This is a genomic window from Bradyrhizobium japonicum USDA 6, from assembly GCF_000284375.1.
Classification (GTDB): Bacteria; Pseudomonadota; Alphaproteobacteria; order Rhizobiales; family Xanthobacteraceae; genus Bradyrhizobium; species Bradyrhizobium japonicum.
Window position 1 is genome coordinate 225,279 of record NC_017249.1, and the last position, 115,343, is coordinate 340,621.

Consider the following 115,343-nt stretch of genomic DNA (forward strand, 5'->3'; position numbering starts at 1 on the left):
TTCGGCGTCGCGGATTCCGCGGCCAAGCCGAACGAGGCGGTGCAGGCGCAGCAGCGGTTCATCAGCGAGAACAAGGCGATCATGATCACCGGCGGCACGTCGAGCGCCGTTGCGGTCGCGCTCAACAAGCTCGCGCAGCGCGAACACGTGCTGTTCGTGTGCGGCATTTTCTGGCTCGAACGACACCACCGGCAAGGACTGCGTTCGCTACGGCTTCCGCCAGAACTTCTTCGGCCAGACCGCCGCCGCGGCGATCGGCCCGGTGATGGTGAGGGAGTTCGGCAAGAACAAGAAGGCCGCCTACCTGACGCCCGATTACACCTACGGCCACACCGTCACCAAGTCGATGCAGGACTTCCTCGCGAGCGCGGGCTGGACGACGGTGACCAACCAGGTCGCACCGCTCGGCGCGCCCGACTACTCCTCATATCTGCTGAACGTCGCGAATTCCGGCGCCGACGTGCTCATCAACGTCAACTGGGGCCACGACGCGGTGCTGTCGACCCAGCAGGCCAAGCAGTTCGGCGTGCTCGACAAGATGAAGCTGGTCGTTCCCTACCAGGTGCCCTTCATCGCGCGCGAAACCGGCGGCCTGATGCAGGGCGTCTACGCCGCCACCGACTATTGGTGGACGATCGAGGACAAGTTCCCGCTCGCCAAGATGTTCAACGAGGCCTTCGAGAAGAAGTACGGCTACAAGCCCGAATGGGGCGCCGAGAACGCGTATGTCAGCTTCGCGCACTGGGCCCGTATGTGCGAGCAGGCCGGCAGCTTCAATCCGCCCGACGTGATCAAGGCCTACGAGAAGGGCGAGACGATCCCATCCCTGGTCGGCGACGTGCATTACCGCCCCGAGGATCACCAATGCGTCCGCCCGGTGATCATCGTGAAGGGCAAGCAGCAGAAGGACATGAAGAACAAGGAAGACTGGTACGACGTCGTCGAAATCGTCCCCGGTGAAGGCCTGATGCAGAAGCCGGACGCGTTCGGCTGCCATCCCGGCGATTATAGCTGAGCCCGCGCTAACCCCTGTGACGCCGCGGGCTGCACTCTGGTCCTGCGGCGTCACCTTTTTCTGACGCGCACCACGGCGCGTCACAACGGCGATTGTCGCATGATCAGTTGGCCCAACCTCGTTTCGCAGCTTTTCAACGGGCTCGCGCTCGGCGCCCTGCTCGCGCTGATCAGCTCCGGCCTGACCATCATCTACGGCACGCTCGGCGTGCTCAACCTCGCGCATGGCGCGATGTTCATGATCGGCGGCTATGCCGGCTTCGTCGCCTACCAGTACACGGAGTCATTCATCATCGCCGTCATCGCGGGCTCGTTGTTCGTGATGCTGCTCGGCGTCGCGATGGAACGCGTCATCATCCGCCATTTCTATCATCGCCCGCACGAGGATCAGCTGCTCGTGACCTTCGGGCTCGGCATCTGTTTCGTCGAGCTCGTGCGCCTGATCTTCTCGAGCCAGTCGCAGCTGGTGCCGCCGCCGGCCCTGTTCCAGGGCATCACCAATCTCGGCTTCATGTTCTATCCGACCTACCGCCTCGCCGTCGTCGGCATCGTCGCGGTCGCCCTCGGCGCACTGTTCATCGTCCTCTACCGGACCCGGCTCGGCATGATCGTGCGCGCCGGGATCGAGGATTCGGTGATGGTCGATTCGCTGGGTATCAACGTCTACCGCGTCTTCATGGTCGTGTTCGGCATCGGCGCAATGGCCGCCGGATTTGCCGGCATCGTCAACGCGCCAGTGGTGTCGCTGACTCCGGGCATCGGCGACGACATCCTGGTCCAGACCTTCGTGGTGGTGGTGATCGGCGGCGTCGGCTCGTTCCCGGGCGCGATCCTCGGCGGCCTGATCGCCGGCGAGATCATCAGCGTCACCTCCATGTTCAACCCCGGCTACGCCTATGTGATGCTGTTTGCGGCGATGACGCTCGTGCTCGTGGTGCGACCGCATGGCCTGCTCGGCGTCCAGGGCCGCGAGTAAGCGATTTCCTGATGCTCAAGCAACGCCCGTTCCTGATCGAGACCCTGACCGCGATCGGTTTGATCGCAGCCCCGTTCGTGCTGCCTCATCTCGGCTTCGCCCCGAACACCGTGAACCGGATCCTGGTCTGGGGCCTGTTCGGGCTCGGCTTCGACATCCTGTTCGGATTCACCGGCCTGCTGTCGTTCGGCCAGTCCGCCTTCTATGGCACCGGCGGCTTCGTCGCGGCCTACCTCCTGACCCGCGCGGGTTTCGGCAACGTGCTGGGCGCACTGATCATCGGCATGATCGCGGCGGCCGCGACCGGCTACCTGATCGGCCTGATCGCACTGCGCCGCACCGGCATCTATTTCGCCATGATCACCGTGGCGATCGCGGAGGTGTTCTTCTTCGTCGAGTTCAATCCGCTCTCGGATTTCACCGGCGGCGAGAACGGCCTGCCGGGCGTACCGACACCGAGTTTCAATCTCGGCTTCACCACCGTCCACTTCACCAACGGCTGGTCGCTCTACCAGTTCATCGCGCTGTGCTACTTCATCGGCGTCATTATCGCGCTCAGGATCGTCCGCTCGCCGGTCGGCGCCATCTTCAGCGCGATCCGCGACAATCCGTTGCGCGCCACCGCCGTCGGCCACAACATCCACGGCTACAAGTTGACCGCCTTCGTGATCGCCGCGGCCTATGCGGGCTTCGCCGGCGGCCTGCTCGGCGTATTGCAGGCCTTCATGCCGCCCGACGCCTTCACCTTCGACACCTCGGGCCAGCTCGTGATGCAAACCGCCATCGGCGGCAGGGGTACGTTGTTCGGACCGCTGGTCGGCGCGGCGGTCTGGCTCTTCCTTCAGGACTTTCTTCAGGCGGCGCTGGGCCTCGGCGCGGCCTGGAAGCTTGTGCTCGGCGTCGTGTTCGTGGTGCTGGTCTGCTTCCTGCGCGGCGGCATCGTCGGCGGTCTTGCGGACCTCTATCGCCTCGCCGCCGGCAAACGGGCGCGGCGCGAGGTGGATACGGAACAGCCGTCCGCTGACGCCGAGGCCGCACGGCAGCCCGCGCCGGCGCCGATGCAGGCCAAGGAGGTCGCGCATCCCGCCTATTCCGGGCCGATCCTGAAAGCCACCGGCCTCACCAAGCGCTATGGCGGCCTCGTCGCCAACAGCGACATCGATTTCAGCGTCAATCAGGGCGAGCTGCGCGGTATCATCGGCCCCAACGGCGCAGGCAAATCGACCTTCTTCAAGATGCTGACCTGCGAGATCGCGCCGACCTCCGGCCGGATCGTGTTCGAGGGCCGCGACATCACGGGATTGAAGGTCACCGAAGTCTGCCAGCTCGGGCTTACCAAGAGCTACCAGGTCAACCAGCTCTTCACGGGCCTGACAGTGCGGCAGAACCTGACGATCGCCGCACTCGCCGAGCTGCGCGGCAAGTTCCGGCTCGACCTGTTCCGCAAGCTCTCGGGCGTCAAGGGCCTGACGGAGCAGGTGGCGCACGCGCTCGCCCTGGTCGATTTGACCCGCCGCGCCGACACGCCGGTGTCCGAGCTCGCCTATGGCGAGAAGCGCCGGCTGGAGATCGGGCTTGCCCTCGCCACCTCGCCGCGCCTGCTGCTGCTCGACGAGCCGCTCGCGGGCATGAGCCCGCGCGAGCGGGTCGAGACCGTCAAGCTGCTCAAATCGATCGCACGCGGACGCACCATGATCATCATCGACCACGACATGGATTCGCTGTTCGAGCTGGTCGAACGCGTGACGGTGCTCCAGGAGGGCAAGGTCCTGCTGGACGGCACGCCGGAGGAAATCAGGACCAACGCCGCAGTGCAGGAAGCCTATCTCGGCGGCGTTCACGGAGAGATCGCCGCATGAGCCTGATCGAGGTCAATGGCCTGAACAGCTATTACGGTGACTCCCACATCCTGTTCGACGTCGCCATGCGCGTCGAGCGGAACGAGGTGGTGGCGCTGCTCGGGCGGAACGGCGCCGGCAAGAGCACGACGCTCAAGAGCCTGATGGGCGTCGTGACGCCCCGCAGCGGCAGCGTGAAATTCGACGGCATCGATATCGCCGGACGCAAGAGCCACAGGATCGCGCAGGCCGGCATGCAGCTCGTGCACGAGGAGCGCCGGATCTTCGGCAGCCTGTCGGTAGAGGAGAACATCGTTCTCGCCGGGATCACCGCACCGAAACGCTGGCCGCTCGAGCGCATCTACGAGATGTTTCCGCGGCTGAAAGAGCGGCGCAACAACCGCGGCACCGAGCTCTCCGGCGGCGAACAGCAGATGCTCGCGATCGCCCGGGCGCTGGTGCGCGATCCCAAGATCGTGCTGCTGGACGAGCCGTTCGAGGGGCTCGCGCCCGTCATCGTCCACGATCTCGTCAAGGCCTGCCGCGAGCTCGCAGCCGCCGGCCAGACCATCGTGCTGGTCGAGCAAAATCTGGCGGCGACGTTGGCGCTGGCGACGCGGATCTACATCATCAACAACGGCCACATCGTGCACGAGGGACCGGCGCAGGAGCTCAAGGCCCAGCCGGAGCTGCTGCAGCGATACCTTGGCGTCTAGGTCGCGTCCGCCTAAATCCGGGATATCTGCTTTCGCAGGCGGTAGCATGCGGCCTCGCCCGCGGAATGTCGCCTTGTGCCCAAAGCGGACACAGGGTTGCCTTTTTGCCGAGGTCAGTGTCTTGCCAAGCCGAACCGAGCCTGAGGGAGGAGACGCTATGAGCGCGATCTGGCCGGAGATCCCCTTCGAGGCATGGCGCGAAAGCTGTTCCGCGCTTCATCTGTATTGCCAGATTGTCGGCAAGTATCGGCTCGCGAGAACGCCATGGGTCAACCATTCCTGGCACGCGACCCTCTACGTGAATGCACGTGGGCTCACGACTTCACTGATTCCAGACGCATCAGGCATCGAAATCGTCTTCGATCTCTCCCGTCATGTCCTGATCGGAGAGGCAGCTGATGGGTGCAGGGCGGAAATGCCGCTCGGGCGAATGTCAGTCGCCGAATTTCACGCCCGGTTCTGTGATTTGGTAAGACATCTCGGCGGAACACCAGCATTTGACGGTCGGCCCAGTGAGGTCCCAGATCCGATCCCGTTCACGGAGGACCGCCAAATCAGGCCCTATGACGCAGACGCCGTGACGCGGTTCTTCCGCGCCCTCGTCGCGATCAGCGGAGTGTTTTATCGGTTTCGAACGGGGTTCACCGGGAAGGCCAGTCCGGTTCATCTCTTCTGGGGCAGCTTCGATCTCGCGGTGACGCGCTTCTCTGGGCGTTCCGCTCCGCTTCACCCGGGTGGCGTCCCGGGTTTGCCAGACGTCGTGACACGCGAGGCCTATAGCGATGAGGTCTCGTCCGCCGGCTTTTGGCCGGGCGGTGGTGGTACAGACTTTGCGGCTTTCTACTCCTATGCCTACCCCACCCCGAATGGCTTTGCTGACGGACAGGTCATGCCCGCGGGCGCATACTTCGATCGGAAGCTCGGCGAATATCTCCTGCCCTACGACCTTGTGCGAAAATCCAGCGAGCCAGAGGCCACGCTCATGGCGTTTCTGCAAAGCACCTATCAGGCAGCAGCTGATATCGGACGCTGGGATCGTGCCGCGCTCGAATGTCCGATTGGCTCCCCCCTTCGACCCCGCCCGCTGAACAAGGACTGATAAAGGTTCGATGAAATATCGCGGGCTCGCAGTTTCGGTGGAGCGAAGCTGCGCCGGTCAATTTCGGGTTTGTCTCGATAGTCTGTCTCGATGATGGGTTTCGCAACAGCTCTACCCGTCTTCCGGACTTGCTGCGGCGCTATCTCGATCAACTGCCCAGCGCCGCGATCATCCGCTTGGCGTGATCGGCGAGCACGGCCATGTCTTCCTTGCGCGTATGCGCCGGCAGCAGCTCGATTCCGGCCCTGACCGGCATGACGTGCAGGTGCAGGTGGAAGACCACCTGCCCGCTCGCCGGTTCGCTGAACTGCTGCAGGATGATACCCTCGGCGTCGAACGCCTTCATCGCCGCAATCGCGATCCGCTTGCCGGTTCGGGCGACCGCGGCGAGATCGTCATCCGCGATGTCGAGGATGCCGCGCGCCGGCGCCCGGGGAATGACCAGCGTGTGTCCGGGCGAGCGCGGCATGATGTCGAGGAAGGCGAGGCTGCGGTCGTCGCTGAAAACCTCGAAGCAGGGAATCTCGCCGCGCAGGATCTTTGCGAAGACGTTCTGATCGTCGTAAGCCGCCATGGATCCCTCCCTCGCTGCGAGGTGCGATCAGACGCGTTCCGTTCCGTTGACGCAAGCAATGCCGCCGATCTATCCACGATACCAGGCAGGATGGCTCCATTGGCGACAGGTTTCGATTCCGGACACAGCATCGAGAGTGCGCGGCGCGCGCTTGCGGCGCGGCTGCAATCGGCCGGCATCGAAGAGCCCGCCCTCGACGCGCGCCTGCTCGTCGGAGCCGCGCTGAGGCTTGATTTGACCGGCATCGTCACGCAGGCGGCGCGCCAGCTCACACCCGAAGAGGCCGCGCGGCTCGAAGCCTATGCGCAGCGCCGGCTCGCGCATGAACCGGTCGCCCGCATTCTCGGCGCGCGCGAATTCTGGGGCCTGCCGTTCCAACTGTCCGAGGCGACGCTGGTGCCGCGGCCTGACACCGAGACCGTGGTCGAACTGGCACTGGAGATCTTTCGGGAGGCCACGATATCGGGGCCGCGCCCGCGAATCGCCGATATCGGCACCGGGTCCGGCGCGATCCTGCTCGCGCTGCTGCACGAAATTCCCGATGCCTTCGGTGTCGGAACCGATCTCAGCCTCTCCGCGCTCAACACTGCGCGGAGCAATGCTGCAGCTCTGGGCCTCGCCGGCCGCTCCGGCTTCGTCGCCTGCTCCTATGCGGCGGCGCTGCGCGGCCCGTTCGATCTCATCGTGTCGAATCCGCCCTATATTCCCTCAGGGGAAATTCCGAAACTGAGTCTCGATGTGCGCGAGCACGATCCGCATCTGGCGCTCGACGGCGGCAATGACGGCTATGACGCCTACCGCGCCCTGATCCCGCAGGCGGCCGAGCGGCTCGCGCCCGGCGGGGCGTTGATCGTCGAGGCCGGGCAAGGTCAGGCCCGGGATATTGAAACCTTGATGACGGCCGCCGCGTTGTCTGTGGACAGGCCGCCCAGGGCCGATTTGGCGGGCATCCCGCGGGCGGTTTCGGCCCGAAAAATGCCCCCATAAAAGCCGGATCGGGTTGCAAAAAACCTCTTGGAATATCCCTTGGGAACGACTACGTTCCGGTCAACACATCGGTGCCGGCCCCGTACACCTACGGGCGAAAGCCGGGCTCTCGGACGAGAGCTTTACTGATTTAAAGGTTCCAAGCCGCAGGTCCTGTTGAGCGCGATGGCCATTGGAGCTGCGCTGCTCTCCGACCGCAAAGTGAACGAAAGCCTGATATTGCGCTTGAAGACTTACGCAACAAAGCTGGGCTTGTTTCGGCAGGCGATATGAATGGGTTCGCTGGCAATGGATGCTGGCGGGTGGGGAACGCGTCTTTGTTGAACGCGACGGTCGACGAACATTGGCAGGGTTCAAGCCGCTCTTGCGCGCGGTGCGCACGAGAGATGTGAACCGTTGTCATCAGGTCACTCCGAGCAATCAGTAACGCGTGCAACCTCTAGGGCTGGAATTAAAGGCAGGACATGAGAAACGGTCAGAACAAGCAGCGGATGCGCAACCGCAATAACAATAACAACAACAACAACCGGCGCGGCCAGAACCCGATGACCCGGGTTTACGAATCGAACGGACCCGACATCAAGATCCGCGGCACGGCTTCGCACATCGCCGAAAAATATCTCCAGCTTGCGCGCGATGCGCGCTCTTCCGGCGACCCCGTTGCAGCCGAGAACTACTACCAGCACGCCGAGCATTATTTCCGCCTGATCGCGGCGGCCCAGGAACAGTTCCGCCAGAACCAGCAGCCCCGCGGCGACGAGCCCGTCAGCAACAGCGGCGACGACGGCGAGGACGACGGCGAGAATTTCTCGAATTTCGGCCAGGAGCCGGGCTTCGTCCCGCAGCCGCAGCAGCAGCCCTTCATGCGCGATCGCGACGGCCAGCGCGATCACCAGCGTGATCATCAGCCGCGCGACGGCCAGCAGCCCTATCAGCGCGACAACCAGCAGCCGCGCGAGCACCGCGAACGCGACCATCGTGCGCAACCGCAATATCAGCCGCAGCCGCTGCCGCTGAACCAGCCGCAGCCCGTCGTTGCCGACACCGGCAGCGTCGATCGCCTGCCCTCCTTCATCACCGGCGCACAGCCGCAAGTGAACAGTGGCGCGAATGGCGGTCAGGGCGGCCTGGAAGGCGGCGGTGGCGGCGAACGCTTTCCGCGGCGGCGCCGCCGGCCGCACGGCCCGCGCCCCGAGCGCGAGGCGGCTCCGGCCGGCTCCAGCGACGAAGTGGCCTCCGGCGAGTAAGCTTCTTCCGATGTTCTGATCTGCAATCGTCCCGGCCTCGCGCCGGGACGATTTGTTTTCAAGTGCGCGTCACCGTCGACGACGGCACCAGCACCGGCTTCAACGAGGGAATCAGCCGCGCGCGCTCGCGCTTGGCGGGGATCGCGCGATAGACCTGCTTGGTCGCCTCGACAATGTGCACGCCGGCAAAGGGCAACGACAGCGCCGCGCCCGCACGCTCCCACACCTGCGCCGATTTCAGCACCCAGCCGCCGGCATAGGGCGGCATGAACAACGCCTCGCCCCAGGCGGTCGGCGTGAACCAGGTCTGGCGCAACAGGTCGGTGATCTGCGAGCGCGAATAGGGCCGGCCGTGACCGAACGGCGTGCTGTCGGTGCGGGTCCATACCCCGCGCCGGTTCGGGATCACCGCGATCACGCGGCCGGAGGGCGACAGCACCCGCCACACCTCGCGCAAGAGCGCGGCCGGGTCGTCCGACATCTCCAGCGCATGAATCAGCAGGATCCGGTCGACCGCGGCGTCAGGCAGCGGCAGCGAGAATTCATCGACCAGCGAGGCCAGCGCCGGCCGCCCCGTCGGCCATTTCAAGACGCCCTGCGCCGACGGCATGAAGGCGATGCAGCGCTCCGCGTCCTCGCGGAACAGGCCGAGATAGGGCGTGGGATAGCCGATGCCGAGCACACGCTGGCCCGCGGCGGTCGGCCAGCGCTCCCTGATGCCGCGATTGATCATTTGCCGCGCCACAATCCCGAGGCGACGGGAGTAGAACTCGCGGAGGTCGACGACATCAATGGTCATGACGGCAATGTAACATGCGCGGGGCGGCTCCCGCGCGCGGAATATTGCATTGCCTGCGCAACGTTAACGCCATATTTGTCGGCGGGGCTGAGCGCGATGGAGATGACATGGCCGCCGAAATTCGTACTTTCAACTGTTTAAACGATAATTTCGGTTGTCTGATCCACGATGTGGAAACCAAGGCGACGGCGTCGATCGACGCGCCGGAGGCCGGCCCCATCCTGAAGGCGCTTGAGCGCGAGGGCTGGCAGCTCACCGACATCCTGATCACCCATCATCATGGCGATCATGTCGGCGGGGTCGCCGAACTCAAGCAGAAATACAATTGCCGCGTCGTCGCGCCGCATGACAAGACGACCAAGATCGCCAACGTCGACCTGCGCGTCGCCAATGCCGACATCGTCAAGGTCGGCAGCTTGCTGGGGCGCGTACTGGAGACGCCCGGCCACACGCTCGACCACATCTCCTACGTGTTCGACAACGAGAAGACGCTGTTCGCGGCCGACACGCTGTTCTCGATCGGCTGCGGCCGCGTGTTCGAAGGCGACTACCCGATGATGTGGGACTCGCTTCTGAAGCTGCGGGCGCTGCCTGACGACTTCAAGCTCTATTGCGGGCACGAATACACCGCGTCCAACGTCAAGTTCGCGCTCACCATCGACCCCGACAATGCGGCGCTCCAGGCGCGCGCGGCGGAGGTGGCGAAGCTGCGGGCCGAGAATAGGCCAACCATTCCATCACTGCTTGGTGACGAGAAGCGAGCAAACGTGTTCCTGCGTGCTGATGAACCGTCCGTCGCAACCAGGCTACACATGAAGGGCGCGGACGCCGCCGCGGTGTTCGGCGAACTGCGCGAGCGCAAGAACAAGTCCTGAAGAACAAATCCTGACGGGGATCGATGCCGACCGCAGCCGAGATCATCGCACGCCTCGAACTCCGCCCGCATCCCGAAGGCGGCCACTACCGCGAGACCTTTCGCGACCAGACGACCGATACCAACGGCCGGTCGCGCTCGACCCTCATTTATTTCCTGCTCGCGCGCGGCGAACGCTCGCATTGGCATCGCATCGACGCCGTGGAGATCTGGCACTACTACGCCGGCAGCCCGCTGACGCTGCGCATCGCGCATGAAGGCTGCTCGCAACACGAGGTGCGGCTCGGCACGGACCTTGTGAGCGGCGAGCGGCCGCAGGGAATCGTGCCGGCGAATGCCTGGCAGATGGCGGAGAGCATGGGAGAGTGGACGCTGGTCGGTTGCACCGTGGCGCCAGCATTCGAGTTCGCAAAATTCGAGCTCGCGCCGAAGGGCTGGGAGCCGTAAGGCACACTGTCATTCCGGGCGCCGCATGGCGGCGCGCCCGACAACAACTGTCACCGCTTCCGCAGCACCATATCCTTCGCCGCGATCAGGCCGCCGCCGGCAATCAGGATCGCGGCGATGGCGATATTGGCGCTGGCTTTTGCAAAACCGGCGGCGATGAGGAATCCGGTCGAGAGCAGCGGCGTCGCATAGGATGCGGCCCCGAGCACGCGGATGTCGCCGCGCTTCATGCCGATGTCCCAGGCGTAGAACGCGGCGCCGACGGGGCCGATGCCGAGGGCGACCACGGAGAGCCATTGCAGCGTCGTCTCCGGCCACACCGTGGTTTCAAGCAGACCATGCATCAGCGCGGCGAGCACCGCGGTGGCAAGGCAGAAGCCCGCGACCGCATCTGTCGGCACCGCCTTCAAGCGCCGCGACAGCACCGAATAGGCCGCCCAGACGAACGCCGCGATGAACGCCGCGATCAATCCCGGCAGCTGGCCCGGCGCGAAGCCGGAGGTGCTCCCGGCGAACAGCAACACGGTGCCGACGAGGCCGAGCACGGCACCGATGATGTGATGCACCGCAAGCCGCTCGCCCGGCAGGAACGACGAGAACAGCACGATCAGGAGCGGCCACATGTAATTCAAAAGACCGGCTTCGGCCGGCGGCGCAAAGCGCAGCGCCAGGAAATACAGTGCGTGATAGCCGAACAGGCCACCGACGCCGACGACCCATACGACCAGCGGCTGACGCAAGCTCCTCGCCGCATCGCCACGGCCGACCCAGGTGAGGAGGCCGACGAGACCGCCGATCGCGAACGTCATGGCGGCGAGCTGGAACGCCGGAATCTTTCCGGTCGCCACCGTCATCACTGATAGCAGCGACCACATCAGGATCGCAGTCAATCCGATCAGTGTGGCTGTGCGCGGGGTCATCAATCGAAAGGCTCTGAGGACGATGATGCCCGGCACGAGGCCGGGCATTTCGTCTTCACTATCGCCTTGTCGCGCCTGAATCTACAGGCTTGACGTCCTATCAGGCGTGATACTGGCCGCCATTGATGGTCAGCGTCGAGCCGGTGATGAAGCCGGCGTCGTCGGCGGCGAGGAACACCACGGCGCGCGCGATCTCCTCGGGTTCGCCGAGCCGGTTGACCGGGATCTGCGGGATCACGTTCTTCTCCAACACGTCCTTCGGCACGGCCTGCACCATCTCGGTATTGATGTAGCCCGGCGCGATCACGTTGACGGTGATGCCGCCCTTGGCGTTCTCAAGCGCGAGCGCCTTGGTGAAGCCGATGTCGCCGGCCTTTGCCGCGGAATAGTTGACCTGGCCGAACTGCCCCTTCTGGCCGTTGATCGACGAGATCGAGATGACGCGGCCGAACTTGCGCGCGCGCATGCCTTCGATGACGTGGCGCGTCATGTTGAACAGCGAGCCGAGATTGGTGTTGATGACGGCGTTCCACTGATCGAGCGTCATCTTGTGGAAGGCGGTGTCGCGGGTGATGCCGGCATTGTTGACGAGGATGTCGACGGGACCGAGATCGGCCTCGACCTTCTTCACGCCTTCCGCGCAGGCATCGAACGACGCGACGTCCCATTTGTAGACGGCAATGCCGGTCTCCGCCTTGAACTTATCCGCCGCCGCATCATTGCCGGCATAGCTTGCCGCGACCTTGTAGCCGGCCGCCTTCAGCGCCTTGCTGATCGCAGCTCCGATGCCCCGCGTACCACCCGTCACCAGTGCAACACGTGCCATATCGTATTCCTTCCCTTGGACTCTGCGGACGTTTCTAGGTGATCGTTTTTAGTGGTGGATTATGCGGTTGGTTTGACGGACATCAAGAACAAAACGCCCGGCGTCGAGCCGGGCGTTTGTATTTAGTCGAGGCTGGCGCTGTTGCGAAGAATATTTGATTTGCAACCGCCGCCTTTTTAGTCGCGTGCAACGCACTCATCTATGTGTGCAGCGCACGCGCAAGTGACACGTAAGTTAGATGTCAGCTTCAGTCGCGCGCCAGGCACATCGCGATACCCATGCCGCCGCCGATGCACAGCGTGGCGAGGCCCTTCTTCGAATCTCGCTTCTGCATTTCGTGCAGCAGCGTCACCAGCACGCGTGCGCCGGAAGCGCCGACCGGATGGCCGATCGCGATCGCACCGCCGTTGACGTTGACCTTCGAGGTGTCCCAGCCGAGATCCTTGTTGACGGCGCAGGCCTGCGCCGCGAAGGCCTCGTTGGCCTCGATCAGGTCGAGATCGCCGACGCTCCAGCCGGCCTTCTTCAGCGCGGCGCGCGAGGCCGGGATCGGGCCCGAGCCCATGATCTTCGGATCGACGCCGGCCTGCGCCCAGGACACGATGCGCGCGAGCGGCTTCTTGCCTTCCTTGGCGGCCTGCTTGGCGGTCATCAGCACCACGGCGGCAGCGCCGTCGTTGATGCCGGAGGCCGAACCCGCGGTGACCGTGCCTTCCTTCTCGAAGGCGGGACGGAGCTTGGCCATGGCATCGAGGGTGGCGCCGTGGCGCGGATATTCGTCGGCACTGACGACGACGTCGCCCTTGCGGGACTTGACGGTGACGGGAACGATCTCGTCGTTGAACTTGCCGGCCTTCTGCGCGGCCTCGGCCTTCTGCTGCGAGGCGACGGCGAATTCATCCTGCTGGGCGCGGGTGATCTGCCACTGGCGAGCAACGTTCTCGGCCGTGTTGCCCATGTGATAGCCGTTGAAGGCATCCCACAGGCCGTCCTTGATCATGGTGTCGACGAACTCGACCGGGCCCATCTTGACGCCGCCGCGCAGATACTGGGCGTGCGGAGCCATGCTCATGGATTCCTGGCCGCCGGCGACCACGATTTCGGAATCGCCGTTGAGCAGCGCCTGGTAGCCGAGCGCGACGGTGCGCAGGCCCGAACCGCAAAGCTGGTTGACGCCCCAGGCCGGGCTCTCCACTGGAATGCCGGCGGCAATCGAGGCCTGGCGAGCCGGGTTCTGGCCCTGAGCCGCGGTCAGGATCTGCCCCATGATGACTTCGGAGACCCGGCCGGGCTCGATGCCACCACGCTCCAGCGCGGCCTTGATGGCGATGGCGCCGAGGTCATGGGCGGGAAGGGTCGCGAACGCTCCGTTGAAGCTTCCGACCGGGGTGCGGGCGGCGCTGACGATGACGACATCGTCTGACATGGGCATCTCCTGGTGTTGAAAGGGGGCAGGCGGGGCTGGGGAAACGGCTCGCCAGTCTCGAATGGCATCCTGTTAACGTCGTTGAGGCATGTCAATCGGCCGGTGACCGAATTCATGCCGCAACGCATTCAAAATAGCGTTCTTGGCGCTTTCGCAAGCACGTTTTTGCTGCCCGATTAACCGTGGCGCACAAAACGGTAGCGTGACCCCTTTGAAAATGCTTATTTTGTTGCGTTGCGTACTCTTCCCGCCCTGCGGCATTATCCGCCGGGTTCCCGTTCTCCGCGCTTGCAAGTGAGAGCCCATGGCGAAATCAGACCAACCCACCACCATCAAGAAATACGCGAACCGCCGGCTCTATAACACCGGAACGAGCACCTACGTGACGCTCGAAGACCTCGCCGCCATGGTCAAGGACGGAGAGGATTTCCTGGTCTACGACGCCAAGACCGGCGACGACATCACCCGCTCCGTGCTCGCCCAGATCATCTTCGAGCAGGAGAACAAGGCCGGCCAGAACCTGTTGCCGACCACCTTCCTGCACCAGCTCATCCGCTTCTACGGCGACAGCATGCAGATGGTGGTGCCGAAATATCTGGAGCAGTCGATCGCGACGCTGACCCAGGAGCAGGAGAAGTTCCGGAAGCAGATCGCCAACACGCTCTCCGGCACTCCTTTTGCGCCGTTGGAAGAGCAGGTCCGCCGCAACATGGAGCTGTTCCAGCAGACCTTCTCGATGTTCAAGCCGTTTGCCCCCAACGCGGGCCGTCCGGCGACCAGCCCCGAACCGGAGCCCGACGCAAGCGCTGCGGCGCCGACGGACAGCAGCAACATCGACGATCTGCGTCAGCAGATGAAGGACATGCAGGAGCGCCTCGAGCGGATGTCGAAGAAGGACGAGTAGGAATTTCGTTCGCGCCGGCGCGTCCTCCTGCGGCGGGCGCGCGGGCTGCCGGTTCATAACGGCGCGACTTGCGCGCTGTCGTCCGGCCAGGCCGGAGCCGCCATGTCCGATCGCAGCACCCACTGGGACAACGTCTACGCCACCAAGGGCGAGGCCGAGGTGAGCTGGTTTCAGGACAGCCCGGCGATCTCGCTCGAGATGATCCACTCGGCCCGTCCTGACCATGGCGCCGCCATCATCGACATCGGCGGCGGTGCTTCGCGGCTGGTGGACGCTCTCCTGCGGGACGGATACCGCGACCTCGCCGTGCTCGATCTCTCCGCCAACGCGCTTGAAGCGGCGAAGAAACGAATCGGCCGCGCCGCTTCAGCGGTCGACTGGATCGTTGCCGACGCCACGACATGGCGGCCGGGGCGCAGCTACGACGTCTGGCACGATCGCGCGGCATTTCACTTCCTGACCGATCCGCGCGACCGGGCCGCTTACGTCGAGCGCCTGCGGTCGGCGATTACGCCCGGCGGCCAAATCATCATCGCGACATTTGCGCTTGATGGCCCGGAGAAATGCAGCGGCCTGCCGGTGCAGCGGCACGACAGCGCGAGTCTTGCAGCGGAGCTCGGGCCGGAGTTCGAGCTGATCGAGACGCGGAGCGAGACGCATCACACACCGTGGAAGTCGACCCAGGCGTTTCAGTTCAGCCGGTTCAAGCGACGCGGCTAGGACGACGGAAAGTGCGGTGCCCTACGCCGCCAGCTTCACCGCATGCGCAAAGTCCCAATAGAGCTTGCGCGCTTTGGTGTAGAGCGGGCCCGGCTTCAGCTCGCGATCGTCGATGCGGATGACGGGGGCGACCTTGGCGAAATTGCCGGTCGAGAAAATCTCGTCGGCGGCGAGGAAGTCGGCATAGCGCAGCGTCTTCTCGACCACGGTAACGCCGTCGCCGCGCAGCAGGCTGATGACGCGCTGGCGCGTGATGCCGTTCAGGAACGTGCCGTTCGGCACCGGCGTGTAGACCACGCCGTCCTTGGCCATGAACACATTGGAATTGCCGAACTCCGCGACGTTGCCGAGCATGTCGAGCATCAGCGCATTCTGGAAGCCGCGCCCGGCGGCTTCCGCGAGCGCCCGCGAATTGTTCGGATAGAGACAGGCGGCCTTGGCCTCGACCGGCGCGCATTCGGCGGTGGGCCGGCGGAACGGCGACAGCGTGATGGCGTTGCCGACGGGTTTCGGCATCGGCGCCTCGTAGATGCACAGGCACCAATTGGTCGTCTCGGGGTCGAACAGCACGCCGCCGCCCGAACCGTTCTGGGCCCAATACATCGGGCGGACGTACAGCTCGGCATTCGCGGCGAAGCGCGCGATGCCTTCGTGTGCGAGCGACAGCCACGTGCCGGTGTCGACCACCGGCTTCAGGCCAAAATTGATCGCGGACTGATTGGCGCGGGCGATGTGACGGTCGAGATCGGGCGCGACGCCCTCGAACGCACGCGCGCCGTCGAACACGACCGAGCCGAGCCAGGCCGCATGCGTGCGCGGGCCCATGATCGGCACGTTGCCGTCGTGCCATTTGCCCTCGAAGAAGGTCCAGCTCGGCGAGTATTCGATCGGTTTCTTGATCTCGGCCATGACCGGCCTCCCTTGGACATACCCGGGCACTATTGTCCCAATGTCTAAATGATTCCCTGCCGGGATATGGTGCGTTACCCTCTCCGACGAGGGGAGAAGAATCCATGCCGCTCGATCCGCTTGCAAGGCGTTTGTTGACCATGATGGCTGCGGCCGCCCCGCAGGGGCGGAGCCGGCCGAGCGTCGAGGCGCGGCGGCAGTCGCTGGCGAAGCTGATGCAGTTTGCGCGCACTGATGCGCCGGATGTCACCACCGCCGACGGCACGCTTCCGGGTCCCGGCGAAGAGCTGCCCTATCGCCTTTATTCGCCCGCGTCTGCCGGCGACCGCGCACCGGGCTTCGTGTTCTTTCATGGCGGCGGGCTCGTGGCCGGCAGCATTGCGACCCATGACCGTATCGCGGCGGCGCTGGCGCATGTGACCGGCTGTCGCCTCGTCTCGGTCGATTACCGGCTCGCGCCCGAGCACAAATTTCCTGCCGCCGTCATTGATGCGATCGCGGCCACGGAATGGGTCGCGCGGCAAGCCCCCTCGCTGGGCATCGACGCCGAACGTCTGGTGGTCGGCGGCGATTCCGCCGGCGCCACGCTCGCTGCGATCGTGTGCCAGGAAGCGATGCAGACCGCCGGCCTCTCGATCGTCGCGCAATGCCTGATCTGCCCGGTGCTGGATTTCGAGGAGACTTCGCCTTCGCGCGAGGCATTCGCCGAAGGCCATCTGATCGATCGCGCCACCATCGAAGCCGATCTCGCCGATTATCTGCCTGATGGCGTCGACACCGCCGCCCCCCGCATCTCGCCCTTGCGTGCGACGCGGCTTGCAGGCCTGCCGACCGCGATCATCCACACCGCCGAATTCGATCCGATGCGCGACGAGGGCAATGCCTATGCGCGCAAGCTACTCGCCGCGGGCGTCGCGGTCGAGCACGTCTGCCATGACGGCATGGTCCATAATTTCCACGCCATGGGCGCGATCCTGCCGCAGGCGCAGCTCGTGCTGTCGCAGATCGGCGAACAGGTCCGGCGGGCGGTGGAGAAATGAGGTGCTTTCTTACCCTCTCCCTGTGGAGAGGGTGGATCGCCGCGTAGCGGCGAGACGGGTGAGGGTTTTCTCTCCACGCAAAGAGCCTCTCACTTCCCTGTTCGCGGAGGCATATCCCTCGTTCGGCGCCATAGCCGAAGCTTCGCTTCGGCGTCCTTTAAGAACGGCGGCCGAAGGCCGCCTGTGCCACCTTCTCCCGCAAGGGGGAGAAGGAAAGAAAGCATCAAGCGCGCGCGCCGAGCACGGCCCGCGCCGCCACGACATATTCCAACCAATGCGCATCCGCATAGCGTTCGGCCTGCCGTGCGCAGGTGACGTCAGGGGCATGGGCGGCGGCAATCGTGCGCGCGAACCGCTCTTCGGCGACCGTCACTTCACCGGGCTCGGCCGACGGTACGCTAGCCGCCACCGCGGTCGGAGCGACAGCGAGGCCCGCCAGACCGGTGAGCAGGATGCGGCGTGACGTGTTCATGGCTGTGTCCTTCCAATGTCCGGCCCGCACTCCGGCCGGCGCGTGTGTCAGTGCGATCACGGCAGGGTAGCCGCGCACATCCGTGCCGTCCATCGTCTGCGGATAGCGCGTGACCAGGGAAGCGATCACGTTCCATCTAACAACGATTTTGCCATCAAATCGCCACGCGTCGGATCGTCACGCCTCCCATCGCGGCCAATCCCGTCGTCCGGCTTCGCCGCGCTGCCATCCGGTCAATTGCGGGTGCTGCGCCTGATCGAAAATCGCCCGCGACCGCAGTCAGTTGCGTACCGCGTAGAGTACGGAACCGGCCTCAAAGCCTAAGGCATCAGCCGTTTCGCATTGCGCGTCAACCGGTTGTTAATCCTCATCCCAAAACATCGATTGCGTTACACCGCCGCAAGGATCCTTGCGCGAAACTGGGCCGACCTTTCGCACCGCGTTTCGCCTTGGAGGCTGAGAAATGTCCCGCTTGGTCCCGGAACGGACGTTCCTCGCTGGGAAGATCTTTTTCAATTTCGGCCAGTCGTCGATCGATTGCATCGTGCGCCGGCTGTCCGAGGAAGCCGCGACGCTCGAGATGGAGAGCGGCATCGGCGTGCCCGAGCGATTCCAGCTCAGGCTTGCAGGGCGCGAGAGCCTGACCTGCCGCGTGATCTGGCGATCGGACCGTCAGGTCGGGGTCGCCTTCGAGCAGCCGGGCGGCGTCGAGCGACCAGCCGGCGAGGACCGGGAACGCTCGTCCGACGCGCTGATGCGCAGCCAGATGCTGGCGTTGCGCGCCGCGCTCGATCATGTGCCGACCGGTATCGTGCTGCTCGACTCGAGCCTCAGGGCGCGCCTGATCAACCGGTCGTTTCGCCGGATGTGGCGCCTGCCTGACGAGGTTGCCGACAGCAATCCATCCATTCTCACGCTGCTCCATCATGGACGTGACACCGGAGCCTATGAGGTGCCGGATCCCGACCTCGACGCACTGATCACGGAGCGTGTTCGTGTGATCGAGGCGGGTGATCCGACGCCGATCGATCTGCGCCGGACCAATGGCGATGTCGTGCGCGTCCAGGTCACGCCGTTGCCCGATGGCGGGCGCATGCTGACCTACACGCCCGTCACCGACATCGTGCGCTATTCCGACGAGCTGAGGCTGCTGCGCGATGCGCTGGAGAATGTTCAGGACGGGGTCCTCCTGCTCGACCCCGACCTGCGCGCCACCTTCATGAACCGGCGCATGCGGCGCTTTTGGGAGGTCAGCGAAGACGAGGCCGCGAACCGGCCGGCCTATTCGTCGCTGGTGCGACGCCTGCATCGCGCCAGCGCGCCCCATCTTCCAACGAGCGAACTCGCGAAATTTCCGGCGAGACGCGTCGAAGAGGTCAAGGCCGGCGATCACGTGCGCGACCTGCAGACGCCGGACGGCCGGCGCATCAGGGCCCATTGCACCACGATGTCGAATGGCGGCCGCTGACCTATGTCGACATCACCGACTTGACGCAGAAAGCCGCGATGCTGGAGACACTCGCCACCACCGATCCGCTCACCGGCCTCTACAACCGCCGCCACTTTCTCGAAAGCCTCGATGCGGAATGGAGCCGCTTTCAGCGCTATTATCGCTCCGTCTCCGTGCTGATGCTCGACATCGACCACTTCAAGTCGGTCAACGATCGCTACGGCCATGCGGTCGGCGACGCCGCGATCAAGGCGGTTGCGGCCGCGTGCCTCGACGGCAAGCGCAAGTCGGACATCGTCGGCCGCCTCGGCGGCGAGGAATTTGCGGTTCTCCTGCCCGAGACCAGCCTGTCTCGCGCGAGGACGGTAGCCGAACGCATCCGCAAGCGCGTGATGAGCGCGCAGGTCTTTGCCGACAAGGTTCAGTTCGGCCTCACCGTGAGCATCGGCATCGCGGAAGCCACCGTCAGCATGTCCGGCATCGACGCGCTGATGGGCGCGGCCGATCATGCGCTCTACCAGGCCAAGGCCGAAGGCCGCAATCGCTGCATCGCCTGGGCGCCCCCGCCGCCTGCTAGCAAGGCGGCGGAGTGATCGTCTACTCCGGCACCGGCACGTCGAACGTGTTGAGCGTGACCGAGACCATGCAGTAGACCCCGACGAGGTAGGACAGCTCGGCCGCGCCGTGCTCTCCGAACTCCTTGACCGCGGCGCGCCAGGTCAATTCCGGCAGCACGCCGCCGTTGACCAATGCGGACGCCACGTCGTAGGCGACGGCTTCCTGCCTGGTGAGATCGACCGGCCGCTGCCCGGCGACGATGGTTGCGAGCTTCTCGTCGGAGAGGCCGCGTTGCTCGGCAACGAGCACATGAGCATAGAGCTCGTAGCCGGAGCGGAAATGCGAACCGGTGACGAGGATCGCGACCTCGCGCACCGGCGCCGGCAGCAGCGGGTTCGACGCGATCGCCTTGACCAGCTCCCACACCGGCTTGCCGAAACGCGGCTCGCGGATCCAGGGATTCCACGGCCCAAGCAGCGCGCCGTCGTCGCGCATGTTCACGAAGCCCTTGAAGTGGTCCTTGATGCCGGCTCGCATGTCGTCATAGAGCGGCTTCTGTTCGTCGGTCAGATCCTTCGGATCGAGAATGGGAAGACGCACGGCAGGATCTCCTCGTTGAGAAGACGCAACGGTCACCTGCATGCATGCGCAAGGCAAGTGAAGTTGCCGTGACGATCGTGCCATTTTGCAAATGGCAGGGAGACGTCGGCTATGATGCCTCGGGGCTTGGTACGATCTGTGGATTTGCGACGTCGTCGACGTCCAGCGTCAGTGGTTCGCCCGTCGTGAGGAACGACGACAGGGCCGCTTCGAACGGCGCAGGATCGAGACCGCGCCCCTTCAGCCATTCGGGCTCGTAATAGGTCTGCCGGTAGCGCTCGCCGGAATCGCAGATCAGCGTCACCAGCGACCCTGATACGTTCGCCTGCCGCATCTCCGAGGCGAGGCGGCACAGTGCCAGGAAGTTGGTGCCGGTGGAGCCGCCGACCGCGCGGCGCAGCCGGCGCGACAGCACGTTCATCGCCGCGATCGTTGCCGCATCCGGGATCTTCATCATGCGGTCGACCACGCCGGGGACGAAGGAGGGTTCGCAGCGCGGCCGGCCGACGCCCTCGATCAACGATGGGCGTTCGCAAACGTGAGAGCGGTCCTGCGTGCGGAAGCAGTCGAAGAAGGCAGAATGCTCCACATCGGCGACGCACAGCCGTGTCGGATACTGGCGATAGCGCAAGTACCGTCCGATGGTGGCCGAGGTGCCGCCGGTGCCCGCACCCATGACGATCCAGTCGGGAATCGGACGCGGCTCGCCCTGCAATTGCGTGAAGATCGATTCGGCGATGTTGTTGTTGCCGCGCCAGTCGGTGGCGCGCTCGGCAAAGGTGAACTGGTCCATGTAGTGGCCGTTCAGCCGGGTGGCGAGCGCGGCGGCTTCCTCGTAGAGCGCGCGGCCGTCGTCGATCAGATGGCAGTTGCCGCCATAATGCTCGATCGCGGCGATCTTCTCCGCCGAGGTCGTGCGCGGCATCACAGCGTAGAAGGGCACGCCGATCATCTGCGCGAAATAGGCTTCTGACACCGCGGTCGAGCCCGACGAGGCCTCGACCACAGGCGTGCCTTCGCGGATGTGGCCGTTGCAGAGCGCGTAGAGGAACAGCGAGCGCGCAAGGCGGTGCTTCAGGCTGCCGGTCGGATGCGTGGACTCATCCTTGAGATAGATATCGATGCCTGATAGCGCCGGCACGATCAGCCGGATCAGATGCGTGTCGGCGGTGCGGCACTGGTCGGCCTCGATCGCTGCGACGGCCTCGTCCACCCAACCGCGCCGATAGGCCGGCCCGGCCGGATTGTGGTGGCGGAAGGGGAATGTCTGCATCGCCTGAACCTCCCATGATGCGGATCGCGCATCAAGTGCACTGGATTTTGTTTTGACGCGTTTTATGACGCGAACCGGCTTCCACTTCGCTGGAAAACGCTATGGCTCAAAACTCCAGCGGTGCGTTGTCGACGACCTCCTTCATCACGAAGAAGGTGCGGGTCTGGCGCACGCCGGGCAGCGCGATCAGTTGTTCGCCGTGGATGCGGTTGAAATCCTCCATGTCGCCGACGCGGATCTTCAGGAAGTAATCGAAGTCGCCGGCGACGAGGTGGCAGTCGAGCACGAATTTCAGTTTTGCGATCGCCTGCTCGAAGATGGCAAAGCTTTCGGGGGTCGAGCGGTCCAGCACGACTCCGACCATCACCAGCGTGCCCTTCGCCACCTTCTTCGGCGCGACCATGGCGCGGACAGCGGCGATGAAGCCGTCCTCGAACAGGCGCTGGGTGCGGCGATGGCAGGTGGCGGGGCTGATGGCGACGGTTTCGGCCAGCTCGGCGTTGCTGAGCCGGCCGTTATTCTGAAGTAATCTCAATATCTTGAGATCGATACGGTCGAGCCGGGACGCCATGGAAGAAGCTTCCGCTATTTTATGTCTTTCTGGAAGAATTATTAGATATTTGAGAAATTCTCGCAAGATTGGATGCAATATCGACGCAGCATTCGAGAGCACATTTCTCGTGACGCGTGCTAGTCGCTGCGGCCAGATCAACGCCAATCGGGATGACCCAACGATGCTGGACAAATTCGCGCGCTATCCGCTGACCTTCGGCCCGACGCCCATCGAGAAGCTGGAACGGCTTTCGAAGCACCTCGGCGGCCATGTCGAGATCTATGCCAAGCGCGAGGACTGCAATTCCGGCCTCGCCTATGGCGGCAACAAGCTGCGCAAGCTCGAATACATCATCCCGGACGCGATCGCCTCGAACGCGGACACGCTGGTCTCGATCGGTGGCGTGCAGTCCAACCACACCCGCATGATCGCCGCGGTCGCCGCCAAGATCGGCATGAAGTGCCGCCTGGTGCAGGAAGCCTGGGTCCCGCACGAGGACGCCGTCTACGACCGCGTCGGCAACATCATGCTGTCGCGCATCATGGGCGCCGACGTGCGCCTGGTGGACGACGGCTTCGACATCGGCATCCGCAAGAGCTGGGAGCAGGCGATCGAGGAGGTGAAGGCGGCGGGCGGCAAGCCTTACGCGATCCCCGCCGGCGCCTCCGTGCACAAGTTTGGTGGCCTCGGCTATGTCGGCTTCGCCGAGGAAGTGCGCAAGCAGGAAGCCGAGCTCGGCTTCAAGTTCGATTACATCGTGGTCTGCACCGTCACCGGCTCGACCCATGCCGGCATGCTGGTCGGCTTCGCCGCCGACGGCCGCGCGCGAAAGGTGATCGGCATCGACGCCTCGTTCACGCCGGCGCAGACGAAAGCACAGGTGCTCTCGATCGCGCAGAACACCGCCAAGCTCGTCGAGCTCGGCAAGGATATCGTCGAAGACGACGTCGTGCTGATCGAGGACTATGCCTATCCCGCCTATGGCGTGCCGTCGGAAGAGACCAAGGAAGCGATCCGCCTCACCGCACGGTTAGAGGCGATGATCACCGATCCCGTCTATGAGGGCAAATCGATGCAAGGCCTGATCGACCTGACCCAGAAGGGCCATTTCGAGAAGGGCGCAAAGATTCTCTACGCCCATCTCGGCGGCGCGCCGGCGCTCAACGGCTACGGTTACGCATTCCGGAACGGCTGAAGCGGCGCCGTACCTCGCGCCTCCACTCGCTGTCGTCCCGGGCAAGCTTAGCGCAGACCCGGGACCCATAACCACAGGGAGATGTTTGGCGAAGAACATCACCCCGCGCGCCCCAAGAAAGATCACGCGGTATGGATCCCGGATCTGCGCTCCGCTTCGCTGCGCTTGTCCGGGATGACGAGAAGCCTTACCGCGTCTTGACGATCTGGAGCAGTTCATCGCCGTAATGCTCGAGCTTCTTGTCGCCGATGCCGGGCACGTTGCGGAGCTCGTCCAGCGTCGTCGGCCAGGCCCGGACGATGCCGTCGATGGTGGCATCGTGCAGCACGACATAGGCCGGCACCCCGCGTTCGCGCGCGATGTCCGAACGCCAGGACCTCAGCCGCGCCCGCAATTCGGGATCGACATCGCCCTGCGGCGCGTTGGCCGCAGGCGCGAGGTCACCACGGCGGGATTTAGTCCGGCTCGCGCGAACACGCGTGCCCGGCGCTTCCTCGCGCAGCCACACCTCGGTCTCGCCGCGTAGCACGCCGCGCGCGCTCTCCGTCAGCTTCAGCGCGCCGAACGCCTCGCTGTCGCTGTACAAATGGCCCATCGCCACCAGCTGCCGCAACACCGTGCGCCACTGCGTCTCGTTCAGCTCGCGCCCGATGCCGAACACGGACAATTTGTCGTGGCCGAACTGCGTCACCTTCTCGGTAAGACGACCAATCAGCACGTCGATCAGCTGCATCGCACCGAAACGCTGCCCGGTGCGATAGGCGCAGGACAGCAGCTTCTGCGCCAGCACCTTGCCGTCGCGCATCTTGGGCGGCGTCAGGCAGTTGTCGCAATTGCCGCAATTGTGCGCCGTCTCCGCCTCGCCGAAATAGGCGAGCAGCCGCTTGCGCCGGCACTGCGCGGTCTCGGCGAGGCCGACCAGTGCGTCGAGCTTGCCGATCGACACCCGCTTGAAATCGTCAGAACCGCTGGACTCGTCGATCATGCGGCGCTGCTGCACGATGTCGGAAAGACCATAGGCCATCCAGGCCGCCGACGGCTTGCCGTCGCGGCCGGCGCGCCCCGTCTCCTGATAATAGGCCTCGATGCTCTTGGGCAGATCGAGATGGGCGACGAAGCGGACGTCGGGCTTGTCGATGCCCATGCCGAAGGCGATGGTCGCGACGATGACGATGCCGTCCTCGTTGAGGAACCGGTCCTGGTTGCGCGAGCGTATGCTGCTGTCGAGCCCGGCGTGATAGGGCAGCGCCGCAATGCCGGCGTCGTCGAGCGCGGCGGCAACCTCCTCGACGCGATTGCGCGACAGGCAATAGACCACGCCGGCGTCGCCCGTATGCCGCTCCCGGATGAATTCTTTCAGCTGCGACACGGCATTGCGCTTGTCTACGATCTCGTAGCGGATATTCGGGCGATCGAAGCTGGAGACGAATTGCGGGCTGTCGGCGAGCCGGAGGCGCTCGACGATCTCCTTGCGCGTCAGCTCGTCGGCGGTCGCGGTCAGCGCGATGCGCGGAACGTTCGGAAAACGTTCGGCGATGATGGAGAGGCCGACATATTCGGGGCGGAAGTCATGGCCCCATTGCGAGACGCAATGCGCCTCGTCGATCGCGAACAGCGCGACCTTCGCCTGCGCCAGCAGCGACAGGCAGCGCGGCGTCACCAGGCGTTCCGGCGCGACATAGAGCAGGTCGAGATCGCCCGCGATCAGGCGGCGCTCGATGTCGGAAGCCTCCTGCAACGTCAGCGACGAGTTCAGCGCGGCGGCATTGACCCCGGCCTCGAGCAGGCCGGCGACCTGGTCGCGCATCAGCGCGATCAGCGGCGACACCACGATACCGCAGCCTTCGCGCAGCAGTGACGGCAATTGATAGCACAGCGACTTGCCGCCGCCGGTCGGCATCAAGACCAGGCAATTGCCGCCATCCGAGACGTGCCGGATGATCTCGCCCTGCGCGCCGCGGAACCCCGGCAGGCCGAACACCGAATGCAGCACCGACAGCGCGTCGCGGCCGTTGGCCGGCGCAGGCAGCGGGGCGGTGGAGGGAGCGGACATGGGCGCGTCGGTGCAAGGCCGTAGGATTCGTCACAAGGCCAGTCGCATGACCGCGCGGGCATGGCAAGACCGTTTGCGGGGCTTGCACCGCTGCTTCCTCTCCCTCTCCCCGTTCCTACGGGGCCGCGACGAGCTTTGCTCGCGCTGAGAGGGTTGGGGTGAGGAGCCTCTCTCCACACATGAGATTGCCGATGGACCTGTACCCCCTCACCCGATTTCGATCTGCGATCGAAATTCGACCTCTCCCCGCAGGCGGGGCGAGGTGAAGAAGCTACGCCCCGATCCGTCGCAGCGCTTCCGCCACCGTCACGATCGGCATGTCGCGCTTCCCGGCCGCCTCCAGCGCATGGCGCATCAGGTGCGGCGTACAGCCATAGGGGCTTGGCGCGTCGGCGACGTCGTGGCCGTAGAAGATCAGCCATCCGCCACTCGCGACCGCCTCGTCGAAATAGCGATCGACGCCCGCAACATCGATCTCGCGATCGATCAGGGGCGAGGCGCGCAGGAACTGGAGGTCGATCACGTCGCGATTGACGCCGGGAAGGATGCCGCGCGCCGAGCGAAAGGCCTTTGCAAGCTGCGACTTGCGCCAGACCGAGGCTATTCCATAGGGGTAGGCGAAGTTCTCCAGCACGATCGAGGAATCGATGGCGTGGAAATGGCTGCGGTTACGCTCGATCTCGCGCGCCATGGCCGCCTCGTCGAGATCGGCCGAGCTCTGGTGCGAAAAGGTATGGCAGGCAATCTCGTGACCGGCCCGGTGAAGCCGCACGATCGCGTCGTTCGACAGGCCGTGCCAGTGATCCGACGGACGATCGATCAGGCTGCCGGCGAGGTAGAACGTGCCGCGGCCGCCATGCGTCTCCAGAAGCGCGGCGCCCTCGCCTGCGGCGCTATCGGGCGCGTCGTCAAACGTGAAGCTCACCATCGGCGCATGCGCAGGCAGCCGGTGCGACGCGGCGCGGAAATGCCGGGCCAGCCGATTGCTCACGCGTCCCTGGAGTGCCGACCACACCGTCGTTTCCTGCGATTCCCTGTTTATCTACTGAAACATTCGCGCGCTGGTAGAGGCAAGCCTAACGCCCGGGTAATCCTAATGCGGAACCAACGCCCTTCGTCTAGCGCGCCAGGACCGAAATATCGGCTTCCGCACCGAGATATTGCAACCAGTTGCGGAATAGCGCCGCCGCGGCGCTGCCGGCTGCGATATCGGCGCGCAGATTCAGCGCAGGCAGTTCGTTGGTGAGCGCCGGGTGGCGCTGTTGGGTCGCCTTCTTCTCGAAGCGGGCGAGCTTCTCTTCGGTCGCTGCGTCAAAATAACTCACGGGCAGATGCGGATAAGCCTCGCGCTCGCGCGCGAGATAGCGGCCGATGTCGCGCAGATATTCGCGCTGGAGCGACAGCGCATCGTATTCCGGGTGGCCTTGGAAGAACACGAAGCGGCTGGCATATTGCCTGACGAAGATATCGACGCCGGCCTTTGCCGAACGCGTCAGCACCTGATAGCCGGCCTGCGTGAGGTCGCTCTCGGCGATCTCGTTCAGGCGGGAATGCGAGACCTTGAGGGGCGCAGGCGCAGCGCGCGTCAGCGGATCGTTCGTCGCAGCTTCGCAGTCGAAAATGCCGTGACATTTGGTCGGGAGCCGCCGCCGCGCGATGCCGTCGAGATGCAGCACCGCCGCATGTGCGGCGAGGCACGACCAGATCGTCGAGCGCGTGTTGACCCTGGCCCAGTCGATCAGCTCGGTGAGGTCGCGCCAATACGGCTCCTGGTCGAGCTCGGGCGCGACCGGCTCGGCGCCGGTCACGATCAGCCCGTCGAACTTGTGGTGCCTGAGCTCGCTGAGCTCCGAATATTCGCTTTCAACATGCCACTTCGCCTCGGGCGACCGCTTCACCGAGGGCAGCGAGAAACAATGGAAACGGATGCGGCGCGGACCTGCGGCCGCCTGGAGCAGCCGCATGAACTGCCGCTCGGTCGCCTTCAGCGCCGGATCCGGCATGTTGTTGATCAGACCGATCGTGAGATCGGCGAAAACATGGTCGCGCGCGAGATCGCCCTCGGCCGGTACCAGCGCCGGGCTCGATATACCTTGATCCCTGTCGATCAAGATCGTCATCGGCGCGGTCGCCTACTCCGCGGCCTGGAGGCGTGCCGACGGGCAGGCCTTCTCGAGCGCCTGGTCGATGTCCTCGATGATATCTGCGGAATGCTCGATGCCGATCGACAGACGGATCGTCTCCGGCAGCACGCCCGCGACGCGCTGCTGCTCCGCCGACATCTGCCGGTGCGTGGTCGAGGCCGGATGGCACGCCAGCGACTTGGCATCGCCAATATTGACCAGGCGCGTGATCAGCTTCAGCGCATCGTAGAAGGTCTTGCCGGCTTCCATGCCGCCCTTGATGCCGAAGGTGAACAGCGAGGAAGCATTACCGTCGAGGTATTTCTGAACGAGCGGGTAATAGGGGCTGTCCGGAAAGCCCGTGTAGTTGACCCAGGCAACGCGCGAGTCCTTGCGCAGGAATTCGGCGACCTTGCGCGCGTTCCCGACGTGGCGCTCCATGCGCAGCGCGACGGTCTCGATGCCCTGGAGCAGCAGGAAGGCGTTGAATGGCGACAGCACCGAACCCATGGTGCGCTGATAGACGCTGCGGGCGCGCTCGATATAGGCGGTCCGGCCGAAACGCTCGGCATAGACGAGGCCGTGATAGGAGGCGTCGGGCTTGTTGTAGGCCGGGAAGCGGTCGGCGTGGCTGGCCCAGGGAAAGTTTCCGGAATCGACGATGGCCCCGCCCAGCGTGGTGCCGTGGCCGCCCAGAAACTTGGTCAGCGAATGCACGGCGATGTCGGCGCCGTAATCGAACGGCTTGAGCAGGATCGGGGTCGCGACGGTGTTGTCCACGATCAGCGGCACGCCATGCGCATGCGCGATCTTGGCGAGAGCCTCGATGTCGCAGACATTGCCGGCGGGATTGCCGATGGTCTCGGCGAACACGGCGCGCGTGTTCTCGTCGATCAGTTCTGCGATCGCATCCGGCTTGTCGCTCTCGGCGAAACGGCCGGTGATGCCCTGCCGCGGGAGGATGTGCGAGAGCAGCGTGTGCGTGGTGCCGTAGAGCTGCGGCACGGAAACGATGTTGCCGCCGTGATCGGCGACGTTGACGAAGGCGAAATGCAGCGCAGCCTGGCCGGTCGCGACCGCGAGCGCGCCGACGCCGCCTTCAAGCTGCGCGATACGCTTCTCCAGCACCGCGCTGGTCGGATTGGCGATGCGGCTGTAGCGAAAACCTTCGGCCTCGAGATTGAAGAGCGCGGCGCCGTGATCGGCGCTGTCGAAGGCATAGGCCGCGGTCTGGTAGATCGGCACCGCAACCGCGTGCGTGGTGGCTTCGGGCTCGTAGCCGGCGTGAATAGCGATCGTCTCGTTGCGCATCGTGCCACCTCCGCGTGGAGCGGGCCGCACTTATTGACCTGTATGAGGCATGTGCGTTGTCCGCCATTCCTCTGTTAGAGGCGGGTGGTAAAGCGGACAATAATTCGCCTAGAGATCGAGGAAGTAACCCTAACGGTTGTTGGTGAATTGGCTAAAACTTGAATCGAATTGGATTAATGAATTCGTACGCCTTGGCCGCGCCGCTTCGCCATAGCCTATGCAAAGCATCGGCGTTCCAAGGACGGTGGACGAAGGCCGCCTATGCCACCCTCTCCCTCGTCGTGGGAGAGGGTGGGATCCTTCACCTTACTCCATCGTCTCCCAGAGCCGGTGGGCGAGCACACCGGCACGCTTCTCGATCGCGGCCGCCGCATCGAGCGCGAGGTCCTCGCGATAGCGTCCCGCGATGAGCTGCACGCCGATCGGCCGGCCGTCATGCAGGGTCACCGGCACCACCGCGCCGGGCAGGCCCAGCACGTTGATGGCGGAGATGAAGCGGATCTCGCCCCAGAAGATTTCCTTCACACGATCGGCGCTGACGGTGTCGTCGCGCGGTCCCGGCGTCGGTTTCACCGTGGTCGGCGCCAGCACGACAGGATACTCCTCGAAGAACAATTGCCAGGCGCGGATATGGCCGTTGCGTGCGGCCGTCGCCTGCATCCAGGCCTTGAGATCGAGCGCGTTGGCCTTGGTCTTCATGCCGCCCCAGGCCTTGTGGAAGTCCTCGGACGTCACCTTCAGCATGCCGGCCTCCTGCATCACCACGGTCTCGTTGGTGATGATGTCGCACCAGGTCTGCCAGACGCCGTCGATGTCGGGGACATCGACCTCGGTCACGCGATAGCCGGAACGCTCCAGGTGATCGGCGGCCTGACGCAGCGCCGCGCGGACGGACGGATCGACGTCCATATCCTCCGGAATCCTGGCCAGTGCGACCTTGATCGGCCCCTTCGGCTTGGGCCCGGCCAGCGGCGCCGGCACCCACCAGGGATCGCGCGGATCGCGCTGGCTCATCACATCGAGCGCGAGGCGGACGTCGCCGACGTGACGCGCGAGCGGGCCCTGCGCCGACATCAGATGCGCCAGCATCGGCCGCTCGGCGGTGGCGCTTCCGTTGAAGGCGGGGATGCGGCCCTGCGTTGGCTTGATGGTGGCAACGCCGTTGCAATGCGCCGGCCAGCGCAGCGAGCCGCCGATATCATTGCCATGGGCGATGGTGCCGATGCCGGCCGCAACCGCCGAGCCGGCGCCCCCCGAAGAGCCGCCGCAGGTGATGTTTGGGTCCCAGGGGTTCAGCGTCAGCCCGTGCAGCGGATTGTCGGTGAAGCCGCGGAAGGAGAATTCCGGCGTGTTGGTGAGGCCGATGACGATCGCGCCGGCTTTCTTGAGATTGCGCACCACGGGCGAGTCCGACGGCGCGACAAAATCCTTGTTGGCGGGCACACCGTTGAAATTCGGCCGGCCTTCGTAGTCGACATTCTCCTTGATCGTGATGGGCACGCCGTGCAGCAGGCCGAGCGCGACGCCCTTGGCGCGCTGCTTGTCGGCCGCATGCGCAGCCTTCAGCGCTTCCTCGCTGAGATCGACGACAACCGCGTTCAGCCGCGGATTGACGGCGCGCATCCGTTCGAGATGCGCTTCGACGGTCTCGACCGCGGAGATCGCGCCGTTGCGGATCGCGGCTGCGGTGTCGACCGCGGACCATTGCCAGACCGGACCTTTCGGACGGCGCGCCGTCGCCGACTTGCGCGGCGCCGGCTTCTTGACCGTCTTCTTGGCCGCCTTCGTAACTGCCCCCTTCCGGGCGGTGCTCGTCTTGACCGAGGTCTTCGTTACTTTCCTTGCAACACTTTTCTTCTTCGTCGCCGTCTTCTTCGCCACGCCGCATCTCCAAAAAATTGCGCGGCGGAGGTTATGGAGATCACGCGAGCGTGTACAGGCGCGTTTCTGCATGGCGCGTCGCCGCGACGCTCTGCCACGGGCCGGCGCGAGAGACGCGCATGAACCTTTGGCCCCACTGTCCTGACCCATATACTGGTTGAATGGTGGAATAAACCACCGCCAAGATTGTGCCATGGCGATTAGGTTTTTGACCTAGCTATCTGACAGCGACACATCGGAGCATTTGCCATGCTCGTGGAATTCGACAGCGGATACGACCAGCAGCCATTTCGCGATCTGTGCGCCGACTATCCGGCCGCTGAAATCTATGATCCCGACGATTTCCGGATTGAATGGGGGCCGATCTTTCATCGCGGCCGGCTCGACGGATCGGCGCGTGTGCTCGTCGTCGGTCAGGATCCCGCCCAGCACGAGACGATCGTGCGCAGGATCCTGGTCGGCACCGCGGGGCGCCGCACTCAGGGCTTTCTCGCCAAGCTCGGCATCACGCGGAGCTACGTGATGGTGAACACCTTCCTGTACAGCGTCTACGGGCAGAGCGGCGGCAACAAGCACAAGAACGAGCCGGGCATCGTCGACTATCGCAACAAATGGTTCAAGGCCGTGCTCGCGCCCGGCAATATCGAGGCCGTTGTCTCGCTCGGCGGCCTCGCCGACGAGGCCTGGAAGGCCTGGCTCACGACGTCCGACGGCGCGGCCTACAAGACCCTTGCCTATCAGCACATCACCCACCCGACCTGGCCGGAAAGCTCGGCCCATGATAACGCGACGCGGGCCGCGAACACCAAGATCATGCTGACCAAGTGGAACGCCGCGCTCGCGGCTCTCGCACCTGAGGTCCAGCATCCCGACGTGCCGACGGCGCTCGTGCCATATGGCGACGCCTTCAAACCGACCGAGCTCTTCGACATCATCGCAAAGGATCTTCCCGCCGGACTGCCGGCGTGGATGCGCGGAGACACGCCATGGGCCGTGCGCCAGGGCGCCGACGCGGCCACCAAGCGGCGCACGATCACGATCACCATCCCAGACGGAGTGATCCCATGAGCCCGGCTGCCAACCCGAAGCGATGGGCCCTGAGCGGGCGGATCGTGACGATGACCGCCGAGGGCGACGTCATCAAGAGCGGGACGATCTTCATCGAGGACAGTCGCATCGCCGCGATCGTACCCAAGGGACAGCCGGCCCCGGCAGGCTTCGAGGCCGTCGTTGCAGTGGCGACCGGCGGCACCATCTATCCCGGCCTGATCGAGCTGCACAATCATCTGAGCTACAACATCCTGCCGCTCTGGCGCGTGCCGCAGCCCTACGGCAATCGCGACCAATGGCAGAACGCCAAATCGTACAAGACGTCGGTGACCGGCCCCATGAGCGCGATCGCGCTGGCCGACGACGGCTCGCTGCTGCCGGCCCTGGTCCGCTACGTCGAAGCCAAGTGCATGGTCGCGGGCACCACGACAAGTCAGGGGATCACGCTGTCGAACTGGAGCGGCACGATCCACAAATATTACAAGGGCGCGTTGCGCGCCGCCGAGATCGGCAGCCCACCCGATCTGCCGAAGGCCCACTCGAAGATTCCTGACATCGATGCCGAGGATTGGGCGAAGTTCGACAACGAGTTGAAATCGTCATCGTGTTTCCTGCTGCATCTCAGCGAAGGCATCGACACCAAGGCGCATAGCCACTTCCTCGCCTTACGCAATTCCGAGGGAGATTGGGCGATCGAGCCGTCGCTCGCCGGCATTCATTGCACGGCACTCGATGCGACCGACTTCGGAACGATGGCCGAAAACCATGCCAAGGTCGTCTGGTCGCCCCTGAGCAATCTCCTGCTCTACGGAAAGACGACCAATGTCGTTGCCGCACGCACGGCCGGCCTCACCATTGCGCTCGGTTCGGACTGGTCGCCGTCCGGCAGCAAGAACCTGCTCGGCGAGCTGAAGGCGGCCAAGGTCGTATCCGCCCATTTCAATCTCGGCTTCAGCGACTACGACATCGTCTCGATGGCGACGCGCAATCCGGCCGCGATCCTCAAGTGGGATGCGAAGCTGGGAACGATTGCCAATGGCAAGTTCGCCGACCTTCTGGTCGTGAAGGGAGTCACCGGCGATCCCTACGCTCATCTGATCAAATCGCGCGAGCAGGACATCGTTCTGGTCACCATTGGCGGACGGGCCCGTTATGGGACGAAGACGGTCATGCAGAAGGCGGGCGGAATCGGCGAGGCGCTCAAGATCGGCAGCAGCGCACGGGTGATCGACTTCACCTCGCCCGACCAGGATCCCGGGATCGAGAGGATCACGCTGGCGGAGGCGACGGGCCGCCTCCGTGCCGCGCTCGGCAATCTCGGCACCTTGCAACCGCACAGCCTCGCCATGAGCGATGCGATCGCCCGCGGAGCGGTATCGCGCACCGGATGGCGTCTCGCGCTCGACGAGCAGTTCGGCAACAACGTCCAGCTCCGCCCGCGGCTGGAATATAACGGTGTCAGGACCGGTCCGGATTTGGCGGCGGTCGCGGCAGCGGCCGAGCCGCTGCACCCGATCAAGCTGGATGGCCTCACGGTATCAGGCGATCCCGCTTTTCTGGACACGCTGAAGAGCGAGCCGAATCTTCCAGCGGGAATCGCAACGGCGATCGCGGCTTTTTACTAGTCGTCCGTCACACCAGCGGCGGATTGAGGCGCGTAAAGCCTTCCTGGATGCGATAAGGGTAGTAGGGATAAGGCGGCATCACGGCGCTGGCCTCGTCGAGACGCGCGATCTGCGCAGCGCTCAGCGACCAGCCAACCGCGCCGAGATTGTCGCGCAACTGCGCTTCGTCGCGGGCGCCAATGATCACCGAGGATACGGTCGGACGCGACAGCAGCCAAGCAATCGCGATTTGCGGCACGGTACGGCCGGTCTCCGCGGCGATCGTATCAAGCACCTCGACGATGGCATAGAGCCGCTCGTCGTCCACGGGCGGGCCGAACTGCGCAGTGGCGTGCAGACGGCTGTTCGCGGGGAGCGGCTTTCCGCGTCGGATCTTGCCGGTGAGCCGGCCCCAGCCGAGCGGGCTCCAGACCAGCGCGCCGACGCCCTGGTCGCGTGCGAGCGGCATCAGCTCCCATTCGTAGTCGCGGCCGAGCAGCGAATAATAAACCTGATGCGCGACATGGCGTGGCCAGCCGTGCCGATCGGCCATGGAGAGCGACTTCATCAGCTGCCAGCCGGCGAAATTGGAGACGCCGACATAGCGGAGCTTGCCGGCGCGTACGAGCGTATCGAGGGTCGACAGCACCTCCTCGATCGGCGTGAACGCATCGTAGGCATGGAGCTGCAGCAGATCGAGATAATCGGTGCCGAGCCGCCGCAGCGCAGCTTCGACCGAGGCGACCAGACGATGCCGTGAAGAGCCGGCATCGAGCGGACCGTCGCCCATCGGCAGGCTCATCTTGGTGGAGATCAGCACCTTGTCGCGCCGTCCCTTGATCGCGGCGCCGAGGATTTCCTCGGATGCGCCGTTCGAATAGACATCGGCGCTGTCGAACAGATTGACGCCGGCTTCGAGACAGATGTCGACCAGCCAGCGCGCTTCGTCGGCGCCGCTGCGGCCCCAGGCCGAGAACAGCGGGCCTTGGCCGCCAAACGTGCCGGTGCCGAAGCTGAGGACGGGTACCCTGAGGCCGGAGGCGCCGAGATTGCGGTATTCCATGATCATTCTCCTATTCCGCCGGGCACGCCGCGACTGCCGACTGCGTTCGATCGAGCTGAAGGCTCCATAGCGCGAGCACGAGACCGACGGCCGTGATGCCAGCCGCGACCAGCGGCAGTGCGGAGAGACCGAGCCCGCGGTCGATGGTGACGCCGCCCGCCCAGGCGCCGAGCGCGTTGCCGAGGTTGAAGGCGGCGATGTTGAGGCTGGACGCGAGCGTGCGGCCGCTGGGGCCAGCGGCTTCCAGCACGCGAAGCTGCAGCGGCGCGACGGTCGCAAAGGCCGCGATGCCAAGCAGCAGGATCAGCGCGATGGCTGCGATCTTGACCGACAGCACGGCAGCAAGGCCAAGCAGCACGATGGCGAGCGCAGCGAGCGTGCCGATCAGGGCACGCGCAAGGCCGCGATCAGCGAGCTTGCCGCCGGCGACGTTGCCGATCGCGAGACCTGCACCGAACACCAGCAGGATCGGCGACACCGCGGCGTCCGAGAAGCCGGTGAAGCGCGTCAGGATCGGCTGGATATAGGTGAAGACGACGAACAGGCCGGCAAAGCCGAACACGGTCATGGCCAGGCCGAGCAGCACCTGCGGCCGGCCGAGCACCGCGATCTCCTCCGAGAGCGAGATCGGCTTGTCGCCGTTGCCGACATGGCCGGGCACAAGCGCCGCCACCACCGCAAAGGCGATCACGCCGATCACCGTCACCGCCCAGAACGCCGCGCGCCAGCCGAGCATCAGGCCGAACCAGGCGCCGAAGGGCACGCCCAGGAGCGTCGCGACCGTCAGGCCGATGAACATGGTCGCAATCGCCGAGGCGCGCTTGTCCTCCGCGACGAGGCTGGTGGCGACCACCGAGCCGACGCCGAAGAAGGTGCCGTGGGCGAGCGAGGTCAGCACCCGCGCCGCCATCAGCAACTCGTAGTTCGGCGCCAGCGCGCAAGCCGCGTTGCCGAGCGTGAAGATCGCCATCAGCGCCAGCAGCACGGTTTTCCGCGGCATCCGCCGCGTCGCCAGCGTCAGGATCGGCGCGCCCACGAACACCCCGAGCGCATAGCCGGAGATCAGCAGCCCCGCGACCGGCACGGAGACGTGCATGTCCGCGGCGACCTGGAGCAACAGGCCCATGATGATGAACTCGGTGGTGCCGATGCCGAAGGCACCGGCGGTGAGGGCGAGGACGGCGGGAGGCATGCGTGGCTCCAATGCGAGGGACGAGCCACGCAGATAGCCGCAGCGCAGCAAAACCATTAGGATGTCCGCAATCCAATCATTTGTGACGTGAATTCAACATGGCCCGTTTCGACACCAACCGCTCCGCCGAGATGGAGGTTTTCGTTCGCGTCGTCGATCTCGGCGGATTCACCCAGGCCGCGCGAAAACTGCGCCTGACGCCGTCGGGCGTCAGCAAGCTGATCTCGCGGCTGGAGACGCGCCTCGGCTCGCGGCTGATCAACCGCACCACGCGCAAGCTGACGCTGACGGAGGAGGGCCAAGCCTTCTACCAGCGCTCGTTGCGGATCCTCGGAGAGATGGAGGAAGCCGAGCGCGAGGCGGCTTCAGGCGCGGCGCCGCGCGGCCGCCTCACGGTCAACTGCAACATTCCCTTCGGCATGCTGCACGTCCTACCGCTGATTCCCCGCTTCCTGGAACGGCATCCCGAGGTCACACTCGACCTCGTGCTGACCGACACGCTGATCGACCTGATGCAGGAACGGGCCGACATCGCGATCCGCGTCGGGCCCCTGAAAGCTTCGCGTCTGGTCGCGCGAAAGCTCGGCACCAGCCGCATGGTCGTCGTCGGCACCCCAAACTATCTGGCTCGCTTCGGCACGCCGAAGACGCCGGCAGATCTCACCGAGCATCGCGGCATCGGCTGGACCTTTCCGCGCATCCGCGGTGGCTGGCCATTCCGGCGCGGTGACCACACCGAGGAAGCCATGCCGCCACCGGCCGCCCGCGCCAGCGACGGCGAAATCGCCCGCCGCCTCGCCCTCGGCGGCGTCGGCCTCGCCCGCCTCGCTCTCTTCCACATCGGCCCCGACATCGAGGCCGGCCGTCTCGTTCCGGTCTTGCAGAACTACAATCCCGGCGACCGCGAAGACATCCACGCCGTCTATGTCGGCCACACCGCGCCCCTGCCCGCGCGCGTGCGCGCGTTCATCGATTTTCTCGCCGAACATGTGCGGGTGAGCGACCCCGCGCTGAAGCGGGCGGGGGATGGGAGATGGAGGGTGGCCTAGGGACGTCGAAATCGCGGCGATACGCGCGTTCGGTGCTGCCCATCGTGTCATGGGAGCGGACCAACTATCCGTTGGCCGTTGCGCGCTGCGATCGTCGGCAGCATGTCCATGTGCTGCTCGCGCGGCTCGGGGATCCTGTGCAGATCGCGGAAGAATTCCTCGTGACGACGCGGCGTGGAGACGAGGATGTGTCTCGCGTCGGCCGGCCCCTCATTGGTGAAGCCGTGAACAACTCCTCTCGGCACGAGAATCCGCGACCCGGGTCCGGCAACCTCGGTCTGATCTCCCACGAGGTATTTCACCTGGCCCTCCAGGAGGACAAACAGCTTGTCCTCCTCCTCGGAGATGTGGGCGGGTGCGCCGAAGCCCGGCTTGATGGTCATGTCCAGCACCGTGAACGGGCTTTCCTGCGGATTGATAATCTTCGTCGTGAGACCGGCAAATTCGGTCGTTTCGAACTTCGTCGTGATGACGCTCTGCATTGGCCAAGGCTCCATTGACTTCGGAGCTCGATAGATTGCATGCGGGAGGACTGCGGATTAGTCCCCTTCCGCAAGCCACAGCGGCTGTAGTTCTGGCCAATTGGCATCGGAGTTTCCCGAAGACCAGTTCTGCGGCCCAAACGGTCCACCTCAAACTGTCGGCATGAACAACGACAACAACGGAAATCACCGCCCCGCAGCTGCAAGGTGTCGTTCGAACACACGGGTAAAATCCGCGACCTTGGCGCTTAGATCGGCCCGCGACGGATATGTGAGATGCAGGCGGATCGTCCCGGAGAACTGCTCTGGCAAAACCGGCACAACGAGCCCCGATGCGTATTCCACTCTGCAGAGGGCTTCCGGAAGCAGCCCAATCCCCTGGTGATTCAGCACAAGCTCACGAGCAAGAGCGAAGGAGTCGACCGCGACATGAAAGGCGGGCCATGTCGCCCCGCCCGGCAAGGAGCGGGATAGAAGGCGCAGCAATTCCGGCCTCGATGGCCCGATCAAGGTCGACGCGTCGCGAATATCGACGGGGATCCCGTGACTGCTCACATAGTCTGCGCTCGCATAAAGACCAAACTTCATGTCGATTGCGCCCTTGATCAGGGCTTCCTGAGGATTCGCCGCTCCGATGCGGAGCGCAATATCAATATCCCGGGAGATGAGATCGAGCACGTCGTTGGTGAGCGACACCTCAAAGCGCACATTGGGGTGATCGTTTCTGAAATCCCCGATCGCGGCTGCCACGATCCTGACTGGAAAGTCGGCCGGCAGCGTGATGCGGATTTCGCCGGCATATGGGTCGTCAGCACCGCTTACCCCCCGGAGCGCGTTGACAAGCAGGGCAATTGCGCCAGCCGAACGCTGGTAGAGTTCTCGTCCTGCGGCCGTGAGGGCAAAAGCGCGCGTGGACCTCTTGAAGAGCCGCGCACCGAGCGCCGCCTCCAGGCTGCGGATGCGCAAGCTGACGGACGACCTCGGCGCGTTGGTTTCGCGGGCTGCCGCCGCAAATCCGCCGGCGCGCACGACAGCCACGAATGTCTGCAGGGAATTCAGGTCGATCGGCTGCGCGTCGGTGTGAGCGAGACTTGAATGTTCATTCTGATCATCCTTCTCGGCCTCTTCGAGAGCGCTGCTGTGTGCCTTCATGACGTCCTGTTTCCGGTGATGATCCGGCGCGCGCGGGAACTTCATGAGGGAAGGGAGCGGCAACCGATAGCGAACCTATGGACGGCAACAATGACCGGAGCGCACCAGGATTTGCGAGGCAATTGAACGTGACCGTCGGTTGATTGAGCAAGCCCCGATATCGTCAGCTCATCCTGCTCTCAGGGGAGAGGGCGGGATGAATCCCGCCCTTCCATCGTCAGATAGTCGGATGAAGGTCGCGAACCGGGCTCACCTCCTCGAGGAGCGAGGCGACCTTGAGCACCGTCGATTCCGCCAGCCAGGACGAGACGACTTGCACACCGATCGGAAGACCGTCGCGGCTCGTTCCGAATCGCATCGAGAGAGCGGGCATTCCCGTCAGGCTGAACGGTGATGTCGCGCTCATCACGTGGAACGGCGAAACCGTGACGCCATCGACCACGACGTCGTTGAGACCATGCCTGGTCGCGGGGAACGGGGTTACCGGGCAGAGCAGCACATCGTAGCGCCTGAAGTATTCGGCGAAGCTGTCGCGAAGGCGCTCTATGGCCTGCTCGGCGGCGACGAAGTCGGCGATCGGCGTATCTGGTGCATCAAGAACCAGTCTGGCGTGCCTGAAGATCTCGACCTCGTGGCCGGCAGTGACCTTCTCGAACTCGGGTTGGCTTTCCATCTGTTGAAGCTGCCAGAGGACACTGTTGGCATCGGTCTGCTCCACCACTGGCAACCGGACCTGTTCGACGTGGTAGCCAGCACTGCTCAACGCCTGCGCCGCTGCCTTCACCGTCGCGACCACTTCCGGATCGATGGGCCCGAAGAAGCCCGGAGAGGCCATCCAGCCCACGCGAAGCTGACGGGTCGATTTCGTGCCAACGCCTGTATCGAGGCCGGGCGAGCTGATCGAGAAGCCGTCGGCACCGTCGGGGCCTGCCATCAAGGAATAAGCCAGCGCTACGTCGCGAACCGACCGTGCCATCGGACCGATGTGCCAGAAGCGACGTGGCACCCGGGGCCAATGACCTGTCATCGGCATTCGCCCGTGAGTGGCTTTGAAGCCAACGATACCGGTATGCGCCGCCGGCCCGCGCAATGAGATCGAGAGATCGCTGCCCACACCGAGTGGCGACATGCCCGCCGCGATGGCGGCGGATTCACCGCCGCTCGATCCGCCCGGCGTGTAGTCGAGGTTCCAGGGGTTGTTGGTCTGGCCCGTCAGGAGATTATCCGTTTCGATCGAATAGGAGAATTCGGGAGGGTTCGTCTTTGCAATCAGGATAGCGCCGGCGGCTTTCAGCCTAGCCACAACGGTGGCGTCAGTTTCAGGCACACGCCCTCTGAAAATGGGCGAACCACGCTGCGTCAGCACGCCCGCCGTGTCGATCCCATCCTTGACCGTAAAGGGAACGCCATGGAGCGGGCCGAGCTGAGCGCCCGACCTGACTGCGGCCTCGGCCCTCTCTGCGCCTTCCATGGCGCCATCAGCCAGCGTCACGATCGCGTTCAGCTTGGGATTGACCGCCGCGATGCGGTCGAGATGCGCCCGCATGACCTCGACGGGCGAAAGCTCCCGTCGAGCAATGAGCTGGGAGATACGGGTGGCATCCATTCTAACGATATCATCAGTCATATCGATCCTACCTGTCATTTGGTAGGCTGGACATGCCCCTCGTATTTACGGACTTCAATCCCTACCTGCCATTTGGTAGGAACACGTTGAGGTGATCACGATGAGCGACAATGCGAAGGAAGCGATCCTGGCTGCAGCGCGCAGGACAGCTCAGGCCCACGGGTATGGCGGGCTGAACTTCCGCGACATCGGAGCTGAAGTCGGCATCAAGGCTGCAAGCATCTATCACCACTTTCCAGGTAAGGCGGAGCTGGGTGCAGCGGTGGCGAGACGCTATTGGGAGGATACGGCGGCGAACCTCGAAGCTCTTTCAAAAGCGGACGGAAATCCAAAAAAGGCGCTCCGGGCCTATCCGGGACTTTTTCGTCGATCGCTCGAGCAGGACAATCGCATGTGCCTCTGCAGCTTCATGGCGGCCGAATATGATGATCTGCCTGACGCCGTGAAAACCGAGGTGCAGGCTTTCGCCGATGTCAACGTGGCTTGGCTGACCAGGATGCTCGCCGCGGCTTCAGTTCCCGCCAGCAAGCGTGAAGCAAGGGCGCGCGCGATCTACGCGGCCGTTGCCGGCGCGCAACTGATGGCGCGGAGCCGTGCGGACCTGAAACTCTTCGATGCGCTGATCGAAAGCTTTCGCGGATCAGGCTTGATCCCGGCTTGAGAGCGGATCTGCTGTCCAAATGCGTATGGCGGAAGGAGAGGAACTGGGATCGAACATTAGATCTTTTCACTATGAAATGTGGATTGACCGACAGCACGTCGCAGCAATTCTGCAGCAGATTTGGCTTCGTCGCCGGCCCAGGCGACAAACTGGTCCGGCCGCACCAGGATCAGGCGCGATTGATATTTCCACCGCCCATCGCTCGCGGAATCCCTGATCAGCTTGAGAGGAATTCGGAGGTCGGAAGCGGCCGCTTCGAAAGCCGATGCTACGTCGTCCGTCCCGAGATCGATCAGCGTGAAGCCGTCGCCCAGTTCTTCGAAGACGTTCATGCCCGAAGATAAAGGCTGTGGAGTCAGATGATGCCCGGCGCGCGCCGCATAGATGTGGGATCCGATGGCGCTGCTCGTGGCCCCGGCGGGGCCCGACACGATGGGCGAGCCCGCATAGTGCGGCTCAAACGCGTTCACCTCAGCTCGCGCACCGGTCTGCCGCTCGCGCCACGCCGCCTCGAAGTCGGCGCGGTCGCGCCCCGGATCGTGCTTGCGGAGGAAGTCGCGGTCGCTGAGGATCGACTTCTCGATGAAATCGCGCGCTGTGGAGGCGAACACTGGCCGCCGTTCCGCACCGTAACTGTCGAGCAGACCGGGACCACCCCAGCCTTGCAGCGTTGCCGCAAGCTTCCAGGATAGATTGACCGCATCTTCCAGGCCGCTATTGACGCCGTAGCCGCCATAGGGCGGATGACTATGCGCTGCGTCACCGGCAATGAAGACGCGCTCTGCGCGATAGTCGTCGGCGAGCGCGAAGCGAAGGTCCCAGAAGCCGATATGTTCGAACGCGACGTCGAACTCGGCACCCGCCGCTTCGTGCAGCAGTCGGCGGAAATCAAAGTTGTCACGCCTCGTGGTCGCGGACACAGGGGCATGGAAGAACCACGTCGTGCCAAGATCGACGCGTCCGAAGAACTTCCAGTAGCCGTCCAACTCCGGATCCAGCACGCAGTAGAATGATTTTCCGGGATAGCGCTCCAGCAGACGATGGAGGCCGGTGGAACGGAACACCAGGAGCACCATCAAGCGATCATGGTCGGATCGGGTCTGGTTGATGCCGGCGAGTTCGCGCACAGTCGAGCGGCTGCCATCGCATCCCACGACATAGGCGGCGCGCAGGATTCGACCTTCTCCGTCGCGATGAATGACGCCGACGCTTACGCCGTCCTCGTCCTGACGTATCCCCTCGCAGGTCCAGCCGTAGAGAGTTTCGATCGCTGGGATCTGCGCCGCTCTCCGTCGTAGTACGGCTTCAGTCGCGTATTGCGGCAGCCGCTCGTTGTCGGTGAAATAGAAGGGACGAACCAACTCGCGCTGCAGCCAATCGTAGGCGTAACCGCTGAGCAATGTGCCGTAGCATGTCATGCCGCCGATGCCGTAATCCCGCGGGATGGTGCGTGCGGCGCGCAATTCGTCCTCCGCTCCCCAGAAATAGAAGTGCTCGAGGGTGCGCTGCGTCAGGTTTTGTCCCTTCGGAATCGGCAGCAGCTCAGCGTGGCGTTCCACCACAATGGAGCGGACGCCTCGCAAGCCAAGATCGATTGCAAGTCCGATGCCGACCGGCCCACCGCCGACGATGACGACGGGAGCCTCCATTTGAGCCGAGTTGGCCATCCCTCACACCCTTTCTCGCGGAACGCGTCTCACCCTTCGATTTCTGTGCAAGTTCTGATGTCGATCACACTCGATCTCTTTCAAATGCGTGCCGCAAAGGCTCGTCGCGATACAGGCTCAGAGCCGTACGAACCATCGCGAGATGAGAAAATGCCTGGGGGAAGTTGCCAACCTGCAACCCGGCTCTGGTGTCATATTCTTCGCTGAAAAGGCCGAGGTCGTTACGCAGAGCGAGTAAACGGTCAAGCAGCGCGTTTGCTTTTGCGATCCGACCTTGCATTTGGTACACGTCGGCAAGCCAGAAACTGCATGCTAGAAAAGCTCCCTCTCCAGCGGGGAGCCCATCCACGCCATTCTCGGTTCTGTAGCGCAACACCAACCCGTCCGAAACCAGCTCACGTTCAACCGCGGCCACTGTTCGAGCAATGCGAGGATCATTAATTGGCAAAAATCCTACAGCCGGCATCAGTAGCAGGCTGGCATCCAATTCATAACTATCGAAGCTTTGCGTGAAGGCCCGTCGCCCAGTGTTATACCCCCTCGCACATACGGTGCGATGAATCTCATCGCGGATTGCGCGCCACCGATCAATCGGCGCCTCATAACCGTATTTCTCCGCGTCCTTAATGCCACGATCAAACGCGACCCACGCCATGACCTTCGAGTGAGTAAAATGTCGCCTTCCACCCCGCACTTCCCAAATACCGTCGTCAGGCTCTTTCCAAATTCTTTCCAGGTGGTCTAGTGCGACGCTTTGCAACGACCGCCCCGCGACGAATGGAGCTAGGCCGCTTTTCCGAGCTACATGCAGCGCATCCGCTATTTCCCCCCAGACATCAAGTTGCAGCTGGTCCGATGCCGCGTTGCCAATCCGGACGGGAGACGATCCTCGATAGCCCGGAAGCCAAGCGACCTCCCACTCATTCAGTCGACGTTCGCCGCTTAAACCGTACATGATTTGAAAATCATGAGGACTGCCCGCCACTGCACGCTGAAACCAGTGGCGCCAAGCTACAGCTTCCTCGTAGTAACCTGCGCCCATCAGGGCGATCAGTGAGAGCGTCGCATCGCGGACCCAACAATAGCGATAGTCCCAGTTGCGCGAGGCGCCAACTTGCTCGGGCAATGAGGTCGTTGGTGCGGCGACAATTCCGCCCGTCTCGACAAAAGTTAGCGCCTTCAGCGTCAGCAGAGAACGCATTACCGCTTCGCGGCGATGTCCGTAATAAGTGCAACGTGCGGACCACTTCTGCCAGAAAACTTCGGTCTCGTTGAACGCAAGATCAGCATCCATGGCGGCGGGCGGTGGCCGATGCGATGGACTGTAGGTGAGGACAAACGGTATCCTATCGCCGCTGGAAATCGTGAAATCGGCGGTGGTCGAAAGGTCTTCTCCTTTCAAATTGACGGGTGTTCGCAGCGCAACAAGGTTTGGGCCAGCAATGGCGACGAGGCCTCCCTTGTCGGGTAGCTGGGAGACCCAGGGGACAGCCGAGCCATAGTCGAAGCGAAACGTGAGCTCCATGCGAACCAGCGGGTGGCCCGATCGTCCCTCGACGATGCGGATGATCGAAGAAGCGGACTGATTCATCGGCATGAAATCGATGACAGCAAAGGACCCGTTCCGAACTGTAAAAATCGTCTCCAGTATCATGGTATCGCCACGATAGGACCGCGAGGTCTTGTACGACAGGTCAGAAGGCGCGATCGACCATCGACCGTGAGTTCGGTTTCCCAACAACGCGGCGAAGCACGCTGCGCTATCGAAACGAGGCCAGCACAGCCAATCAATGGAGCCATTTCTGCCAATCAGAGCCGCCGTCGTACAGTCACCGATAAGTCCGTAGTCTTCAATCCGCAAAGGACCATCAAATCGTTTCTCGAATCGACTGGAGGCATCCATCTTTTCACCATGGGTCGGTTCGCGGAATCAGCGCCTACCCGCGTTCAACGAACTAAGATCATCCATGAATTTGTTCGATACCTTAGTCGTCTTGGCTCTTGAGATGGCGATCACCATGCCGCTCCACGGTCGCGAAAAGACGGGACGTCGCCCCCCGCTCGAAAAGACAAGCTTCAATAACGACTTGCCTCATACCGTCTAAAGCTTGACCGCATCAGCCTGTCGTTAGGATAATGCAGCTAAGCGACCAGCCTCACCATTCAATGTATGTTTTGTCGGCCACATACATTGGTATGAGACTCGCGCTTGCGTTTCGGCTGTGAGGACGAATGCTCAGAGATCAGCCACCTCAGCCTCCAAGAGCAAATGCCCCAACCTTCGATAGCGTTCGGCATTTCGTCTCCCTGACTTTAGTGACCTCCACAATCTGTGCCTGGGTTCCAACGCCGGGTCGGCGCGGTCGGTACCGTGGAGATCATCCAACACGACCGATTCCTAGAACCGGGCATTATTCCTTCGTTTAATTATTGAGCACCCAAAGCGGGGTAGCAATTCCGAGGAGGCGGCACCAAGATGAAGACGCAACAAGACAGGTCATGCCGCCATGACAAACGCTGACCGCACATCCGAAGCATCCGGTGTTCACTCTCGTAAAATGGATCGCAGCCCCCGAAGAGGGACTTACGGCCAACGATATCGTGTAGAGCCTGGAACTGGTATGGTACGGTGATGGCACCCGACGAGAGGCCGTTAGTGCATGTGGTTGACGATGACGCGTCAATGCGCGACGCGCTCGAGAGTTTGCTTGAGTCATTAAAGCTAGAGACCCGAACGTACGCGACGGCACGCGACTTCCTTGCCTCGACACTCACAGACAGGCCGGGATGCATCGTCCTGGACATTCGCCTGCCCGACATGAATGGGCTGGATTTTCATGCTCGGCTAATCGATCTGGGTGTGTTGCTGCCGGTCATAATAATGACGGGACACGGCACCATTCCCATGACGGTGCGTGCAATGAAGCACGGCGCAGTGGATTTTCTACCAAAACCCTTCCAGGACCAGGACATGATAGATGCCGTCCTCGGCGCCATCGAGCGTGATCGACAGCGACGTCCCGTCCAGGATAAGGCCTCGCAGATACAGCAAAGGTTCGGAACGCTTACTCCTCGCGAGCAGGAGGTGATGCTGCTGGTGGCGGAGGGTAAGATGAACAAGCAGATCGCCGGAGATCTCGGGATCCGGGAGATTACCGTAAAAATTCATCGGGGCGTTGCAATGCGCAAGATGGCCGCGCACAGCCTGGCTGACCTCGTTCGGATGACCGAAGTGCTCAAATCCAAGGGGCGATCATAACAATCCGGAAGAAGGATGAGGTGAGTGTCAAGAGAGCTCTCAATCGCAGTCATCGATGATGACGACTCGTTCCGCACGGCGCTCCTTGAGTCGCTTGATTCGCTGGGATACCGCGCCCGTGGCTTCCCGTCTGCGGAAGAGTTTCTTGCCGAGGGGCTCGGATCGTGCGACTGCGTCATCACCGATATTCAGATGCCCGGTATGAGCGGGCTCGACCTAAAACGGTTGCTTGCGGCTCGTGGCTCGACGATGCCACTTATCATGATCACCGCGCGCGCGGACCCGGACCTGGAAGCTAAAGCCATAGCCAGCGGCGCTGTCGGCTTTCTCAGAAAGCCATTCGCAACGGATGTTCTGATCGGCTGTCTCGACAACACGCCAAATTTCTGACCCGTAAGCGGCACCTGCAGCGCCAATCGATACCCACGCCGCCTCTAGCTGGATGAGAGTGCGCCGAACCTTCACTCCAAAACTAATTGGTCCAAGCTGGCGGCTGCTGCCTTCAGGAACCTCACAGCAGCATCTTATACGTTGAGATGATAGATTTCCCCCGAAGGTGGAATAGCGGTGTGGCAACCGGATCTGGATGATTGCGTCATATTTCCAAGATCGAAAAATGACGATGTCCAGCCGCTACGACTTCCCCACGTTCGCATCGCGTGCTTGGAAGCGCATCAAGCCCGGGCTCGTTCATGGGCTGACCATGACGGCCTCGGTGTTCCTGGCGCTGTACATCGCTTTCGAGTTGCAGATCGACGATCCGTCCTGGGCTGGCGTATCCGCAGGTCATACCATCCTTCCCGCTCTTGGGTCTTCGCTGAATAAGGCACTCTATCGGGTCATAGGCACGGTGATCGGAGCCGCCGCAACGGTCGTGTTAACTGCCATGTTTCCTCAAAGCCGCTTGGGCTTTCTGACGGGCGTGGTGGTGTGGGTCTCAGCATGCGGCTTTATTGCAGTATTCTTCAAGAACTTCAGGGCCTACGCGGCGATGCTGGCCGGATATACGATGGCGATCATCGCCTCGGACACCGTTGGCACACCCGATAAGGTATTTGAGGTTGCGATCGCTCGTTCGGCCGCGATCATCATCGGAGTTCTCTGCGCCACCCTCGTTCAAGGACTGAGCGACTTTGGCAGCGCGCGCCACAAGTTGACGGACGGATTTGCAGAGATCGTCGCCGACATCCAAAAGACTTTCGTCGGCTGGGTCGCAAATCCCAGAACTGGCACAGCAACGAAAGCATTGCAAAGTGTCATCAAGCGCATTGCTGCGCTTGACACTGTTCTGGACGATGCAGTTGGTGAATCTTCCGAGCTGCGCCGGCGGTCCGCCATCCTGCATCAGGCGACGGTGGCGATGTTCGGCGCGGTATCCTCATGGTGCACCCTTGAGGCGTACTTGGCGCGTGGATCGGCCGGGGAGATGCGCGCAACGTTGAACGCCGTCCAAATTGTCGTAGCACCCACGCCAGCCGGGCGCACCTGGGCCGATTTGCGGGACGATTGGGCCAAGCGCGCGATGGAACTCGGGCAGTTACCGTCACGCGACATTTCCGTGAGAGTTGTCGCGGACGCCGCCGGCGAGGTCGCTTTGCGCTTGAGCGATGCGGCAAATGGCCTGGTCTTGCTGACCGATCCCGCGCGGGCGATCGCATCCCGACAACAAGTCTGCCAGCCTATTGCGCAGGTCGGACCCGCTTTTATCAACGCGCTGCGGGTAGCAGCCTCAACCAGCGCCGCCGTCCTGCTTTGGATCGCGACAGCCTGGCCGAACGGACTATCCGCCATCACGTTTGCAGCTCTTATTCCGCTGCGGATGTCTGGGCGCCCGCCACAGGTGGCCTCGGGCTTCTTTTTCGGTTCGATCCTGGCTGCCGTCGCCGCGGCGATCGTACAATTCGCAGTGCTCCCGAACCACGACTCGTTCCTCGCGCTTACCATCCTTGCGGGGGCCGTCCTGACAATCTTTGCGGCGATGTCGCAGATCAGCGATTCCTGGGGGATCTTTAGACCCGCAGCTGTTATGTATCTACCTCTGCTGTCACTGAGCAACGAGCTCAGCGTCGACACGATCGCTTTCATCAACAACGCGGTTGGCATCCTAGCTGGATGCGCATTCGGAGCGCTAGCCTTCCGTCTTCTCCCGAATATCGATGCCGCAACTCAGTCGCTGCGATTGCGTGAACTTATGTGGCGCGATCTGCGCACCCTCGCTGCACACGCGCAGGACACCCATTCTCTGAACCGATGGCGAGAAGTGACCTTCGCTCGGTTGCTTGCCTTGCCAGCATCGGCGACAGCGGCAAGCTTCGAGCACATTCACATGATCTACGAGGTTGGCTTCTGCATCGGCCAGATTGGACGTTGGGGTAAACCACGTCAGATCACGTCAATAGCTAACGCGATCGTTGCCCTAATCCGTGGCGAGATCACCTTGGCTCGTCAGATGTTGCGAGGCCTCGACGATACCCGAGTGTTCAATCCAACGGACCAGGCCGCACTGCGCACACAAGGAGCCATCCGCGGCCTGCGGCAACGCATCGAGGCCCATGCGGCTGCGCCGATCGGCAGGGGCCTCTCGTGAATTTCGTAGAACTTAATGTCTATGGCGTCTTGATATCGCCCCTGGCCGCGATCATGACGGTCGCTTTTCTGGTTCTCATCCTGCTGAGACGGTTCATCGCTGCGACGGGTTTGTCGCGTCACATCTGGCATCCCGCGCTCTTCGATGTGTCGCTCTATCTGATCATCTTGTCGTCCTTGGTTATGGCAACGTGGTGATGGCATGGCAGCTGAGGTGAGAAATTATGCCTACTGACGTGTTCGACGAGAAGTTCGAGGGCCCGCACGATGCCCGCGCAAAGAAGGCGGAGCCATCTTCAGTCGCTACCGAGGTGGCCGATGGTCCGGAAACCTCCCAGGACCTGAGCGCAGTCTTGCCATCACGGCCGCGCATCCGGTGGCTCGCCGTGCTGACAACGATCGGAATCGCGATAGTTGCCAGCTACGCGACTTACATCGCCTGGCAGAACTTTATGGGTACCCCTTGGACCCGCGATGCGACGGTACGCGTCTACGTGGTCTCGATGGCGAGCGAAGTCTCCGGTCGCGTTGTCTCGCTGCCAGTGAAGGACAATCAGTTCGTTCGTGCTGGCGATTTGCTGATGAAAATTGATCCGCGCGACTACAAGATCGCCGTCGATCTGGCGCAGGCAAAGGTTGATCAGGCGAGTGCTGATCTTGAGAACAAGAAGATCTTGGCCGCGCGACGCCTTCAGTTAAGTACCCTTGCGGTCTCTCGCGAGGAGCAAGGCACCTTTGTCACGAGCGCGAAGATGGCCGAAGCAGCGCTCCAGCAAGATCGAGCGGACCTCGATCGTGCCCTAACCAATTTGCAGCGAATCGAAATACGGTCCCCTGTAAACGGCTGGGTCACGAATCTGCAAACTCGCGTCGGCGACTATGCCGACAAGGGGCAAAGAAGCCTCTCAATCGTGGACGCAGGCTCGTTTTGGATAGACGGCTATTTTGAGGAGACGCAAGTTGGTCAAATCAAGGTAGGTGATCCGGTCAAAGCCAAGTTAATGGGCTATGACGAGGTCATTGGCGGCCATGTTGAGAGTGTCGCGCACGGCATCAATATCAACAATGCGCAACCAGATTCCGTTGGCCTCGCGCAGGTCGACCCAATCTTTACCTGGGTTCGCCTAGCGCAGCGCGTTCCTGTTCGCGTAGCGCTGGACCAGGTGCCAGCCGACATCCGACTGGTGGCGGGAATGACGGCGACCCTCCAGGTTGAGACACTGGCGGGCTGCAAGCCGACCTTCCTCAGGTTTCTACACATCTCGTGCCGCTCAATGGCCGGGAATATCAACCGCTGGCATCTGTAACCCGAGATGGATAACCCATATGGCATTCCTTACAGTCGCGTTCTTCTCCGTGGTGGCCAACAGTGCGGCTCTGTCCGGTTATCCGACTCAAGTCATTGACGGGCTGACACCGAATCCGACTGCTCCCGTCACCTGCGCGCTGACCAAGCATCGCCAACCAATCAAGGGTAATCTCGCCGCGCCGGCACGTGAGGGGACGGCGGGGGCAGATACGCGGGATTCGAGAATCGATACGGAAATTGATGCCATCGATAAGGAGATTACGACGGAGAACAAGGAACTCGATCGAAAAATGAACAGCATCTGTCGTGGGTGCTGACCGTGGCAAAGAGGCCGGAGGACCGTCTGTCCGAACAAGGCGCCGCAGTGAAAATGCCTGGCAGTTATTCAATACCGTCAGCCAGGATGAGATGTCCCACAAGAGGTCACATCGAACGCATTAGCGACAGGCAGGTCAAAAGTGAACCGGGCTCCGCCCAAACCGGAACCGTTTTCCGCTCGAATGCAACCGCCATGTGCCTCTATAATGGACCGGGAGATCGACAAACCCAATCCCATGCCAGTGTCCTTGGTCGTGAAGAACGTATCAAAAAGACGGGGTATGCGAGTCGGATCGATTCCTGGACCGCTGTCCTCGACAATGCAGCACACCGTTTCATGATCGAGCTGCACGGTTCGAATAAGAATGCAGCGGCGCTCTACCCCGGACTGCGCCATCGCCTGCACCGCGTTAATGGCCAGGTTCAAGACCACCTGCTGGAGCTGGGTACGGTCGCCTAATACGCGAGGGGGTGCGAGTGCCAGATCAAGAGAAACAGAGGTACTCTTGGCCTGTAACTCATGGCGGAGAAAAACCATAGAGTCCTCGACAATATCGTTGAGCGACAGCATGGCATGCTTGGATGCTTGCCGGGTTCCCATAGCTCGAATGCCGTCAACGATATCGACAGCCCGCCGCGCGTCGGCAACCATGCGCCTGGTAAGTTTCTCGGCCTTCTCGACTACAGGTTCGGGGCGAGCCAACGACCGTAAGCCAGTCTCGCCATTCGTAATGATGGCGGCAAGCGGCTGCTTTATTTCGTGCGCAATCGTAGCACTGATTTCTCCCAGAATAGCCACGCGGCTGGCATGAGCCAGAGCAGCCTGCGCGGAATCCAAAGCCTCTTGCGACGTCCTGACCTCCGTTTTATCGATGAGTGCGCCAACGATTTCATCGTTGCCCGATTCAAATCTCACGCGATGCGCGATAATACGCAAATATTTGGTTTTCCCGTCCGGCATCAGTAACTGGAGTTCAGAGTCGAGATTGTTCGCGCCTTGAGCGATGCTCTCGATTTGACGTCGCGCAAGTGCCCGATCATCAGGATGGACGCGAGCAATGAGTGCGTCGAACGAGGGCTTGGTCCCCCGGTCGAAGCCCAGAATTTTATAGGTCTCGTCCGACCAGAAGGGATGGCCACCGACGACCTCCCAGGCAAAGCTGCCCGTCAGGCTAAGCCTCTGTGTCTCGGCCAAGTACGCGCTGCTACGTTGCAGGGCGCTTTCAGCCTGCTTCCGGGCCTGGACGTCGGTATTCGTTCCGTACCATGCAACGATGGCGCCGCTCTCATCCCGTAACGCTTCGGTGCGAAACAGGAACCAGCGATATGCTCCGTCGAAGCGCCTCATGCGGGCCTCAACCTCGGAGGGGGTCTCAGTCGCCAGCATTTTCAGCCAGGCATCACGCAGCGCCGGGCGATCAGAGGGGTGAATGGCGGCCTGCCAGTCCCAGCCCAGCGCCTGCTCCTGGGAAAAGCCTGTGTAGTCGAGCCAACGCTTGTTCAGATATTCCACAAAACCATCCGTTCGGCTTCTCCAAGCCAGCGTCGGGATGGAGTCGAGAGTCAGCCGAAGTTCTCGCTCGGCCTTGGCGAGCTGCGTCCTGCTTTCCCGCAACGCTTGCTCGGCTTGCTTTCGATCTTCAATATCATAGCCGACTGCGTGCCACTTGATCACGTCTCCCCGCTCGTTGCGCAAGGGTACGCGAGAAACCCAATGCCATCGGTACTCTCCGTCGACCCTTCTTAGCCGCTCCTCCCGCACATCAGGCGCTCCAGTCTCGAGACAGGCGCGCCATATGCTATCGCCGACTGCCTCATTATCGGGACGCAGAAAGCCCGACGTGTTCATCCCGCGGGCCTTTTCCTGGAAGATCCCGGTATAGCGCTGCCAAGCCTCGTTGGCGAAATCACGCTCCCCGTTCGGCCAGCAACTCCCGATCAATGCCGGAATCGTATCGACCACCGCTTGCAGCTCTCGCTTGGCATCCGCCAACTGCGCCTCACTCTTACGCAACGCGGTCTCAACGAGTTTCCTGTCATGGATGTCGTAACCTGCCCCATACCACGCGACCACCTCTCCGTTGTCATCGCGCAGCGGCACTCGGCGGATGGAGTGCCACCGGTATTCTCCGTCAGCTCTTCGCAGGCGTTGTTCGGTCTCGAACGGATCGTTGTTTTTCAGTGCCGCCAGCCATGCCTCTTCAACTCGCGAAAGATCATCTGGGTGAATGGCAATGTTGCCACGCCCATTCCAACTCTCCAGCGACAGGCCGGTGTAACCGCGCCACGTCTCATTCACGAAATCAATCGTGCCATCGGCTCGATGGCGGACTGCCATCGCGGGGATCGTGTCAACGATCGCCCGCAGTTCCTCCTCGGCCAGATGGGCTCGCTCTTCTGCACGCTTGCTTGCGCTTATGTCGCGCAAGCAGACGACGAACAGAAGGTCATGGCGATCTTGAACGGGGGTAATCGAAAGCTCGAGGGGAAATTCCTCACCATTACCCCTGAGGCCCGATAGCTCGATCGACCTGACCTGGGTCTCATTCTTGACGCTTTCGAGATAGCGTTGAATTCCGTTTATGTGTGCTTCGCGAAATCGCCCGGGGATGATGAAATCCACAACTCTCCGTCCGACCGGCCTCCTCGCGGGACCACCCGAAGATCTCTGTGGCGCGACTGTTCCACTCCACCACAACACTGTTGAGCTTCATGACAATGACGGCGTCAAGAGAGGTTTCAAGAACCAAACGCAGCCCGTCTTCGCGAAGAGGCAGGCGACCCAGGGCGCATTTCGCCTTTGCAAAACCTGACATAATCGGACCTGTTTAAGCTCCGGCTTCTTTCCGCACAGCGTGCGCCGTTCGATTCGCCTCGATCATGCTTTTTTTCGCGTGTTGCTACAGCACCTGCGCCGCATCAAAGGCGTAGAGCCAGCCGATATTGGCGATCGAGCGATCGCCGGACGTGGCTAGCGCCTCATCGCGGGCGCGCTGCGCAGGGCCGTCGGGCAGATGAAATCTTACGCGGTTGGCAGCACTCGCCTGCTGCAATTTCGTGGCGCGCGGCTTACGCAACGCTTCGTAGCGCGCCAACGCACCCTTGAGGTCGGTCATTTCTTTGAGAAGCGCGGCGAGAGCAGCACCGTCCTCGATCGACTGCGCGGCCCCCTGCGCCATCATGGGCAGCATGGGATGACAGGCATCGCCGAGCAGCGCGACGCGACCATCGCTCCAGCAGGGCAGCTCGGCGCGGTCGTGCAGAGCCCAGATGAAGGTTTCGGGAAAGGCGCCGATGAGACTGCGTACCGTCGGATGCCAGCCCTCGTAGCGGGCGAGTACATCGGCCACATCGCCTTTGTCGGTCCAGGACTCCTGCTTCCAGTCGCCGTGCTCGGTGATGCAGACGACGTTCATCATTCGCCCACCCGAAACCCAATAGTGCACGACATGTCCGTACGGACCCATCCAGTTGTTCGAGGCAACCTCGATATTGAGATGCCTGATGCGTTCAGCTGGCACCAACCCTCGCCAAGCGACGCAGCCTGTGAAACGCGGCTTCTCAGGACCGAAGACGAGCTCCCGCACGCGTGAATGGATGCCATCGGCGCCGAGCAGGAGATCTGCTTCCACGGCCGGCCCGTTCTCGAACTGAGCGATCACGCGTTCGCCCTTCTGCTCCAATCCCACGAGCTTGCGGCCGACATGCAAACACTCCTGCGGAAGCGCGCCGGCCAGAAGATTTACGAGATCCGCACGGTGGAAGTGGTAGTACGGCGCGCCGAAGGTCGCCTCGACTTCGGGGGCGAGCGGAGCGCGCTGCAAGGTGCGTCCGTCGTCCCAGCGCCGCTCGTACATTGCGCGCGGCCGCACGCCGACGGCGTCCATCGCCGCCTTGAGGCCCAGCCGCAGCAGGAGCCGCGAGGCGTTCGGGCTGATCTGAATGCCTGCGCCAATTTCGGCAATCTGCGGCGCTTGCTCGTAGACATGGACGTCCAGTCCAGCTTTCCGGAGCTGCAGCGCCGCCGAAAGCCCGCCGATCCCAGCGCCGATCACCACGACTTTCATGTGAACTCCGTTGAGTCGCGAGCCTTCAGCTCGTTCCGCCTAATGCATCTGGTCCGGAACCATGATTTGCAATCGATTGCTTGATGAGCGCACTCGTCTCTTCCACCGAACTATGGCGCTTCGGCTGACGCGACTTTGTCCGTCTTTCGAGGCCGGTCGCCGATGTTAGGAAGCAAGCTGCCGATGCGGTTGGGCAACACGGGTTCCAGCTTTATCAAGAAGTCGAACGCCATCAGCAATGCGCCGACTGCAAAGACCACATCGCCGACGATCCGCATCCACTGCCAGAGCAGGGTGGTGTCGTAAAATGCCAAGCTCCGGGCGTAGGCCAAGCCATGTTCATAGACTGCGAGCAGTTGCTGCCAACCAATGGGGAAGAAGTTGAGCAAGATCCATAGGATGAGGCCTGCGTTGTAAAGCCAGAAGGCGACAACACCCATCCTCTCATTGAACTCGCGCGTCTCGCCCGCGATGTAACGCAGGCAGAAATAGATCAGACCAATGCCGAGCAGACCAAATCCGCCAAACAACGCCGTATGGGCGTGGTTGAGCGTGAGGAAGGTCGCGTGCTCATAATAGTTGACGAGCGGCGCGTTCAACGTGCCGCCACCGAAGACGCCAGCACCCACGAAGTTCCAGAATGCCGCGCCGACGACATACAGATACGCCAGCTTGTAATGAAACTCCTCGTGCCGTTGAATCGATCGCCAATTTTCGATCGATTCAAGAATGAGAAGGATCAATGGCAGCACCTCGATGAACGAGAACATCGTGCCGAATGGTACCCACAGGCCAGGCGCGCCGTTCCAGTACAGGTGATGGCCCGTGCCGAGAACCCCGCCGAGGAAGATCAGGATGAGTTGGAACAGCACGCCGCGTTCGGCCAAATGGCGCGAGACCAGACCCAATCCCATCAGCAGATAGATGCTCATTGAGGCGGCGTAGAATTCGAACGACTGTTCGACCCAAAGATGCACCACCCACCAGCGCCAATAGTCGGTGATGGTGAAGGATTTTTCGAGCCCCGTCAGTGGAATCATGCCGCAGACGTACAGGACTGCGATGTTGACAGTCGCCGCCCAGATGAGATGTTCGAGCCGGATGCGTCCGGTCCAGAAGTGCCACGCCGCGTCGTTCCACAGCGCACGGCTGGGCCAGAGCGCGCGAGCAATCAGCCAGCTCCACATGATGAGAGCGGCGAAAAACGCGATCTGCCAGAACCGGCCAAGCTGGAGATAGGAAAGGCCCCGATTGCCGAACCAGAACCAGCCGCGATCAATCAGGCCCATGATGCCCAGATAGTTGCCGGTCAACGCGCCGACCACGACGATGACCGAGGTCCAGAATAAGATGTCGACAAAAAGAGCTTGGTTCCTGGCTTCCCGTCCGCTGATCATCGGCGCAAGAAACAGGCCGGAGCCAATCCAGGAGAAGGCAATCCAGACGAGGGGAGCCTGTAGATGCACGCTACGGAGGAAGTTGAATGGGAGAAAACTGCCGACCGGAATGCCATAGAAGCTCGCACGGTCGGAGTAGTAGTGGGCCATGACCGACCCTGCACCGATCTGCAACAGTAGCACCAGCGCCACCAAGAGGAAGTACTTGCCCGTCCGGCGTTGGCTAGGCGTTAGACGAGCGAACCCGGACAGAACCGGATCCATCGGCGATGTGTCGGGATCGGACAGGTAGACCTTGTAGATAGCGAGCACGGCCCCGAAACCGAGGAAGACGAAGCAGAAACTTGCCCATGTCCAAATGAAGGTCGCGCCCGTCGGAACGTTGCCTACACTCGGCTCATAGGGCCAATTCTGCGTCCATGAGACCGTTGTACCAGGACGTCGGGCAACCGTCGTCAACGAGGCATAAATTAGGAAGTCGGCTGTCTGGCGGGCAGTCTGCGGATCGAGACTACGTGCCTTGCTGTAGCCGGATGCCAAATCATCATGAAGCAGGCTCACGGCGATCTGGTCGCGGACGGAGGTGATGGCTTGCGCCAGCGCAGGTGCGACCGTGACGGTGCGTTGCGTCAGATCTACACCGCGAAGCATCGTCTGCCCACGAACCCTGACCGCGGCTTGCTCCTCCGCCGAAAGGGCTCCGAAGGCGCTATGATGAAGTAGCTCGGCAAGATTCTGCTCGGTGGCAGCTTCAAGATCGACGAGGTTACGAGCGGTGTAGTCCGGCCCGAAATAGGATCCCATGCCATAGAGGCTGCCGTAGTCCATCAGGTCGGCTTTCTGAAAGCCTCCCTTTCCAGCGACTACGTCGGCGCCGGACATCAGCGTCGCTCCGTCCTGCGCAACTATGCGGTCGGGCACCGGCGGTGCATCCTGATAGGTTCGCCCTGTCGTCCAGGCCATGAGGCCGAAGCAAGCCGCCGCGGTCACCAGCAGCAGCCACTTCAAGATCCGCGTTACCGGATCCTCATGCATCAGCTCTCTCGTTTCGGGTGATAGCGTGCTCCGGATTCCTCCGTCCGCGCGGGTTGATGGAAGTCCCTTATCGATTGTCGTCATCGCTTGTGCTTCCATAGAGCAGCCTGATTAAACGAACGCGCGTACCATCGGCACTGAACCTGCGACGAACTTTCTCGAATGCCCCGCGCTATCGGAGCGAGCGATGGCGGAGGAGTCGAGCCGTGATTCGCGGCTTACGGCTCGTTGTTTTGACCGTCGCCCGGGGCGTGTTGCGGAAGCTGATTGCCATGCGGTTGGAGGCGTTCATCAGACTGATCGCGATCGTGAGGTCGACCAGCTCCTTCTCGTCGAAGACCGCGCGTGCTGCCTGGTAGGCGTCGTCCGGCACACCCGTCTCGGCCACTCGCGTCACCGTCTCGGCCCAGGTCAGGGCGGTGCGCTTGGTCTGGCTGAAGAGGTCGCCACCTTCCTCCCAGGCCTGAACCAGAGCGAGCCTCTCGATCGCCGCCCCCTTCTTGACGAGATTGCGGGTGTGAATGTCGAGGCAATAGGCGCAGTTGTTGATCTGCGATACGCGCAGATAGACAAGCTTCACCAACTCGGCCGGCAGACCGCTTTGCATGACATAGCCATGCACGCCACCGAGCACCCTGGCGCCGTTCGGCGCGATCTGATTGTAGTCCAAACGTCTCGTCACGTTGCTCTTTCCTTGGAGGCTATTTAACGGGCGTGGTCAGCGCTTCGTGGTTAGTGTCGAGGACGGAGACAGCGAGCAGCTTCGCCGGTTCGGTCTTGCTCGCATTGCGGCTGATCGAATGGATCGCGTTCGGTGGTTCGGACCAGCTCTCGCCCGCTCGATAGATGCGTGTCTCGCCGTCATTCACCTGCGACTCGATCGCGCCCGAAATCACATAAGCGTAGATGAACGCCGACTTCGCATGAGTGTGGGGCGGGGACGCCGCGCCGGGCGGGTAATCGACTTCCACGGCGATCATCGATTTGCCGGGAATATTGGGAATGGCCGCCTCGAACTTCTGCGTAACGGTTTCCGCTTCGCCATCATGGGCCGAGACCCGGGCGGCCATCGAGAAGGCGACGACGGCGCAAGTCGCTATGATAAAGGTTCTGATCTTCATTCGCCTTCTCCTTCTTCCGCGCGCAAGATGTCGATGTGCTAGGGCTAGAAAAAAAGCACCAAGAACGCGAAAAAACAGTGTACTACGGCGGCGTGACGAAGCCCCTGAACCTGAAGATCGATCGCTCCGCCAAGACGACGCTCGCCGAGCAAATCCAACACGGAATTGCGACCGCGATCGAAAGTGGCGTGCTCGAACCAGAAGCCCGCTTGCCCTCTTGGCAGGACCTGGCCGCTCAACTCGGTGTCTCGCGGGGCACCGTGCGGACGGCCTATGAGAGGCTCGGCGCAGCCCGGCTGATCGTCGCGTCCCGTGCGAGCGGGACCCGCGTCGCCCCGCGTCCACGCGCGGTGCTGAAGGGCGAGCAGCAGCGACCGGATCCCGGGTCGCTCCTGGACATCTTTCAGGAGATGGTCCAGGGGCCCGGCTTCTTCCAGATGGGAGTCCCTGCGACGGAGACCTTTCCGGCAAAGCTCATCGCACGCATCCGCGCAAATGCCGTCCGTGTAGAAGCGAGTGCGGCCCCCATCTATCCGGATCGGCGTGGCGAGCTTGAGTTCAGGCGAGAGATCGCTGGCTACCTCGCCGTTGCCCGCGGCATCGACTGCTCACCGGCGCAGATCATCGTCACGGGCGGATATTGCGCTGGGTTGGGGCTGGCGCTCCGAGTGCTGGGTCTCGAAGGGGAAAAAGCCTGGATCGAAGATCCGGGCTTTCCGTTCACCCGGAAGGGCCTTGAATTCGCGCGATTGCTTCTCTCGTCAATCCCCGTCGATGCAGACGGGATGGACATTGACCATGGTCTGCAGCACGCGCCCGACGCAAAATTGGTAGTCGTGACGCCCGGGCAGCAGGCACCGCTCGGACCGACACTATCGCTTGAACGGCGCCTCCAATTGCTAGAGTGGGCGGCCGCTAGAGGGGTCTGGGTCATAGAGGACGATTATCTGAGCGAGCTGCAGCTGACAGGCCGGGCCGCGCCGGCGCTGGCATCGCTCGATCGCGCCGGGCGGGTCATCCACATCGGCTCCTTCAGCAAGACGATCAGTCCCAAGCTTCGCCTCGGATTTGTCGTTGCCCCGATCGGTCTTATGGCTCGCTTTACCGAGGTTGCAGCGTGTCTCGCCCCCCCGCCGGGGCCTTCGGTGCAGCTCGCGACCGCGGAATTCATGCGCGAAGGCCATTATTTGCGCCACCTCCGCCGTGCGAAGCGCGCCTATGCGGCCAAGCGGAAAGACTTGCTGGCGCAGCTTCTGCCCCATTTCGATGCCGACAGCGTCGTCGCGACGGGTTTGGCCGTCCTGCTGCGGTTGCCCGATGGCACGTCGGATCTCGCCATCGCACGCGAGGTACTGGCTTTCGGCATGTTTCCGGCTCCGCTCTCGGCCTGGTATGCCTCTGCGGAGACCAACCGGTCTGGACTCCTGTTGGGCGTTGCGACATCGCCGACAAAAGATCTCGCGAGATCCTGCGACCGCCTGGTCGATATCATCCGGCGTTTCAGCTGAATCCCTGATGCGCGGATGGGACGAGATTTCGCCGTGAGTCTTTCGCCATCATCGAGATTCAATCGGCTGCCCAGCTAGGGCACACCAAGATTGAAAGCACTGTCCGATACATAGGGCTCCCGTTTAGGAACGCGCAGCGGAGCTTCACTCCTGGTTGGTCCGTTCGCGAGCTGTCGTCTCGACGTGTTACCTCGGGCGTCTCGATCATTCGAAAAAGCACGACGCCATTTCACATTCGCACGTTGGGGTGCACGCTCACTTCCAGAATTCAGACGCTGATCGCGCTAATTTGACCGGCGGCGAGGCTGCTGCAGCTTGGGGCCATGATCGTCTGAACACATGTGACCGTCAGCGGGCAGATTCCTTCCAGCCCCAGCCACGCACAGAGACGATCTCAGCTCGCCCCACCCGCGACGCTGGCACCGCTTTCCCTTCGATTATGAGATAGGGACAAATGTGATGCGTTCTTTTTGGTCCATGACGATGAATACGGCGATCATCACAGTTGTCGATTTCTGCAGTCGCCGCCGGTGGATGGTCATCGTCGGCGGATTATTGCTGCTGCTGGGAACCGCCAGCTACACCATTGCGCGCTTTTCGATCGATACTGACATCGAAGGACTGATTTCGAAAAAGCTTCCCTGGCACGAACGTCAGGTGCAGTTGACGCATGCCTTTCCGCAGAGAGCGATCTTAGCAGTCGTTAGCGCGCCAACGCCTGAAAACGCGGAGATGGCCACGAATGAGCTGTCGGGAGCGCTCGCAAAGGACCCGAACCTGTTTCCCAGGGTCGCGCAGCCGGACAGCGGGAAGTTCTTCGAGCGCAATGGATTGCTGCTTGGCTCCACATCGGAAGTTCAAAAAACCGCCGAGGGACTAGCCCGTGCGCGCCCCTTCATTGCCGAACTTGCGGCGGATCCGAGCCTGCGAGGCGTCATGAAGGTGCTCGTATCAACAACCGAAGGCGTCCAGGCAGGCGAGATCAAGCTGGAGCAAATGGCATGGCCGCTTTCGCTTGCCAAACAGACATTGATCGACGTTCTCTCCGGCAAGCCTGCCTTCTTTTCCTGGCAGGAGCTTCTGCAGGGTCACACCCTGCCAGCCAGTCAGTTGCGACATTTTGTGGAGATCGCGCCAAAGCTCAATTTTTCGGCGCTTCAACCGGGGCTTGCCGCTGAAAAGGGAATCAATAAAGCGGCCGCCGATCTAAATCTGAACAGCAGGCTCGGCGCCAACTTGAGCCTCACCGGCCAGGTACCGATGAACGACGAGCAGTTCTCGGTGATCCGAAGCAGCGCCTTGCGCGACACACTAACGGCGACGTTGGGCGTGCTGATTGTTCTATGGCTCGCGCTTCGCTCCTGGAAACTGATCATATCTGTTTTCTGCAGCCTGGTCGTGGGCCTCGCAGCGACCGCTGCGCTCGGCCTTCTAATGGTCGGCTCCTTCAACCTGATCTCGATTGCGTTTTTTGTGCTGTTCGTGGGCCTGGGTGTGGACTTCGGAATTCAGTTCAGTGTGCGCTATCGCACCGAGCGGCATGAACTTGGCGATCTGCGACAAGCGCTGCGCAGTGCGGCGAAAAAGTCCGGAAAACCACTCGCGCTGGCTGCCGCAGCCACCTCTGTCGGCTTTTTCGCCTTCCTGCCTACAAGCTATCGCGGTCTCTCAGAGCTGGGACTGATCGCCGGATGCGGCATGTTGATCGCTTTCGCATGCAGCATCACGCTGGTGCCGGCGATGCTCACCGTGCTCAATCCGCCCGGCGAACCAGCGCCGATCGGCTTCGGGAGCCTCGGGCCGCTGGATCGCTTTCTGCAGCGACACCGTATCGCCGTGATCGTCGGCACGTTCGGGGTGGTGCTCGCCGGCTCGCCGCTGCTGCTCCATCTACAGTTCGATTTCGACCCGGTCGATTTGCAGAGGGCCGATTCGCCGGCGGTCGTGGCGTATCGACAATTGCAGTCCGACCCGCAGACCACCGGCCACGATGCGGAGGTCATGGCACCATCGCTCGAACAGGCTGATGCCATCGCCACGCGCCTTGCGGCGGTTCCTGAGGTTTCGCGCGTACTCACGCTGACGAACTTCATTCCCAGCGATCAGCGGCGGAAAATCGCCGCCTTGCACGCTGCATCGCAGTCTCTCAGTCCGGCGCTCAATCCGCCCGGGCGGCGGCCCGCGCCGAACGATCAGGAACTCGTCGTGGCGATCCGTGGCGCAGCGGACGCTCTCACCAGAGCGGCAGCCGGTGCCCATGGCGGCGCGGCGGACGACGCACGTGAGGTGGCCGCTCTCCTCGATCGCCTTGCGGATGCCCCACCTAATTTTAGGAGCAAGGCCGAGGCGGCGATTGTCGCACCATTGACCTACGACCTCGATCTCGTGCGCAAGAGCCTTGCTCCCGAAACCATAACGATGCAGACGCTGCCTCCAGATCTGGTCCGCGATTGGGTGCTGCCGGACGGCCGTGCTCGCGCTCGGGTCTTGCCAAAGGGCGACGCCAATGATGTCAACGTTCTGCGGAAGTTCGCCGTTGCGGTACTTCATGCCGAGCCGTCCGCGACAGGCGAGGTGATCAGCTACTATGAGTCCGAGAAAACCGTCACCAGCGCTTTCATCAAGGCAGGCGTCTTGGCACTCGTCGCCATCTCGATCCTGCTGATCATCGCGTTGCGCAGGATAACTGACGTTCTGTTGACATTGATTCCACTCCTTCTTGCCGGCGTGGTGACGCTCGAACTTTCCGAGATCTCGGGCCTTTCGCTCAACTTCGCGAATATCGTCGCGCTTCCGCTGCTTCTCGGAGTCGGAGTTGCGTTCAAGATCTACTACATCATGGCCTGGCGCGCTGGCAAAACGAACCTGTTGCAGTCTACGCTCACCCGCGCAGTGGTATTCAGCGCCATGACCAACGCAGTCGCCTTCGGCAGCATGTGGGTGTCGAGTTATCCGGGCATGTCAAGCATGGGCAAGATGATGGCGCTGGCGCTGGCGTGCACCATGGCTGCAGCTGTCCTCTTTCAACCGGTGCTGATGGGCCGTCCGCGGCAAATCAAGCGTTTCGTCGATATGCCTTCGCAGCTGTCCGAAGCAGCCGAATGAGACCTTGAATATTCGCATCGGCGAGGGGTGACCTTTCAAGCCAAAGTTGAAGGATCCGCATGTCGGCAGTGAAGGAAGGATTTTCGTTTCAAGCCGGAAGAAAAGAAGGCTCGGCGCTGCTCCAGGGGTAAGACCACCCCCACCAAATTTCGCGACGATTTTCGACTACGTCCGGCGAAGCTTTGAGATAGCCGGAAAACAAATACCCTAGACGCTCAACCGGCTTAGGCAAGCACTTCGCTTCGGCCGGCGGATTCGCGCATCAGTTGTTATCGAAGAAGCCGGCCAGCAGCCTGCCTGCGTTAACGGAAACAGCTCTGGTTCGGAGCTCCTAATCGGTCGAATCCCGCTGCTTCAAGGCAGGTTCGATGTACTCCGACATCGCGTCCAGCCACGCTTGTTCATACCTTGGCAGAAAGTCGCTTATACCCGCCACAGTCCGGGGTTTATTGAAACTGCCTCCGCAACCGGGCGATGGACATTCCGTATTCGATCTCGCGGGAGCGGGTGAGCGTGAAATCTCCGTATTCACCGGCTTCTACAACCGAAACATCGATGGGCAAGTCATGGTCCTCGGTGGGAATGTCGACCGAGCGACGCTAGTGCACATCGGCTATCGTGAGAGCCGTGGGTGGACTATTCAGCCAGACGTCGAAGCCACCCATGAGGGATGGTGAGCCTGTGGCTCGCTCGGCTGATTTCCTGCGAAATTCGACTCGGGATTACAAAATGCCCGATGGCGGAGAGAGTGGGATTCGAACCCACGGTACGGTTTCCCGCACACACGCTTTCCAAGCGTGCGCCTTAAGCCACTCGGCCATCTCTCCGGAGCGCCCTCTCTTGAAGGGGCGCCGATGATTTTGCAAGGGATCGCGGGGAAATCGGGCGAATTTTCCGTAAGATATTGTATTTTAAAGACAATATCTGACGTCCCTTGGCGCTTCGGAACCGCCCGATGGCTGAACCGGAAGCCGGTTTGGTGCGACGATTCACTCAAGACCGCCAAACACGACCGGGGACGCCATGACCATCCAAAAGACCATCGCCGCCCTGAGCCTGATTTCGGCCCTTGGCTCCGCCTTTGCCGTGCCGGCCGCCGCGCAGGTCTGCACCCGGCAGGGCGTCGACGTGAGTTGCGACGACGGGCGGCGCGGGGTGCTTTCGGGCGATGCCATCATCTGGCCGGACGGGACCCGCTCCAGCGCCACGCCGCATCCGAGCGTGATCATCGGCAACAAGAGCTCGGTGCATGTCGGACCCGGCGTGTTCGTCGGCCAGGGCAAGGGCATGGTGCCGCTGGACGATCCCAACGCGCCGAACAAGCGGCAATGCGCGATTTTGGACGGGGTGTCGTATTGTTATTGAGCGCCTCTCCCCGCGAGAACGGGGAGAGCAAGAGAGCTTAAATCAGCCGCACACCTGATATCGCCGACTTCAGCCAGCGCAGCGCCTGCGGCGGCTGGGTCTCGAGCGGCGCGACGACGGCCTTCTCGGTCCGGCACTTCTCCAGCTCGGCGACGAAGTCGGCGGACCATTGCTGGATGGTGTGGCCGCGCAGCTTCTTCATCATCGCATCCCAGCGCATCTTGCGCTCGGCGAGCGGCATCGCGGCCGCGACCGCGATCGCGCGCGCCATGCCGTCGATGTCGTGCGGGTTGACCAGCAGCGCCGTTTCGAGCTCGTTGGCGGCGCCGGCGAACTTCGACAGCACCAGCACACCGGGATCGGCCGGGTTCTGCGCGGCGACATATTCCTTGGCGACGAGGTTCATGCCGTCATGCAGCGGCGTCACCACACCGATCTGCGCGGTGCGATAGAGACCCGCGAGCACAGTCTGGCTGAAGCCCTTGTTGAGGTAGCGGATCGGCGTCCAGTCGACCTCGCCGTGGCGGCCGTTGACGTCGGTGACGAGACGCGCGACCTCGTTCTGGAGATTGCCATAAGCCTCGATCGCGCCGCGCGAGGGGTTGGCGATCTGGAGCAGCGAGATGCTGCGCGCGAACTGCGGATGCTCGGTCCAGAGCCGGTCGAACGCGCTGATGCGATTGACGAGACCCTTTGAATAGTCGAGCCGGTCGACGCCGATCGCGAGCCGCTCGCCGTTGAGACTGCGGCGCAGCCGCGACACGTCGGGATGCGAGGCCGACTTCGCCGCGTAAGCTGCGAACTTCTCCGCATCGATGCCGATCGGAAAGACCTCGCAACGCGTACGGCCATGCTGCGAGATCGCAACGCCGTCTTCGACGGCGAGGCCGAGCTCGCCCGCGACATAGCCGAGGAAATTCTGGCAATCCTCATTGGTCTGGAAGCCGAGCAGATCATAGGCCAGCATCGCCGTGATCAGCTCGCGATGATTGGGCACGCCCTGCATCACCGCGGCGACCGGCCACGGCGTGTGAAGGAAGAAGCCGATCGGATCATCGACGCCGAGATCGCGCAGCTCCGCGCCGAGCGCGAGGAAATGATAGTCCTGCACCCAGAAAGCCGTTTTCGCTTTCCGGAAGCGCATCAAGGCGCGCGCCATGAAGGCGTTGACCTCGCGATAGCTGACATAGTCGTCTCGCGAGACGCGGATCAGATCGCTGCGCGAATGCAGGGCCGGCCACAGCGCCGAATTGGCAAAGCCTTCGTAGTAGCCGCCGTAATGCGCCGCCGGCAGGTCCAGCGTCGCAATCGCGCCCGAGCCCAGCGCTTCGATCTCGGCGAACGGCTCCTTCTGATGGCCGTCACGCACGCGGCCCGATGAACCCACCCAAATAGCACCCGAATGTTCCACGACGGGAAGCAATGCGGCGGCCAAGCCGCCCGTCATGGGCTCGTTGGGTTTTCCGCGCGCAACTCGATTCGAAACGACGACTAAGTTCACAGGTCGTCCCCTCCTGTTCATTCCACCCCGTTTAACTGCCGTTCATCAATATGGTTCCTGATCATCATTTGTACGAATTGAAACCAAAATCAGGCGCGTGCGTTGGAACCAGTTTTACTGCAGGGAACCCGGCGGTTTCACTCAACAAAGTCAATTTTCGCGTCTGTGTTGCCCAGCATGAATTGCGCGCGCGAGGGAACTACGCGAGCGACAATGTGGCGCCGAGGTGTCGGTGCCTTATTCCAACCTTGTATCGTCGAGCAGGCGCGCGAGGAACGCGCGGACATCCTTCGGCTCGTCGAAATGGCCGTTCACGCCGATGGCGCGGCGGCCGACCGAGAAGGCGAGGCCGTTCATGTCGGGCATGATCGCGAACACGGTCTCATCGGTAACGTCGTCGCCGATGAAGATCGGACGGCGTCCTTTGAAGGGCTCATGCTTCATCAATTCGCGCACGCCGGTCGCCTTGGTGAAGCCGGCATGTTTGATCTCGCAAACGAACTTGCCGGGCAGCACCTCGATCGGCGCATTGGGCAGATCGGCGCGGATCAGCGAGACGGATTCGTAGATCGCCTTCTCCGCATGTGGCGCGAGACGATAATGCAGTGCCAGCGAATAGCCCTTGTCCTCGAGCAGAATGCCGGGGCTGAGCTTTGCGATCGCAGCCAGGCGGCGCTTCAGCTCCTTGTCCATCGGCGGCGCATGCACTTCGTCCGCTTCATTGCCCACCGACAGGCGCATCTCCGCGCCGTGACCGGCGACCGCGCGAAACACGTCAGGCGCGAAGATCAGGTCGATGTCGTTGAGCGAGCGGCCGCTGACCATCGCCAGCGCGCCGGAGGTGCGCTCGGTCAGGCGGTTCAGCGTTTCCGACAGGCCCGGCGGCACCCACACCTCGCGCGGCGTCGGCATCAGGTCGAGCAGCGTGCCGTCGATGTCGAGCAGGATCGCGGTCTCCCCCAGATGCGGCACGAGCGCATGCGGCACCGGCACCGCGTCGGGCGCTTCTTCGTCAACCATGGGGCGCTTCTGATCCAGTTCAGCCAGTTCCGATTTCATAGTCTACTCCATAAAGGCAAGCGGCCGCGCGATTTGTTCGAGCGATTTTCGTTCCGCGGCGACGGCGTAGCGCCACGCCACGACCGCAGCCGCGATCATCAGGAAAGCCCCCAGCAAATAGCCCGCGAACACGCTGGTGCGTGATCCCGTGTCGATCAGCGCGCCGAACAGCGCCGGCCCGATCACGCCGCCGATGCCGGTGCCGACCGCGTAGAACACCGCAATCGCCAGCGCGCGCACTTCCAGAGGGAACGTCTCGCTGACGGTCAGGTAAGCCGCGCTCGCGGCGGGCGAGGCAAAGAAGAAGATCACCATCCAGGCAATGGTCTGCCCCTGCGCGCTCAGCGCGCCGATCGAGAACAGATAGCCCGAGAGCGCCAGCAGCACGCCGGATACGCCGTAGGTGAACATGATCATGACGCGGCGGCCGAGCGTATCGAACAGCCGGCCGAGCAGCAAAGGACCGAGGAAGTTTCCGGCGGCGAACGGCAGGAGATACCAGCCGACATGATCAGCGCTGATGCCGTAGAAGTCGGTCAGAACCAGCGCGAAGGTGAAGAAGATCGCGTTGTAGAAGAATGCCTGCGCGACCATCAGCACGAGGCCGACCAGCGCGCGCTGGCGATAGACCGAGAACAGCGTGTGCACGACCTCCCTGATCGGCGTGTGGTCGCGCATCTTCAGCCGGATTTTCGTGAAGCGACCATCGCTCGCGTGCTGGTCGTGCCCGATCACCGAGCGCTCGATCTCGTCCACGATGGCGTGGGCCTGGTCGGGCCGGCCGTGGATCATCAGCCAGCGCGGGCTCTCCGGAATCCACATCCGCATCAGCAGCACGACAAGACCGAGGATTGCGCCGATGAGATAGGCGAGACGCCAGCCGAGATCGGGACCGATCAATGCGGGATCGAGCAGCACGATGGCCGCCACCGCGCCCATCGCCGCGCCGATCCAGAAACTGCCGTTGATGACGAGATCGGTCCAGCCGCGATAGCGCGCCGGCACCAGTTCCTGGATCGTCGAGTTGATCGCAGTGTATTCGCCGCCGATGCCGGCGCCCGTGAGAAAACGAAACAGCGCGTAGCTCGCGATATTCCACGACAAGGCGGTCGCGGCGGTCGCGGAGAGATAGAGCGCCAGTGTGATGAAGAACAGTTTCTTGCGGCCGATGCGGTCGGTGAGCCAGCCGAAGCCGAGCGCGCCGAGCACCGCACCGGCAAGATACGCGGAATTGGCGATACCGAGATCGAGATTGGAGAAGCGCAGCGATGGGCTCTCCTTCAGCGCGCCGGAGAGCGCGCCGGCGAGCGTCACCTCGAGCCCGTCGAGGATCCAGGTGATCCCGAGCGCCAGCACGACGCGGGTATGAAAGCCGCTCCACGGCAGCGCATCGAGCCGCGCAGGGATGCTGGTCTCGACGATGCGGTCGGCCGCGGCCGCCGCAGAGACTGCAGGTCCATAATTCAGCGCTGGGCTTTGCTGCAATTCCATCGCGTTGCTGGGTCTAACCAATGGAAGCGGCCCCGGTTCACATGGTGTGGACGGGGGCGATCCGATCATCGGGGGTGCGGCATTCCGCTTGCCGCCTGCGACAACGCCTGCGGCAAGGGCAGGTTCCCGCAGGAACAGCCCCTGGGATCGTCCGTTTCCGATGGAGCCGCACGGAGTTGACGCATGGCTCACGTCAGAAAGACGACACATTCTCGAAAGGCAGGAGCGCGGAAAGCCAGTGCGAGGCGCCGCACGACCGCGCGCAAGGGCGCGACGCGCGCCTCGCCAAAGCGCTGGTCGCAGCGCGTGACGAAGGAGAGCGATGCACTCGACCTCAAACAGGGCGTGTTCAAGCTGACCAGCGCGAAGAAGATCGCGACCTCGCTGAAGCGCTCGGCCGAACACAGCTCGCGCCGCAAGTCAGGCGCCTACCGCTCGGCGCTCTCGATGCTGATCTTCTACATCAACCGCGCCGGCAAGACCCTGCCCAAGACACAACGCGCACGGCTGGAGCGCGCGAAGGTCGAGTTGAGGCGGGCGTTCGGGAGGGAGTGAGGCTCGGTCTGAGTCCTACGCGGCCCGGATATTTCCCATGAAGCGATCGAGCTCGGCGCGCAGGCGCGTGCTTTCGGATGACAGCGTCTTGGCCGAGTTCAGCACCTCTTCCGAGGCCGAACCGGTTTCGGCGGCGCCGCGGTTGACCTGGCCGATGTCGGTAGCGGCGGTCTGGGTGCCCTGTGCAACGGTCTGGACGCTGCGGGCAATCTCCTGCGTCGCGGCGCCCTGCTCTTCGACGGCGCTCGCGATCGACGTCGAGATCGACGAAATCTGGCCGATGGTCGCGCCGATCTCCTTGATCGCCGCGACCGATTCGGCCGTCGCGCCCTGCATCCCCGCGATGTGCGAGGAAATTTCGTCGGTGGCCTTCGCGGTCTGGCTGGCCAGCGACTTCACTTCGCTGGCGACCACGGCGAAGCCGCGGCCGGCTTCGCCCGCGCGTGCCGCCTCGATGGTGGCGTTGAGCGCCAGAAGGTTGGTCTGCTCGGCGATCGCCGTGATCAGCTTGACCACTTCGCCGATCTGCTGGGCGGCGTGCGAGAGCTTGCCGATGCGGCCGTCGGTTTCCTTCGCCTGCACCACGGCGGCTTCCGCGATGCGGCTGGAGTCGCGCACCTGGCGGCCGATCTCCTCGACGGAGGCCGAAAGCTCTTCCGTCGCGGTTGCGACCGACTGCATGTTGCTGGAGGCCTGCTCGGAGACACCGGCGACCTGGCTCGACAGGCTCTGCGTGGTCTCGGCGGTGCGGGTCAGCGTGGAGGCCGCCGATTCCAGTTGCACGGCGGAGGCCGAGACGTTCGACACGATGGCACCGACCGCGCTCTCGAAATCATCGGCAAAGCGAATCAGCTCGGAGCGGCGTGCGGTGGCCAGTTCCTTGTTCTGGGCTTCGCTGGCGGCGGCGTCGCGCTCGGCCTTGGCCACGGCCTGAACCTTGAATTCCTCGACCGCGCCGGCCATCTCGCCGATCTCGTCCTTGCGGCCGAGGCCCGGCAGCACGACGTCGAAATTGCCGGACGCAAGCTCGCGCATCGCCTTGCACATCGCGATCATCGGACGCGAGATGCCGTTGCCGAGCATCAAGGCCAGCACGGCGCCAATGGCGAGGCCGCCGAGCGCCATCATCAGCATCAGCCGTTCCGTCTCGGTGATGGTGGAGTTGGCGCTCGCTTCGATACGCTGCTGATCCGAGGTCAGATCGGACCGCAGCTCGGCGGAGAGTTTCAAGATGCCCGTCGCCGTCTTGGTCATCTCGCCGTTCAACTTGACGATGACCTTCACGTTCTCGGTCAGTTTCGCAAACGAGGTGCGATACTGCTTCAGCAGATTGCCGATTTCGGTGACGCGGTCGGTGATCTTCTGGTCGTTGGCATAGATCGAGACCAGCAGCGTCTCCAGGAATTTGATCCGGGCGATCACGCCGTCGGCGGTCTTCGGCTCCGGCTTGGCGACAAAGGCGCTGACCGAGGTCGAGACCGCGAGATATTGCGAGGTGACGTCCTTGGCGGTGGTCTGAACCGAGTTCAGGCCCGCCAGCGCGGCCGTATCGGCGAGATCGTCAAACTTGAAGCGGATCTTGTTGCCGACGCTGTTGAGCTCGTCGGCGGCGATCTTGTTGTTCTCGCGCGTCAGCGTGATGATCTCACCGAACACCTTGGTGAAGCGCTGGAATTCGGCCTCGAGCTTGCCGACCTGCTCGCGCCGCGCCGCGCCGGTCGTGGCCGCCACCGACTTGGCGATCGCGCCCTTCAGATTCTCTTCGGCGGCCTTGGCCGCGGTCTCGTCATCGGTCGCGCCCGTCAGCGTATAGGCGCGCGCCAGTCCCTGATAGGCGATCAGCTCGCGGTCCACGGTCCGCGCGAGGTCCGCTTCCGACACGCTGGCCCGGTAGGAGGCCACGGCGGCCTGGATCCGCTCGAAGCCGAAATAGGCGAAAGCCATGCTGACGGCGAGGATGGCCAGCACCGCCACGAAGCCGAGGATGATTTTTGCACGAAAACGCAGGGTGAAGAGCTTCGATGTGTTCGACGTCGACTTGACGGGCATTCCCCACCCCATTCCATTCGCGGAAAACCAGGCGCAGCCCGGAAGCAGCCCGCTTCCTGACTCGTGCGCACGGTAGAGTGCAAAGGATAAGCCGCGGTAAATTTATGGCGCCGCAACTTGCGGTTAGGTGACGCGGCCCGGCTGTCATCCTGGACAAGCGCAGCGAAGCGGAGCGCGATCCGGGATCCATAACCACAAAGAGAAGTTTGGCGAAGACTCGGAGTTACCCTATCGCACCAAACTACTCCCTGGGGTTATGGGTCCCCGCGTTCGCGAGGACGACAGGAGAGTATGAGGCGACAGCGGAGCGTCTTACCCGCAGCGGCGCCTACGCCGCCCGAATATTCCCCATGAACCGGTCGAGCTCGGCGCGCAGGCGGGTGCTTTCGCTGGACAGGGTTTTGGCCGAATTCAGGACCTCCTCCGAGGCCGAGCCGGTTTCGGCGGCGCCGCGGTTGACCTGGCCGATGTCGGTGGCGGCGGTCTGGGTGCCCTGCGCGACCGTCTGGACGCTGCGGGCAATCTCCTGCGTCGCGGCGCCCTGCTCTTCGACGGCGCTCGCGATCGACGTCGAGATCGACGAAATCTTGCCGATGGTCGCGCCGATCTCCTTGATCGCCGCGACCGATTCGGCCGTCGCGCCCTGCATCCCCGCGATGTGCGAGGAAATTTCGTCGGTGGCCTTCGCGGTCTGGCTGGCCAGTGACTTCACCTCGCTGGCGACCACGGCAAAGCCGCGGCCGGCCTCGCCCGCGCGCGCCGCCTCGATGGTGGCGTTGAGCGCCAGAAGGTTAGTCTGCTCGGCGATCGCCGTGATCAGCTTGACCACCTCGCCGATCTGCTGGGCGGCGTGCGAGAGCTTGCCGATGCGGCCGTCGGTTTCCTTCGCCTGCACCACGGCGGCTTCCGCGATGCGGCTGGAGTCGCGCACCTGGCGGCCGATCTCCTCGACGGAGGCCGAAAGCTCTTCCGTCGCGGTTGCGACCGACTGCATGTTGCTGGAGGCCTGCTCGGACACGCCGGCAACCTGGCTCGACAGGGTCTGCGTGGTTTCGGCAGTTCGGGTCAGCGTGGAGGCCGCCGATTCGAGCTGCACGGCGGAAGCCGACACGTTCGACACGATGGCACCGACCGCGCTTTCAAAGTCATCGGCGAAGCGAATCAGCTCGGAACGGCGTGCGGTGGCCAGTTCCTTGTTCTGGGCTTCGCTGGCGGCGGCGTCGCGCTCGGCTTTCGCGACCGCCTGAACCTTGAATTCCTCGACCGCGCCGGCCATCTCGCCGATCTCGTCCTTGCGGCCCAGGCCCGGCAGCACGACGTCGAAATTGCCCGACGCGAGCTCGCGCATCGCCTTGCACATCGCGATCATCGGACGCGAGATGCCGGTGCCGAGCAGGAAGGCGAGGATCGCGCCGAGCAGCGTGCCGCCGACGGCCAGCATCAGCACCAGTTGCTCGGTCCGTCCGATGGTCGCTTCCGACTCCGAATCCAGCCGCTGCTGTTCGGCGACGAGGTCCGCCTTCATCGCGGTGGCGCCTTGCAGGATCGCACCGGCCGAACCGCTCATCTCGGTGACGAGCTCATCCACCATCTTGGCGTTGGCGATCAGCTTCTCCAGCGCTTCGCGATAGGCCACGAGGATGGTCTTGGCGTCCTTCAGGCCGGCGACGATCTTGTCGTCCATGGAGTAGACCGCGCCGAGCGAATTCTCGACGAATTTCAGCCGCGCCAGCGCGCTGGTCGCGATCGCCTGGTCGGAGGTCAGCACGAAATTGGTGGCTGCGGCGCTCGCGGTCTGGAACTGGGCGTTGACCTGCTTGGTGCCGAACTCGATCGACTGCGCCTCGGAATCGGAGGCGTTGTTGCCGATATCGTCAAGCTTGTATTTCAGGAGATTGGCTTGGCGCGTCAGCTGGTTCTGCACCAGCAGCGCGCTGTCGCGCTTGGCCTGGAGGACCTTGGCGAAGGTTGCGGAGAAGTTGGAGAATTCCTTGGCGAGCTTGTTGAGGCCCTCCTGCCGCGCCGGCTTCTGGGCACTCTTGACGGCCTGATCGATGGCGTTCTTCAGGCCGGTCTCGGCATCCAGCGCAGCCTTGGCATCGTCCTCCTTGCCGGTGACGACGAAATATTTGACGGCCGAACGGTAGGCGAGCAGCTCGCGGTCGATATTGCGGGCGAGATCCGCCTCGGTGACGCTGCTGCGGTAGGACCCGACCCCGGACGAGACCCGCTCGAAGCCGAAATAGGAGAAAGCCATGCTGCCGGCGGAGATCACCAGCACCGCGGCGAAGCCGAGGATGATCTTGGCGCGGAACCTGAGGGTCGGAAATATTGTACGCTTCGACGGCGACGCGATACGCCCGGACATTCCAACCCCCATTTTCTATTCAGCCGTGATCCGGAGGCGCCCCGCCCCGGACCCGGATGCGCAAAACTAGGGCACAATGGATAAAGGGCGGTAAATTCGGCAGGCTCGTGCAATCCGGGGCTTTATCGGCCAAAGGCCGACCGGATGGGATGACTCCTGGCATCCCACATGGGCCGACCATTTTGCGGCCGTCGACCCGCTTCGCCCGCCCAAGTCATTGCCCGCTCGTCAGGATCGATGACTTTTCCATGACCGGCGTGACCAAAATCCTAGTTGCAAAGTCCGGGGGCGGCGGTCTCTAATTAGAAACAATCAAAATCAATCCGGGGAGGTATGTTCCGTGTCTACAGTCAAACTGACGGTGAACGGCAAGGCCGTTGCCGTCGACGTCGAGGACCGCACGCTGCTGGTCCAGCTCCTGCGCGATCACCTCAACCTCACCGGGACCCATGTCGGCTGCGACACCAGCCAGTGCGGCGCTTGCGTCGTACACGTGGACGGCCGGGCGGTGAAATCCTGCACCATGCTGGCGGGCCAAGCCGACGGCGCCAGCGTCACCACCATCGAAGGCATCGCCAAGGGCGACGAGCTGCACCCGATGCAGGCCGCCTTCCGCGACAATCACGGCCTGCAATGCGGCTATTGCACGCCGGGCATGATCATGTCGGCGATCGACATCGTGCACCGCCATGGTGGTGAGCTCGACGAGCCCACGGTCCGCCAAGAGCTCGAAGGCAATATCTGCCGCTGCACCGGCTACCACAACATCGTCAAAGCCGTGCTGGACGCAGCCGGACGCATGAAGGTCTCGCAGGCGGCCGAGTAAAGCGGCGCGCCTCGAAAAGAACCACCGCTGCTGCTTTCGAGGGAAAGCGCAGCCAAGACAATTCCGGTCGGGAGGACCAGACATGGGTGTTGAAGGCATCGGCGCGCGCGTCGTGCGCAAGGAAGACAAGCGTTTCATTACCGGCAAGGGCCGTTACGTCGACGACATCAAATTGCAGGGCATGACCCATGCCCATTTCATCAGAAGCCCGCATGCGCACGCCAAGGTGAAGAAGATCGATTCTTCCGCCGCGCTGAAGATGCCGGGCGTGGTCGCAGTGCTCACCGGACAACAGGTCGTCGACGACAAGGTCGGCAATCTCATCTGCGGCTGGGCCATCACCTCCAAGGACGGCAGCCCGATGAAGATGGGCGCATGGCCCGCGATGGCGCCGGAAACGGTGCGCTTCGTCGGCCAGGCCGTCGCCGTCGTGATCGCCGACAGCAAGAACCTCGCGCGCGACGCGGCCGAAGCTGTCGTCGTCGACTACGAGGAACTTCCCGCGGTCGCCGATATCCACGCCGCGATCAAGGCCGGCGCGCCGCAGCTTCACCCTGAAGCCCCCGGCAACCAGGTCTATGACTGGGTGATCGGCGACGAGGGCGCGACGGATGCCGCCTTCGCCAAGGCCGCCAATGTGGTCAAGCTCGACGTCACCAACAACCGCCTCGCCCCGAACGCGATGGAGCCGCGCGCGGCGATCGCGGATTACGACGCGGCGGAAGAGCACTTCACCCTCTATACGACGTCGCAGAACCCGCACGTCGCCCGCCTGGTGCTGTCGGCGTTCTACAACATCGCCCCCGAGCACAAGCTGCGCGTGATCGCCCCCGATGTCGGCGGCGGCTTCGGCTCAAAAATCTTCATCTATCCCGAGGAGATGGTGGCGCTGTGGGCCTCGAAGAAGGTCGGCCGCCCGGTAAAATGGACCGGCGACCGCACCGAGGCCTTCCTCACCGATGCGCATGGCCGTGACCACGTCACCCATGCCGAAATGGCGTTCGACGCCAACAACAAGATCACCGGCTTGAAGGTGAAGACCTACGCCAATTTCGGCGCCTACATGTCGCTGTTCTCCTCGTCGGTCCCGACCTATCTCTACGCGACGCTGCTGTCGGGCCAGTACAATATCCCGGCGATCCATGCCGAGGTGGTCGGGATGTACACCAATACCACGCCGGTCGACGCCTATCGCGGCGCGGGCCGCCCCGAGGCGAGCTATTTGATCGAACGGCTGATGGAGACGGCCGCGCGGCAGTTGAAGGTCGATCCGGCCCAGCTGCGCCGGACCAACTTCATCACCCAGTTCCCGCACCAGACGCCTGTCATCATGGCCTACGACACTGGTGACTTTAATGCCTCGCTCGATGCCGCGATGAAGGCGATCGACTATGCCGGCTTCGCAGCCCGCAAGGCCAAGGCGAAGGCGGACGGCAAGCTGCGCGGCATCGGCGTGTCCTGCTACATCGAGGCCTGCGGCATCGCGCCCTCGAAGGCGGTCGGCAGCCTCGGCGCCGGCGTTGGTCTGTGGGAATCCGCCGAAGTGCGGGTCAACCCGGTCGGCACCATCGAGATCTTGACGGGCTCGCACAGCCACGGCCAGGGTCACGAGACCACGTTCTGCCAGCTTGTGGCGGATCGCCTGGGCGTTCCCATCAGCCAGGTCTCGATCGTTCATGGCGACACCGACAAGGTGCAGTTCGGCATGGGCACCTACGGCTCGCGCTCTGCGGCCGTCGGTCTGACCGCGATCCTGAAGGCCATGGAGAAGATGGAATCCAAGGCCAAGAAGATCGCAGCGCATGCGCTCGAAGCGTCCGAGGGCGACATCGTCATCGAGAACGGCGAGTTCAAGGTGGCCGGTACCGACAAGGCGATCGCCTTCCCGATGGTCGCACTCGCGGCCTACACCGCGCACAATCTGCCTGACGGGATGGAGCCAGGCCTGAAGGAAAGCGCCTTCTACGACCCCTCCAACTTCACCTTCCCGGCCGGCGCCTACATCTGCGAGCTCGAGGTCGATCCCGGCACCGGCAAGACCTCCTTCGTCAACTTCGTCGCGGCCGACGATTTCGGCCGGCTCATCAACCCGATGATCGTCGAGGGACAGGTCCATGGCGGCCTTGCCCAGGGGATCGGGCAGGCGCTGCTCGAGCACGCCATCTACGATGCCAACGGCCAGCCCGTCACGGCCTCGTTCATGGATTACTCCATGCCGCGCGCCGACGACCTGCCCTCGTTCAACCTCTCCCACACCACGACGCTGTGCCCGGGCAATCCCCTGGGCATCAAGGGCTGCGGTGAGGCCGGCGCGATCGGCGCCTCTGCGGCCGTGATCAACGCGATCACGGATGCGATCGGCAAGAACAACCTGGAAATGCCCGCAACCCCGGACCGGGTGTGGCGCACGATCCACGCGGCCTGAGAGGAGCAACAAGATGTACCAGACCACTTATCATCGCCCCTCCTCGGTCGACGAGGCCGTCGCCCTGTTCGGCAAGAGCAGTGAGGCGAAATTCCTCGCCGGCGGCCAGACCTTGCTGCCGGTCATGAAGCAGCGCCTCGCCGCACCGTCCGACGTGATCGACCTCGGCAAGATCAAGGAGCTGCAGGGCGTCGAGCTCTCGGGCGACGTGCTGACCATCAAGGCCGGCACGACCTATTTCGACATCATGCAGAATGCCGATGTGAAGAAGGCGATCCCCGCGATCGCCTATCTCACCTCGGTGCTCGGCGATCCCGCCGTGCGCTATCGCGGCACGATCGGCGGCTCGATCGCCAACAACGATCCCGCCGCGGACTATCCGGCCGCGCTGGTCGCGCTCGGCGCCACCGTCAAGACCAACAAGCGGTCGATCTCGGCCGAGGACTTCTTCCAGGGCCTGTTCACGACGGCGCTGGAAGACGGCGAGATCATCACCGCGGTGTCGTTCCCGGTGCCGGCGAAGGCGGGCTACGAAAAAATGCGGCACCCGGCCTCGCGCTTCGCGCTGACCGCCGTGTTCGTCGCGCAGACGAAGTCGGGCGAGATCCGTGTTGCCGCCACCGGCGCCTCGCAGAGCGGCGTGATGCGGGTGCCCGCGATCGAAGCCGCGTTGAAGGCGAACTGGTCGCCGTCGGCGCTCGACAATGTCAGCATTCCGGCGAGCGGATTGCTGGCCGATATCCACGGCTCGGCGGAATACCGCGCCAACCTCGTCAAGGTGATGGCGCAGCGCGCGGTGGCCGCCGCGGGCTGATCGCATCGATAAAGCGCGACAGCACGTCGCGCCTTAGCGCCTCAACACAAATCTTCCGCGGCGCGCAGCAATGCGCGCCGCTTTTATTATGCGCCTATGCATGAAAAGCGCTTGCCTCGTCCGGTGTAAGGCAGGAAAAGTTAATCAGCCAATTAACTCGCCCCGCAGAGGAACGTCCCTGGCGCTTGCCGACTATCGGCAATCCGCCTCGCGACCCGAGGAAACAACAACGTGCTCGATAAACCAGCGCCCACCTCCTCCGTCCGCACCTCCGGCCCGCTCTCGGGCTTCCGCGTCGTCGAATTCGCCGGCATCGGACCCGGCCCGTTCGCCTGCATGATGCTGGCCGACATGGGCGCCGATGTCGTCACGCTCGATCGCGTCGGTGCCAAGAAGAGCATGAAGTCGGTCGCAGGCCGCGGCCGCAAGGTGATCGAGCTCGACCTCAAGGACAAGGCGGCGATCGCAGAGGTGCTCGACCTGCTTGCCAGCGCCGATGCGCTGGTCGAGGGCTTTCGACCCGGCGTGATGGAGCGGCTTGGGCTCGGCCCGGACGTCGTGCTCGCGCGCAATCCAAAGCTCGTCTACGGCCGCATGACCGGCTGGGGCCAGGAAGGCCCGCTCGCCAACGCCGCCGGCCACGACATCAATTACATCTCGATCACCGGCGCGCTGGCCGCGATCGGCACCAAGGAAGCCCCGGTGCCGCCGCTCAATTTGGTCGGCGATTTCGGCGGCGGCGCGCTCTATCTCGTCGTCGGCGTGCTCGCCGCCCTCCTCGAAGCGCAAAGATCCGGCAAGGGCCAGGTCGTGGACGCCGCGATGTGCGACGGCGCGGCCTCGCTGATGTCGTTCTTCTTCGACATGACCACGATCGGCCGCTGGACCGAAGGCCGCAACCAGAACTTCCTCGACGGCGGCGCGCATTTCTATGGCGTCTACGAATGCGCCTGCGGTCATTTCGTCTCGATCGGCTCGATTGAGCCGCAGTTCTACGCGCTGCTCCGCGAGCACGCTGGCCTCTCCGATGCCGATTTCGACGCGCAGATGGACCGCAAGGCCTGGCCCGCGCTGAAGCAGAAATTGCAGGCCGTGTTCAAGAGCAAGACCCGCGAGGACTGGTGCAGGATCATGGAAGGCACCGACATCTGCTTCGCCCCGGTGCTGACCATGTCGGAAGCGACCGAGCATCCGCACATGGTCGCCCGCAACGTCTTCCTCGAACGCCACGGCGTGAAGCAGCCGGCGCCGGCACCAAGGTTCTCGCGCACTCCGTCTGCGGTGCGGGAGCCGGAGGGCGCGGAGATTGGTGCGGTGATGGCTGCGTGGAAGAGGTAGATCCAGCCCCGGCAAAGATCGCGTAGAGCGGGCAAAGGCGCGAAGCGCCGGGCCCACCATCTCTCCACAATCCTGATAGAAGTGGTGGGCACGCTTGCGCTTTGCCCACCCTACGGCAGTGTGCCCGAACGCCGCGACCTACGCCGCGTTGTCCACCTTCAACACGCCGCGGCGGATCTGGTCCTCCTCGATCGACTCGAACAGGGCCTTGAAATTGCCCTCGCCAAAACCGTCGTCGCCCTTGCGCTGGATGAACTCGAAGAAGATCGGGCCGATCGCGTTGGCGGAGAAGATCTGCAGCAGCACCTTGGTCTGGCCGCCGTCGACCACGCCCTCACCATCGATCAGAATGCCGTTGGTCTGGAGCCGCGCGACGTCCTCGCCGTGCTTGGGCAGGCGCGCGTCGATCCGCTCGAAATAGGTCTCGGGCGGCGACGGCATGAAGGGCAGGCCGGCTTCGCGCAGGCCTTCGATGGTGGCGTGGATATCGCGGCAACCGCAGGCGATGTGCTGGATGCCTTCGCCGCGATAGATATTCAGATATTCCTCGATCTGGCCGGAATCGCCGGCGTCCTCGTTGATCGGAATCCGGATCTTGCCGTCCGGGCTGGTCAGCGCGCGCGAGAACAGGCCGGAGGCGCGGCCCTCGATGTCGAAGAAGCGGATCTGGCGGAAGTTGAACAGCTTTTGGTAGAAGCCCGTCCACACATCCATGCGGCCGCGATGGACGTTGTGGGTGAGGTGATCGAGATAGAACAGGCCGGCGCCGACGGGCTTGGGATCGCGTGCACCCAGCCACTCGAACTCGGTATCATAGGCCGAGCCCTTGGCGCCGTAGCGATCGACGAAATAGAGCAGGCTGCCGCCGATGCCCTTGATCGCGGGCACATCGAGCGTCTTCTGCGCCGACGACACATCGGCAGGTTCGGCGCCGAGCGCGATCGCACGGTCATAGGCCGCCTTCGCATCGACCACGCGAAACGCCATCGACGGCGCGCAGGGGCCATGCGCGGCGACGAAGTCGAAGCCGTGGGTGCCGGGCTCCTCGTTGACGAGATAGTTGATGTCGCCCTGGCGATAGACCGTGATCTTCTTGGTCCTGTGACGTGCGACGGGCGCATAACCCATCAGCTTGAACAGCGCGTGCAGTTCTTCCGGATTGGGATGCGCATATTCGACGAACTCGAACCCGTCGGTGCCCATCGGATTGTCGGCGGTGATGGTGGCCGGCGGTGCATCGTGCGGAAACGGACCCATGGTGCTCTCCAATTGCTGCTGCCATGAACTATCCTTCACCGGCCGTGCAATGAGCGTGCAAACGGGACGCGATTTGGCTATCATATGCACGATCCGTGCAAGAAATGGACGAATGACGCATGATCTCAGTAGACGTCTTCGACCTCAAGATCCTGGGCGCGCTCCAGGACGACGGCCGCCTCACCAACCAGGAGCTCGCCGACCTGGCGGGACTCTCGGCCTCGCAATGCTCGCGGCGGCGGATGCGGCTGGAGGAGGAGAAGGTGATCTCGGGCTATCACGCCGATCTCTCCAGCGAGGCGCTGGGCTTCGGTGTGATCGCCTTTATCCAGGTGGGGCTCGCGACCCACTCGCCGGACAATTCGAAACGCTTCCGCGCCTTGGTCAACCGCATCGACGAGATCCAGGAGGCCTATTCGCTGACGGGCGACGCCGATTACGTGCTGAAGGCTGTTCTCCGCGATCTCAAGGGTCTCTCCAACCTCGTCAACGACGTGCTGATGCCGCACCAGAGCGTGGCGCATGTGCGCTCCTCGATCGTGCTCGACAGGCTTAAGGAAAGCTCGCGGCTGCCGCTGAAGGATTTGAAGGCTGGCTGAAATCGAGGGAACTACGGCATTCGCGCTTCACGCGCCGTCTGCGATGATCAAGCCAATCTGCGGAGATTCAGCCATGGCCCTCCAGCTTCGACCGAACTGCGAATATTGCGACCGCGACCTGCCGCCTGATGCAACGGACGCGCGGATCTGCTCCTATGAATGCACGTTCTGTGCGGATTGCGTCGAGACGAAACTCTCCAACGTCTGCCCGAATTGCGGCGGCGGCTTTGCGCCGCGCCCGATCAGGCCGACGCAGGAATGGCGGACGGGGGTGTGCGTCGCCAAGCACGTGCCATCCGACAAGCGGGTGCATCTGAAGTACAGCCTGGAGGACGTCGCCGCGCATTGCGCGCGGGTGCGCGACGTGCCGCCGGAGCGGCGGTAATTTCGAGGCCGTCGTTCCGGGGCGATGCGCAGCATCGAACCCGGAACCTCGAGATTCCGGGTTCGCGCTACGCGCGCCCCGGAATGACAGTCAGCCCTACTCCGCCGCCAAAATCGTCCCTTCGACCTCGCCGAACCCGACGCGATAGCCGTTACCCTGGCACCAGCCGCGCATGACGAGACTGTCGCCGTCCTCCAGGAACGAGCGCTTGATCCCGCCGGGCAATTCGACCGGCTCGGTGCCGTTCCAGCTGATCTCCAGCAAGCTGCCGCGCTGGTTCTTCTCCGGGCCGGAGATCGTGCCGCTGCCGAGGAGATCGCCGACATTCATCGCACAGCCGCTGGAGGCGTGGTGCATGAGCTGCTGCACCGAGGACCAGTACATATATTTGAAATTGGTGCGGCTGATGCCGGCGGGCACATTGGCGCCGGCCGCGCGCAAGGAGACGTCGAGCTCGAGATCGTAATTCTGCGGCTTCGCCTGCTTGAGATAATCCAGCGGTACCGGCTCTTGCTCCGGCCCCTTCAGCCGGAACGGCTCCAGCGCCTCGCGCGTCACCACCCACGGGCTGATCGAAGTCGCGAACGCTTTTGCCAGGAACGGCCCGAGCGGCACATATTCCCATTGCTGGATGTCGCGCGCGCTCCAGTCGTTGAGCAGCACGAAGCCGAAGATCATCTCCTCGGCCTGTTGCTCCCCAAGCATGCCGCCCATGGCTGAGGGCTGGCCGACCACGACGCCCATCTCCAGCTCGAAATCGAGCCGCTTGCACGGCCCGAAGCTGGGTACCTCGACATTCGGCGGCTTCAACTGCCCGCGCGGCCGCTTCACTTTTGTGCCGGAGACCACGACGGTCGAGGCGCGGCCATTATAGGCGATCGGCATGTGCAGCCAGTTCGGCTGCAGCGCGTTGTCCTTGCCGCGGAACATCACGCCGACATTGGTGGCGTGCTCCTTCGACGAATAGAAGTCGGTGTAGCCGGAGACCGCGAACGGCAGATGCAATTTTGCATCGCGCATCGGCACCAGCACCTGCTTGCGCAGCTCCTCGTTGTCGCGCAGCTCCGGGTGATCATGGCGCAGCAGCTCGCTGATCCGCTCCCGTGTCTTGGTCCAGACTTTTGGTCCGAGCGCCATGAACGGATTGAGCGAGGGGCCGGAGAACACCCCGAGCGGACCGACATCGAGCCGACAATCCTGCTCGAGCGCCCAGAGATCGAGCACATAAGTGCCGATCGCGACGCCGACGCGCGGCGTGGGATTCGCCGCGGTCGAGAACACGCCATAGGCCAGGTTCTGGATCGGGAAGTCGGAGGCGGGATCGACCTCGATGAAGGATCGGAGGCTGGGGTCGTTGGGGTGGGGCATTGGTTTCCCGTGGCGCAGCGGTGATGGTGTCACCCTCCCCTGGAGGGGGAGGGTAGGCTCATATTGAGCGCAGCGAAATATGAGACGGGGTGGGGTGATCTCTCAACACGGGCAGTGCTCCTTGCGGAGAGACCGTCACCCCACCTCGCTACGCATTCCGCTTCGCTGCATGCGTGGCGACCCTCCCCTCAAGGGGAGGGTAAGCAAGACTACCGCCTGTTCGGATCGAACCGCTTCTTCAGACCCGTCCAGCAATCCGCGTAATTATCCTGCAGCGTGGACGACTTCGCGGCATGCGCTGTGACGCGCTGCGGGTAGCGGGTCTCGAACATGAAGGCCATGGTGCCGGTCAGCTTGACCGGTTTCAGCTCCCCGTTGCTGGCGTGCTCGAACGCATCGCGGTCCGGGCCGTGCGGCAGCATGCAATTGTGCAGGCTGATTCCGCCCGGGACAAACCCCTGCGGCTTGGCGTCGTAGACGCCGTAGATCAGGCCCATGAACTCGCTCATGATGTTCATGTGATACCAGGGCGGGCGGAAGGTGTTGTCAGCCACCATCCAGCGCTCGGGGAAGATCACGAAGTCGATGTTCGCGGTGCCCGCGGTCTCCGACGGCGAGGTCAGCACCGTGAAGATCGAGGGATCGGGATGGTCGAAGCCGATGGCGCCGACCGGAGAGAAGGTGCGCAGATCATATTTGTAGGGCGCGTAATTGCCGTGCCAGGCCACGACGTCGATCGGCGAATGCGGCAACGCGGTCTTGAACAGCGCTCCGCCCCATTTCACGTAGAGCTCGGTCGGCGTGTCCTTGTCCTCGTAATGCGCGACCGGGGTGAGGAAGTCGCGCGCGTTGGCGAGGCAATTGGCGCCGATCGGCCCGCGCTCCGGCAGCGTGAAGGCGCCGCCGTAATTTTCGCAGAGATAGCCGCGCGCAGGACCGTTCGGAATCTCGACGCGGAATTTGACGCCGCGCGGGATCACAACGATCTCGCCGGGCTCGGCGTCGATGCGGCCGAACTCTGTGACGAGGCGCAGGTTGCCCTGCTGGAGCACGAACATCAGCTCGCCGTCGGCATTGTAGAAGTGCTGGTCCACCATCGATTTGGTGATGAGGTAGACATGCGCGGCCATGCCGGCCTGCGTATTGACGTCGCCGGCGGTCGTCATGGTCTGCACGCCCTGAAGGAAGGTCATGTCCTCCTTCGGGATCGGCGCCGGGTCCCAGCGCAGCTGCGCGATCGGCAAATCGTATTCATGGCAGGGCGCCGAGCGCCACAGGCCGGCATCGGCCTTCTCGAAACGACCGGAATGCTTCACCGACGGGCGGATGCGATAGAGCCAGGAGCGCTCATTGGTGCCGCGCGGCGCGGTGAATGGCGAGCCGGAGAGCTGCTCGGCATAGAGGCCGTAGGCGCAGCGCTGCGGCGAGTTGCGTCCGATCGGCAGCGCGCCCGGCAGCGCCTCGGTCTCGAAGCTGTTGCCGAAGCCGGACATGTAGCCCGGCGTGACCTGCGCCGAGCTGCGGATGATCTGGTCGGGCGAGGTGTTGACGTTCATGACTATCCTCCTCCTTGCAGGGCGGCCCACATTTCCTGGTCGCGCTTGTCGGTCCAGATCACGGGATCATCGATCCCCGACGCCTCGTCATAGGCGCGCGACACGTTGAACGGCAGGCAGTGCTCGTAGATGGCGAAGCTGTGGAATTTTGGATCCATCACTTCGCGCGTCGCCGCCATCGATTCCTTCAGCGTGCGCCCCCTGGCGACCGAGATTTCGGCCGCGCCATAGAGCGAGGTGACGAAGTCGCGCGTCATCGCGATGGCTTCGCGCACGGTGGCCGTGCCCTTCAGCGCATCGCCGCGGCCCGGCGCGATCGCCTTGGGATTGAAGTTGCGGATCTCGTTCAGCGTCAGCGGCCATTCGCGCAAATGCGCGTCGCCGCAATAGCAGGCCGAGTGGTATTCGATGAGGTCGCCGGAGAACATGACTTCGGCATCCGGCACCCACGCGACGATGTCGCCGGAGGTGTGGCCGGCGCCGAGCTGCATCAGCCGCACTTCGCGCTTTCCCAGATAGATCGACATCTCGCCTTCGAAGGTCAGCGTCGGCCAGGTCAGGCCGGGAATGCTCGCGGCATCCTGGAACAGCCGCGGGAAGCGGCCATATTCGGAATCCCAATCCTGCTGGCCGCGCTCCTCGATCAGACGATAGGTCTCCTGCGAGGCCACGATGCCCTGCGCCTTGTAGGCGGAGGCGCCCAGCACGCGCACCGCGTGATAGTGCGACAGCACGACATATTTGATCGGCTTGTCGGTGACGGTGCGGACGCGCTCGATCACCTTGTTGGCCATCGCCGGCGTCGACTGCGCGTCGAACACCAGGCAGCCGTCGTCACCGACGATGATCGCGGTGTTCGGATCGCCCTCCGCGGTGAAGGCATAGAGATCGGTGCCGATCTCGGAGAAGGTGATCTTCTTTTCGGAGAGATCGCCGGTGGATGCGAAGTTCTTCGCCATCAATTCGTCCTCAGGTCTTTGGGTTATTGTTGTTGCTGTTGTTGCTGCTGGCCGTCGGTCATGCGCCGCTTCGCGAGCACGATCGCTTCCCGCAACACGTCGATGTCGCCGATATGGTTGGCGAGGATCAGGACCAGTGCCGCGTCGAAATCGGCGCTCTGCTCATCGGTGAAGCCGCGGTGCGCCTCGACGATGGCACGAAAGGCATCGTCGGGCCGCGCGAAGTTGGAGCTGGTTGAAAGCGGCATGCGAATCCTCAATTCAAGCCTTAATTCAAGCCCTGGGCCCGCGACAAGGCGGCCACGATCGCCGCGCGCGTCGGATGGCGGAAGCGCGCCGCAACGTAGCCGTCGGGCCTGAGCAGGTAGGCTGTATCAGGCTCGGCGTCATAGCGCTTTGCGACCAGGCCCGAGGGATCGGCGAGCCCGCCCTCGCCACCGATGCGGATATCCTTCACACCATCGGGCGCATCGATCGCCGCGCCATTGCTGAACGACAGCAAGGTGAAGTCCATTCCACCCCGGCGGAATGCGTCCGTCAGATAGGCCTGCTCGCCAACGGGGGCGTCGAGCATGGAAGAGCCGGGCAACGGTCCGCCGCGCCACGCCTCCGCATCGGGCGATGACAGCGGCGAGTCGTAGCTGCACGGCACCGAGAGCCGCCCGCCATTGACCATGCGCTTGCCGAACTCCGTTTCCTTGGCCAGCGACAGCACCGCCTTGCGCAGCCGCGCTTCCTGATGCGAGTTCGGCGCCATGAAATCGGTCGAGCGGGTCGATTCGCGGATATTCTCGTCGGCAGCCAGGCTGCGCTCGACATGGTAGCTCTCGAGCAGGCTCGCGGGCGAGGTACCGCGCAGCACGCGGTCGAGCTTCCACGACAGATTCTCCGCGTCCTCTAGCCCGGAATTGGCGCCGCGCGCGCCGAAGGGTGAGACCTGATGCGCGGAATCGCCCGCAAAAATCACCCGGCCGTGGAGGAAGCGATCCATCCTCCGGCACTGGAATTTGTAGAGCGATATCCACTCGAACTCGAACTTGTCGTGGCCGAGCATGCGTGCGATCCGCGGCCGCACGTTCTCCGGCTTCTTCTCGACGACGGGATCGGCAAAGCGATTGAGCTGGAGATCGATGCGCCAGACGTCGTCGGGCTGCCGGTGCAGCAGCGCGGAGCGCCCGGCATGAAACGGCGGATCGAACCAGAACCAGCGCTCGGTCGGGAACTCCGCCGTCATCTTGACGTCGGCGATCAAAAACTGGTCCTCGAACACCTGTCCCGCGAACTCGGCGCCGACCATCTGCCGCAGTGACGAGCGCGCGCCGTCGCAGGCGACGACATATTGCGCGTGCAGGCGATAGGCGCCCTCCGGCGTCTCGATCGTCAGCGCGACGGAATCGTTGCGCTGTTCAAGCGCCGTCACCTTGTTGCGCCAGCGCAGATCGATCTCAGGCAGATCGCTGATGCGATCGACCAGATAGGCCTCGGCGTAATATTGCTGGAGGTTGATGAAGGCCGGCCGCTTGTGACCGTCTTCCGGCAGCAGGTTGAACTGGTAGAGCTGCGACTCGCCATGGAAGATGCGGCCGACGCTCCACACCACGCCCTTCTCGACCATGCGGTCGCCGACGCCGAGCCGGTCCCAATATTCGAGCGACCGCTTGGAGAAGCAGATCGCGCGCGAGCCTTCGCCGATCCGGTCGGCATCATCCAGAAGGACGACGCGCTGGCCGCGCTGGGCAAGGTCGATCGCGAGCGACAGCCCCACCGGCCCCGCGCCGACGACCACCACGGGATGCTCGGCCGCACTGTGGCCGGGACGATCCTGGTCGGGGTGGCGGCGATAGCCGAACTGGGTTTTGGCCTGCTGCGTATTGGCCTGCGCCATGCGCTAACCTCGGCTCTGGTCAAGAGAGGACTGATCTGCTAGATAGTCTCACGTGCAACTATTTTGGACCGGAGCCGGCCGGCCGTCAACTGGAATTCGGAGCGCAAGCCTTGGCGAGGACATCCAGCGACATCGCGCTGAAGGCACGTGAGGCCGACGACGCTTCATTGCGGACGAAGGCGCGGCTCGATTTGTTCAAGTTCGTGCCGTTCCGCCTCAACCGGCTTGCTGCGGAGGTGAGTTCCGCGCTTGCGGTCGAATATCAGGAGCGTCACGGCCTCGACATTCCAGCCTGGCGCGTGATCGCGACGCTCGGCTTCCGCAACGATGCCTGTAGCGCGCAGTACATCTCTCAATGCACCCGCACGCACAAATCCACCATCAGCCGCGCCGTGACCACGCTGCTGCACGAGGGGCTGATCGAGCGGGTCGAGAACGAAGCCGACCGCCGCGAATTCCGCCTGCAACTGACGAAGAAGGGTCGCGCGCTGTACGAAGAGCTGTTCCCGCAATTGCTGCGGCGGGAAGACGAGATCCTCGCCTGCCTCTCCGGGCAGGAGCGCAAGCAACTTTCGGCCCTGCTCGGCAAGATCGAACAGAGCCTCGACCTGATCCAGACCAGCGAAGAGGCCGACGCGAAAGAGGCGTATTAGGGCGCGTACTCATAGAGCTGCAGACGTCGGCTTTTGGGAGGCCGATTGAGAAAGCTTGGCAGGTCCGTCACGGCACTGGCTTATATAGCGGCGCTACTTGTGGCGTTTGCCGCAACCCGCGCATACGCCGCTGACATAAATTATCTGGCTCCCCCCGGAGTCGCTGCAAACGAGTTTCCCTCACCACAGCGCGCTGTTGCACGGATCGTCAGCCCGCGCCGCGCCGCCGAAGAGCGCCGCGACGCCCTCAATGAGGCCGGTCAAATCGCACGTGCGCTTGACCTGAAACCAGGTATGACAGTGGGCGACATTGGAGCAGGCAGTGGCTACCACACGGTCAGGCTCTCCCGCCTCGTCGGACCCGCCGGCTCTGTCGTTGCCCAGGACGTCACGCGGGATTACCTCGTCGAGCTCGCCAGGCGAACAGAACGTCTGAAGTTGACGAACGTGCAATTCGCCCTCGGCGAACCGCACGATCCGCGTCTGCCCGCTTCCTCGCTGGATGCCGCAATCCTCGTGCACATGTATCACGAGGTAGCCCAACCCTACGCCTTCCTCTACAATCTCGCGCCCGCCTTGAAGCAGGGTGCGCGGGTCGGGATTGTCGATCTCGAGCTTCCGACGTCGAAGCATGGCACGCCAATTGAGCTCTTGCGCTGCGAATTGACCGCCGTCGGCTATCGCGAGGTCGCCACATACAAGCTCGCAGGGGACGGAGGATATTTGGCGGTATTCTCTCCGCCGGAGGTAGCGGCTCGAAGATCTCCCCGCGATATCGTTGCTTGTGCGGATCCTGCCGGCACTCGCTGACACCACGCCCGCCGCCCGTCTCAGAGGCTGAACATGTCCGAAGAAGGGGTCAGACCGGAAATCGCCGGCTGAGGCTCGAACCGGCGCTTTTGACCCAACCCGGACATTGGGCCCAGTCAGAAAACTGGTGCAATTTTGCCCCATTTCTTGCTCGTCGTCCGGTCGCGAAGTGCTAGGTTTTAGGCATGGCACGAGCCTTGGTCCCTACGGGGGATAAGATGAAGCGGCGTCATTCATCGGGTTTGTCGGGAGGAAACATGACGAACCGTTTTCTCTTTGCCTTGATGGTATTGTTCTCGCTTGCCGAAGCGACGCTCCCGGCGCGAGCATTTCCGGTCGCCCCGACCCTCCTCGACATGCAGTCAACGGATACTTCTGGCGCCTTCATTCTCGTTAGAAAAGGCAAGGGGCATGGCGACGGCGAGGAACGCTTCGAGCGGCACCATCGCCATGGAGCCTACGGCTTTTCCCACCATCGCAGACATTCGCATGGCATGCGCGGCTACCTCGGCAATCAAGGATTCAACTCCGGCTTTGGAGGTGGCAACCAAAACCAGCCCAATGGCCAAAACTGACCCTTGGTGACCGAACGACACACTCACTTCTGGTATTGGCCCGAATCGGACCTGCGGCGATGCTCGTTTGCGCGCTGCTTTCAGGAGCGCAGCGGACACCAGGCTCGCCTGATCTGAGCCGCGCTTAGGGCTCGCAAGCACACGCCCCGGATTCCGTCACTTCGCAAACGACCGCGACGGCGGCAAATGCAGCGCCCAGGCATCGACCTTGTCGCTGGCACGCGGATACATTTCCGTCACGATCGGATCATGGCCAGGGATGAAACGATCGGGATGACCGGCGAGGCGTTCGATCGTCTCCCAGCCCTGCGCCATGTCGCCGATATTGTAGACGATGGGGAACGGGCTTTTGCGCTGCAGATTGGCGTAATAATGCGCGGCATCGGACGCCAGCACCACCGGCCCGCGCGCGGTCTCGACCTTGACCACCTGCAAGCCGTCGGAATGGCCGCCGACACGGTGCACGGTGACGCCGGGCGCGATCTCGCCATCGCCGGAATAGAAATTGACGCGCTCGCCATAGACATGACGCACCATCTGCGTGACGTGCTCGACCGAGAACGGGTGTCGCAGCAGTCCGTTGCACATGCAGCGTCCCGTCGCGTAAGCCATCTCGCGCTCCTGGAGATGGAAGCGCGCATTCGGAAAGCGATCGAGATTGCCGGCGTGGTCGTAATGCAGATGCGTCACGATAATGTCGCGAACGCTCGACGCCGCGACGCCAAAGCGCTCCAGCGCATCGACCGGATTGAGCGTCAGCTTGCGCGCCCGCGCGCTCGCCTCCTCGGCATTGAAGCCGGTATCCACCAGGATGTCGCAGCCGCCGCCGCGGATCAGCCAGACGAAATAGTCGAGATCCTGCGCCGCGCTGTCATGCGGGTCGGGCTGAAGGAAATTCATGTTGGGGGTGCGTGGCGACATCGTCGCATAACGCAGGGCATAGATTTCGTAGGCGTTTCCCATGATTTTCTTTTCTGAGTTGGACCTTCGGGGACGATCGAGCGCACCAAGCCATCGTCCGCCGCAAAGGTCAAACACCGGAGGGCCGCGACAGCGTCCGGCCTGCTATGTGAGAACGCTCACATCTTCTTTGTCGCTGCGGCTCCAGCATCCTGCCGCAGAGTCGAACCAGATGGCGCCGAGCACATCCGTGACTGCCCGTTCATTCCCCTCCAAGCGTGCCCGTGCATCGCGGTCAATTGTCGCGATAATGCCGAATCTCCAAGCGGTTGACGCCCCCCTTCCGCGGTTTGATAATGCACATTGCGTAAGTTAAGGTCGCCGCGGCGCAAGCTGGTAACGGCGCCTTTTTGGCTGGACCGCGCTGATTATGAAAATTCGCTTCCTTTTTCTTCTGCCCCTGCTCGTTTCGCTCGTCCCGGTTGCGCCATCCCTGGCCGCCGGCGACCGTTATGCGTTGGTCATCGGCAACGCCAAATATCCGGACGCGGACGCCCCGCTGAAGGAACCGCTGAACGACGCGCGCGACATCGCCGACGAGCTCAAGCGCGACGGCTTTTCCGTTGAAATCGGCGAGAACCTGACCGGCGACGGCATGCGCCGCGCGTTCGACAAGCTCTATGGCAAGATCAAGCCGGGCTCGGTGGCGCTGATCTTCTTCAGCGGTTTCGGCATCCAGTCGGCGCGCCAGAGCTACATGCTGCCGATCGACGCGCAGATCTGGACAGAATCGGACGTCCGCCGCGACGGTTTCAGCCTGGAGACCGTGCTCGGCGAACTCAATACCCGCGGCGCGGGGGTCAAGATCGCGCTGATCGACGCCTCCAGGCGCAATCCCTTCGAGCGCCGGTTCCGCAGCTTCTCGGCCGGCCTGACGCCGGTCATCGCGCCGAATGGAACGCTGGTGATGTACTCGGCGGCGCTGGCCTCGGTGGTCTCGGATGCGGGCGGCGAGCACAGCCTGTTCGTCCAGGAACTCCTGAAGGAGATCCGCGTCCCCGACCTGATGGCCGAGGAGACGCTGAACCGCACCAAGATGGGCGTCACCCGCGCCTCGCGCGGCGAACAGGTGCCGTGGATCTCCTCCTCGCTCGCCGAGGATTTTTCGTTCATTCCGGGCGCCGGCGGATCGCGTCCGTCGGTGACGGCACCGCCGCCATCGCCGCCGCAGGTCGTCGCCAACAACCCGCCGCCGGCTCCGCCCGCACCGCCTCCACCGCCGAAGCCGGCGGACACGGCAGCGGCACCTGCACCTGCACCTGCTCCGGCAGCGGCACCCTCACCGAAACCGCAGGTCGAGGCCGCCTTGCCGCCGGCGCCACCGCCGGTGAAACCAGCCGAGACCACCCCCGCACCGAGCATGGATAGCGGGCCGAGCGCGGCCGCGCTGGCGGAGGATCCGACCATCAAGGGCCTGACGGCCAAGATCGCCGCCAATCCGGACGACGTGAACGCGCTGTACCGGCGCGGTCAGGTCTATGCCAGCAAGGGCGCCTACAATTTGGCCATCAAGGATTTCGACGAGACGCTTCGGATCAACGCGAAGGACGTCGAGGCGCTGAACAACCGCTGCTGGACCCGCACCGTGGTCGGTGACCTCCAGGGCGCGCTGAAGGATTGCAACGAGGCGCTGCGGCTGCGGCCGAATTTCGTCGATGCACTGGACAGCCGGGGACTCGTCAATCTGAAATCGGGAGCGGTCAAGAACGCCATCGCCGATTTCGACGCAGCCCTGAGGATCAACCCGCGCCTGACCTCCTCGCTCTTTGGCCGCGGGATTGCCAAGCAGCGCAACGGCTCGGCCCAGGAAGGCGCGCTCGATATCGCCAATGCCAAGGCGATGGACCCGAACATTGTTCAGGAGTTCGCAAGCTACGGAGTACGCTAGTATTTTTTGAGTTGAGGCGGCAGACGCCTCGAACCCTCGGCAGCCCAGGGAAGACTAACGGACGGATGCCGCAGGCGGCCTTTCCCGGGGGGCCATTGCAGGAATTTTGGAACCGCGCATGTCCGCTGCGCAGGAGGGACTGGCAATGAGATTGGCTGCAAAGGGATTGACCGCGATCCTGTCCATCATCACGGTCGGCGCGGCTCTGTCGCTGACGACCCCGCTCGCATTCGCGGGCGACGACAACAACAGCAAGAACGTCACCGAGGACGAGATCGTCCGCGCGCTGGCGCCGCCGCCGAAGAAGCCGTTGACCCGCGGCCTCTCGATCGCCCCGCAGGCCGAACCCGCACCCAGTGCGGCGGAAACCAAGCTGATCCGGTCCGTGCGCGGCCGCTCGACGCGCTCGCTTTCGTCGACCGAGCGCGAAGAGATCGCGTCGGTGGCCAAGGACAAGCCGAACATCGATCTTGAAATCACGTTCGACTACAACTCGGCCAATATCAGCGCCAAGTCGCTCGCCTCGGTACAGGCGCTCGGTCGCGCGCTGACCAGCCCCGACCTGAAGGGCTCGACCTTCGTGGTGGCCGGCCACACCGACGCCGCCGGCGGCGAGGGCTACAATCAGGACCTGTCGGAGCGCCGCGCGGATTCGATCAAGCGCTACCTCGTCGACAAATACGGCATCGCCGCGACCGATCTCGTCACCGTCGGCTACGGCAAGAGCAAGCTGAAGGACCCGGCCCAGCCGATGGCGGAGGTCAATCGCCGCGTGCAGGTCGTCAACATGGAAAACAAGACCACCGCATCGAAGTGAGAGCACGACGTAATCCTTTGAAGTGCCAAATCCTTTGAAGTGCCAAGTCGTGATGTGGTGTAAAGTCTTGCTTCAAAAGCGCGTCCCGCAGCCTTGCGGGACGCCGCTTTATTTCAGGGAAACGCTCTCAGCAGGCCTCGTGCGGATGGCCGTGAGCCAGGCCAGGACAATCCGGCGATGAACGCCTCCGAATATCTCAAGCCTGCCGGAACCGTGGTGTTCGTCGTTGCGCTCGGCGTCGGCTATTATCTGTTCGAGCATCGGCATCGCACCGAGGCGAAGGACACGCCGAGCGAGGCGCTCGTCATCGTGACGAAGTCGACCAACGCCTGCTTCTCCGACCTCGTGCGGGTGACCGGCTTCTTCGTGCCGCGCCGCGAGGCCGTGGTCGTCGCCGACCAGGAAGGCTCAAGGGTCACCGACCTCTTTGTCACCGAAGGCGCCATGGTCACCGAGAATCAGGAGCTGGCGCGCCTGACGGCGCCGCCGCAGATCCCCGGCCAGCCGCAAAGACCCGGCCCGCAAGGCCCGATCTCGCTGAAGGCGCCCGCGCCAGGCCTCGTCACCGAAGTACGCACCATCGTCGGCGCGCCCGCCTCGCCGCAGGCCGGCCCGATGTTCCGCATCGCCGTCAACAACGAGATCGAGCTCGACGCCCAGGTCCCGGCGGTGCACATGCCCAAGCTAAACCCCGGCGCGACCGTGCGCATCAGCCGCGACGACGCGCCCGATTTGATCGGACGGGTCCGGCTGGTCGCGCCCGAAATCGACCGCACCACGCAGCTCGGCCGCGTCCGCATCAGCGTCACCAACAATCCATCGCTCAAGGTCGGCGTGTTTGCGCGCGCCTCGATCGACGCCAAGCGAAGCTGCGGCGTCTCGATCCCCAAGACCGCGATCGACCATCTCACTATTCAGGTCGTCAAAAACAATATTGTCGAGACGCGCAAGGTACGGGTCGGGCTGTCGTCCGACAGCGCGACGGAAATCCTGGAGGGGCTCGAGGTCGGCGAAATCGTCGTGGCCGACGCCGGCTCTTCGCTCCATGACGGCGACCAGATCAAGACCATGTTCGCCGATGAACTCGATCGCACGCGGGTACGCTGATGGCTCTCAATATCTCGGCTTGGTCGATCCGCAATCCGCTGCCGTCGGTCGTCTTCTCGATCATCCTTCTGGTCCTCGGCTGGGTGTCCTTCACCAAGCTCGCGATAACGCGGCTGCCCTCGGCCGACATTCCCGTGATCTCGGTCGTGGTGTCGCAATTCGGCGCAGCACCAGCAGAACTCGAATCCCAGGTCACCAAGACGGTTGAAGACGCTGTCTCCGGCGTCGAGGGCGTCAGGCACATCACCTCCTCGATCACCGACGGCGTGTCAGTGACCACCATCCAGTTCGCGCTGGAGACCAACACCGACCGCGCGCTCAACGACGTCAAGGACGCGGTGACGCGGGTGCGATCCAACCTGCCGCAGAACGTCACCGAGCCGCTGATCCAGCGCGTCGACGTCATCGGCCTGCCGATCGTCACCTATGCTGCGATCTCGCCCGGCAAGACGCCGGAGCAGCTCTCCTATTTCGTCGACGACGTGGTCAAGCGCGCGCTGCAGGGCGTGCGCGGCGTCGCCCAGGTCGAGCGCATCGGCGGTGTCGAGCGCGAGATTCTGGTCTCGCTCGATCCGGACCGGATGCAGGCAATGGGGCTGACCGCGGTCAATGTCAGCCAGAGCCTGCGCGGCACCAATGTCGACGTCGCCGGCGGCCGCGCCGAGATCGGCAAGAACGACCAGGCGATCCGCACGCTCGCGGGCGCCAAGACGCTGGGCGATCTCGCCGGCACCATGATCCCGCTGTTCGGCGGCGGCGAGGTCCGGCTCGACGATCTCGGCACCGTCACCGACACCATCGCGGACCGCCGCACCTTCGCCCGCTTCAACGGCGAGCCGGTGGTCGCGCTCGGCATCAAGCGATCCAAGGGCGCCAGCGACGTGAAGGTGGCCGAGGCCGTGGAGAAGCGCATCGAAGCGCTCAAGGCGGCCTATCCCGACGTCGACCTCAAGCTGATCGACACCTCGGTCGAATACACCAAGGGCAATTACCACGCGGCGATCTCGACCCTGTTCGAAGGCGCCATCCTCGCCGTCATCATCGTGCTCCTGTTCCTGCGGGACCTCCGCGCCACCATCATTGCGGCGATCTCGCTGCCGCTGTCGATCTTCCCGGCGTTCTGGGCGATGGACCTCCTCGGCTTCTCGCTGAACCTCGTCAGCTTCCTCGCCATCACGCTGTCGACGGGTATCCTGGTCGACGACGCCATCGTTGAGATCGAGAACATCGTCCGGCACATGAACATGGGCAAATCGCCCTACCGTGCCGCGCTCGAGGCCGCCGACGAAATCGGCCTCGCGGTGATCGCGATCTCGCTGACCATCATCGCGATCTTCGCGCCCGCAAGCTTCATGTCGGGCATCGCCGGACAGTTCTTCAAGCAGTTCGGCATCACCGTCTCGGTGCAGGTGTTCTTCTCGTTGCTCGCGGCGCGCTTCGTCACACCGGTGCTGGCCGCCTACTTCCTCAAGCACCATGCGCACGAAGAGCCGCCGCCCGGCCGCGTGCTGCGGACCTATCACAGGATCGTGGCCTGGTCGGTGAAGCACCATTTCATCACCGTGCTGATCGGCTTCGGGGTGTTCGCCGCCTCGATCTGGAGCATCACGCTGCTGCCGCAGGGCTTCCTGCCGGCGCAGGACAGCGCGCGCTCGCTGCTGGCGCTCGAGCTGCCGCCGGGCACCCAGCTTGCCTACACCGAGAAGGTCACCGAGGACATCGTCGCACGCCTGCGCAAGCGGCCGGAGGTGAAGAGCATCTTCGTCGATGGCGGGCGCGTCCCGCCGGGCACCCAGGAAGTCCGGCGCGCCTCCTTGATCATCAACTACACGCCCAAGGACAGCCGCGACATCACCCAGCGCGAGCTCGAATTCTCGATCAGCCAGGAGCTGGAGAACGTTCCCGACATCCGCTTCTGGTTCCTCGACGAGAACGGCCTGCGCGCCATCTCGCTGGTCGTAACCGGCGTCGACGCCAACATCGTCAACAACGTCGCCAGCGAGCTCGCGACGCAGATGAAGCGGATTCCGACGATCTCCAACGTGATCTCGGAAACCACGCTCGAGCGGCCCGAGCTTCGCATCGAGCCGCGCGCAGATCTCGCCGCGCGCCTCGGCGTCTCCACGGAAAGCCTGTCGCAGACCATCCGCGTCGCCACCATCGGCGATGTCGGGCCCGCGCTCGCCAAGTTCGACGTCGGCGACCGCCTGGTGCCGATCCGCGTCCAGCTCGAGGACGCCGCGCGCGGCAATCTGAGGACGCTCGAACAGTTGCGCGTGCCGCTCGGCGAGCGCGGCGAGAAGGGCGGCGTGCCGCTCTCGGTCATCGCCGACGTCAAGCTCGACCAGGGTCCGACCAGCATCAACCGCTACGATCGTGAGCGGCAGGCAACCGTCGCCGCCGACCTCGTCGGCTCCGCCGCGCTCGGCGACGCGACCAAGAAGATCTACGACCTGCCGGTGATGAAGAGCCGGCCGAAGGGCGTGAAGGTGTCACCCTCCGGCGACGCCGAGAGCCTGAACGAACTGTCCGACGGCTTCGCCACGGCGATCACGGCGGGCCTGATGATGGTCTACGCCGTGCTGGTGCTGCTGTTCGGCACCTTCCTGCAGCCGATCACCATCCTGTTCTCGCTGCCGCTCTCGATCGGCGGCGCCATCGCCGCCCTGCTCATCACCGGCAAGCAGCTCACCACGCCGGTGTGGATCGGCATCCTGATGCTGATGGGCATCGTCACCAAGAACGCGATCATGCTGGTGGAATTCGCCATCGAGGCGATCCGCGCCGGCAAGCCGCGCGAGGAAGCGATGATCGACGCCGGCATGAAGCGCGCGCGCCCGATCGTGATGACCACGATCGCGATGGCCGCGGGCATGATGCCGAGCGCGCTCGCGGTCGGCGCCGGCGGCGAATTCCGCTCGCCGATGGCGCTCGCGGTGATCGGCGGCCTGATCTTCTCGACCATACTGTCGCTGGTATTCGTGCCCGCGATGTTCATGGTGATGGACGATCTCGGTGCCTTGATCTGGCGATTCGCCAAGCGGCTCATCGTGCATAGCGAGGATGCCGAGACCGCCGATCATCACGGCGCGGCGCCGGATAAAAAGGGCATGGTACACCCCGCGGCGGAGTAGCCATGATACGGACGTCGACAGCTCAAGCTGGTTCAGCGAGCGGCGTCAGCGAAACCGACGTCGCAGAAGATCGTCTTCGCTTCGGAGCGTTCAAGCGCACCGGTCGCACCGCCCGGACGGCGAAGCGGTTTAGCCGATCCCCTACTCGTTGCGCGCGATCGCCGTCAGCTTGGTCATGTTCCGCAGCAGGATGCGGCCGCGCTGGAGATCGAGGATCGCCTCCTTGCGCCAGGCCTGAAGCTGGCGGTTGACGCTCTCGCGGGCCGCGCCGACGAAGATGCCGAGCTGTTCCTGCGAGATGTGGACCTCCGAGCCGAAATCGGCGGCGAGCGCGCAGAGGCGCCGTGCCAGCCGCACCGGCAGCGGTTGCAGCATGGATTCTTCCATGCGCTCGCTCTGCCAGCGGATGCGCTGGCACAGCAGCGCGATGATCTTGATCGCGACCTTCGGCTCGCGTTCGAGGAAGCTGAGAAAATCCTCGCGCCGCAGCACGAACAGTTCGCTGGCTTCGCCTGCGGTCGCATCCGCAGTGCGGCTCTGGCCGTCCAGCACCGCGACCTCGCCGAACAGGTCGCCCGGGCCCATGAAGTTCAGGGTCAGACGGCTGCCGTCGGAGACGCCGGTCTCGATGCGGACCTGGCCCCGGCGCACGCCGAACAGCGCGTCCCCCGCATCGCCCTTCTGGAACAGCACCTCGCCATTCGCCAGATGCTGGGTGTGGCAGAGATTCGACAGCCGCTGGAGCTCGTCTCCGCCGAGATCGGCGAACATCGCGTTCATCTTCAGGATGACCGCAAATTCGGCCTGCTTGCTCATTTCAATGTCCTTGTGAATTTCCTTAGCCAGTTTTCCTGGCAAATCGCTTGGAACCATCAAATCAGGATCGCGTAATACCGAGCCGGGGAAGTGTGTCATAAGTCACATAACTTTGCAGCACCCCCCGACTATTTTTACGTGCTTGGAGCCGCTTCCCGTCCGGGGATAAACTCAGGTGCAAAGGACGGATGCATAGGACGCTCATCTGCGGGATTCGCCGCCGATTGTCCGTCGTTGGAAAGTCGACATGAGAGCAGTGAAATTCGCCGGCGCGGCGATAGCCGCCGTCATCATCGTGATCGGGCTTCTCCTCGTGGTCGGGATTCCCTCGGGATTCCTGGCCACGACGATTGCCTCGCGGGTCGAGAGCGCGACCGGCTATCGCCTGTCGATCGACGGCACCACGAAGATCAGCCTGTGGCCGACACTGAACGTCACGCTCAACGAGCTCACGCTTCAGGACCCGAAGGACCGCAGCGGCATCACGCGCCTGACGGTCGACAGCGTGCAGGCCGACATGTCGCTCTCGAGCGTATGGTCGGGCAGCCCGAAGATCAGCGAACTCGTCGTCACCCATCCCGTGCTCCATCAGCAGCTGCTGCGCGAGCGACTGCCGAATGCCGGCACCGCGTCGAAGCCGCTGGCGCTCGACACCGGTGGCGCGACCATCGACCGCGTCAAGGTCATCGATGGTGAAGTCGCATTCGCGCGCGTGCGCGATCGCGTCGAGGGCCGCATCAGCGCCATCAATGCCGATGCCGTCATTGGCCGCGACCGCAAGGTCGACATCGCCGGCACCGCGCGGGTCGGCGATCACCCGACCAAGTTCGATATCAAGGCGTCGACGCCGGCGACGCCGGCCGACCGGCCGACCATTCCGGTGGATTTCGCCATCGACATGCCTGATGTGCTGAAGTCCCAGCTCGCCGGCCATGCCGAGATGCGGCTGAGCGGCGATGTCGTGATGATCAACGGCGTGAACGGCAGGCTCGGTGACGGCGCCTTCAACGGCTGGGCCTCGGTCGACATTGCGAGCAAGCCCCTGGTCAAGGTCGATCTCGACTTCCAGCGGCTCGCGATTCCGGTGGCGAAATCGCCGGAGGGCATGTCGGGACAACCCTGGAGCAATGCACCGATCGACGTGTCCGGGCTCAATTATGTCGACGCGCAAATCAGGATCTCCGCGAACGAGGCCGTGATCGGCGATGCGCGCCTCGCGCCGCTGGCGCTCGATGCGAAGCTCGCCGGCGGCGTGCTGAAGGCCGGCACCGCCAATCTCGGCGCCTATGACGGCCAGGTCTCGGGCGAAGTGATCCTGGATGCCACAACCGGCGCACCGAGCTTTGCCATGCATTCCGATCTCGTCGGCGTGCGCGCATTGCCGCTGCTCCAGGGCCTTGCCGAGTTCGACCGGATCGACGGCAAGCTGCAGGCCAAGCTCGCGCTGCGCAGCGCCGGCACCAGCCAGCGCGCGCTGATGGCGAACATGCAGGGCACGGCCTTCGTCAATTTCCAGGACGGCGCCATCCGCGGCATCAACATCGCGCAGATGATCCGCTCGCTGACATCGGGCACGCTGTCCGGTTGGCAGGACAGTGAGGCCCAGAGCACGGATCTGTCGCAGCTCTCGGCGTCCTTCCGCATCGACAAGGGTCAGGCGGTGACGACCGATCTCAATCTGATCGGACCGCTGGTGCGCGTGACCGGCGCCGGCACCATTGCCCTCGACACCAAGATGATGGGTTTTCGCGTCGAGCCGAAGCTCGTGATGACCACCGAAGGCCAGGGCCGCGCGTCGGAGCCGGTCGGCTTCGGCATTCCCGTGATGATCCAGGGCAGCTGGTCGCAGCCGCGGATCTACCCTGACATGGCCGGCATGCTGGACAATCCGGACGCCGCCTATGCCAAGCTGCGCGAGATGGGCAAGGGCCTGTTCGGCCCCGATGGCGCCGGGCTCGGCAATATCCTGGGCAGCCTCGGCTTGGGCGGTACCGCCGCGCCGGGCGGCGGCAACGCCAATCCGCAAACCCAGCAGCAGGGACAGAGCAACCCGCTCGGCGGTCCGCTGGGCGAGGCGATCGGCAATTTGATCCAGCAGGGGCTTTCCAGCGGCGCGGGGACCAGCACTGGCACCGGCCGTAGTCGCGGCCTGCCGGCAACACCGTCCACCCCCGCTCCGCAGGCCTCTCCCGCGCCCCCGGCCCAGGACGACCCGGCGGTGGCGCAGCAGGACAGCCAGCCGATGAACGACGTGCTGCGACAGCTCTTTAATCGATGATTGGCCGACCAACGCACTGGACTCCACGCCAATCCTTACATCGGCCTCCCCGCCCGCCGCTTCCTCCAAAGGGATGAGGCCGCGACAATTCACGCCCCTTCCGGCCCAGCCCGGCGTCGACAGTGGGTAACCACGCTGGCCGGTCCACAGGTCGCTGGACGGTCCGCTGGCCCGAATTGTGGTAGAAGGGCGCGTGGACCGGTACGGCCCGTAGCGCCGGCGTCGATGACGGCGCGAGAGGATCTGGATGGCGGGAGCGAAAGACAAGACACGGTTTCTGCGCGAGGGCCTGTTCGCCAAATATGTCGTCTCCCTCGTCGGCCTCGTCGTGTTTGTCCTCGCCGTCAACGGCGCGATGGAGACCTGGATCTCCTATCGCGCCACCAAGACCCAGCTGACCGACGGGCTCGACGACAAGGCGCAAGGAGCCGCCCGGCGGATCGAGCAGTCGATCTCCGAGCTCGAGCGCCAGATCAGCTGGGTGACGCGGGCAAGCCAGGACACGCTCGAGAAGCGCCGCGCCGACTACGCATCGCTCCTGCACCAGGTCTCGGTCGTCAATCAGCTGTTCCAGCTCAACGGTGAGGGACGCGAGGTGCTGCGCGTCTCGCGCCAGTCGACCACGACCGGCGGCAATGCCGACCTCTCCCGCGACATGCGCTTCACCGACACGGTCGCCCGCGGCGTCAGCTACGCGCCGGCCTGGTTCTCCGACCGGACGCCGATGATGTCGATCTCGGTGGCGCATTCCGGCTTCAATGCCGGCGTCACCGTGGCCGAGATCGACCTCAGCTTCCTCTCCGACTTCCTGTCCGACGCCCAGGTCGGCAAGGCCGCATTCGCCTATGTGGTCGATCCGCGCGGCCGCGTGCTGGCGACCTCGTCGAAAGGGCCCGATGTCGGCAAGGATCTGTCGAAGCTGCCGCAGGTGGCGGCGGCGATTGCGCCCGGCCGCGAGCCCGACACCTCGGGCACTGACTTCAACGGCCATGCGGTGATGAGCGCTGCCAGCACCGTGCCGAAGCTCGGCTGGAATGTGATGTTCGAGCAGCCGACGACGCAGGCGTTGATGCCGATCCGCGACCAGCTCGTGCGCATCGCGCTCTTGATCGGCATGGGCCTGATGGTCGCGATCCTCGCCGGCACGCTGCTCGCCCGCCGCATGATCATCCCGATCACGGCGCTGCGCGACGGCGCGCACAAGCTCGGCGAAGGCGATTTCAGCCACCGCATCGACGTCCACACCTCCGACGAGCTGGAAGACCTCGCCGGCCAGTTCAACCGCATGGCCGGCCAGCTCCAGGAAACCTATTCGGACCTGGAGACCAAGGTCGAGGCGCGCACCCGCGATCTCGCGCAGTCGATCAACGAGCTCAAGGCGCTGGAAGAGGTCGGCCGCGCGGTCGCCTCCTCGCTCGATCTCAACGCCGTGCTGCCGACCATCGCGGCGCGCGCGATCGAGATCACCCATGCCGATGCGGTGCTGATCTACGGCTTCGATGCCGAGACGCGCCGCTTCAACCTGATCGAATCCAACGGCATCGACAAATCGGCCGACGGCGCGCATGTCACGATCCAGCAAGGCGCGAACATCCTGAGCGATGCCGCCGACAGCGGCGAGCCGATCGCGATCGCCGATCTCGACCGGGCCTCCGAGCAGCCGCTGCGCGACGTCGCGATCGATGCCGGCTTCCACTCGGTGCTGGTGGTGCCGCTGGTGGACCAGCAGGGCACGCTCGGCTCGCTGGTGGTGCTGCGCCGGGCCGGCGGCGAGTTCGCCGGAAGCCTCATTGGCCTGATGCGCACCTTCGCCAACCAGGCCGTGCTGTCGATGCGCAACGCGCGGCTGTTCACCGAGGTCGATCGCAAGGGCCGCGAGCTCGCCGCCGCGCATAACACCGTGCAGCAGCAGGCGGCAAAGCTGCAGGAGCAGACCGAGCAGCTTCGCAACTGGAACCGCTCCCTGGAAGAGCGCGTCGAGAAGCAGCTCGGCGAGATCGGCCGCATCAAGCGGCTCGAACGCTTTCTCGCGCCGCAGGTCGCCCAGCTCATCGCGTCGTCGGATGGTCATGACTCGCTGCTCGACAGCCATCGCCGCGAGGTCACCGTGGTGTTCTGCGATTTGCGCGGCTTCACCGCCTTCACCGAGGCGACCGAGCCGGAAGAGGCGATGAACGTGCTGCGCGAATATCACGTCGCGCTCGGCAAGCTGATCTTCAAATACGAGGGCACGCTCGACAAATATGCCGGCGACGGCGTGATGATCCTGTTCAACGCGCCGATCCAGTTCGAAGACCACACGCGGCGCGCGGTACAGATGGCGGTGGAGATGCGCGACACGATCGGCCCGCTGACCGAGAAGTGGCGCAACCGCGGGCACACGCTCGGCTTCGGCATCGGCATCGCGCTCGGCTATGCCACGCTCGGCCAGGTCGGCTTCGAGCAGCGGCTGGAATATGCCGCGATCGGCAGCGTCACCAACCTCGCCTCGCGTCTCTGCGACGAAGCCAAGGCCAACCAGATCGTGGTCAGCCGCCGCGTCTACGGCATCGTCGAGCCCTGGGTCGAAGCCCGCGCGCTCGACGACCTCGTGCTCAAGGGGTTCAATCACCCCGTGCTGGCGATGGAGATTTTGGGCTGGCGCGAGCAGGTGGAGAACGTGGTGGATGCGTCCGCCGCGCGCCGCCGAGGATAGCCAACAACAAAAAAGTCGAAAACAACCCCATGCACAGTAGACGGGGTCCGCAAGATCAATGACTTACGCGGGTGCCGGAGTGGTTTGACACGTCGGGCAAAACACCGGCAGGATGGTATCATCTCACGCACCCCTCCCACGAACCACATCCCTCCTCCCCGCGACTAACCATCGCCTCAACGCCGAGGCGAGAATTCGGATGGAGACGATCGTGGCGTTTGCCTTGCCTTCGCGCGCGTATGATTTGCAGATGCTGGACCGTCCCGCTGATCGTGCGCGCGATCACGGTTGGGTCTTTGGCCTGCCGCCGGGCATCGCGAGCGAGCAATGGCCGCTCGATCCCGTCACCGGCTTTCCACTGATGCACGGCTTCACCTTGAAGCTGCCAGACGATTATCGCGTGCATGGCGAGGACATCGTTGCGGTGTCGTTCTTCGCGACCGCGCCGGATCACAATGACGGCGGGGCGCCCGATGATCCCGAGATTCGCGAGGCCGTGGCGGCGCGACCAGCGCATCCGCGGCTTTCGCGCATGACCGACATTCTCGACTACGAATATGCCGCGTTGCTGCTGACCAAAGCCGAATATGCAGGCGCATTCGCGACGCCGCCGGCACCGCTTCCCCTTGCGACAGCCGATCGGCCGCGCTGGCTCGACGTCGGCGGCGCCAGTGCCTTCTTCGAGGCCGCCGCGCCTTATGCAAGAAAGATGTTTGCCGCGCAGCCGCGCGCCGATCTCAGCGAGACCCGCGCGATCGCGCTTGTGCCGCGCGCGACCGATCCCAATGCCGGCAAGGGCCCGCAGGACGAGCACACAAGGCAAAACCCGCCGACCGGTTATCAGCCCTACTATTACTATGTCGGGGGTGTGCCGAGCCGTGACAATTTCCGCCTGCACGACTGGGGCAAGGATCACGCGCACAACCATCTCGGCGGCACCATGCGGCCGTGCCAGGCCGTGCCGGAGATGAGCCCGTTCTACATCGAGTTCGAGGAATATTTCGGCGGCTACAATTTCGGCGGCGGCAATGCGCAGCTCGACTTCAAGGACATGAAGTTCGACTGGGCGTGCGGCTGATCAGACCCCCCGCTTCGGCCCGATCGCCTCGAAGCCGGCCTTCTGCTCGTCGCTCAAGTCCGCCTCGAAATCGTCGAGCGCGTCGCCGACGCCCTTCACCGCCTGCAGCATCGTCTCCAGCCGCGCCTTCACGACGGTGAGGCGGGCCTGCGGCGTGGGCTCGGCCTTGGACGGGCACGCACTCAGTGTCTCCATGGTGCGGAGCGTGGTGTCCTGGAGCACCTCGAACCGGGCGCGAGCGGTGTCGTCAAGCCTCAGCGTGGACGCGATCTCGCCGGGCCATTGCTGCTGCACGAGCTGCTCGTATTGCCGCTGTGCCTGCACATCATAGCGGGGATCGTAGCCGGCCTCGCACGCGGCTGGCGCCTGCGCGTCCTTGCGCTGGCCGGCCGCAAGCGCGGCACGCCGCTCATTGGCCAGCGCGTCGAGCTTTGCCTTCTGGCCGGCATCGAGAAGATCGACGAATTTGGCAAGCGACGGCGCGATAGCATCCGTCGCCTTGATCATGGCCGCGAGGCGCGTCTGCATCAGGCCGAGGCGCTCCGCGGAGGTCGCGGGGGCCTGCGTCGGGCAGGCCGCGCGGATGGTGTCGCGCGCAGCGACCCAGGCGATCGCGAGCTCATCGAGCGCGGCGCGCTGCAATTCGTTCGGCTGCACCTGGGCGGCGATGCGGTCGACCGGCAGGCCGCCGGTATCGCTGGCATCGCAAACGGCCTCGACCGAAGGGACCTTTCGCGCGCGCCTGCCTTGCGACGCTGTGTAGGCGGCGAACTCCGTGGCCGCATAAGGCGCGAAGATCGCGGCGTAGATGTCGCCATAGCCATAGAGCGAGAGGCTGGTCGTATCGCCCAGGATGATTGCGGTGGTGAGGTCGTCATGCGCGAACGGCCAGAACACCGGGCCCGCCCAGCCATAGCTGCCATCGGGGTGGCGCCACCAGCCCTGCGGGCGGCGGCCACCATGCCAGCCCGACAGCGCAGCTTGCGCCGTGAGCGCCGCGCGCAGGATGTAGGGGTTGGCCGGCTGGCCGCGCTCGGCGCCGCGAGGATCCTGCGACCTCAACGCGGCGGAACGGTATCGGCCGCCCCGTACCGCCATGCGCGAATGGCGCAGGCGCGACATGCCGATCACGTGGCCGACGGCAAAGCGCGCAACACCGAGCGGGCCACCGCGCAATCCGAACTGTGCCTCGGCCTTATTCGGCAGCAGCACTGCCGCAATCACGAGAGCAGCGCCCGCCAGCGCCAGTCCCATGCGTCCCGACATGAAAGCGGACCTGACCACCTCGGCCTCCTCCCAGCGCCAAGCGCGCACTGGGGCGCATCACAATGACGCGCTTGGGAACCGAAAGTTCCGGAGAGACGGAGGGCAAAGCGTCGCAACGCGCACCGGCGTTGCCGATGCGACCTCAATCCGCCTTCCGCGGCACCACAAAAGTCTGGCCGGGATAGATCAGGTTGGGGTTGTGAATCTTGCCGCGGTTAGCGTTGAAGATCACCGCGTAGCGGGCGCCGTCGCCGTAAGCGAGCTTGCTGAGAGCCCACAGGCTGTCGCCGCGGGAGATCACCCGGCTGCCGCCTGCTTCGGCCGGTGGACCGCTGATGATTTCCGCCGGCGAGGCCGATGCAACGGTCGTGGCCGCGGGCGCTCGCGCCATGACCCTGGGTTTCGGTGCACCGATAAATCTCGGCTGAACCGTGGGCCTGTCATGCGCCGATGCCTGGCGCGACGATGCCGACGGCAGGGATGCCACGACATCAGACTTGTCGTCGGGCTTCTCGGCCCGCTTCGGCGCTTGCGCCGGCTCCTGCCTCGCGACCGGCGCGGGCGGCGGCGCGGCTTCGGCGATGGTCACCGGCATGCTGCGGCCCGATTGCGTAACGGTACCATCGGGCGCTTTCGCCCGCAGGGTCAGTTCATAGGAACCGGCGGGAAGCTGTGACGGGGTCATCACGAACTGGCCCGAGGCATCGGCGACCACCGTATCGAGCGGCTTGCCGTCGCGCAGCAGCTCGACCTGTGCACCCGGCGCAGCGCGACCCGCGATCACCGCCGCCTCGCCGTGATCGTCGACGCGCGCGACGTCGAACCGCGGGCCGGTATCGGTCGTGGCTGCCGGCGGCTTGGCCGGCACGAGATCGGCCAGCGCGGTGGCCTGCTTCTGCGTCTCGGCCAGCGCATCGACCTTCGGCGCGGAGGCCGGGAGCGCCGATGGCGCAGGCGGCGCGGCGGCGAGCTTTGGCTCGTCCGGCTTCGGCTCTGGCTTGGTCTCGGCCTTAATCTCGGCCTTGGTCTCCGCCTTGGCTTCGGGCTTTGCCTCCGGCTTGGCGGCGACGGCGGTCTCGGTCTGCGCGCCGCCCGGCAGCAGGCGGCGCAGCTCGGTGGGACCGATCACCAGCACGGTACCGCCCACCGCGAGCAGGCAGAATGCAATGAAGGCCTTGGAAGCGGTGATCATCAGACAGTGAACCCTTGGATCGCAAATCAACCGAGACCGCCAAATTGCGCCGATTTGGCTGCGGCAGCAAGACGATCATTGGGATGATGCGCCTTTCGCTCCGGCACGCCCGGCGTGAACCGGCGGGGCACCGACGGCGTCAAATCATCGAGGCCGCGTCGCGGTCATTCTTTAAGCTTTAAGGATTTTTCCCGTGACCGCATTTTGCCGTCGCGCACCATGGCTGGCGCTTGTCCTGACACTGGCCGCCCCTCCGGCGGTCGCCGCATCCGGCCCGCCGCCGGACTACATCCTCACCAACAATGCCGGCCTCGCCTTCACCTCGCCCGATGGCGCCACCAGGATCGAGCAGTACATGAAGGACGGCGGGGATTGGGACGTCAAATGGCAGGCCTGGGCTCGCCGCGGCGAGCAGATGACGGAGCTGAAGCCCGAGCAGGGCTACGGGGCCGGCTTCCGCTTCACCAGCGACTCGCAATGGCTGGTGCGGATGCAGAAGACCGGCTCGGGCGAGCAGGATCTCTTTCTCTACCATGTCGAGAAGGGCGCCTTCGCGAGCGCGACGAAGAAGCCGCTCAGCAATCTCGCCTGGGCGTATTTCTACGGCCGGCCGGAGACGAAGAAGTTCGCCAAGCTCGACTTCCACATCTCGGCCAATCTCATGGAGGGTACGGAAGAGGCCTATCGCTCGCTCGGCATGGACTGGCCGAACAACCGCTACCTCGTGATCTCGCTGTCGGGCGAATATGACAATCATCCCAAGAACGTCGCCATGAAGGGACTGGGCGGCTGGCGATGCCGCTATGATCTCGAGACCGGAAAGTTCGACGTACCCGAGACGTTCGCCAAGAAGAATGCGGAAGCCTTGAGGTGGGAAATCCGCCGATGATCCCCGGAATCGCGTCACCGTAACCCCGGCCTGCAGAACTCTCGCCGATCGAGGGAAACCAACCCTCTGATTCCGTTCCGATTCATGTTTTCCTAACCCTTACTGGTAACGGGCTCTTGTCGGTTTTGCTGCATCTTGCATCCCACGGGAGGGCTGGATGGGCACATCAATTCGATGGACCACGCGCATGCGCGCGTTGCTCCGCCGTTGGCAGGGCGCGCCGCTGACGTGGCTGATCGCCGGCGGCTTCGTGCTGATGGTCGCGATGGCCATCGGCACCGCGCTCACCGTCGATCGTTTCCGGCAAAATGCGATCGAGAGCGGCCGCGACAGCCTGGAAAACTCCGTGCGCATGCTCGCCCGACATTTCGACCGCGAATTCGAGGACTTTGCGGTGCTCCAGAAGAGCGTCATCGCCGAGCTCGAAAGTCACGGCATCGCATCCGCCGATGTCTTCCGCAGCGAGATGGCCACGCTGGCCATGCATGAGGTGCTGCGCGCCAAGGCCAGCGGCTGGTCCGACGTCGCCGGCGCCAACGTGTTCGATTCCAACGGCGTGCTGATCAACTCGTCGCGGCGCTGGCCGGTCGCCGATATTTCGGTCGCCGACCGCGGCTACTTCAATCGCCTCAGGAACGATCCGGCCTCGCAGGAGGAGATCGAGGTCGTGCCCGGCCGGCTCGGCAGCGGAGCCGCGATCGTGTTCGCGCGGCGCGTCTCCGGCCCCCACGGCGAATTCCTCGGCATGGTGTCGCGGGCCATTTCGCCGGAACAGCTCGAATCCTTCTTCGCCTCGGCCGGGCTCGGCGAGGAATCCTCGATCGCGATGCACCACCAGAATGGCCAGCTGCTCGCGCGCGTTCCGCATGTCGACGCGATGATCGGACAGAATTTTCGCAACGGCATGCGCGAGCAGATGGCGGTGTTCGAACGCACCTTCGTCACGACGCAGCTCGCCAGCCCGATCGACGGCAAGGACCGCATCGTCGCCGCGCGCCTCCTCACCGGCGAGCCGCTGGTCGTGGTCGCGACCAAATCGCTGGACGCGACGCTGGCGACCTGGCGGACGCAGACAAAATTCTTCGTCGCCGTCGCCGTGCTGTCGATCGGCCTGCTCGTGCTCACGCTGTTCCTGATCTTCCGCCAGATGACGCGCCGGCTCGCCGCGGAGAAGCAGCAGCTCGACACCGCGATGAACACCATGACGCAAGGCCTGTTGATGTTCGACCGGGACGAGCGCCTGATCGTCTGCAACCGGCGCTACATCGAGATGTACGGGCTGTCGGCCGAGGTGGTGAAGCCCGGCGCCTATTTCCGCGACGTGATCCAGCATCGCCATGACACCGGATCGTTCCACGGTGACGTCGCGTCCTATTGCGACGACATTCTGAGCAATACCGGGCGAACCCAGAGCGCCGTCGTCGAGACCGCGGACGGCCGCCTGATCGAGATCAAGAACCAGCCCGGCGCCGCCGGCGGCTGGCTCGCGACCCACGACGACGTCACTGAACGCATCCGCGCCGACGAGCGCATCGCGCATATGGCGCATTACGACGCGCTGACCGACCTGCCCAACCGCGTGCTGATGCGCGGCCATCTGGAGCGCCGCATCGCGGAGCTCAGCCAGGGCCAGCCGTTCGCGATCCTCTACATCGACGTCGACGAGTTCAAGGGCGTCAACGATTCGCTCGGCCACGAGGTCGGCGACGAGCTGCTCCGCCAGGTCGCCAACCGCCTGCGCGCCTGCGTCAGCGGCAACGACCTCGTTGCGCGGCTGGGCGGCGACGAATTCGCCATCGTCAAGGCCGGCACCAGCGACCGGGCCGAGCTGACGGCGCTGGCGGAAAACATCCTGAAAGCGCTGCGTACGCCCGTGGACTGCAAGGGCCAGGAGATCCCGACCGATGCCAGCATCGGCATCGCGATCGCGCCCGATCACGGCGACAATCTCGACGATCTGCTCAAGCGCGCCGATCTTGCGATGTATGCCGCGAAGTCCGAGGGCCGCCGCACCTTCCGCCTTTTCGTGCCCGAATACGACGCCAAGGCGCGGCTGCGCCGCCAGCTCGAGCTCGACCTGCGCCAGGCCCTCGCCCGCGGCGAGTTCGAGGTGCATTACCAGCCGCTGGTCGATCTCGCGGCCAATGTGGTCAACGGCTGCGAGGCGCTGTTGCGCTGGCGCCATCCCGAGCGCGGTATGATCTCGCCCGCCGATTTCATTCCGGTCGCGGAAGAGACCGGAATGATCGGCGAGATCGGCGAATGGGTGCTGAAGCAGGCCTGCACCGAGGCGGCAAGCTGGCCCGGCGATGTCCACGTCGCGGTCAACGTCTCGCCGGTGCAGTTCCGCGCCAGGACGCTGGCGCTCAAGGTTGCAGCCGCGCTCGCGGAGTCAGGACTTGCCCCCGGACGGCTCGAGCTCGAGGTCACCGAGACCGTGCTCATCCGCGACGACGAGGAGGCACTGACGATCCTCCAGCAGCTGCGCGAGCTCGGCGTGCGCATCGCGCTCGACGATTTCGGCACCGGCTATTCGTCGCTGAGCTATCTGCATCGCTTCCCGTTCGACAAGATCAAGATCGACCGCAGCTTCATCAGCGACATCGGCCAGTCCGAGGATTCCTCCCCGATCGTGCAGGCGGTGGTGCACATGGCGGCCGCCCGCCACATGGCGACGACGGCCGAAGGCGTCGAGACCGAAGCCCAGCGCGAGGTGTTGCGGCAGCTCGGATGCAGCCAGATGCAGGGCTGGCTGTTCAGCCCCGCCGTGCCGGCGGCGAAGCTGAGGCAGCTGCTGTCGGCGCAGGCGGTGGCGGCTTAGATCGGCCAGCCAACGTTCCGGGAGGTGCGAAGGTTCACATCAGCCGTTTTGCGGCACGCACTTCGGCGATTTCGGCATCGGGATGGCTAACGATGGTGGCGACCCAGATGCCGCTGATGATGAGCGACCAGGCGGTGTTCCAATAGATCCAAAACACGTGGCAGCCTCCGGTTCGACCTCGTCCGCTTGCGGGATCAGCATAACGGCAAGGCGAGGCTGACGTTCCCGGCGCGAAATACGGCGCTATTTCTGTTTGGTCGCCGGCGGCGTGCGATCGGTTTGGCCGGTGTGGCGCTTTGCCACGACGTCCTCATCGCGCGGCCCCTCGCGCGGGCGCGGCGGCGGCTTGGGCTGGCCTTTCTGGCCGCCATGCTTGCCGCCCATGTCGGGCTTGCCTTCTAGGTCGTTGTCACGCGGCATATGGGTCAATGCACTCCCGCGGCATTGGTTCGCAATGCCGATGCGATGTTGTGCCTGTGAACGAGTTCATAGGATCGTCGCCGTTTGCAGTGCACGATCATGCCCGGACCCCGGGGCTTCAAACGACGGATGGACTTGGTCTGATGCGGAAACGATTGGTCGCCTGGACCATTTTGACCTGCGCGCTGCTGGCGGTGGCCGTGTGGGGACTGCTGGGGGCACCCGACACTGCGCCCGGCCCGCATCTGCCCTCCCGCAGCCAGACGGCCGCAGTGCGGTAGCGACCCGCGCGACCGATACAATTTCGGCATCGATCGATCCCAACTGGAATTTGGTACGGCGGCACAGCTACCGCTATCCTGCACGACAAAACGACAAGGCCGTAACGCTGTCTGGAGGAGCCCCATGTTGAGACCGACACGTCGCATCGCGCAACGCGCTGCGATCGCCACCACCCTCGCCTTCCTCACCCTCGTTCCTGGAGTCCGCCCCGGCATGGCCGAGACCTTCGCCTATGTCGGCAACGCCGACAGCAACGACATCAGCGTGTTCAAGCTGGCCGAGAGCGGCGAGATGACGCCGGTGCAGACCGCCGCCTTCACCGGCGTCGACAAGCCCGGCTCCTCGACGCCGCTCGCGATCACGCCCGACCATCGCGTACTGATCGCCGGCGTGCGCTCGCAGCCATTCCTCGCGGTGAGCTTTGCGATCGATCCCAAAACGGGCCAGCTCAGCCCTATCGGCAACGGCCCGCTCGCCGACAGCATGGCGAACATCGCCGTCGACAGCACTGGCAAATTCCTGTTCAGCGCCTCCTATGGCGGCAACAAGGTCGCGCTGAATCCGCTCAGCCCGAACGGCGTCGTGGCCGAGCCGAAGCAGGTGATCCCGACCGGGCTGAACGCGCACGCTTTCCTGCCCTCGCCTGACAACCGCTTCGTGTTCGCGACCAATCTCGGTTCGGATCAGGTGCTGACCTTCGCGTTCGATGCAGTGGCGGGCACGCTGACGCCGAACGACCCGCCGGTGACCAAGGTGCCGGAGAAATCGGGGCCGCGCCACTTCGTGTTCCACCCCAACGGCAAGTTCGTCTATCTCATCCATGAACTGAACGGCGACGTCGCGGCGTTCAGCTATGAGGCCAAGAGCGGCGCATGGGACGAGATCCAGCGCACCACCGCGCTGCCGGAAGGCTTTTCCGGCAAACCCTGGGCCGCCGACATCCACATCACCCCGGACGGCCGCTTCCTCTACGCCTCCGAGCGCACCACCAGTACGCTCACCGGCTACAAGGTCGACGCAACAAGCGGCAAGCTGACCACGATCGGCAGCGTGCCGACCGAGAAGCAGCCGCGCGGCTTCCACATCGATCCGTCGGGGCGTTACCTCGCCGCGGTCGGCGAGCTCTCCGACAGCATGACGGTTTATGCGATCGACCAGAGCAGCGGCGCGCTCGCCAAGCTGAAATCCTATCCCACCGGCAAGAAGCCGAACTGGGTGGAGTTCTTGAGTTTGCCGTGAAGCTACTTTCCTACCCTCCCCCTCAAGGGGAGGGTAGGGGGCGGCGAACCTCTTGGCTCTCGCCACGACTAATCTACCAAGCGGCATCGCGCCGCCTGCGCTGCGGCATTCTCGTCCGGCCGGCCCATGGTCCGCCGCGGTTGCTTCTGCTAACGATGAGGCCGTCAGGGCCCCAACCGGAATGACCGATGCGTCCATTGCCTGCGCGTTCCTTTTCCAAAAAACTCGTTGCTCTCGCCGGACTGGTTCTGCTGTCCGCCCAGCCCGCGCGCGCCGCCGATGACGACGCACCCAAGGGGCCTGCGGTCACGGTGCTGAAGGTCGCAAAATCCTGCTTCTCCGACATCGTCGAGGCCACCGGCACGATCATCGCGCGCGAGGAGACCTCCGTGCGGCCGGAACGTCCCGGCCTGAAGGTCACGGACGTGCTGGCGGAAGCCGGCGACACCACCACGGCCGGCCAGGTGCTGGCACGGCTGGCGCTGCCCGAAGGCGGCACGCTTCAGGTCACCGCCCCCGTGGCGGGCGTGATCGCGACATCGACCGCGCAGATCGGCAACCTCGCCTCGGCCAAGGGCGAGGCGCTGTTCACGATCGTGGCGCGCAGCGAATATGATCTGGTCGGCCTGGTCGCGACCACCGATATCCGGAAGCTCGCAGTCGGGCAGCAGGCGACAGTGCGCATTGCCGGCGCGGGCGATCTCGACGGCAAGGTGCGCCGCATCGGACCGACCGTCGAGCCGAACATCCAGCAGGGCATGGTCTATATCGGCATCTCCTCGCAGAAGCGGCTGCTGCTGAACGCGAGCGGGCGCGCGCTGATCAAGACCGGGCAGAGCTGCAACGTCGCGGTGCCCCTAACCTCGGTGCAGTACTCCACCGCCGGCACCGTGGTGCAGGTGATCCGCCGCAACCGCGTCGAGACCAAGCGGGTCGAGATCGGGCTGATGTCGGGCGGCAATATCGAGGTTCGCGACGGCCTCAACGAAGGCGATATCGTCGTCGCCCGGGCCGGCGCTATCCTGCGCGAAGGCGATCCGGTGCGCCCGGTGATGGCCACGGAAGCCGCGAAGTAGGGTTTCGCCGCACTCGTCATTGCGAGGAGCGAAGCGACGAAGCAATCCAGAGTCTTTCCGCGAAAAGATCCTGGATTGCTTCGCTTCGCTCGCAATGACGATGTGGGGGAAATGCGCGCGAAGCACGCATGCCGCAGGGTGGATTAGCCCTACAATTTGCGGCTAGCCACCGGCTGCTTCGCCGAAATGGACGTCCTCGAGCAGCGAGGAGGAGATGGTCGGGACCTGGTCGCCTTCGGAGGCGCGGGAGATCGCGACGCGGGTCTTGTTGAAGACGCTTTCGGCGCTGCCCTGCGCATTGAGGTTGGTGAGGAACTCGCTGACCAGCACGCTGTGCTCGCCCTTGCCGTCGTCGACGACCTTGCCGGGCGAAGCCGAGGACAGGATCAACGCGTTGTCGGGCGCGCTGATCGGCGCGAGGCCGTGGCTGTAGGAGCGGAAGCGGCGCTCGTAGGGGTTACGGCGGGAGGCGTCGACGACGACGAGCTTGGCCTTGGCGCCCTGCTCCTTCATCATGTCGAGCACGCCGTCGATGGACACGCCCTGGCGGCGAACGTCGCTTTCCCTCCAGATCACGGCATCGACCGGCAGCATGTAGCTCTCGCGGCCGGCCTGCACGCCGTAACCGCCGAAGAACAGCATGACGACGGTGTCGCGCTTGATCCGGGACTTCAGGCGGTTGACGGCGCGGACCATGTCGTCCTTGGTGGCGTCTTCCACCATGTCGACATCAAAGCCGTTCTTGCGCAGCGACGAGGACAGCGCGCGGGCGTCGTTGATCGACTGCGTCAGCGGCGCGCTGGCGTCGGGATAATGTCCATTGCCGATGACGAGGGCGAGGCGGGACGACTGGCCGATCGAGCCGGTGACCTGGTCGGTCGGTACGGCCTTGGCGGCATCGATCGCGCGCATGTTGAGGGCAGCATGGGCGCCGATCACGAGCGACACCGTGCCGATGAGGGCTGCGGCCACCGCGATCGTACGTCTGGAAAGCTCGAGCTGCCTTACATTCATCTCGGTTCGTTCCTGTGCCAAAGACCAGCCAAGCGCGCGCACAATGTTTGAGTAGCGCGATGGTGGCTTCAGGTTTGAGGGATTGGCCGGGGATGTGCCCCCGAACTGCGCGCAATTTGCGGCGCCGCACCAAACAAACCCTTAACCGGATATGGCCTCGCGGGCAATAGATTGCCCAAAAATTGATCTAACCTGCTGAATATATTGGTTAATTCAGCAGGCCAATTTTCGCCCTTCTTATGCCTCCCCGTCGCCTTCCGGGCCCTGATCGAGCAGCCCTCGTGCCTGATCTTTCCGTAACCACCATCACATTTGTATTTTCTGCGAATCCGGGTAGCCTTTTCAAAGACTTGCAGGGGGTGGCGCGCAGATGGGAGCGCGCCGGCCGGCCCCCGGCCAAGGCCCCGCGACCAGGTATTTCATGAGCTTTCATTATTTTGCCGGCGCCGCCTGCCGGGCGCTGACGGCGCGAAAAGACGGCCCCTCGCTTTACGACGTCTGCGATCCCGTATTGTCGGGCCCAGCCAGCGGCGATCCGCATCTGGCCAAGTTCTACAAGACCGCACTCGGCAATCCCGCATTGCGGATCCTGCTCCGTCGCGCCGGGCTACCCGAGCTGCGCGACGAGGCGAAGCTGACCCGGCTTCGCGCGGCGCTGGTGCGGGCGCGCGACGACGCCGAGCCCGACTGGGCGGCGGTCGGCCAGCCAATCGCCGATCTCGTCGACAGCATCGCGCTCGATCATCCGAAACCGCCGCCGGCGATATTCACAGGCCTGGCGCCGCAACAAGCGCAGATCGACGGCGTGATCCGCGACTGCGCGCAGCATCTGCTCGGCTCGTACCGCAAGAACGGTTTCCTGCCGACCTATGCCGCCTTCAACCTGATCGGCGACCCCGATGTCCGCGGGCGCGAGCTGACCATGGCGCTGACGGGGCTGAACGCGCGCGGTTACAAGAACTCCTCGCTGCTGTTCAACCTCGCCCGCGTCTTCATCGCGCGCACACATGCAGCGGCCGTCGTCAATCCGCCCTGGAGCGGCATTGCCGAGCCGATGTGGGAGCCGGTGCAGATCCGACACCGCTCGGCCTATTACGACGCGTTCTTCATCGAGGCGCTGCTGAGCTATGTCGAGACCGGGCTCGCCTCGCCGGCCGACAAGATTGCGGCCGAGCGTGCGATCGCCAACATGGTCGATTTCTGCGTCAACATCAGCCGCGAAGAGGTCGAGGGTATCGACGGCACACGCTTCAATGTCATCACCGCGCTCGCGCCGGCGCCGCATCCGCGCTTTTCCCGCTACTTCGCCCAGATCAAGCAGGACCTCGGCTTCGGCGTCTACGTGCCGGATTGCGACACCACGGCGTGCTCGATCTCGGCAGCGACGCAAGCCGGCTGCACCGATCCGATCATCGACCAGCCGCTGCTGGACTTCTATTCGGGCTATCAGGTGCTCGCCGGCGTCAACGAACCGCGCGTGACCGTGCCGCTCAACGACAACATCGACTACGAGGGCGGCGTCGCGACCTGGATCGACAACCTCAAGGGCGAGCGGCCCTACGGCAACGATCTCGATCCGACGCTCAATCTCGACATCCTCGAGGTGAGCTTCCGCAACCTCGCGCGCTGGAAGGTATTGGAGACGCCGGCGCGGCTGGCCACCGTGCATCGCATCATCGGCTTCCAGAAGCGCCTCGCCGCCAGCGGTGCCTTCGCCAATCCGCGCTCGCACATCTATTATCTGCCCGAGCTCTACAGCGCCTATTTCGGCCGCTGCTATGCGGCCTTCCTGGCGCTGCCGCTGGCGGCGCAGGCGGCGATCGACCCCGACGGCGATTTCGATTTCATCCGCCATCGCGTGCTCTCCTACGTCAAGGGCGAGCTGATGGCCGCGGAGATGAACGTGTTCGACGCGGCGCTGGCGCTGATTGCACTCGGCCATCTCGGCGCCGACCCGCGCGCCTTCGCGCCGGCGCTGAACGTGATCGTCGAGAACCTCGGCGAAGGCGGCCGCCGCGGCCCGTTCCGCGCCTATGAATGGAACAAGATGAAGACGCCGACGCGGATTCTGGTCGGCGGTCCCGAGGTGACGTCGGCCTTCGTGCTGATGGGGCTGGCCGTGGCGAAGCGGGCGATGGCGCGGGGATGATGAGTCCTCTTACCCTCCCCCTCAAGGGAAGGGTAAGCGAAGGCCCGCCACAATGACGGGAAGTTGAAAGCTCAATCGTTGGGCAGGCGCTGGCCGGGCGGCCAAAAGCCGACCACAATTGCCGGGTCTATCGACATTTTTCATCACGCGCGGACCGGCATGTTGCGAAAATTCCTGATTGCGCTGTCTTTGCTCGCCATCCCCTCGCTGGCCGAGGCCGCCGACATCACCGGGACCGCAAAGGTCCGCGCCGGCGATTCCGTCCTGATCGGGAATACGCGGATCCGGCTCGGCGGCATCGACGCGCCCGCGGTCGATCAGCTCTGCCTCAATACGAAAACCGAGCG

The 115,343-nt window shown here is 63.8% G+C and carries 97 protein-coding genes, 1 tRNA gene and 2 pseudogenes (2 of these 100 cut by a window edge); 52 read left to right on the top strand and 48 right to left on the bottom strand.

What is annotated here, in order from left to right:
- From BJ6T_RS01085 to BJ6T_RS01105, 5 genes and pseudogenes are all read left to right on the top strand, one after another.
- Nucleotides 1-1,015, top strand: a pseudogene (locus BJ6T_RS01085) (substrate-binding protein); it begins 321 nt to the left of the window's first position.
- Between the two features lie 99 nt (nucleotides 1,016-1,114).
- Nucleotides 1,115-1,990 carry a branched-chain amino acid ABC transporter permease gene (locus BJ6T_RS01090; protein ID WP_014490434.1) on the top strand — a complete coding sequence of 292 codons (876 nt, stop codon included), beginning with the start codon at nucleotides 1,115-1,117 and terminating at the stop codon, nucleotides 1,988-1,990.
- Between the two features lie 11 nt (nucleotides 1,991-2,001).
- Complete coding sequence (locus tag BJ6T_RS01095) at nucleotides 2,002-3,849, top strand: branched-chain amino acid ABC transporter ATP-binding protein/permease (RefSeq protein ID WP_014490435.1); 1,848 nt, start codon at nucleotides 2,002-2,004, stop codon at nucleotides 3,847-3,849.
- Complete coding sequence (locus BJ6T_RS01100; RefSeq protein WP_014490436.1) at nucleotides 3,846-4,544, top strand: ABC transporter ATP-binding protein; 699 nt, start codon at nucleotides 3,846-3,848, stop codon at nucleotides 4,542-4,544. Before BJ6T_RS01095 ends, BJ6T_RS01100 begins: the two co-directional genes overlap by 4 nt.
- A gap of 157 nt (nucleotides 4,545-4,701) precedes the next feature.
- On the top strand, nucleotides 4,702-5,643 hold the full coding sequence (locus tag BJ6T_RS01105; RefSeq protein WP_014490437.1) for a DUF5996 family protein: 942 nt from the start codon (nucleotides 4,702-4,704) through the stop codon (nucleotides 5,641-5,643).
- 148 nt (nucleotides 5,644-5,791) lie between these two features.
- Here the strand turns inward: BJ6T_RS01105 and BJ6T_RS01110 are convergent, their stop codons facing one another.
- Nucleotides 5,792-6,217, bottom strand: coding sequence for an HIT family protein (locus BJ6T_RS01110; protein ID WP_014490438.1), 426 nt, complete (start codon nucleotides 6,215-6,217; stop codon nucleotides 5,792-5,794).
- Nucleotides 6,218-6,307: 90 nt separating this feature from the next.
- Here BJ6T_RS01110 and prmC point away from each other — a divergent pair, with 90 nt between their 5' ends.
- Nucleotides 6,308-7,204: a peptide chain release factor N(5)-glutamine methyltransferase gene (gene prmC, locus BJ6T_RS01115; protein ID WP_028170088.1), complete on the top strand. Its 897-nt coding sequence runs from the start codon at nucleotides 6,308-6,310 to the stop codon at nucleotides 7,202-7,204.
- 464 nt (nucleotides 7,205-7,668) lie between these two features.
- A complete protein-coding gene (locus BJ6T_RS01120) occupies nucleotides 7,669-8,451 on the top strand; it encodes a DUF4167 domain-containing protein (protein WP_014490440.1) in 783 nt (260 codons plus the stop codon).
- A gap of 58 nt (nucleotides 8,452-8,509) precedes the next feature.
- Here the strand turns inward: BJ6T_RS01120 and BJ6T_RS01125 are convergent, their stop codons facing one another.
- Nucleotides 8,510-9,250 (bottom strand): class I SAM-dependent methyltransferase, encoded by a 741-nt coding sequence (locus BJ6T_RS01125; RefSeq protein WP_014490441.1) that lies wholly within the window; start codon nucleotides 9,248-9,250, stop codon nucleotides 8,510-8,512.
- Between the two features lie 107 nt (nucleotides 9,251-9,357).
- Here BJ6T_RS01125 and gloB point away from each other — a divergent pair, with 107 nt between their 5' ends.
- Both gloB and BJ6T_RS01135 read left to right on the top strand, forming a co-directional pair.
- Complete coding sequence (gloB, locus tag BJ6T_RS01130) at nucleotides 9,358-10,125, top strand: hydroxyacylglutathione hydrolase (RefSeq protein ID WP_014490442.1); 768 nt, start codon at nucleotides 9,358-9,360, stop codon at nucleotides 10,123-10,125.
- A 23-nt stretch (nucleotides 10,126-10,148) separates the two neighbouring features.
- A complete protein-coding gene (locus BJ6T_RS01135; RefSeq protein WP_014490443.1) occupies nucleotides 10,149-10,571 on the top strand; it encodes a cupin domain-containing protein in 423 nt (140 codons plus the stop codon).
- A 50-nt stretch (nucleotides 10,572-10,621) separates the two neighbouring features.
- On the opposite strand, the gene yddG is transcribed toward BJ6T_RS01135, so the two are convergent.
- The 3 genes from yddG to BJ6T_RS01150 all read right to left on the bottom strand — a co-directional run bounded on the left by yddG (nucleotide 10,622) and on the right by BJ6T_RS01150 (nucleotide 13,743).
- The gene (yddG, locus tag BJ6T_RS01140; protein ID WP_028170087.1) at nucleotides 10,622-11,491 is read right to left on the bottom strand and encodes an aromatic amino acid exporter YddG; all 870 of its coding nucleotides are present in this window, start codon (nucleotides 11,489-11,491) and stop codon (nucleotides 10,622-10,624) included.
- A gap of 100 nt (nucleotides 11,492-11,591) precedes the next feature.
- Entirely contained in the window at nucleotides 11,592-12,317 is a 726-nt protein-coding gene (gene phbB / locus BJ6T_RS01145; RefSeq protein WP_014490445.1) for an acetoacetyl-CoA reductase, read from the bottom strand.
- A 247-nt stretch (nucleotides 12,318-12,564) separates the two neighbouring features.
- On the bottom strand, nucleotides 12,565-13,743 hold the full coding sequence (locus BJ6T_RS01150) for an acetyl-CoA C-acetyltransferase (protein WP_014490446.1): 1,179 nt from the start codon (nucleotides 13,741-13,743) through the stop codon (nucleotides 12,565-12,567).
- A 304-nt stretch (nucleotides 13,744-14,047) separates the two neighbouring features.
- Between BJ6T_RS01150 and phaR the strand changes: the two genes are divergently transcribed.
- Both phaR and BJ6T_RS01160 read left to right on the top strand, forming a co-directional pair.
- Nucleotides 14,048-14,647 carry a polyhydroxyalkanoate synthesis repressor PhaR gene (phaR, locus tag BJ6T_RS01155; RefSeq protein ID WP_014490447.1) on the top strand — a complete coding sequence of 200 codons (600 nt, stop codon included), beginning with the start codon at nucleotides 14,048-14,050 and terminating at the stop codon, nucleotides 14,645-14,647.
- Between the two features lie 102 nt (nucleotides 14,648-14,749).
- Entirely contained in the window at nucleotides 14,750-15,367 is a 618-nt protein-coding gene (locus BJ6T_RS01160; protein ID WP_014490448.1) for a class I SAM-dependent methyltransferase, read from the top strand.
- A gap of 21 nt (nucleotides 15,368-15,388) precedes the next feature.
- Here BJ6T_RS01160 and BJ6T_RS01165 read toward each other — a convergent pair whose 3' ends face one another.
- Nucleotides 15,389-16,276, bottom strand: coding sequence for a branched-chain amino acid aminotransferase (locus BJ6T_RS01165; protein WP_014490449.1), 888 nt, complete (start codon nucleotides 16,274-16,276; stop codon nucleotides 15,389-15,391).
- A 104-nt stretch (nucleotides 16,277-16,380) separates the two neighbouring features.
- On the opposite strand from BJ6T_RS01165, the gene BJ6T_RS01170 reads away from it, so the two are divergent.
- Nucleotides 16,381-17,316 carry an alpha/beta hydrolase gene (locus tag BJ6T_RS01170; protein ID WP_014490450.1) on the top strand — a complete coding sequence of 312 codons (936 nt, stop codon included), beginning with the start codon at nucleotides 16,381-16,383 and terminating at the stop codon, nucleotides 17,314-17,316.
- Between the two features lie 223 nt (nucleotides 17,317-17,539).
- On the opposite strand, the gene BJ6T_RS01175 is transcribed toward BJ6T_RS01170, so the two are convergent.
- The gene (locus tag BJ6T_RS01175; RefSeq protein ID WP_028170086.1) at nucleotides 17,540-17,788 is read right to left on the bottom strand and encodes a hypothetical protein; all 249 of its coding nucleotides are present in this window, start codon (nucleotides 17,786-17,788) and stop codon (nucleotides 17,540-17,542) included.
- A gap of 463 nt (nucleotides 17,789-18,251) precedes the next feature.
- Here BJ6T_RS01175 and BJ6T_RS48095 point away from each other — a divergent pair, with 463 nt between their 5' ends.
- Together BJ6T_RS48095 and BJ6T_RS48100 are read left to right on the top strand one after the other, a co-directional pair.
- Nucleotides 18,252-19,256, top strand: a complete 1,005-nt coding sequence (locus BJ6T_RS48095) for a PAS-domain containing protein (RefSeq protein ID WP_014490452.1) — start codon at nucleotides 18,252-18,254, stop codon at nucleotides 19,254-19,256.
- The gene (locus tag BJ6T_RS48100) at nucleotides 19,226-19,831 is read left to right on the top strand and encodes a GGDEF domain-containing protein (RefSeq protein ID WP_014490453.1); all 606 of its coding nucleotides are present in this window, start codon (nucleotides 19,226-19,228) and stop codon (nucleotides 19,829-19,831) included. Before BJ6T_RS48095 ends, BJ6T_RS48100 begins: the two co-directional genes overlap by 31 nt.
- A gap of 4 nt (nucleotides 19,832-19,835) precedes the next feature.
- On the opposite strand, the gene BJ6T_RS01190 is transcribed toward BJ6T_RS48100, so the two are convergent.
- The 3 genes from BJ6T_RS01190 to BJ6T_RS01200 form a co-directional block, all read right to left on the bottom strand.
- Entirely contained in the window at nucleotides 19,836-20,396 is a 561-nt protein-coding gene (locus BJ6T_RS01190; RefSeq protein ID WP_014490454.1) for a carboxymuconolactone decarboxylase family protein, read from the bottom strand.
- 109 nt (nucleotides 20,397-20,505) lie between these two features.
- Nucleotides 20,506-21,669: a PLP-dependent cysteine synthase family protein gene (locus BJ6T_RS01195; RefSeq protein ID WP_014490455.1), complete on the bottom strand. Its 1,164-nt coding sequence runs from the start codon at nucleotides 21,667-21,669 to the stop codon at nucleotides 20,506-20,508.
- A 106-nt stretch (nucleotides 21,670-21,775) separates the two neighbouring features.
- Complete coding sequence (locus BJ6T_RS01200) at nucleotides 21,776-22,240, bottom strand: Lrp/AsnC family transcriptional regulator (RefSeq protein ID WP_014490456.1); 465 nt, start codon at nucleotides 22,238-22,240, stop codon at nucleotides 21,776-21,778.
- Nucleotides 22,241-22,403: 163 nt separating this feature from the next.
- Here BJ6T_RS01200 and BJ6T_RS01205 point away from each other — a divergent pair, with 163 nt between their 5' ends.
- A complete protein-coding gene (locus BJ6T_RS01205; protein ID WP_014490457.1) occupies nucleotides 22,404-23,417 on the top strand; it encodes a 1-aminocyclopropane-1-carboxylate deaminase in 1,014 nt (337 codons plus the stop codon).
- Between the two features lie 187 nt (nucleotides 23,418-23,604).
- Here the strand turns inward: BJ6T_RS01205 and recQ are convergent, their stop codons facing one another.
- From recQ to BJ6T_RS01230, 5 genes are all read right to left on the bottom strand, one after another.
- The gene (recQ, locus tag BJ6T_RS01210; protein ID WP_014490458.1) at nucleotides 23,605-25,470 is read right to left on the bottom strand and encodes a DNA helicase RecQ; all 1,866 of its coding nucleotides are present in this window, start codon (nucleotides 25,468-25,470) and stop codon (nucleotides 23,605-23,607) included.
- Between the two features lie 271 nt (nucleotides 25,471-25,741).
- Nucleotides 25,742-26,485 carry a polysaccharide deacetylase family protein gene (locus BJ6T_RS01215; RefSeq protein WP_014490459.1) on the bottom strand — a complete coding sequence of 248 codons (744 nt, stop codon included), beginning with the start codon at nucleotides 26,483-26,485 and terminating at the stop codon, nucleotides 25,742-25,744.
- A gap of 103 nt (nucleotides 26,486-26,588) precedes the next feature.
- Complete coding sequence (gene metA / locus BJ6T_RS01220) at nucleotides 26,589-27,590, bottom strand: homoserine O-succinyltransferase MetA (protein ID WP_014490460.1); 1,002 nt, start codon at nucleotides 27,588-27,590, stop codon at nucleotides 26,589-26,591.
- A 12-nt stretch (nucleotides 27,591-27,602) separates the two neighbouring features.
- Nucleotides 27,603-28,904, bottom strand: a complete 1,302-nt coding sequence (locus BJ6T_RS01225) for an O-acetylhomoserine aminocarboxypropyltransferase/cysteine synthase family protein (protein ID WP_014490461.1) — start codon at nucleotides 28,902-28,904, stop codon at nucleotides 27,603-27,605.
- Between the two features lie 306 nt (nucleotides 28,905-29,210).
- A complete protein-coding gene (locus tag BJ6T_RS01230) occupies nucleotides 29,211-30,785 on the bottom strand; it encodes an amidase family protein (RefSeq protein ID WP_014490462.1) in 1,575 nt (524 codons plus the stop codon).
- Between the two features lie 249 nt (nucleotides 30,786-31,034).
- Here BJ6T_RS01230 and BJ6T_RS01235 point away from each other — a divergent pair, with 249 nt between their 5' ends.
- Nucleotides 31,035-31,853 carry a uracil-DNA glycosylase family protein gene (locus BJ6T_RS01235; RefSeq protein WP_014490463.1) on the top strand — a complete coding sequence of 273 codons (819 nt, stop codon included), beginning with the start codon at nucleotides 31,035-31,037 and terminating at the stop codon, nucleotides 31,851-31,853.
- Complete coding sequence (locus BJ6T_RS01240) at nucleotides 31,850-33,460, top strand: amidohydrolase family protein (protein WP_014490464.1); 1,611 nt, start codon at nucleotides 31,850-31,852, stop codon at nucleotides 33,458-33,460. Before BJ6T_RS01235 ends, BJ6T_RS01240 begins: the two co-directional genes overlap by 4 nt.
- 7 nt (nucleotides 33,461-33,467) lie before the next feature.
- Here BJ6T_RS01240 and BJ6T_RS01245 read toward each other — a convergent pair whose 3' ends face one another.
- A complete protein-coding gene (locus BJ6T_RS01245; protein WP_014490465.1) occupies nucleotides 33,468-34,502 on the bottom strand; it encodes an aldo/keto reductase in 1,035 nt (344 codons plus the stop codon).
- 10 nt (nucleotides 34,503-34,512) lie between these two features.
- A complete protein-coding gene (locus BJ6T_RS01250) occupies nucleotides 34,513-35,694 on the bottom strand; it encodes an MFS transporter (protein WP_028170085.1) in 1,182 nt (393 codons plus the stop codon).
- 98 nt (nucleotides 35,695-35,792) lie between these two features.
- Between BJ6T_RS01250 and BJ6T_RS01255 the strand changes: the two genes are divergently transcribed.
- On the top strand, nucleotides 35,793-36,743 hold the full coding sequence (locus BJ6T_RS01255; protein ID WP_014490467.1) for a LysR family transcriptional regulator: 951 nt from the start codon (nucleotides 35,793-35,795) through the stop codon (nucleotides 36,741-36,743).
- 47 nt (nucleotides 36,744-36,790) lie between these two features.
- Here BJ6T_RS01255 and BJ6T_RS01260 read toward each other — a convergent pair whose 3' ends face one another.
- From BJ6T_RS01260 to BJ6T_RS01270, 3 genes are all read right to left on the bottom strand, one after another.
- A complete protein-coding gene (locus BJ6T_RS01260; protein ID WP_014490468.1) occupies nucleotides 36,791-37,225 on the bottom strand; it encodes a cupin domain-containing protein in 435 nt (144 codons plus the stop codon).
- Between the two features lie 186 nt (nucleotides 37,226-37,411).
- A complete protein-coding gene (locus BJ6T_RS01265; RefSeq protein WP_014490469.1) occupies nucleotides 37,412-38,377 on the bottom strand; it encodes a LysR family transcriptional regulator in 966 nt (321 codons plus the stop codon).
- 217 nt (nucleotides 38,378-38,594) lie between these two features.
- The gene (locus BJ6T_RS01270) at nucleotides 38,595-40,004 is read right to left on the bottom strand and encodes an amidase (protein WP_028170083.1); all 1,410 of its coding nucleotides are present in this window, start codon (nucleotides 40,002-40,004) and stop codon (nucleotides 38,595-38,597) included.
- Nucleotides 40,005-40,104: 100 nt separating this feature from the next.
- On the opposite strand from BJ6T_RS01270, the gene BJ6T_RS01275 reads away from it, so the two are divergent.
- Nucleotides 40,105-40,665: a TetR/AcrR family transcriptional regulator gene (locus BJ6T_RS01275; RefSeq protein WP_028170082.1), complete on the top strand. Its 561-nt coding sequence runs from the start codon at nucleotides 40,105-40,107 to the stop codon at nucleotides 40,663-40,665.
- A 56-nt stretch (nucleotides 40,666-40,721) separates the two neighbouring features.
- Here the strand turns inward: BJ6T_RS01275 and BJ6T_RS01280 are convergent, their stop codons facing one another.
- Nucleotides 40,722-42,332 (bottom strand): FAD-dependent monooxygenase, encoded by a 1,611-nt coding sequence (locus tag BJ6T_RS01280; protein WP_014490472.1) that lies wholly within the window; start codon nucleotides 42,330-42,332, stop codon nucleotides 40,722-40,724.
- Nucleotides 42,333-42,396: 64 nt separating this feature from the next.
- Nucleotides 42,397-44,235, bottom strand: coding sequence for a glycoside hydrolase family 15 protein (locus BJ6T_RS01285; RefSeq protein ID WP_043900143.1), 1,839 nt, complete (start codon nucleotides 44,233-44,235; stop codon nucleotides 42,397-42,399).
- A 729-nt stretch (nucleotides 44,236-44,964) separates the two neighbouring features.
- On the opposite strand from BJ6T_RS01285, the gene BJ6T_RS01290 reads away from it, so the two are divergent.
- The 6 genes from BJ6T_RS01290 to BJ6T_RS01310 all read left to right on the top strand — a co-directional run bounded on the left by BJ6T_RS01290 (nucleotide 44,965) and on the right by BJ6T_RS01310 (nucleotide 49,803).
- Nucleotides 44,965-45,591, top strand: coding sequence for a response regulator transcription factor (locus BJ6T_RS01290; RefSeq protein WP_028170081.1), 627 nt, complete (start codon nucleotides 44,965-44,967; stop codon nucleotides 45,589-45,591).
- 24 nt (nucleotides 45,592-45,615) lie between these two features.
- Nucleotides 45,616-45,981 carry a response regulator transcription factor gene (locus tag BJ6T_RS01295; protein WP_014490475.1) on the top strand — a complete coding sequence of 122 codons (366 nt, stop codon included), beginning with the start codon at nucleotides 45,616-45,618 and terminating at the stop codon, nucleotides 45,979-45,981.
- 226 nt (nucleotides 45,982-46,207) lie between these two features.
- Nucleotides 46,208-48,178, top strand: coding sequence for an FUSC family protein (locus BJ6T_RS01300; protein WP_028170080.1), 1,971 nt, complete (start codon nucleotides 46,208-46,210; stop codon nucleotides 48,176-48,178).
- Complete coding sequence (locus BJ6T_RS42860; RefSeq protein WP_014490477.1) at nucleotides 48,175-48,375, top strand: DUF1656 domain-containing protein; 201 nt, start codon at nucleotides 48,175-48,177, stop codon at nucleotides 48,373-48,375. The genes BJ6T_RS01300 and BJ6T_RS42860 overlap by 4 nt, the downstream gene beginning before the upstream one ends.
- Nucleotides 48,376-48,401: 26 nt before the next feature.
- The gene (locus tag BJ6T_RS01305; RefSeq protein ID WP_014490478.1) at nucleotides 48,402-49,484 is read left to right on the top strand and encodes an efflux RND transporter periplasmic adaptor subunit; all 1,083 of its coding nucleotides are present in this window, start codon (nucleotides 48,402-48,404) and stop codon (nucleotides 49,482-49,484) included.
- A 19-nt stretch (nucleotides 49,485-49,503) separates the two neighbouring features.
- On the top strand, nucleotides 49,504-49,803 hold the full coding sequence (locus BJ6T_RS01310) for a hypothetical protein (protein WP_014490479.1): 300 nt from the start codon (nucleotides 49,504-49,506) through the stop codon (nucleotides 49,801-49,803).
- Nucleotides 49,804-49,880: 77 nt separating this feature from the next.
- Here the strand turns inward: BJ6T_RS01310 and BJ6T_RS49550 are convergent, their stop codons facing one another.
- The 7 genes and pseudogenes from BJ6T_RS49550 to BJ6T_RS01335 all read right to left on the bottom strand — a co-directional run bounded on the left by BJ6T_RS49550 (nucleotide 49,881) and on the right by BJ6T_RS01335 (nucleotide 57,424).
- Nucleotides 49,881-50,405, bottom strand: coding sequence for a sensor histidine kinase (locus BJ6T_RS49550; RefSeq protein WP_430644622.1), 525 nt, complete (start codon nucleotides 50,403-50,405; stop codon nucleotides 49,881-49,883).
- Nucleotides 50,406-52,430, bottom strand: a pseudogene (locus tag BJ6T_RS42440) (PAS domain S-box protein); the annotation flags it as partial. It lies immediately after the preceding gene.
- The gene (locus BJ6T_RS49555; RefSeq protein WP_080593821.1) at nucleotides 52,348-52,620 is read right to left on the bottom strand and encodes a PAS domain S-box protein; all 273 of its coding nucleotides are present in this window, start codon (nucleotides 52,618-52,620) and stop codon (nucleotides 52,348-52,350) included. The gene BJ6T_RS49555 and the pseudogene BJ6T_RS42440, both read right to left, overlap by 83 nt.
- Before the next feature lie 84 nt (nucleotides 52,621-52,704).
- Complete coding sequence (locus BJ6T_RS01320; RefSeq protein ID WP_014490481.1) at nucleotides 52,705-53,871, bottom strand: FAD-dependent oxidoreductase; 1,167 nt, start codon at nucleotides 53,869-53,871, stop codon at nucleotides 52,705-52,707.
- A 110-nt stretch (nucleotides 53,872-53,981) separates the two neighbouring features.
- On the bottom strand, nucleotides 53,982-56,303 hold the full coding sequence (locus BJ6T_RS01325; RefSeq protein ID WP_014490482.1) for a nitric-oxide reductase large subunit: 2,322 nt from the start codon (nucleotides 56,301-56,303) through the stop codon (nucleotides 53,982-53,984).
- Between the two features lie 172 nt (nucleotides 56,304-56,475).
- Nucleotides 56,476-56,985, bottom strand: coding sequence for a carboxymuconolactone decarboxylase family protein (locus BJ6T_RS01330; RefSeq protein ID WP_014490483.1), 510 nt, complete (start codon nucleotides 56,983-56,985; stop codon nucleotides 56,476-56,478).
- A 19-nt stretch (nucleotides 56,986-57,004) separates the two neighbouring features.
- On the bottom strand, nucleotides 57,005-57,424 hold the full coding sequence (locus BJ6T_RS01335) for a cupin domain-containing protein (protein WP_014490484.1): 420 nt from the start codon (nucleotides 57,422-57,424) through the stop codon (nucleotides 57,005-57,007).
- Nucleotides 57,425-57,516: 92 nt separating this feature from the next.
- On the opposite strand from BJ6T_RS01335, the gene pdxR reads away from it, so the two are divergent.
- Both pdxR and hpnN read left to right on the top strand, forming a co-directional pair.
- The gene (gene pdxR / locus BJ6T_RS01340) at nucleotides 57,517-58,932 is read left to right on the top strand and encodes a MocR-like pyridoxine biosynthesis transcription factor PdxR (RefSeq protein ID WP_028170079.1); all 1,416 of its coding nucleotides are present in this window, start codon (nucleotides 57,517-57,519) and stop codon (nucleotides 58,930-58,932) included.
- A 459-nt stretch (nucleotides 58,933-59,391) separates the two neighbouring features.
- Nucleotides 59,392-62,037 (top strand): hopanoid transporter HpnN, encoded by a 2,646-nt coding sequence (gene hpnN, locus BJ6T_RS01345; protein WP_225894919.1) that lies wholly within the window; start codon nucleotides 59,392-59,394, stop codon nucleotides 62,035-62,037.
- A gap of 737 nt (nucleotides 62,038-62,774) precedes the next feature.
- Here hpnN and BJ6T_RS01350 read toward each other — a convergent pair.
- Nucleotides 62,775-62,864: transfer RNA gene (locus BJ6T_RS01350), tRNA-Ser, on the bottom strand.
- A gap of 196 nt (nucleotides 62,865-63,060) precedes the next feature.
- Between BJ6T_RS01350 and BJ6T_RS01355 the strand changes: the two genes are divergently transcribed.
- Entirely contained in the window at nucleotides 63,061-63,402 is a 342-nt protein-coding gene (locus BJ6T_RS01355) for a hypothetical protein (protein ID WP_014490488.1), read from the top strand.
- A 37-nt stretch (nucleotides 63,403-63,439) separates the two neighbouring features.
- Here BJ6T_RS01355 and BJ6T_RS01360 read toward each other — a convergent pair whose 3' ends face one another.
- The 3 genes from BJ6T_RS01360 to BJ6T_RS01370 all read right to left on the bottom strand — a co-directional run bounded on the left by BJ6T_RS01360 (nucleotide 63,440) and on the right by BJ6T_RS01370 (nucleotide 67,453).
- Nucleotides 63,440-64,903: a trehalose-6-phosphate synthase gene (locus tag BJ6T_RS01360; protein WP_028170078.1), complete on the bottom strand. Its 1,464-nt coding sequence runs from the start codon at nucleotides 64,901-64,903 to the stop codon at nucleotides 63,440-63,442.
- Between the two features lie 237 nt (nucleotides 64,904-65,140).
- Nucleotides 65,141-65,962 (bottom strand): trehalose-phosphatase, encoded by an 822-nt coding sequence (gene otsB, locus BJ6T_RS01365; protein WP_014490490.1) that lies wholly within the window; start codon nucleotides 65,960-65,962, stop codon nucleotides 65,141-65,143.
- A gap of 3 nt (nucleotides 65,963-65,965) precedes the next feature.
- The gene (locus BJ6T_RS01370; protein ID WP_014490491.1) at nucleotides 65,966-67,453 is read right to left on the bottom strand and encodes an MFS transporter; all 1,488 of its coding nucleotides are present in this window, start codon (nucleotides 67,451-67,453) and stop codon (nucleotides 65,966-65,968) included.
- A gap of 183 nt (nucleotides 67,454-67,636) precedes the next feature.
- On the opposite strand from BJ6T_RS01370, the gene BJ6T_RS01375 reads away from it, so the two are divergent.
- A complete protein-coding gene (locus BJ6T_RS01375; protein ID WP_014490492.1) occupies nucleotides 67,637-68,008 on the top strand; it encodes a DUF3175 domain-containing protein in 372 nt (123 codons plus the stop codon).
- A gap of 15 nt (nucleotides 68,009-68,023) precedes the next feature.
- Here BJ6T_RS01375 and BJ6T_RS01380 read toward each other — a convergent pair whose 3' ends face one another.
- Complete coding sequence (locus BJ6T_RS01380) at nucleotides 68,024-70,057, bottom strand: methyl-accepting chemotaxis protein (protein ID WP_014490493.1); 2,034 nt, start codon at nucleotides 70,055-70,057, stop codon at nucleotides 68,024-68,026.
- Between the two features lie 328 nt (nucleotides 70,058-70,385).
- A complete protein-coding gene (locus BJ6T_RS01385; protein WP_014490494.1) occupies nucleotides 70,386-72,425 on the bottom strand; it encodes a methyl-accepting chemotaxis protein in 2,040 nt (679 codons plus the stop codon).
- 340 nt (nucleotides 72,426-72,765) lie between these two features.
- Between BJ6T_RS01385 and BJ6T_RS01390 the strand changes: the two genes are divergently transcribed.
- From BJ6T_RS01390 to BJ6T_RS01405, 4 genes are all read left to right on the top strand, one after another.
- Nucleotides 72,766-73,251, top strand: a complete 486-nt coding sequence (locus BJ6T_RS01390) for a (2Fe-2S)-binding protein (RefSeq protein WP_014490495.1) — start codon at nucleotides 72,766-72,768, stop codon at nucleotides 73,249-73,251.
- A gap of 82 nt (nucleotides 73,252-73,333) precedes the next feature.
- Nucleotides 73,334-75,676 carry a xanthine dehydrogenase family protein molybdopterin-binding subunit gene (locus BJ6T_RS01395; protein ID WP_014490496.1) on the top strand — a complete coding sequence of 781 codons (2,343 nt, stop codon included), beginning with the start codon at nucleotides 73,334-73,336 and terminating at the stop codon, nucleotides 75,674-75,676.
- 13 nt (nucleotides 75,677-75,689) lie between these two features.
- The gene (locus BJ6T_RS01400) at nucleotides 75,690-76,490 is read left to right on the top strand and encodes an FAD binding domain-containing protein (protein ID WP_014490497.1); all 801 of its coding nucleotides are present in this window, start codon (nucleotides 75,690-75,692) and stop codon (nucleotides 76,488-76,490) included.
- A gap of 231 nt (nucleotides 76,491-76,721) precedes the next feature.
- Complete coding sequence (locus BJ6T_RS01405) at nucleotides 76,722-77,828, top strand: CaiB/BaiF CoA transferase family protein (protein ID WP_014490498.1); 1,107 nt, start codon at nucleotides 76,722-76,724, stop codon at nucleotides 77,826-77,828.
- Between the two features lie 138 nt (nucleotides 77,829-77,966).
- On the opposite strand, the gene hppD is transcribed toward BJ6T_RS01405, so the two are convergent.
- Nucleotides 77,967-79,085 (bottom strand): 4-hydroxyphenylpyruvate dioxygenase, encoded by a 1,119-nt coding sequence (gene hppD, locus BJ6T_RS01410; protein ID WP_014490499.1) that lies wholly within the window; start codon nucleotides 79,083-79,085, stop codon nucleotides 77,967-77,969.
- Between the two features lie 119 nt (nucleotides 79,086-79,204).
- Here hppD and BJ6T_RS01415 point away from each other — a divergent pair, with 119 nt between their 5' ends.
- The gene (locus tag BJ6T_RS01415) at nucleotides 79,205-79,684 is read left to right on the top strand and encodes an Lrp/AsnC family transcriptional regulator (RefSeq protein WP_014490500.1); all 480 of its coding nucleotides are present in this window, start codon (nucleotides 79,205-79,207) and stop codon (nucleotides 79,682-79,684) included.
- Nucleotides 79,685-79,757: 73 nt separating this feature from the next.
- Nucleotides 79,758-80,069 (top strand): DUF1272 domain-containing protein, encoded by a 312-nt coding sequence (locus BJ6T_RS01420; protein WP_014490501.1) that lies wholly within the window; start codon nucleotides 79,758-79,760, stop codon nucleotides 80,067-80,069.
- 96 nt (nucleotides 80,070-80,165) lie between these two features.
- Here the strand turns inward: BJ6T_RS01420 and fahA are convergent, their stop codons facing one another.
- From fahA to BJ6T_RS01445, 5 genes are all read right to left on the bottom strand, one after another.
- Nucleotides 80,166-81,437, bottom strand: a complete 1,272-nt coding sequence (gene fahA, locus BJ6T_RS01425) for a fumarylacetoacetase (protein ID WP_014490502.1) — start codon at nucleotides 81,435-81,437, stop codon at nucleotides 80,166-80,168.
- Nucleotides 81,438-81,646: 209 nt separating this feature from the next.
- Nucleotides 81,647-82,993: a homogentisate 1,2-dioxygenase gene (gene hmgA, locus BJ6T_RS01430; protein WP_014490503.1), complete on the bottom strand. Its 1,347-nt coding sequence runs from the start codon at nucleotides 82,991-82,993 to the stop codon at nucleotides 81,647-81,649.
- A 2-nt stretch (nucleotides 82,994-82,995) separates the two neighbouring features.
- Nucleotides 82,996-83,952, bottom strand: a complete 957-nt coding sequence (locus tag BJ6T_RS01435) for an MBL fold metallo-hydrolase (RefSeq protein ID WP_014490504.1) — start codon at nucleotides 83,950-83,952, stop codon at nucleotides 82,996-82,998.
- A gap of 23 nt (nucleotides 83,953-83,975) precedes the next feature.
- Nucleotides 83,976-84,200 carry a DUF2783 domain-containing protein gene (locus BJ6T_RS01440; protein WP_014490505.1) on the bottom strand — a complete coding sequence of 75 codons (225 nt, stop codon included), beginning with the start codon at nucleotides 84,198-84,200 and terminating at the stop codon, nucleotides 83,976-83,978.
- 20 nt (nucleotides 84,201-84,220) lie between these two features.
- Nucleotides 84,221-85,837 (bottom strand): FAD-dependent oxidoreductase, encoded by a 1,617-nt coding sequence (locus tag BJ6T_RS01445; protein ID WP_014490506.1) that lies wholly within the window; start codon nucleotides 85,835-85,837, stop codon nucleotides 84,221-84,223.
- 110 nt (nucleotides 85,838-85,947) lie between these two features.
- On the opposite strand from BJ6T_RS01445, the gene BJ6T_RS01450 reads away from it, so the two are divergent.
- The 3 genes from BJ6T_RS01450 (at nucleotide 85,948) to BJ6T_RS01460 (ending at nucleotide 87,875) form a co-directional block, all read left to right on the top strand.
- Nucleotides 85,948-86,490, top strand: a complete 543-nt coding sequence (locus tag BJ6T_RS01450) for a MarR family winged helix-turn-helix transcriptional regulator (protein ID WP_014490507.1) — start codon at nucleotides 85,948-85,950, stop codon at nucleotides 86,488-86,490.
- A 45-nt stretch (nucleotides 86,491-86,535) separates the two neighbouring features.
- On the top strand, nucleotides 86,536-87,300 hold the full coding sequence (locus BJ6T_RS43010; protein ID WP_225894918.1) for a class I SAM-dependent methyltransferase: 765 nt from the start codon (nucleotides 86,536-86,538) through the stop codon (nucleotides 87,298-87,300).
- Between the two features lie 257 nt (nucleotides 87,301-87,557).
- Nucleotides 87,558-87,875 carry a hypothetical protein gene (locus BJ6T_RS01460; protein ID WP_014490509.1) on the top strand — a complete coding sequence of 106 codons (318 nt, stop codon included), beginning with the start codon at nucleotides 87,558-87,560 and terminating at the stop codon, nucleotides 87,873-87,875.
- Nucleotides 87,876-88,031: 156 nt separating this feature from the next.
- On the opposite strand, the gene BJ6T_RS01465 is transcribed toward BJ6T_RS01460, so the two are convergent.
- A complete protein-coding gene (locus tag BJ6T_RS01465; RefSeq protein WP_014490510.1) occupies nucleotides 88,032-88,838 on the bottom strand; it encodes an N-acyl homoserine lactonase family protein in 807 nt (268 codons plus the stop codon).
- 367 nt (nucleotides 88,839-89,205) lie between these two features.
- On the opposite strand from BJ6T_RS01465, the gene BJ6T_RS01470 reads away from it, so the two are divergent.
- From BJ6T_RS01470 to BJ6T_RS01485, 4 genes are all read left to right on the top strand, one after another.
- Nucleotides 89,206-90,723, top strand: coding sequence for a caspase family protein (locus BJ6T_RS01470; RefSeq protein ID WP_014490511.1), 1,518 nt, complete (start codon nucleotides 89,206-89,208; stop codon nucleotides 90,721-90,723).
- Nucleotides 90,724-90,868: 145 nt separating this feature from the next.
- Nucleotides 90,869-91,540, top strand: coding sequence for an OmpA family protein (locus BJ6T_RS01475; protein ID WP_014490512.1), 672 nt, complete (start codon nucleotides 90,869-90,871; stop codon nucleotides 91,538-91,540).
- 177 nt (nucleotides 91,541-91,717) lie between these two features.
- On the top strand, nucleotides 91,718-92,647 hold the full coding sequence (locus tag BJ6T_RS01480) for an efflux RND transporter periplasmic adaptor subunit (protein WP_014490513.1): 930 nt from the start codon (nucleotides 91,718-91,720) through the stop codon (nucleotides 92,645-92,647).
- On the top strand, nucleotides 92,647-95,781 hold the full coding sequence (locus BJ6T_RS01485; protein ID WP_014490514.1) for an efflux RND transporter permease subunit: 3,135 nt from the start codon (nucleotides 92,647-92,649) through the stop codon (nucleotides 95,779-95,781). Before BJ6T_RS01480 ends, BJ6T_RS01485 begins: the two co-directional genes overlap by 1 nt.
- Before the next feature lie 141 nt (nucleotides 95,782-95,922).
- Here the strand turns inward: BJ6T_RS01485 and BJ6T_RS01490 are convergent, their stop codons facing one another.
- Complete coding sequence (locus BJ6T_RS01490) at nucleotides 95,923-96,597, bottom strand: Crp/Fnr family transcriptional regulator (protein WP_028170075.1); 675 nt, start codon at nucleotides 96,595-96,597, stop codon at nucleotides 95,923-95,925.
- A 247-nt stretch (nucleotides 96,598-96,844) separates the two neighbouring features.
- Between BJ6T_RS01490 and BJ6T_RS01495 the strand changes: the two genes are divergently transcribed.
- From BJ6T_RS01495 to BJ6T_RS01505, 3 genes are all read left to right on the top strand, one after another.
- Nucleotides 96,845-98,875, top strand: a complete 2,031-nt coding sequence (locus BJ6T_RS01495; protein WP_014490516.1) for an AsmA family protein — start codon at nucleotides 96,845-96,847, stop codon at nucleotides 98,873-98,875.
- A 247-nt stretch (nucleotides 98,876-99,122) separates the two neighbouring features.
- Nucleotides 99,123-101,570: an adenylate/guanylate cyclase domain-containing protein gene (locus BJ6T_RS01500; protein ID WP_014490517.1), complete on the top strand. Its 2,448-nt coding sequence runs from the start codon at nucleotides 99,123-99,125 to the stop codon at nucleotides 101,568-101,570.
- 211 nt (nucleotides 101,571-101,781) lie between these two features.
- A complete protein-coding gene (locus BJ6T_RS01505) occupies nucleotides 101,782-102,648 on the top strand; it encodes a hypothetical protein (protein WP_028170074.1) in 867 nt (288 codons plus the stop codon).
- On the opposite strand, the gene BJ6T_RS01510 is transcribed toward BJ6T_RS01505, so the two are convergent.
- The gene (locus tag BJ6T_RS01510; RefSeq protein ID WP_043900327.1) at nucleotides 102,649-103,914 is read right to left on the bottom strand and encodes a Spy/CpxP family protein refolding chaperone; all 1,266 of its coding nucleotides are present in this window, start codon (nucleotides 103,912-103,914) and stop codon (nucleotides 102,649-102,651) included.
- A 142-nt stretch (nucleotides 103,915-104,056) separates the two neighbouring features.
- Entirely contained in the window at nucleotides 104,057-105,106 is a 1,050-nt protein-coding gene (locus tag BJ6T_RS01515; protein WP_014490520.1) for a LysM peptidoglycan-binding domain-containing protein, read from the bottom strand.
- Between the two features lie 193 nt (nucleotides 105,107-105,299).
- Between BJ6T_RS01515 and BJ6T_RS01520 the strand changes: the two genes are divergently transcribed.
- Both BJ6T_RS01520 and BJ6T_RS01525 read left to right on the top strand, forming a co-directional pair.
- Nucleotides 105,300-105,995, top strand: coding sequence for a hypothetical protein (locus tag BJ6T_RS01520; protein ID WP_014490521.1), 696 nt, complete (start codon nucleotides 105,300-105,302; stop codon nucleotides 105,993-105,995).
- 157 nt (nucleotides 105,996-106,152) lie between these two features.
- Entirely contained in the window at nucleotides 106,153-108,816 is a 2,664-nt protein-coding gene (locus tag BJ6T_RS01525) for a bifunctional diguanylate cyclase/phosphodiesterase (protein ID WP_014490522.1), read from the top strand.
- Between the two features lie 34 nt (nucleotides 108,817-108,850).
- Here BJ6T_RS01525 and BJ6T_RS49080 read toward each other — a convergent pair whose 3' ends face one another.
- Together BJ6T_RS49080 and BJ6T_RS46895 are read right to left on the bottom strand one after the other, a co-directional pair.
- On the bottom strand, nucleotides 108,851-108,973 hold the full coding sequence (locus tag BJ6T_RS49080) for a hypothetical protein (RefSeq protein WP_014490523.1): 123 nt from the start codon (nucleotides 108,971-108,973) through the stop codon (nucleotides 108,851-108,853).
- Nucleotides 108,974-109,059: 86 nt separating this feature from the next.
- The gene (locus BJ6T_RS46895; protein WP_014490524.1) at nucleotides 109,060-109,236 is read right to left on the bottom strand and encodes a hypothetical protein; all 177 of its coding nucleotides are present in this window, start codon (nucleotides 109,234-109,236) and stop codon (nucleotides 109,060-109,062) included.
- A gap of 143 nt (nucleotides 109,237-109,379) precedes the next feature.
- Between BJ6T_RS46895 and BJ6T_RS47910 the strand changes: the two genes are divergently transcribed.
- From BJ6T_RS47910 to BJ6T_RS01535, 3 genes are all read left to right on the top strand, one after another.
- The gene (locus BJ6T_RS47910; protein ID WP_155256734.1) at nucleotides 109,380-109,517 is read left to right on the top strand and encodes a hypothetical protein; all 138 of its coding nucleotides are present in this window, start codon (nucleotides 109,380-109,382) and stop codon (nucleotides 109,515-109,517) included.
- Nucleotides 109,518-109,641: 124 nt separating this feature from the next.
- Nucleotides 109,642-110,757 carry a lactonase family protein gene (locus BJ6T_RS01530; RefSeq protein ID WP_014490525.1) on the top strand — a complete coding sequence of 372 codons (1,116 nt, stop codon included), beginning with the start codon at nucleotides 109,642-109,644 and terminating at the stop codon, nucleotides 110,755-110,757.
- A gap of 188 nt (nucleotides 110,758-110,945) precedes the next feature.
- A complete protein-coding gene (locus BJ6T_RS01535) occupies nucleotides 110,946-111,833 on the top strand; it encodes an efflux RND transporter periplasmic adaptor subunit (protein ID WP_014490526.1) in 888 nt (295 codons plus the stop codon).
- Nucleotides 111,834-111,995: 162 nt separating this feature from the next.
- On the opposite strand, the gene BJ6T_RS01540 is transcribed toward BJ6T_RS01535, so the two are convergent.
- On the bottom strand, nucleotides 111,996-112,847 hold the full coding sequence (locus BJ6T_RS01540) for a caspase family protein (protein ID WP_014490527.1): 852 nt from the start codon (nucleotides 112,845-112,847) through the stop codon (nucleotides 111,996-111,998).
- A gap of 421 nt (nucleotides 112,848-113,268) precedes the next feature.
- Here BJ6T_RS01540 and BJ6T_RS01545 point away from each other — a divergent pair, with 421 nt between their 5' ends.
- Nucleotides 113,269-114,996 carry a hypothetical protein gene (locus tag BJ6T_RS01545; protein ID WP_014490528.1) on the top strand — a complete coding sequence of 576 codons (1,728 nt, stop codon included), beginning with the start codon at nucleotides 113,269-113,271 and terminating at the stop codon, nucleotides 114,994-114,996.
- Between the two features lie 159 nt (nucleotides 114,997-115,155).
- Nucleotides 115,156-115,343, top strand: the 5' portion of a protein-coding gene (locus BJ6T_RS01550) for a thermonuclease family protein (RefSeq protein WP_014490529.1). 538 nt of this gene lie beyond the right edge of the window; the window shows 188 of its 726 coding nt (coding positions 1-188); its start codon is at nucleotides 115,156-115,158; the stop codon falls past the right edge of the window.

Coding starts and splice junctions, on each gene's coding strand:
- BJ6T_RS01260 (WP_014490468.1), bottom strand. CDS start 37,225: ATGCAGAGCGTCATCACGACGAAGTTCGAAACGACCGAATTTGCCGGT.
- BJ6T_RS01170 (WP_014490450.1), top strand. CDS start 16,381: ATGCCGCTCGATCCGCTTGCAAGGCGTTTGTTGACCATGATGGCTGCG.
- BJ6T_RS01300 (WP_028170080.1), top strand. CDS start 46,208: ATGACGATGTCCAGCCGCTACGACTTCCCCACGTTCGCATCGCGTGCT.
- hpnN (WP_225894919.1), top strand. CDS start 59,392: ATGCGTTCTTTTTGGTCCATGACGATGAATACGGCGATCATCACAGTT.
- hmgA (WP_014490503.1), bottom strand. CDS start 82,993: ATGAACGTCAACACCTCGCCCGACCAGATCATCCGCAGCTCGGCGCAG.
- BJ6T_RS01110 (WP_014490438.1), bottom strand. CDS start 6,217: ATGGCGGCTTACGACGATCAGAACGTCTTCGCAAAGATCCTGCGCGGC.
- BJ6T_RS01280 (WP_014490472.1), bottom strand. CDS start 42,332: ATGGCCAACTCGGCTCAAATGGAGGCTCCCGTCGTCATCGTCGGCGGT.
- phbB (WP_014490445.1), bottom strand. CDS start 12,317: ATGGCACGTGTTGCACTGGTGACGGGTGGTACGCGGGGCATCGGAGCT.
- BJ6T_RS01465 (WP_014490510.1), bottom strand. CDS start 88,838: ATGGGAAACGCCTACGAAATCTATGCCCTGCGTTATGCGACGATGTCG.
- BJ6T_RS01460 (WP_014490509.1), top strand. CDS start 87,558: ATGACGAACCGTTTTCTCTTTGCCTTGATGGTATTGTTCTCGCTTGCC.
- BJ6T_RS01305 (WP_014490478.1), top strand. CDS start 48,402: ATGCCTACTGACGTGTTCGACGAGAAGTTCGAGGGCCCGCACGATGCC.
- BJ6T_RS01135 (WP_014490443.1), top strand. CDS start 10,149: ATGCCGACCGCAGCCGAGATCATCGCACGCCTCGAACTCCGCCCGCAT.
- BJ6T_RS01375 (WP_014490492.1), top strand. CDS start 67,637: ATGGCTCACGTCAGAAAGACGACACATTCTCGAAAGGCAGGAGCGCGG.
- prmC (WP_028170088.1), top strand. CDS start 6,308: ATGGCTCCATTGGCGACAGGTTTCGATTCCGGACACAGCATCGAGAGT.
- BJ6T_RS01240 (WP_014490464.1), top strand. CDS start 31,850: ATGAGCCCGGCTGCCAACCCGAAGCGATGGGCCCTGAGCGGGCGGATC.
- BJ6T_RS01480 (WP_014490513.1), top strand. CDS start 91,718: ATGAACGCCTCCGAATATCTCAAGCCTGCCGGAACCGTGGTGTTCGTC.
- BJ6T_RS01440 (WP_014490505.1), bottom strand. CDS start 84,200: ATGCCGCTTTCAACCAGCTCCAACTTCGCGCGGCCCGACGATGCCTTT.
- BJ6T_RS01435 (WP_014490504.1), bottom strand. CDS start 83,952: ATGGCGAAGAACTTCGCATCCACCGGCGATCTCTCCGAAAAGAAGATC.
- BJ6T_RS01320 (WP_014490481.1), bottom strand. CDS start 53,871: ATGAAAGTCGTGGTGATCGGCGCTGGGATCGGCGGGCTTTCGGCGGCG.
- BJ6T_RS01275 (WP_028170082.1), top strand. CDS start 40,105: ATGAGCGACAATGCGAAGGAAGCGATCCTGGCTGCAGCGCGCAGGACA.
- BJ6T_RS01265 (WP_014490469.1), bottom strand. CDS start 38,377: ATGAAGGCACACAGCAGCGCTCTCGAAGAGGCCGAGAAGGATGATCAG.
- BJ6T_RS01225 (WP_014490461.1), bottom strand. CDS start 28,904: ATGCGCAACGAGACGATCGCTATTCACGCCGGCTACGAGCCCGAAGCC.
- BJ6T_RS01355 (WP_014490488.1), top strand. CDS start 63,061: ATGACCATCCAAAAGACCATCGCCGCCCTGAGCCTGATTTCGGCCCTT.
- yddG (WP_028170087.1), bottom strand. CDS start 11,491: ATGACCCCGCGCACAGCCACACTGATCGGATTGACTGCGATCCTGATG.
- BJ6T_RS01395 (WP_014490496.1), top strand. CDS start 73,334: ATGGGTGTTGAAGGCATCGGCGCGCGCGTCGTGCGCAAGGAAGACAAG.
- BJ6T_RS01525 (WP_014490522.1), top strand. CDS start 106,153: ATGGGCACATCAATTCGATGGACCACGCGCATGCGCGCGTTGCTCCGC.
- BJ6T_RS01245 (WP_014490465.1), bottom strand. CDS start 34,502: ATGGAATACCGCAATCTCGGCGCCTCCGGCCTCAGGGTACCCGTCCTC.
- BJ6T_RS01495 (WP_014490516.1), top strand. CDS start 96,845: ATGAGAGCAGTGAAATTCGCCGGCGCGGCGATAGCCGCCGTCATCATC.
- BJ6T_RS01335 (WP_014490484.1), bottom strand. CDS start 57,424: ATGAAGATCAGAACCTTTATCATAGCGACTTGCGCCGTCGTCGCCTTC.
- BJ6T_RS01540 (WP_014490527.1), bottom strand. CDS start 112,847: ATGAATGTAAGGCAGCTCGAGCTTTCCAGACGTACGATCGCGGTGGCC.
- BJ6T_RS01535 (WP_014490526.1), top strand. CDS start 110,946: ATGCGTCCATTGCCTGCGCGTTCCTTTTCCAAAAAACTCGTTGCTCTC.
- BJ6T_RS01250 (WP_028170085.1), bottom strand. CDS start 35,694: ATGCCTCCCGCCGTCCTCGCCCTCACCGCCGGTGCCTTCGGCATCGGC.
- BJ6T_RS01175 (WP_028170086.1), bottom strand. CDS start 17,788: ATGAACACGTCACGCCGCATCCTGCTCACCGGTCTGGCGGGCCTCGCT.
- otsB (WP_014490490.1), bottom strand. CDS start 65,962: ATGAAATCGGAACTGGCTGAACTGGATCAGAAGCGCCCCATGGTTGAC.
- BJ6T_RS01105 (WP_014490437.1), top strand. CDS start 4,702: ATGAGCGCGATCTGGCCGGAGATCCCCTTCGAGGCATGGCGCGAAAGC.
- BJ6T_RS49555 (WP_080593821.1), bottom strand. CDS start 52,620: ATGTCAGGTTTTGCAAAGGCGAAATGCGCCCTGGGTCGCCTGCCTCTT.
- BJ6T_RS01290 (WP_028170081.1), top strand. CDS start 44,965: ATGGCACCCGACGAGAGGCCGTTAGTGCATGTGGTTGACGATGACGCG.
- BJ6T_RS01500 (WP_014490517.1), top strand. CDS start 99,123: ATGGCGGGAGCGAAAGACAAGACACGGTTTCTGCGCGAGGGCCTGTTC.
- BJ6T_RS01490 (WP_028170075.1), bottom strand. CDS start 96,597: ATGAGCAAGCAGGCCGAATTTGCGGTCATCCTGAAGATGAACGCGATG.
- BJ6T_RS01095 (WP_014490435.1), top strand. CDS start 2,002: ATGCTCAAGCAACGCCCGTTCCTGATCGAGACCCTGACCGCGATCGGT.
- BJ6T_RS01325 (WP_014490482.1), bottom strand. CDS start 56,303: ATGCATGAGGATCCGGTAACGCGGATCTTGAAGTGGCTGCTGCTGGTG.
- BJ6T_RS01255 (WP_014490467.1), top strand. CDS start 35,793: ATGGCCCGTTTCGACACCAACCGCTCCGCCGAGATGGAGGTTTTCGTT.
- BJ6T_RS01545 (WP_014490528.1), top strand. CDS start 113,269: ATGAGCTTTCATTATTTTGCCGGCGCCGCCTGCCGGGCGCTGACGGCG.
- fahA (WP_014490502.1), bottom strand. CDS start 81,437: ATGCCCCACCCCAACGACCCCAGCCTCCGATCCTTCATCGAGGTCGAT.
- BJ6T_RS48095 (WP_014490452.1), top strand. CDS start 18,252: ATGTCCCGCTTGGTCCCGGAACGGACGTTCCTCGCTGGGAAGATCTTT.
- BJ6T_RS01420 (WP_014490501.1), top strand. CDS start 79,758: ATGGCCCTCCAGCTTCGACCGAACTGCGAATATTGCGACCGCGACCTG.
- BJ6T_RS01470 (WP_014490511.1), top strand. CDS start 89,206: ATGAAAATTCGCTTCCTTTTTCTTCTGCCCCTGCTCGTTTCGCTCGTC.
- BJ6T_RS01150 (WP_014490446.1), bottom strand. CDS start 13,743: ATGTCAGACGATGTCGTCATCGTCAGCGCCGCCCGCACCCCGGTCGGA.
- BJ6T_RS01380 (WP_014490493.1), bottom strand. CDS start 70,057: ATGCCCGTCAAGTCGACGTCGAACACATCGAAGCTCTTCACCCTGCGT.
- BJ6T_RS01400 (WP_014490497.1), top strand. CDS start 75,690: ATGTACCAGACCACTTATCATCGCCCCTCCTCGGTCGACGAGGCCGTC.
- BJ6T_RS01310 (WP_014490479.1), top strand. CDS start 49,504: ATGGCATTCCTTACAGTCGCGTTCTTCTCCGTGGTGGCCAACAGTGCG.
- BJ6T_RS01485 (WP_014490514.1), top strand. CDS start 92,647: ATGGCTCTCAATATCTCGGCTTGGTCGATCCGCAATCCGCTGCCGTCG.
- phaR (WP_014490447.1), top strand. CDS start 14,048: ATGGCGAAATCAGACCAACCCACCACCATCAAGAAATACGCGAACCGC.
- BJ6T_RS49550 (WP_430644622.1), bottom strand. CDS start 50,405: ATGGGAACCCGGCAAGCATCCAAGCATGCCATGCTGTCGCTCAACGAT.
- recQ (WP_014490458.1), bottom strand. CDS start 25,470: ATGTCCGCTCCCTCCACCGCCCCGCTGCCTGCGCCGGCCAACGGCCGC.
- BJ6T_RS01120 (WP_014490440.1), top strand. CDS start 7,669: ATGAGAAACGGTCAGAACAAGCAGCGGATGCGCAACCGCAATAACAAT.
- BJ6T_RS01515 (WP_014490520.1), bottom strand. CDS start 105,106: ATGATCACCGCTTCCAAGGCCTTCATTGCATTCTGCCTGCTCGCGGTG.
- BJ6T_RS01235 (WP_014490463.1), top strand. CDS start 31,035: ATGCTCGTGGAATTCGACAGCGGATACGACCAGCAGCCATTTCGCGAT.
- BJ6T_RS01475 (WP_014490512.1), top strand. CDS start 90,869: ATGAGATTGGCTGCAAAGGGATTGACCGCGATCCTGTCCATCATCACG.
- BJ6T_RS01160 (WP_014490448.1), top strand. CDS start 14,750: ATGTCCGATCGCAGCACCCACTGGGACAACGTCTACGCCACCAAGGGC.
- BJ6T_RS01200 (WP_014490456.1), bottom strand. CDS start 22,240: ATGGCGTCCCGGCTCGACCGTATCGATCTCAAGATATTGAGATTACTT.
- BJ6T_RS01205 (WP_014490457.1), top strand. CDS start 22,404: ATGCTGGACAAATTCGCGCGCTATCCGCTGACCTTCGGCCCGACGCCC.
- BJ6T_RS01510 (WP_043900327.1), bottom strand. CDS start 103,914: ATGTCGGGACGCATGGGACTGGCGCTGGCGGGCGCTGCTCTCGTGATT.
- BJ6T_RS01385 (WP_014490494.1), bottom strand. CDS start 72,425: ATGTCCGGGCGTATCGCGTCGCCGTCGAAGCGTACAATATTTCCGACC.
- BJ6T_RS01415 (WP_014490500.1), top strand. CDS start 79,205: ATGATCTCAGTAGACGTCTTCGACCTCAAGATCCTGGGCGCGCTCCAG.
- BJ6T_RS01445 (WP_014490506.1), bottom strand. CDS start 85,837: ATGGCGCAGGCCAATACGCAGCAGGCCAAAACCCAGTTCGGCTATCGC.
- BJ6T_RS01530 (WP_014490525.1), top strand. CDS start 109,642: ATGTTGAGACCGACACGTCGCATCGCGCAACGCGCTGCGATCGCCACC.
- gloB (WP_014490442.1), top strand. CDS start 9,358: ATGGCCGCCGAAATTCGTACTTTCAACTGTTTAAACGATAATTTCGGT.
- BJ6T_RS01125 (WP_014490441.1), bottom strand. CDS start 9,250: ATGACCATTGATGTCGTCGACCTCCGCGAGTTCTACTCCCGTCGCCTC.
- hppD (WP_014490499.1), bottom strand. CDS start 79,085: ATGGGTCCGTTTCCGCACGATGCACCGCCGGCCACCATCACCGCCGAC.
- BJ6T_RS01370 (WP_014490491.1), bottom strand. CDS start 67,453: ATGGAATTGCAGCAAAGCCCAGCGCTGAATTATGGACCTGCAGTCTCT.
- BJ6T_RS01285 (WP_043900143.1), bottom strand. CDS start 44,235: ATGGATGCCTCCAGTCGATTCGAGAAACGATTTGATGGTCCTTTGCGG.
- BJ6T_RS46895 (WP_014490524.1), bottom strand. CDS start 109,236: ATGCCGCGTGACAACGACCTAGAAGGCAAGCCCGACATGGGCGGCAAG.
- metA (WP_014490460.1), bottom strand. CDS start 27,590: ATGACGATCTTGATCGACAGGGATCAAGGTATATCGAGCCCGGCGCTG.
- BJ6T_RS01270 (WP_028170083.1), bottom strand. CDS start 40,004: ATGACTGATGATATCGTTAGAATGGATGCCACCCGTATCTCCCAGCTC.
- BJ6T_RS01165 (WP_014490449.1), bottom strand. CDS start 16,276: ATGGCCGAGATCAAGAAACCGATCGAATACTCGCCGAGCTGGACCTTC.
- BJ6T_RS47910 (WP_155256734.1), top strand. CDS start 109,380: ATGCGGAAACGATTGGTCGCCTGGACCATTTTGACCTGCGCGCTGCTG.
- BJ6T_RS01195 (WP_014490455.1), bottom strand. CDS start 21,669: ATGCAGACATTCCCCTTCCGCCACCACAATCCGGCCGGGCCGGCCTAT.
- BJ6T_RS01090 (WP_014490434.1), top strand. CDS start 1,115: ATGATCAGTTGGCCCAACCTCGTTTCGCAGCTTTTCAACGGGCTCGCG.
- BJ6T_RS01100 (WP_014490436.1), top strand. CDS start 3,846: ATGAGCCTGATCGAGGTCAATGGCCTGAACAGCTATTACGGTGACTCC.